Raw genomic sequence first — 115343 nt, 5'->3', positions numbered from 1 at the left:
ACTAAAATTACAGCATCTGATTTTTTTGCTGCTGAGATAGCTGCAGGAAATCCTGCTTTTGAATTGCTTAATAAATCACAACCTTTTGCGTAATTGATTTTTACCTTATCACCTACTTTTGCTTTAATACCATCTAAAGCTGAAACATAAAATGGAGGCAAACCAGAATAGCCACCTAATAAAGAATAGGTTCCTTTTTTAGGTCTATCTTCATGTGCATTAGGACCAATAACTGCTAAAGATTTAATTTTAGACATATCTAAAGGCAATACATTTCCTTCATTTTTCAATAAAATGATAGCTTTTTTTGCCATTTCATAAGAAAACTCTTGGTGTTCTTTTTTACCAGCATTTACAGTTTCTGTATCAATTTCTTTAGGCTCTGTATCAAATAAACCAAGTTTATATTTTGCTGTTAGAATACGAGATGTTGCTTTGTCTATATACTTCTCCAATTCAGGGTTCTTAATTATTGTATCTTTCAACACATTGTTATTATATGCTGCAAGTTTCTCAATCTTTCCTATTACCAGATCCATATCAACACCCGCTTTTAATCCTAAAAGAGCTGCCTTAGTTCTATTTTCAGCAATAAAATGCATGGTTCCTAATCTCGCAATATCATTATTATCAGAAACGATAAGACCATTAAAACCTAATTCATCTCGTAAAATATCCTTTAGTAGCCAGGTATTCATATGGTTTGGAATTCCATTATAATCTTGATGACCTGGCATAATTGAACCTATCTGTGCTTCTTTTATAGCGGCTTCAAAAGGTGGTAAATAAACTTCTCTTAATCTGCGCTCAGACATATCACTAAATCCACCATTGATACCTCTTCTATTCTCTGGGTAACCTATAAAATGTTTCGCTGTAGCAAGAACATGGTTTTCATCATATTGCTCATCTCCCATACCCTGTAAACCTTGAATAAATGCCACACCCATTCTAGATACTAAATAAGGATCTTCTCCATAAGATTCTTCTACACGCCCATATCTTGGATCACCTGAAATTACATCTAAATTAGGCGAATAACAATGTGTAACTCCTAGAGCACGCGCTTCTATTGCTGTTTGAGAAGCCATTTTTTTAACAAGTTCTGGCTCCCAAGTTGAGGCAGCTGCAATAGCTTGAGGATAAACAGTTGTATTACCATAGTAATCTAAAACAAGCCATAACCCGTGTAATGCTTCACCGTATTTCATATACGGAATTCCCAAGCGATCGTTTGCTGGAGCATCTTGCGTCATTTCAGCAATTTTTTCATCTAAAGTCATTTTGCTGATTAAGACCTCTACTTTTTTCGCAATTTCAGAATCTTCTTGACTCATTGCTTTGTTTTCTTTTTGCTGTGAATTACATGCTAGTAAGACACAACTCAACAACGCTAACACTATTATTTTTTTCATGATATCTCTTTTGTTTACTGTTCTTTACACTTACTATTATTTTTCTAATTTTAAGATTTCACTTCCTGCCATTAAAAAAGCTCCAGTACCAAAATTTTGCCAGCTATCTGCAGATGCTGGTTCTGGAGACGCTCCAATGTTTTGAACCCAACCTACTCTACCATCTTCATGTTGGCAAGCAGCTAAAGCTTTCCAAGCTTTTTTAACTGCTGGTGTATGTTTTTTATCTAATAAACCATTATTAATTCCCCATGCTAAAGCAAACGTATGAAAACCACTACCACTAACTTCTCCATGATTGTAAGAATCTGGGCTTAATAGACTGGTTCTCCAAAGACCATCTTCTGGTTGAATTGCTAATAATTTAGCTGCCATTTCTTTATAAAGATTTACATAAAAATCACGGTGTTTGTAATCTTTTGGCATGTCATCTAAAATTAATGCCAAACCACCAAACACCCAACCGTTTCCTCTAGACCAGAATATTTTTTTACCATTAGGTTCTTTGTTGTCTTTTCCATTTCCTTGCCAGACATAACGCATATCTCTTGCAAATAAATTCTCTTCTTTGTCATACAATCTATTATACGTTTCTGTATAATATTTATGCATATCATCTAAATATTTAGGCTCATTTGTTTTTTTAGCATATAAATTGATAACAGGAGGTGCCATAAACAAAGCATCACACCACCACCACAAGATAGTTTCTCCTTTAATATCTTTAGACTTTCCTTCTTTCCATCTATTTGTTTCGTATAAATGTGCATCTAAGAATTTTTTTGTTGGTTCTAAATCTACAAAATTCTTCCTCTTATCTGTCATTGCTATGTACAAATAACTATATGAAATAGCAACATCATCTGCATGATGCAAACGCTTGTAAGTCTGCCAATTATTCCAAACTGCTTGGTTTTTTAAAGCAGCCATATACATCATGTTTTTTGTTGTTTTATGTGCTCTTGCAACACCAGTGTAGTATGCACCTGCAGTCCAATCTGTAGGGTGAATTGCAAAAATAGGATGTGCTTCTTGCCATTCTAAAGCTTTAATCATTGACTTTTTAATTGCTGTTTTATCTAAGCCAGTATTAACGTTTGCATCTTTTTGAACTACTGCTGTTTTTGATACAGAACAGCTAAAAAACACAAAAACTCCTAATATAAGTAAGATTGATTTCTTCATTATCTATTTACTTTTTTAATTTAAATTTTGCTTCTAAATATTCTTTTGATGATGTTCCTATTTTTACAGAATAATCTCCAGCTTCTAAAACTTTTTCCATTGATTTACCTGTAAATTCTAACATTTTTGGAGTAATTGTAAAAGATACTGTTTTGCTTTCTCCAGGCGCTAATTCAATTTTCTCAAAACCTTTTAATTCTTTATCTGGTCTTGTTACAGAACCAATTTCATCTTTAATATACATCTGAACTACTTCCTTAGCCTTTACTTTTCCTGAATTGGTAACTGTTACGCTAGCAGTAATCTCAGTATCTGGTGTTATTTCTGAATTTGATACACTAACATTAGTATAATCAAACTTACCATAACTTAAACCATGCCCAAAAGGATACAAAGGTCCTTTTCCTAAAAATAAGTATTCTTTTTTATAGTTGATTTCCTTCATACTATAATGATATGGCAATTGCCCGATTGACCTTGGAATGGTAACAGGAGATTTCCCTGAAGGAGAAACATCACCAAAAATAATTTTAGCTGTAGACTCGTCTCCAAATTCACTTAAATCCCAAGTATCTAAAATAGCATCTGCGTTCTCTGCAATTGTATTGATAGACAACGTTCTTCTGTGTTTTAAAACCACAATTACTTTTTTACCTAATGCTGTAATTTTTTCTACCAATTCATCTTGTGGACCAACAGGGTCTATAGTTGCTCTATCTCCTAAAGTACTATTGCTAAAATAAGCTTCTTTAGCTGTAAATTTATCACCTCCTAAAAACAACACAACAACGTCCGCTTTTTTAGCAGTATTTACCAATTTTGCAATTGCTTTTGGATCTCTGTCTAACAATTCTGGAGCTCCACCTCTTTCGTTTGTTAAGTTGAATCCTTTTTCAGCAATAAATTTAATTTTGCTACTACCTACAGCAGCTTCAAACATTTCTTTGGTATTCTTTTTTAATAAAGGGCCTAAAAGAGCCACTCTTGTTGACTTGTTTTTATTCAAAGGCAACGTATTTTCTTCATTTTTTAGTAGAATAACAGATTCTAAATCTGACTCTCTAGCTAATTGTAATGATGATTCAGCTCTTACTCCTTTTTTAGTTTCTTCTAAGTCGATATAAGGATTATCAAACAATCCTAAAATAAATTTTGTTCTTAAAACTCTTCGTACAGATCTGTCTATTAATTTTTCTAATTCAGGATTGTCTTTTACCATTTTTGGCAAATATGAATACGAATCTTCTGCATATAAATCAATATCTATACCTGCTTCTAAGCCCATTTGTGCAGCAGCTTCCGGAGATTCTGCAACTTTCATAAAATAAAACAAACGTGCAATATCATTAGAATCTGAAACTACATAACCTTTAAAATCCCAGTCATCTCTTAAAACTCCTGTTAATAAGTCTTTATTTCCATGAGATGCAACTCCATTTAAATCTCCATGAGATGCCATAATTCCTAACGTTTTTGCTTCTTTTACAGCCGCTTCAAAAGGTGGATAAATTTCATCTATTAATGTTCTTTCAGAAATTTCTATCGCAGCAAAGTTAGAGCCTCCTAATACTTGACCATAACCTGCAAAATGCTTAGCAACTGCTCCAATGTGTGTTCCTTTTCCTAAACCTTCGTAATTTCCTTGTACTCCAATAATGGCATTCTTAACCATTTGAGTAGTTAAATACGTATCTTCTCCGAATGCCTCACTCATTCTACCAAAACGTGGATCTCTTACTAAATCTGCTTCTGGAGAATGGCACATGTGCATACCTCTTAAACGCGCTTCTCTACCTACAATATCCCACTGTCTTTGTACCAATTCTGGGTTAAAAGATGCCGCAGACGTCATTGGACGACCGAAAAGAGTACAACCTTCTGCATCTACACCGTTATAAGATTCGGTTACAAACAGTGCAGGAATACCCCATCTGTTGTTTTCGATAATGTATTTTTGTAGCTCATTATTCATTTTAGCAGCAGCAACCGGATCTATATGTTCTCCTGGATTTTTTATTCCTGCAATACCTAATTTTAGCTTTTTTATAACTCTATCAGATAACTTTAGGTTTCCGTTTGCGTCTGGTTTTGCGCCAATATTCGCATGAAAAATTCGCATTTGTGCTACTTTTTCTTCTAAAGAAAGTAGTGGCAATAACGCCTCTACTCTTTCATCTATAGATAAAGAAGCATCTTTATAATCTTTTTTAGATGTTGATGATTCTTCGCAAGATTGTAAAAGAATCGTTGATAAAAATAAAACTAATAGTTTTCTCATTGTTTTTTTATTAATTTGAAAATGAAAACGAATCAATTTGTAATTGATTATTGGTTAATTGCTCTATTAAAAAATAAATATTTTCTGTATTTTTTAAAGACGCTAAATTTATGGTAATTTCTTTTGTTTTTTCTGTATTTGGTGATAATTCAAACGTTTGATTTGCTAAAATTTCTCCAGACAAATTATCTTTTACAATTTTGATTGAAAACTCACCTCCATTTTTAGCCAATACACTTAGAATAAGCTTAGATGTATTGGTTAAATGTTTAATGTTTGGATAGTTCAAATAGCTTTTATTTGCTGTTGTTTGCACAATAAAATTATCTTTATATGCTTTCTTTTGAATTCCTTCTGCTTTAAAATAATCTTCTGCCTCTATTTTTTTTGCACTATTATAGTTTGCAACTCCAACTCCATCAACTCTTATCGTTGCCATTTCTCCATTTTCTTTATAATGCACGTAGCTAATAAATGTATCTCTAAAATAGCGATTTCCTGTTTGGCTGATATCACAATAGGTATAATACCATTGATTATTCCATTCAAAAAAAGAACCATGTCTACCTTGTAAAAAACCGTTTGGCCAAGTAGGCTCATCATATCCTTTAGCAAAACTTTCTTCTTTTATAACCGAATCTTTGTAATCATAAGGCCCATAAACATTATCTGACATCGCATAAAAACATCCCCAAGACAAATAATATTTACCATTGTATTTATGAACAAAAGGTTTGTCATCTGTAGGTTTTTCTATATTCTTACCGTCTTGATTGTAAGGTCCTCTTGGGTTACTTATGATTATTTTCTTTGGCTTTTCTGCCAAACTAATCATGTCGTAATTGAGCTTAGCAATATAATAATCCCAAACACCAAAAATGATATAATACTCGCCATTATCCTCAAAAATAGCCATATCATATTCGTCTGTAGGTGTTAATTCTGATGTTAATAATGGTTTTCCAACAGGATCTGTCCAAGGTCCAACTGGAGAATCTCCCACGACAACTCCTGTTTGTTGGTTTCCTTCGGAAAAATACCAGTAGTATTTTCCGTTTCTATACGCAACATCTGTTGCCCAACATCTGGTAAAATCTTTACCAATATAAGTATCCTTTGGGTTTAAAACACTTCTCTTTATCCAATTCACCAAATCTGGTGAAGACCAAACCCACCAGTCTTCCATAATAAACTTTTTGTTATCAATTGATTTGTCGTGAGAAGCATATACGTAAGCCGTATCTTTAAAAATATGAATATGAGGATCGTTTAACCCTTTATTGGCAACGATTGGGTTTTGTGTGTAAGATGTAAAGCAAAAAAACAAAGACATTATAATCAATGCTTTATAAATCTTTTTAATCTTCATAATTATAATATCTGTGCCTCGTTTTATTGCAAGAAATTCAATTAATAAAAATACAACCTAAAAAAGAAAAAAGTATCCTGTACTATAATGGTTATAGTCTAGGATACCTTTATATTTCTATCAGAAAGCTTCTCTACAAAATAAGAAGTCTAATTTATCTTTTACTTTTTAATCTTTTTACCAATTACAAAGTACATTCTCGTATTATCTGGTACTTCTCCATCACTATTACCTGCCATAATAATGCTTTCTCCTTTTGTTGCTACTCTTTTAAAAATAGACATTTTTACGCCTACAAGATTTACATCATCACCTGTATCTTCATAATCATTTAATAAAAATGCTGGTCTTGGCACTCTATCATCATGTCCTATATAAATTTCCATATCTGCCCCTGCAATAAATTGTAGTTGGTCTCTTGCCCAGTATTTACCATCAGAATTTGGCATTCTTACATATTCTGCACCCACCAAATACCTAGGTATTACTGTATAATTATACTCTAAATCTGTATAGGTTTTCTTTCCCCAATGTACATTTTTTCTTAAAGCTGCTTTACCATTTCCAGTATAACTAAATTTTGTAAACAAGTCGCTTTTATTAACTCGTGCAGGGTTATAAGGTTCTGTTTTTGGTGTGTAAATTGGTAATGGTTCTTCACTATTAAAATCAACCGTATACGTTTGTGGTAGTTCTTTAGATATTCCATTACTAATAGTTACTGCTTTAGAAGAAATGGTAACCGATGCAGATTGTAATCCTTCGCTTTTAGCTGTAATAGTTACCTCTCCTGCTTCTAACATAGAACGAATTGCTACACGATTGATACCCGCTTCTGCATCTAAAAACAAGTTATTGGTTGTGTTTGCTTTGCTACTATTGTAACCTCCTCTCCATATTCCAGGGCCAGAAATGGTAAAGTCTACTGTATTTCTTCCTAGTGGATGTCTATTTCCATTTTTATCAACAATTTCGAAATCTACTAAAGCAATATCAGAACCATTAGCTAACCAACCTTCTGGACCAACAATTGGTGTTAACTTAATAGCTACTGGTTCTCCAACTGTTTTTTTAGTTTGAGAAACTAGCAATTTATCACTTAAATAGCCTTCAACTTTTATTTCTCCAGCTTCAAATTTTACTTTTGGAAATTTAAACAAGTATCCACTATCTGCTTTTTCATCTGTACCAATTAATTTATCATTGATATACAATTTGACTTTTGTACAATTGGAAACCACATACATTGTTTTTTGAGTATCTTCTGCATAATTCCAGTGCCCAATTACATGAATTTGAGCCTCTGGTCTCCACATTGCTTTTGTTGTATAAAAAGCTTCTTTTTTTAATCTTACTGCATCTACTTCTCCACTTGCTCTAGTAACTTCTGTAGGGTTTCTACCCCCATGAGTACCGTCTGTAAAGACCCAGTTTGCACCTCCACTATGGTATGATTTTTTACCCATTTTCTCCCACCAATCTTCTACTTGACGAATGGCAAAAACCTCTGAACCTATTTTATATACATTTCTTGATAAATTTGGATGTGTCCAAAAATTATCATCTGGTGTAAATTTGTCCCAAGCACGTCTTGGTCCTTCGTCTCTTAAATACTCACTTTCTATTAACGGCAAATGCGCATATTCTCTTTGCCAACCTTCGGTACCAATTTCTATAGAGATATATTCTTCAGAATCATTTTTAACGTCTGCTCTTCTATTTCCCATCAATCGTTTTCCGTTAGGATCATAGGTATTGATAATCTCTAAAATTTCTTCATAATGAGCTGCACTTTCTGCCCAGTTACCACCTTCCCAAATAAATATTGATGGATGATTACGATAGTACACAATCATGTCTCTAAACGCAGCAATTCTGATATCCCATGTTTCTCCTTCATCTTCAGATTCTCCACTTACACCAGGCATTAATGTGGCAAAACCATATTTATCTCCCATAGCTATTTCTGCTGGAGAACCAGCACAGTGTCCCCAACGAATAAAATTACCACCAGCTTCGTCCATTAAACGATAGGTAAATTCTTTTAACCAATCTGGTTGTGCTGCTCCTAAACCTGCCCATCCTGCAGTTGGTTTTTGTCCCCAACCATGTAATTTAGCGTACTCTCCGTTATTGTGAAAGCCTGTATCTTTACTAAAATAAAAAGATCTGATTCCTAAAGGAGTTGTATACGAATCTAACTCTTTATCACCTTGCTTTAAAGTAGTTACCACTTTATACATGTAAGGTTTACGCGTATACCATAATTTTGGTTTGATTACTTTGTTTTTAGTAGAAAATGTAACTGTTTCGCCTGCTTTTAACGTTTCTGTTTTTCTTGTACAGCTTACTTCTTTGCCGTCTGCATCAATAATTTTAGCCTCAAAAGTAATTTTCTTCTCACTTTTTGATTCGTTAATCGTTTCTGCTGAAATATGAACGTCTGCTTTCTTTTTTGAGATATTATCAGCATATACATAGGTACCTACCGTTTTTAAATTATCATACAAAGGCAAGGTAATATGAACGGGATCCATTACATGCAGAAACACATTTCTATAAATTCCTCCATGATTTGGATGCCAATGTTCGTGATGCCAAACTAATGGGAAATTGTCTCTAAAATGTTCTCCTCTATCGTTATTTACCTTAACAGCGATGATATTTTCTTTATCACCATAATTTAAATAGGGACTAAGATCATATCCAAAAGGAATAAAACCTGTTTTGTTGGTTCCTAAATATTGTCCGTTAATGTATACATCTGCAATTTGACGCACAGATTCAAATTCAATATATATTTTTTTACCAGCATCAGATTTTGGTAATTTAAAGTGTTTTCTATACCAAACTGTTCCTCTAAACTGATTTTTCTCTCCAATGTGTTTTCCGATACTCAGATCGTCAAAAGTATCTGTATCATTAAAAGTATGAGGTGCACTTACGGTACTCCAAGAAGCATCATTATAATTAACAACTTGCGCATTGCTTGGGTTTGCCTTAATAAATTTCCAGTCTGGATTAAAGTTGTATTTCACTCTAGTTTCTTGCGCATTTATATTGAATAAAAACACAAAACTTAATACTAAAATTGCAAGTAGATTTCTTTTAATCATTTCTTAATCTTAAATTGTTTTTTTGCTTCGTTAGTTTCAAATGTATCCGTATCGTATAGTACGATATAATCTACACTAAAACGTTTGGACCTTCCTGATAAGGTTAAGGTATAGGTTTCTCCTTCTTTTAGTTTATAAATAAACTCATTATAAACATGTCTGTCTTTTTCTGCTGTAGATGCCCAATGCCACTCTAATTCTGGTACTTCATCATTACCATCTTGTAAAATTTTAATGTCTTTTTGTAAATCTTCTGTGTTCAATTTACTCGCAGATTCATAATCTCCTGATAGTCTTACAAAAGCGTCGTTACACCAATCGCTTTTTACACCTTCCAATCGTTTGCTAGTCATTAGCATCAATTTAAAGTTACCTGTTTTTGGTGAAGTAAATTTATATGCTAAAGGAGAGTTGGGCTTACCTGTTATGGGTTTGTTTCCCATAAATTCTAAGTAAGTTTCCTTAGAAGATCCTTTTACATAATTGATATCTCCTTTTTTTACAATTTGCCATTTGTTTAAGCTAGATTGTGAGCTTTCGGCTTCAATAAAAATGGAATGCTTAGTGTTTTTTTGTTTTTGGGAAATTTCAGAAACTTTACATCCTAATATTAAAGCAAATACGACTAATACAAATACTCTAAATAAGTGTTTCACTATTGATTATTAAATTTTGGATGCAAATGTAACTATAGAAATTTATTAAAATATCCTGTACTGTAAGGTTTTTAGTCTTAAAATTCATTTTGCTGTAAACAAAAACACCAACTCATAATTATGAGTTGGTGCTTTTTCTATTGAGACTCCATTAGATTTAAAACCCTGTACCTGGAGCTTCTGGGCTTTGTGCTTGAGCTTTTTGAGGGCTTAGAATCATGTATGTACCTAATGCAGTTAATGCTGCATATTTACCGTAATTACCAATTTTTTTAATTGCTTCTTTACGGGTAATATCTTTATTTTCTTCTTGAGGATTATTTATATTTTTCATAATATATATGTATGCTTAGTTATTATTTATTTCTTTTTACTCTAAAACAATTTTCTTGTTTACTATACCAGAGTCAGTAGTTAACTGAGCTACATATACGCCACTTGCCAATGTTGGTAATGCAATATTATTCACACTACTTGATTGAAAAGAAGAACTTAAAACTTGCTCTCCAAGAATGTTAAACAAACTTATTGTTGCATTACCATTTTGTAAACCTACAATTCTTAAGTTTGTATTATTTGTTGTAAACAATCTAACGCTACTTATAAACTCATCATCAGCAGATAATACAGAAGAGGTTACATGTAAAAAGAAACGACCATCTGTATTTTTATCTGTAACTATTGTATTGTATTCTGAATTATCATCAGTTAAAGTAGTAAATACGTTATTAGTTCTATCTTCTAAAACAACATTGTAACCATTTGGTACATTTAAAGTTTCAGCAGAAAAAGAAATTTCAGAATTTGCTTTAGCAGTAACACCTACTGGAATTATCATGCTTTCATAATCTGAATTTGGCAATGACTGAATTCCAAGCTTTTTATCAGAACCACCTTCAACTAATCCTGTATATAACTCTAGTTCTGAAGCAAAACCTCCAAAAATTGTACTATCATATCCATTATCAAAAGAAGTAGTTTTATTGTCTATGTATAAAATTGAAGTTTTTCTACTTAATTTTCCAACAGAAACTGATAAATTAATTTCAAATCTATTGTTAGACGTTTTTGATAAAACATTTCCATTAGAAGTAATAGTTTGTAAATCTTTATCAAAAGTTAAGTTACCTGCTTTAGCTGCAGTAGTTTCTACAAAGAAACCTTGCCCAGGAGCAATACTATGCGCAGTAGCCTCATTTACAACTGAAAAAGAACTAGTATTACCATCCCAAAGCCAAATTGTATTTGTGTTTAATCTATCTGCATTATCATCAAAAAAGTTATGAGTAGCATCTGATAAAGAATTTGTATGTATATAAGATAAGTATGGATTACCTACTAAATTAAAACCATCCATTTGTGTAGCGTCAAAGGTTATTGCTGTCTGAGAAATGCTACCTATATCATGGTTATAAAACCCTCTAAATGTAATATCAGCTGCAGATCCTGCATTATTTACGGCAACTATATAACCTCCTCCATCTACAAGACCCGAGCCATCCGCAGAAGCTCTGTATACATATTTTGAACCTGATGTTTTTGTATTGTCATAAGTCCCAATAGATTGTAAAGAGCCATCGCCATTAGTTGTATTTGTAAACAAATCAAACCTATCTATAGAATTAGCTTTATTTGTTGATATAAATGGATTAGATACTAAAAACCATTTACGAGCAGTACCATCTATACTACTTTCATCAAGTGGTCTCGTATAAATGATTCTCCTACTAGAACCACCTGATTCATAATTCCCTTTTAAAACAAATGGAGCTTCTTTTGTTAAAGAAGGAAATATTCGAAAACCATTATCAAATCTAGTAATCGTAATGTCACCATTAACTATTAAACTACCTCCTGCATTAACATCAGTATCTGAACCTCCTCCACCAGTAACTAAATCTAAACATTCAGCATTAACACCATCGTTTATGTTTATATCATGATCAGTACTCACTATTACATCATATTCTGCTGTAGGTGTTGTACTAGGAACAGTTGCTACTGGCCCAGATACAACCCAAACAGTTGGATCATCCCAATTTCCAGATTTACTAGATGTCATAGTAGGACTTGCACCTACTGCTGTTACTTCGTATTTATCTAAAGCAATCCCATTACCATTGCCATTGTAAAATTTAATATCATAGGTTCCAGCAGCTAAAGCAACATTAGTTTTTGTTACAGTTTCAAAACCAGTTGTTCCCGGCATAGAAAATGCTGTAAATAAAGTTGAAGCAGGACTTACAATTTCCATAGTTGCTGATGCTGCACCACCATTTCTTCTGTAAGTGAACGTAAAATCGTAATTTCCTGCAGTTGCAACAGTAACACTATTTGTTATAAAATTGGCACTACCACCACGTAAATTACTTACACTTGTAGCGCCAATAGTAACAATACCACCATTAGTACCTGTTTCTACTTCAACTGTACCTGGAAGTGCCGTTTGACCATAAATTGCTGAACAATTTATAAGCAGTGCAGCAAATAATAGTTTAAGTAAATTTTTTCTCATAATTATTGATTTAATTTGTTAATTTCCAATTAAATAAACAACATAGGGATATGTTTTTTTATTGTTGATTTAGTTTATGCAATTACAATAATATGAGAATAAAAAAGTATAGGTATCCTGTACTATTCTGTTTTAAAGGTTAAAATAGGATATAAAAAAGATAAAATACATATAAATTTAAGCAAACCCTATTCTTTTTTAACCTTTAAAACTCTAGTGATTTAACTAATAAAAAAATTATTTAATCTACAAGATTGGGCTTTTCAAACTAATTGTCTTTTTTTTAAGTATTAATTTCTTCACTGGTTTAAATTTGATTATATTATAGTTTTTGCCATTATTACTTTTTGTAAAAGCATTTAGTTTTTTAAGAAATCACGTGAATTTTTCTCAGCTTGCTTATCGAGCGTTATAATTTGTCAAAAAACACCTCTAAAAAAAGGGTCATTCTTACATCTTAAAACTTAAACTGTTATAAATTAAGACAAAAAAAACACCAAAGGAGAATAAATAATTATTTCTCCTTTGGTGCTTTACATTTTATAAGATTTCTGTTTAAGCTTACTCTATAACAATCCTTTTCATAAAAGTAGCATTATTCTCTGAGTTTAAACGAAGTAAATAAATTCCTTTAGCTAAGTTTGAAAAATCTAACTGTTTTTTATCTAAACTACCTTGTTCTAATGTTCTACCTTGAACGCTAATTAACTCATACTTTACATTTTGAAAATTAGTATTGATATTGAAGATTCCATTACTCGGATTTGGATAAATTGCTATATTTTCTTCATTAAACACACTAGTACTTAATACTGTTTTTAAGCGTAATTCTATTCTATCTAGCCTACTAGAAAGTGATCTTTTTTGTACGAGTCTTATTGTATTTTCTCCACCAATTAACGTAATGTTTGAAATTGTTGATGCTTGATAGACATTCCAATCAAAAGTTCTAGTAATATTTACAGTACTAAATAGTGTACCGTTAATTTCAATATCCATTATAGAGTCGTCTCTATTTCTATTTGCTGCAAATAAACTAAAATCATAAGTACCAGGTTCTTCTACCTGAAATCTATATTCTAAAAATTGATTTGATCTAAACTCCCCTATGATTTGACCACCAGATGCAGCATCATTATTACTTACCACAACACCTTCTGTTGCCGATGTAAAGTTTTCTGCCTCTAAAACAATCGTTGCTTGATTTTCTTCTGGTGTATCTTCTTCAGTTTCAGATAAAGTAAATTCTTGAAAGTATAAAGGACGACTATCTCCTTCACCTACCCTATTATTTCTAGTATCTTCCATCAAATACACGTATAATTTATCTCCTTCAACAAAGGCATCAAAATGATCAAAAAGGATGGTTTCATTTCCTCTGTAAACAATTTTCCAATCATTTTGTCCTTCTGGGGTAGATTTTACATGAAGTCTACCTCCTATAATTTCTACCATGTATACATGGTCTTTATAACTATAAATCTCTCCTCTAACTTCTGGGTTAGGAATTAAACCGCCAACATTGCTAGAAAATGTTGTTGCTCCTGGTGCTCTATAATAATGTACATTTCTATTATCTACCCTAGTGATAAAATGTATTGCTCCGTTTTTTGTTACTGTCCAAGATGGGTCTGCAGAAGTTCTTGGTAATGTTGCTGTTCCAAAATCATCACCTGGCTGTCCAATTTGTACAGGATCTAAAGTAGGGTTAATATTATTTCTAATAGGTAATGATATTGGTTTATCATTTACATCAAACCATTGCGTACCAGACTGATTTCTAGGAATACCATTGGTATAAGCATAATATAACCCACTATTTAATGAAAAACCATTACTTGTACTACTGCTGTTATTTGTTGCATAACGAATTGAGAAACCCGCATAAAATTTACCATTTATAAAACGTTCTCCACCGTACAGACTATTTCTATTAGGTTGTGGTAAAGTACCATCTTGAAATAGCCAATTGCTTGTCCATCCAGTTCCATTATAATGTGCCATTAAAATATCTCCATTTCCTGAACCACCTCTTCTATATCTAGCAACCAAACTACCATCATCTGCTCTATGTATCATTGGGTAAGTCATTCGTTCATAATTTTGTCCAGATCTTAAAAATGTTTTTTTGTCTTCAAAAATATCTATTGTAAAATCTTCATCAGATACAAAAGCCATATCTTTTTTAGATACTGAATAATTAAAGAAATCATTAGGTAAACTTGACCTACTATAAGCATGCAAATCATAAATAATATGAATGGTGTTGTCTATTGTGCTTACTCCTATTGCTGCTGTATTATGAGAGTCTCCTCTAATTCCTGTTCCTCTTAACAACTCACCTCCTTGGCCAATATGTCTATGAGGAAACTCTATAGTTACCCAAGGGGAATTTTCTACATTTAAATTTTTTCTAGACAACATTAAATTACGTTTGTCCATACCTCCTTTGTACCAAGTAACAAATGCGTAACCATTAATTACATCTACACAATCTCCATGAGGTGATATTCTTTGAGAAAATCTAAAGTTAACATTTCTTGTTCCTGCAAAGAACAACCCCCCCTCATCATCTTTAGACACTTTAGTTGCATTATCTAGAGTTACAACTAATTCATCTTGAGCATTAATTGTAGTTAAAAAACCTACAATAAAAATAAAAGTCAATAATTTTTTCATGTTTTATAATAAAAATTAAAATAGTAATACGGTTACTTGCCTTCTATATTTTAGACTATATCTAAAGTACTTTTGACATAAAAAAAAGGTAGTTAAAAAAACTACCTTTATTTTGTCTATTATTACCGCTATTCATTACAAATATTTAGCAAAAAAATTAAAAAGAATTTATTTTTAGCTGTATGATATGTTTTCCCGGAGACAATCTTATAGATTCAAATGCCGGTGCAATTTTATGACCGTTGTGTAATAAGTCTTTACCATCTAATCCGTTTAAGGAAAATTCTGCCACCATGTTTCCTGGAATTTCGATTTCGTAAGTCTGTAATCTTCTTCCGTTATAAGTATATTTTCCTTTAATAGTTCCTCTTACCGTAGGTACTTCTATAAAGCTTGATTTTAGTTTACCCATTTGAGGCTTAATACTTGCTATACCAAAACCTGGAGTTTTGGGTTTTATACCCCATAACCCTCTTGGAATAACGTTTGCTGGTACTGCTCCCCACGCATGATTCCAGTCTAGATTTACTTTATACTCGTAATCCCAAGCTTCTAAAGTAATTGTAGAACCAATCCTTATCATATTATACCAACTTCTTTTGGCATTGCTAGCCAACAACTCTAAAGCATAGTCTGCTTCACCTGCATTATATAAACCATCCATTAAAAATTGAGCTCCGTAAACACTACAAGCCATACCTCTAGATTTTACAAAATCTACTACAGATTGATAATGTTCTTCTGGTACCAAACCAAAAGCCAAAGGCATCATGTTGGCATGTAACGATGCATGATCTGTACCAATACCATCTACATACACTCCTCTTTCTTTATCAAACATTTGTTCGTTTACAGCTTTTTTAGCTTTAGCAGCTCTGTACTCGAAATCTAAAGCTTCTTGAGTTTTTCCTAAAATTTTAGCAAATTCTGCCATAATTTTCATATTCTCATAGAAAAATGAATTGATTACGGTACTATAAGGTTTAAACACAAAACCATCACGTTCTCCTTTGGTTTTACTACCATAAAAATTCTTAGAAGGCCAATCTACGATATCTGTAAGTGGCTTTTTATATCCTTCAGGAAAACCTAACTTTTTCATAAAATCCGCATCAACCTTTGTAGACGTGATTAATCCGTCTTCATTAGACAATTCATACAAAGATTTATGTTTTAAGGCTTCATAATAACGAGCTATTAACTCTGTATTTCCTGTATACATATAATCTGCATAAATTAACAAGGGTACATGTTGCTGCCACTCTGTTGGCCACGTAGGATTTTTCATAAAGTACTCAATAGTTCTTCTAGCCATTGCATACTCTCTATCTGTTGTGTAGTGACTTAATTGATTTAAATATGCGTCTGCTTCATAAGGAATTCGTTCTCTATCTCCATCTACATATAACCCATTAAAAGTTGTTGCTTTTATAGAATATTTACACAAATCCCAAACTTGATTTAAGATTTTATTGTCACTTTTAAAACTACTTGCATTTTCATTCCAATACGTATGAAAAGCTAATTGAGTAAAATCTGTTGCACTAAGTTCTCCTTTAAAGCCTTCTATTTCTGCATATCTAAAAGGAACTAACGGAGGAAAACCATTAGGCAACGGCACTGCTTTATTAGCTCTTGTATTACGTTCATCTTGTTGTACCTTTATTTGGTATTGAGTTTGCCCTGGTTTTACATCTACTTTTATCTCTTGATAACGAATATTACTTTTTGCTGGTGGAATTCTATTTACATTTCCTTTTTCGTTCAACATTTCACCAACTCTAACGGTTAATGTATGAGGCGTTTTTGCATTGTACGTAAAATTCATAGTTGCAAAAGCAGCTTTACCAAAATCTATAAAATAAAAAGCGTCTCTTTTGTCAAATTTTACTGGTTTTACTTTAGTGGTTACAAATTTATTTTCTGTAGAAATAATATAGCTATCACTTTTGCCTGTGGTAAATTTTTGAGCCTCAGAATAATCTACTAATCTATTTTCTTCATCCCAAATTCTAACCTTCCAAAAATATGTTTTACCAACTTCTAAAGGCTTTCCTTTATATTCTACATCTGTTGATTGTAATGATGCAACTCTGCGACTATCCCAAATATCTCCATTATTAGCATCTAGTGTTTTTTTGTTAGAAGCCACTAAGATTTGATAAGCTCCTTGAAATTTAGCTCCTAAAGGAACTGTCCAACCAAACTCTGGTTTTAAATCAAAAATTTGTACATCTGCTTCTGGTTTTCTAATTAATTCTACTGTTAAATCTGTAGGTGCTGCTCTGAACTCGTTACTGTTTTTTTGAATTAATTCATCAGTTTTGGCTCTTAAATTTGCTAAAACTTCTTTGTATTTTCTTTTACCAACAAGATTTTTAATTTCTTGAGGATCTTTTTCTAAATTATACAATTCTTCAATTGTCTTATCGTTTACGTATCTAAAATATTTCCATTTTTTAGTACGAACTCCTTCACTTGGTGGAATATTTTTAAAATCCCAAATATGTTCTATTAAAATAGTATCTCTTTCTATAGATTTTTTCTCTTGTTTTACTAAAGGCATCAAACTTTTACCTTGCCAAGTTTTAGGTGCCTCTATACCTGCCAAATCAACAATAGTTTGAGGTACATCTATATTTAACACCATATCATCTATATCTTGATGTTGCTCTTCTCTTGGATCAAAAACAATTAGCGGAACTCTTATTGAATTATCGTACATTAACCATTTTCCTGCGAACTGACGTTCTCCTAAAAAGTATCCATTATCACCCATTACAATGATAACTGTATTTTTATCTTGACCTTTTTCTTTTAGTTTTTGACGGATTTTTTTGATTTCTAAATCAACCCCAGAAATCATTCTGTAATATCCTTTTAAACTATGTTGGTATTTTTCTGGAGTATCATATCTCCAAGTCCAACGCAATCTGTTAAAACCATCTCTAACAATTTTTGGTTGTGCTAAAAAGTATTTGTCATCACCCAATTCAGGTTCTGGAATTGTGGTATCTTCTAGCATAGCATCTAACTGTTCTTGCCAAAAGTATTGTTTTGGAGCTTTATCATGTGCATGAGGTGCACTAAAACTTAATGACAAGCAAAATGGTTTATTGTTACCTGCATTTTTGTCTATAAAATCTAAAGCTTGTTGCCCTGTATATCTTGTTAAGTGTACTGTATCTTTACCAATAGTTTTGTAGTAATATCCTCTTCTATCTTTGTATTGGTTATTTCTATCATAAGATTCGTACTCGTGAAATTGTTTATCTAAGTCATTGTATCTGGTACCATATTTCCCAAAAAAACCAGTATAATATCCGTTATCTTTTAATAATCTTGGATAAGAATTGTCCATATACTCATCTCTTACATTACCTGTTTGAAAGTTAAAGTTATGAGATCTTTCATACAATCCAGTTAAAAGACTTGTTCTACTTGCTGCGCAAATAGGTGTAGTTACAATAGCAGAATTGAAATAAGTTCCATTTTTTGCTAAATCGTCCATTTCTGGAGTTTGTACAAATTTATTTCCTACATAACCAATAGCGTCAAAACGTTGGTCGTCTGTTAGTATAAAAATAATATTCGGTTTTTCTGAATCTGCTTTTTGTTGCGCGTTTACCGAAAGCAAACCATTAAAAACACAAAGTAGTGCTAGTAAAAAACTATTTTTAAACATATCTTGTTTTGTTAAAGTATTATTTATTTTGAGTTTGATTTTTACAAAAATTATAAGCTGATAAATGTAAAAAATAAGGGATTGAATTGTATCCTGCCCTGTCCTGAAAAGGAATAACAATTCAATAAAAAGTTACTGTTCCCATTGGTCTGTTCTAAAAACAGAAATAGGTAAACCTGAGTTTGTTTTGAGATTGCTTTCGAAACAGGCTTCAAAGCCATATCTAACAGCAATAGGCTTTTTTACACTCTTATTAAATATGGTTATTTGTTTTCCATTTTTATGAAACACAACATTTGCAGGATAAAATACTTTATCAGCTCCTGCTACTGCAAATCCTTTTACATTTTCAGTATCTATAAAATAATCATTATTATGAAACTGAAATGTAAGATTCACTTTGTTTTCATCAATTTTAAAAGATATTAACTCGGCACTTTTAAAGGAAACCTCTTTTTTGTATTGATTTGCTAACGCCCAATACGAAAGTCGTTTCGCCACAATTTCTTTTTTTGATGGATGAATATCATTACAATCTCCAACATCTGTTGTTATTACAACACCAGTATTTTTAACTTCTTGAGCTACTTGCAATTGAGCTTCTCTAATTAAATTTGATCTAATTGCAGTACCTCTCTTGTATGTTGTATAGTCATAAGGAGCTATCTGTACAAAATAAAATGGAAGACTCTCATCTTTCCATTGTTTTCTCCAAGAAGTAATTAATTCTTCCATGAAGTTTTTATAGGATTTGGGCTGTGTTCTATTAGATTCTCCTTGATACCAAAGTATGCCCTTTACCATATAATTTTGAAAAGGATGAATCATACCATTATATAAAAATGATGGTTTTTTCTGCTTGTTCTCTTCTTTCGGTAGTTTATCAAAAAAACGAATGTTTTTGTACTTTAATAGCTCTTTTTTAGGAATCCAACTTTCTATTCTCGTTCCTCCCCACGAAGCTTCAATAATTCCTATAGGTATATTTAATTTTTGATATAGTTCCATTGCAAAAATATACCCAATTGCACTAAATTTTTTCGCTGAAGATTCATTAGACTCTTGCCATACTGCATTTACAGTATTACTTGGCAAAACACTTGCTGTTCTGGGTGTATTAAATAATCTAATATTTTTATTATTAGAAATGTCTAAGTATTTTTTTGCATTTAGCACCTTAGACTTTCTTAAACCGCTTAAAGCCATTTCCATATTAGATTGACCGGAGCAAAACCAAACTTCTCCTATTAAAACATTTTTTAATGTAATGGAAGTAGTTCCTTTAATTGAAATAGTTTCAGGAGTAAAAGATGCTTTTTTAGTTTTAATTACTGTTTTCCAATCTCCTTTTGAATTTGTGGTAACTTTTTTATTTTGCCCCCAACTTGTAGAAATGATAACTTCTGAGTTAGGAATATCGGTACCCCAAATGCTTACATTCTCTTTTTGTTGCAAAACCATATTGTCTCCAAAAAAAGCAGGCAATTTCGTTTGAGATTGAAGCGAAAATGCAATTAAAAATAGAATCAAAAAACATTTATTTCCCCATTTCATAATATTAGTAAGTAATGTTATTATTCCACTTTACTATTTTATTATTATACATAGCATCTAATGCCATTTGTACACAAACTGCTGTTTTTGCTCCAGAAGTAATATTAGACAATGGCACAGTATTATTTATAATAGCCTCTCTAAAATCTACTAAAGCCTGTTTGCTAGGGTCTAAATGTTCTAAATTTATATTATATCCTTTATCATTATCCCATTGTGCTGTTGCTCCACTTACTCCATCTACCTCTCCCATAATTTTATTTTTTTTCCCTTCGGGATAAAACCATGCGTGTTTAGTATCAATAATTATTGTGCCTTTATCTCCTATAACTTTTATTTGGTAACCGTCTTTAGCGTTACCCGTTAAACAAGAAAATTTAGCTTTTATTCCACTAGCATAAGAGTAGGTTAAATGTACATTGTCGTAAGTTTCTCTACCATCTTTCCAGTAATCTACACCCCCAACACCAATTACTTGTTCTGGAGTTTCGTTTAAAACCCAATTTACAAAATCGATTTGATGAGAGCATAATTCTGCTGTTAAACCTCCAGAAAATTCTCTATACATTCTCCAATTAATTGCTTTTTCTAGGTTTGGTTTTGGTACTTTTCTTCTCCAATTTCCATGCCTATTCCATTGGCAGTCAAAAGCAATAATATTACCTACTTTTCCTTGATGAATTAAATCTACAACGTGAGTATATAATCTTGAGCTATGATACTGATGGCCAGTTTGAAAAACAGTGTTAGAAACTTTAGTTTTATTTATTAGCTGTTGAATACCATCATATCCTTTAGTTAATGTTTTTTCGCAATACACATGTTTTCCTGCATCTAATGCATCAATTGCTATTTTAGCGTGCGAATTAAAAAGTGTAGCTACAATTACTGCATCTATATCTTTATTATCTAATAAAGCTCTGTAATCTTGGTATCCTTTTACTTTTGTATTTGCTTTTTGAATACACTTTTGTAGTCTAAAGGGAAGAACATCAGATGCGGCAATCACATTAATTCCATCAGTATTATTAATTACAGATGTTAAACCTGTGCCTCTTGATCCACTTCCAATAATTCCTATATTAACAATACTATTGCTATTATTTACTTTTGATATGGCTCCAAATAACGAACTAGAACTTAAAATTCCTGCACCAGCAATACCCGCTTTTTTTATAAAATTACGTCTTTTCAAATTTTAGAGTTTAGGTTCCCAACCTGGTTCGTAAGTTCTAGACCAAAGTTTCATTGCATCTCTGTCAAATATTTTACCAGAATTTTCATCAACATTAAAACCTTTATTAATTCTGTAAGAAATATTGGCATAATGCGTTAACATTTGAGAAACCGCTCCTACTTCTATAGACGAAGTTAATTTTTCTTTTCCTCTAATTGCATCGAAAAAATTGGTTACGTGTCTTGTTGTTAAATTACCACCACCACCTAAAGCAAGTCCTCCTTCTGAACCTCCAGATTTTTTCTCTTTAATTAACTTTCCTTTTAAACTGTATAATTCATAGCCATCTCTGTCTACAATAATCAAACCTTTGGTTCCGTAAATAATGGTTCCTCTTCCACGTCCGTATTTTTTATAGGCGTTTCGGCTATCTCCATCCCATTGGATAACTCTATCGTTAGCAAATGTAAATGTTGCCTCCATTTGGTCATACATTTCCCATCCGTCATCTTTAAATTGTCTTTTACCAGCATTTACTTCTACGTATTCTGGATATTTTACATCTAATGCCCAACGTGCTATATCTAGTTCATGCGTAGCATTATTACCCATTTCTGCAGTCCCAAAATCCCATCCATACCAATGCCAATTGTAGTTCCAAGTATCATGAGTATATTCTTTTCTTGGTGATGGACCTTGAAAAAGATCCCAATTTAATTCTACTGGTGGTGCAGCTTTAACAGGAACAGGAACTTTTCCTCTTCCATTTGTGTAAAAAGCTACAGCTTTATATATTTCTCCAATAACTCCATTATGAATTTCTGCAATAATCTCTTGACTTTCTAGAGAAGATCTTTGCTGATTACCCATTTGTACAATTTTATTGTATTTTTTTTGAGCAGCTACTACTAACTTATTTTCATGTGGATTATGGCTACAAGGCTTTTCTAAATATACATGTTTACCTGCTTGCATTGCCATTATTGCTCCCGGTGTGTGCCAGTGGTCTGGTGTTGCCATAAAAATGGCATCTATATTTTTATCGTTAATTATGTTTCGAATATCTTCTTCAGATTTAATTTTATAATCAATCTTTTTTCCGACTCTTTCTTGTGCTTTATCGAGCTGACTAGGCATTACATCGCACAAATACTTTAAGTGAACATTATTTTCTTTAGCAGCTATACCTTCTATATACGAAAAATAACGGCGTCCTAATCCTTGAATTGCAATATGCAATCTATCGTTTGCACCAATAATATTTCTATAGCTTTTTGCAGACATTGCATTTGCAGTTCCTACTAAACCTACTCCTACAGCTGCGGTAGCCGTTTTTTTTAAAAAACTTCTTCTATCTGTTTTCATAATTAGTTCTTTTTAGATTTAGCAACACGAATTTTTATATTTCTAAATGAAACTTTATCACCATGATCTTGTAATAAAATCTGACCTTTTTCTAATAGTCCAAAATTTGGCCATTTTGCATATTTACTTTCAGAAACTAGCTTTAAAAATTCAGCACTTCCTCGTTCATATTCTAAAACTTTAACATCGTTAACCCAGTGTTCTACATGATTGTCTATCGATTTGATATAAGCAGTATTCCATTGTCCAATTGGTTTTAATGGCTTAATTGGGTCTGCTTTAATTAAATCATATAAAGAACATACAGTTCTACTTCCTTCATGAGAACCTCTTTTAGCATCTTCATGTAGTTCATCATCTAAAATTTGATATTCTAAACCTATTGATGAACCAGTACCCTTATTGATTTCTGTATCTACATAATATTTAATTCCACTATTTGCACCAGCAGTTAATTTAAAATCTACTAGTAACTCAAAATTGCTATAATCTTTGGTAGTAACAATATCTCCACCAGCTGCAGACTCTGCACCACCAGTTTCCTCTACAATTAGCTCTCCATTTTCTATAGACCAACCTTTTTCTGGAAATTTAGCAAGTTTAGCTCCTCTCCATCCATTTGTTGTTTTTCCGTCCCAAAGCATTTTCCAACCTGTTCTGTTTTCTTGAAAAGTCAAATTGTTTTTTGTAATAATTGGTTCTAGTGGAGATTTTTTAGAATATTTAGCTAATTCTGTAGTTAAAATTTTAGCGTTTTTCCACATGGTTTGTTTTCCTAATCTATCGGTATGTTTTCCAATTCCGTGAACCTGTAAACCAATAAAACCAGCAGCTGTTTTATCGTCAATTAAATGAGATGCTGCAATTCCATTTACCCAAGTTTTAATAGTATCTCCAATAGCTTCAATTCTGTAGTGATTCCACTCATTTTGTTTAAATGCATTTTGTGCTTCAATATTATCTTTTAAAGGATTTAACCAAAGTCTTCTTTTTTCGTCATAAATCCCACCACTCCATGCTCGCTTTGATGGATCTATTTCAACTTGATAACCATGTACCATTCCATCTCTATAATACGGAAGTGAGTTACTACGAATTTGAATACCAGAATTCATAACTGGATCTACCTTAAAATCAATTTCTAAAATGAAATTGTTATATATTTTATCTGAACACAAAAAAGTGTTTGGGGTATTTGGTACTGTAGTTCCTACAATAGTACCGTTTTCATTTTTATAAGTTGCAGTACCTCCTTTAATGTTCCAGCCTTCCAGAGAATTCTTTGAAAATAAGCTTTCCCACGGAATTGTTTTGGTTTTAGTTTTGCAAGAGCAGCAAAGAATAATAACTAACACTACTATTTTTAAAAATAGGTTCATCTTATATTTTTTAGTTTATTGTTTTGGTGTAAGATAATAAAAAAAGCCTTCATAAAATTATGAAGGCTTTTTAGTAGTTAATTGTTTCTGTATGTTTTACATATCTGCAGCTGGTGGATCTGAAGGCAATATAACATTGTCTATCAAATGTAAAACACCATTTGTACCTTGAATATTTAAAACATCTGCGTTAATATTAGAAATTCTTGCTTGTGGATCTGTAATTGTTAAATTCTCTGCATTAATAACAATCTCATTATCATCTAACAAGGTTTGTTGACTACCACTAACTAAAAGGCTTGAAGGTATATAAGCAGGTAATATATGAGTTTTTGTAATTCTTCCTAACTCAGATTCTGCTATATCTTCTGTGGTAGTGCTTCCTGTGTTATCTCTTTCTAATAAGTAATTATCAAAAGCTTCATTAGTAGGTACAAAAGCGGTAACAATAGAACCACCATTTCTAAGTGACCTCTCAATTCTATTAGGTGTTTCTCCTTCTTCATTAATAAATGTGTCTGCACGTCTTACAGCTGCAATATATCTAGCTAAAGTTGGATTAACTCCAATTAAATTTGCAACCGTTGGTAAGTCTACAACTCTATCTACAATATGAATAACACCATTATTAGCGTCTATATTTGGAGTTACCACGTTCGTATCTCTATTTAATGTTACACCTTCTGCTGTATTGATATATAGGCTTAAGTTATTCTCTATAGTAGTACGACCAACTCTAACACTAAATAAACTACGAGTGTTTATATAACCAGTTGTTAAATCTGAAGCCATTAACTCTCCTTCTAGAATATGGTATAATACAACATTTATTAAAACATCTACAGGTAAATCTGCAACGTCATCTATACCGTTTCTATCTAAAAACACATTGAAAGCTTCATTAGATGGGGCAAACACAGTTGAGTTACCAGGAACATTTAATTCTGTTATAATCTTAAGATCATCTTCATTAGTAGCGGCTGCTTCAATAGTTCTAAGTGCTCTTTCAAATATACTAAGTTCTGGATTAGCAATAATAAATTGACTTATAGTCTCAGGATTTGTAACCTCTTCTGGTACAAACGGTATAAGTTCATCGTTATCTTCAGGAACATTACAAGATACCATTGCTATAAAAGCAAATGCCATTGTAAAAAAGTATTGTTTTAATCTGTTCTGTTTCATTTTATCTATTTTATTAAAAAGATTATCTATAACTAAATTATTAATCTATAGGGAAGTTTGCATATAAAGGATAAGGCTGAAATCTTACTAAGTCATTCATAATATGACCTATACCATTATTTAAAACAATATTATGTACTCTAACTGTTTCATCAAAATCTCTTCCTAATGCACTTTCTGGTAAAGGAGAAGAAGGGTTATTAATATTGATATCCCAACGAGTATCTCTTCTAAACGCAATATCTGCGAACTCATTAGTTAAAGCAATAGGGGTTCCATCTTCATCCAACTCTAAAGTAGGTAAGAATGTTTTAAATAAGAAATCTCTATCAAAAATAGTTAATGTTGGTACTTGTGCTACAAACGTACTAACAATATTATACCTTAAAACAGCTTTTAATATATTAATTTGATCTGGTGCTGTAATGCTAGCCATTAAAGTATCTGGATTTACTAAGGAACCTCCACCTTGAGTATTACCTGTTACCAGTCTGATAATATCTCTATCTCTATTGTTACCAGTAAAAGCATTATTATTTAAAAATAGATATGTTCTATCTGAAGTTGTGGTTTGATTGTATAAATCTTCATACCCTACACGCTTTATAGCTGCTGCCATAAAGTCTAGCTTTTCTCCATTTAAACGTTTTCTATTTTGATCGTCTAAAATTGCTACTGTCCCTTGGCTTTGTATAAACTCCCATGCTGTTATATTAGAGAAAGGATCTTCATCTAAAAATTCTGGAGTAAACTCAAAGTTATCTTGTACATCTAATGTACATGCACTAAATAAGGCTGCAAAAACACTTAGTGCTACTATTTTATATATTGTTTTCATAATTCTATTTTTTACCATCCTAGAGTTTGTGTTAAATTAGGATTTTCAATTAAATGTTGATCCCATACTGGCCAAAGAATACGTTGCTCTGTTAATGGGTTTTCTCCTCTATCTTGTAAAATAGGATTCATAACTTCTAACGCTTTATCATTTCTTACTAAATCCCACCAGCGTTTACCTTCACCTAAAAGTTCAAATTGTCTTTCATCCAATAAAAAATCTATTTGCGTATCAAAGTCTGCACCAAACTGCTCTGTTGTTGCTAAAGGTAATTGTCTTGCTGTTCTTACTTGATTGATTAACTCTAGAGCTCTAGGAGCGTTATTTAATTTTAATTCAGCTTCAGCTAACATTAAAATCATGTCTGCATATCTGTAAATAACAATGTCTGTATCATCATTAGAAGGTACTAATCCTAATGCATTTTTTTGCCATTTATGAACTCTAGCCTCACCTTCGTCAACTGTTCCTACTCCATCTTCAAAACTTCCACCTTCTCTAGTTGCAAACAATCTCCAATCTCCATATAATGGTACAATAGAATCACTTCCATCAGAAGCTATTATTGTTTCTGTAAAAACAGGTGCCGTATCAGGGTACAAGTCATCCCAAATTGTGTCTAATGGAAAACGATTTCTCCATTTTTCTTCAACTTCACGAGTTATGGTCGTAATTTTTGCTCCTGCCGTATAAGCTCTCGCTAAACCTGAAGTAGGAATACCTTGACCTAAAAAGTAATTGAGAGAAAAAATTAACTCAGGTCCTTCCTGTACTTTTCCAGGTCCATCAGGAACTCTAAAGTTTGCAACCTGATTGATAAATAAATCTTGCCAATCTTCTGGTGATCTTACTAAACTATGGGTTCCTAAAGCTATTAATTTCTCTATAGCATCTTTAGCCAATTGATTTTCTCTTTCCCACAAATACACTTCTGCTTGTAAAGCTAATACACTAGACTGTGAAAAAACGAAATTTGAACTTGGTGTAGAAATTAATTGTTCTGCTCTTAACATATCTGGTATCACTACATTTGCCATTATTTCTGCTGCAGGTGTTCTCGTTTTAAAAGCATTATCTATTGTGTTAATAGATTCTGTAAATAAAGGAACTGCACCCCATACACGTGTAATATCAAAATACACTTTTGCTCTCATAGCATACGCTTGTCCTAAGATATTGTTATCAACACCTTCTATAGTTGCTCCTTCATTAATAACACGGTTTGTAAGGTCTATAAATCTATATAAATCAAACCATCTTAATATGTTACGCTCTCCTACATCCATAGAACTATTATGCATAGAGTTTCTTGCAACGTTACCTCCAAACGGTTCCATATTATCAGATCTAAATTCTCCCCAATTAATGTGGTATTGACTATAAGCAGTAGACATTTGACTATATGCTGCTACAAGTGCTAATTGTAAATCTTCATTGTTTTGATAGAATGCCAATCCTGAAATTTGACTTTCTGGCACTTCATCTACAAAATCATCACAGGAATAAAATATCCCTATAGCTACTGATAAAAAAGTAGCAATTTTTATTTTTCTAATTGTATGTAATAACATCTTTAACCTATTTTAAAATTGTACTCTTAAACTTAATAACAACTCCCTGTCATTAGGGTATCTTAAATTATCTTCACTTGGTGCTAAAGGGTTTCCTCTACTTCCAAATTCTGGGCTATACCCTTCATAATTAGTCCAAGTCAATACATTATTAATTGCCAAGTTAAGTCTTAAACTTTTTAACCCAATATCCATCTTTTCTAGGGTCTTTTTTGGGAATGAATAACCAACTCTTGCGTATCTCCAAATAATAAAACTTCCATCAGAAACAAATGAGCTATTTGCAACACCACCTAAAAAGTCAAATCTATTTACCTCTCTATTTCTAGCTGTTAAGGTAGGGTAAGGAGTAATGTCTCCTTGGTTTGTCCATGCATTTTCAATCCTTTCTGGACTTGGTGTTAATACAGAAGCTCTTAAACTATTTCTTTCATGGTCGTACCTTCTGTAAATGTCATTTCCAAAGCTAAAATCAAATAACAAACCAAGTGTAAATCCTTTATAGCTAAAATCTTGTGTAAGACCTCCAAATACTGTAGGCAAACCATTACCTAGCGTTTGAATGTCTTCAGAGTCAATTACAAAATCTCCATTTACATCATCCCAAATATAATCTCCACCCAATAAAGCATCTCCTCCAAAGGTCAATTGTCTAACAACTCCGTCTGTTGGATATGCTTGACCATTTGCAAAACTATATGAACCTAAAAAGAACCCGTTGGAATCAAAATTTGGAATTAATCTTTCTCCAGAAGGTGCATATGCGTTTGATTCATCTCTAGAAAATACTCCGAAGTTTTTATAACCAATCATATTACCAATAGGTTGTCCTTCTTCAATTAAAAAACGACCTTGTTGTATAGGAACTGCCAATTCAGTTACTTCATTTTCTAAGAAACTAATATTAAAACCAGCATCCCATTTAAAACCTTTTTTCTTAATTATAGTACCATTGATATTAAAATCAATACCTTGGTTTCTTACAACACCTCTGTTTTCTTGGATAGACTGAAAACCTGATTCTTCTGGCAACTCTGTTCTCACTAATAAGTCACTAGTTGTTTTTCTCCAAATTTCAGCTGCAATTTTCACCCTATTTTTAAATAGTCCTAGATCTACACCTAAATTTATAGATTCTGTTTCTTCCCATCTAATATCAGCATTACCTAAAAGAGTCCCTGGACCAACACCAATACTTTGTATAGAACCATCTAAACTGTAAGTAAAGTCTGGATTAAAAGGGGTATCAAAAGTAAAATTACCAATTCTATCATTACCTACAACACCAAAAGATGCTCTTAATAATAAATTGTTAATTACATCACTATCTTCTAAAAAGCTTTCTTTACTCAATCTCCATCCTACGTTTGCAGCAGGAAAATAACCAAACTTATTATTCTCTCCAAATCTTGATGAACCATCTCTACGTACAGTAGCACCAATTAAATATTTATTTTGGTAATCATAACTAAATCCAGCAAATAAAGAAAACAAACTATTAGCATCATTCAGCGTTCCATTAGTTGTTGTAAAATTCTCTGGATCATTATTGTTTAAAGTTGTAATTAGCTCATTATTCAACTCTGCTCTCAATCTTAAATTTTCTCTGTTATTTCTTTGTATTTGCATCCCCGCAAAACCAGAAATAGTATGATCTCCCCATGAGTTATTGTAATTAAAAAAGTTTTCTTGCTGCACATTATAGCTTAAATCATGCCTTTCTGTAGCAACAGGTATTGCTAATCTAAAATTTCTATTATCTAAAGCTGATGGTGTAAAAGTTTCATTCTTTAAGTATCTGAAATTAAAACCTAAAGTAGATTTTATAGAAAATTTAGGTGTAAAATTATATTGTAAATAAGTAAAAGAATTTGCTCTGTAATTTCTTGTAACAACCTCTCTTAACTCAGCTTGCTGTAAAGGATTTAAACTAGCTAAACCTGGTGTAGATGGTGTAAACGTACCATCTGGTTCAAAAATTGGCAAATATGGAATACGTCTTGTCAATTGATTTAAAATTTGAAAAGATGGCGCTCCTTTGGTTTCTTCAAACGACATATTTACCACAGTACCTGCTTTGATTTTATCTGATGGTTCTAAATCTAATTTTACACGAGTATTAAATCTTCTGTATCCACTATTTACAATAATACCTTGCTCTTCAACAAAACCTGAATTCCAGTTAAACCTAGCTGACTCACTACCTCCATTAAGAGAAAGGCTCACTTGCTGTCTTGTTGCTGGTCTTGTTACTAACTTTTGAATATCTTCTGAATTCCTAAACAATAAGCTCAATGAATCTCTAATAGACCTGTTACCTACAGGGTTTGGGTTTGCTACTGTTTCCTGTATAATTCTTTGTCTTGCATTAGCCACTGGTATTTGCCCTACCAAACTATTTACACCTGTAGTATGCGTAATAGACAATCTTGTTTTACCAGCTTTACCAGACTTAGTTGTTACTAATACAACACCATTAGCACCTTGCGCACCATATATTGCTGTAGTTGCTCCATCTTTTAAAACTTCTAAAGACTCTATGTCATTAGGGTCAATATTATCAATATCAAATGTTTGCTGACCATCTACAACATATAAAGGACCTCCTTGCGCAAAAGAAGTTATACCCCTAACTCTCACATCAAATCCTGCACCAGGGCCATTATTTGAGAGAATTTGAACTCCAGACAATTTTCCTTGAACACCTTGCAAAGCATCTACTGCCGTCGCTTTCTCTATAGATTCTGCTTTTACACTTGATACGGCCCCAAGTACTTTTTCTCTTGAAACTGCAGCATAACCAATGATAACAATCTCCTCTAAAGCTTCTGCTTCCTCCTCTAAAGTAACATCAATTTTTACTTTTCCTGAAACTTTTACTTCTTTGTTTTTATATCCTAAATAAGAAAACACTAAAGTTTTCTCTGCTGAATTTAATGATAAAGAATAAATACCATCAAAATCAGTTACAACTCCATTAGAAGTACCTTTCTGTAAAACACTAACTCCTGGTATAGGATTACCATCTACATCTGACACAACACCTGTTATCTTCTGTTGTGCTTCTAAATTAAAAGTTGTAAAACCCGAACATAGAAGCAACAGCAAAAGCATGAAGCTATGAACGGTGTTTTGTTTTTTAAACGTTTTTTTCATTTTTAAATTTAGTTTTAAAATAAATTGTTTTGATTAAATTTAGTAAGGTCTGGTTTTAACAACCATTTAACTAATGTACAATTTTACACACAATGTAGTATTTCTGTATCCTGTACTATACTGAAATCTTTATTATTTTACCTTATTTGTATCAAATATTGACACTTTAACATTTTGAAATTTTCAAAACTTATCAAATATAAATATTAATGTCTAACTCATAAGATTTTAGAACAAATTATAAAAAAACATCTCCATAAAAATTAGATAAAATGTATCTTTGAGAACTTTTTTTCTTTACTTTTTAAAATATTATAGATGAATTCATTTCTAACCAATGACTTTTTGTTGCAAAACGATTTTGCAAAGAAACTATATCATGATTTTGCAAAAAAATTACCTATTATAGATTATCACAATCATCTTTCTCCTAAACAGATATCTCAAGATACTAAATTTAAAAACATTACACAAGTTTGGTTATATGGAGATCATTACAAATGGAGAGCAATGCGTGCTTTTGGCATTGACGAAAAGTATATTACTGGAAATGCCACAGATAAAGAAAAGTTTTTAAAATGGGCAGAAGTTGTTCCGTATACAATTAAAAACCCCTTATTTCATTGGACTGCGCTAGAATTGAAAGCCTATTTTGATATTGATGAAATTTTGACACCAGAAAATGCAGAGGAAATTTACGAAAAAACTTCAAAAATTTTACAGCAAAAATCACATTCTGCTAATGGGTTGCTAAAAATGCAAAATGTAGAGAGTTTGTGCACTACTGATGATCCTGCAGATTCTTTAGAGCATCATATTGCTATTTTAAATGATGCTAATAAAGTAAAAACGTTTCCAACTTTTAGACCTGATAACTCTTTTGCTGTGGAAAATGTAGCATCTTACAATCAATATTTATCAAAATTAGAAGTAGTTGCCAACATCAATATTGATAATTATGATGACTTATTAAAAGCGTTAGAAAGTAGAATTTATTTCTTTAATGACAATGGTGGTAGACTTTCTGACCATGGTTTTGAACAATTGTATTTCTTTGAAGAAAATATTTATGACATCAATTCTTTATTTGATAAAATAAAGAATATGCAATCTTTAAGTAGTGAAGAAGTAGCTTTCTTTAAGTTTAAAACAGTTATTGAATTGTGTAAAATGTATCATAAAGTTGGCTGGACGCAACAGTTTCATTTGGGTGCCATTAGAAACAACAATAAAAGATTATTAGATGAATTAGGTCCTGACACAGGGTTTGATTCTATTGGAGATTTTTCTCAAGCTAGAGCCCTAAGTGGTGTTTTGAATACTTTAGACAGTACAAACCAATTGGCAAAAACAATTGTCTACAACTTAAACCCTGCAGATAGTGAAGTTTTTGCTACAATGGTTGGTAATTTTAACGATGGAACCATAAAAGGAAAAATGCAATATGGTGCTGCTTGGTGGTTTTTAGATCAAAAAGACGGAATGGAAAAACAAATTAATGCACTTTCTAATTTAGGATTGTTATCTTGTTTTGTTGGAATGCTTACAGATTCTCGTAGCTTTTTATCTTTTCCGAGACATGAGTACTTTAGACGTATTTTATGTAATGCCATAGGAACTGATGTGGAAAATGGGGAATTACCTGCAGATGAAGCTTTTTTAGGGAAAATTGTAAGTGATATCTGTTACCACAATGCAAAAAACTATTTTAACTTTAAATAAAGGAACATGAATATTATTAAATGGGGAATTATTGGTTGCGGTGACGTGGCTGAAGTAAAAAGTGGTCCTGCTTTCCAAAAAGTAGTCAATTCTGAATTGATTGCTGTTATGAGAAGAAATAGTACAAAAGCTAAAGATTTTGCAGAAAGACATCATGTTCCTCATTGGTATGATACTATTGATGACATTATAAATCATCCTGAAATTAATGCACTTTATATTGCAACTCCTCCTTCTACACATTTAGAGATCGCAAAAAAATGTTTAGCCGCTGGTAAATTTGTGTATTTAGAAAAGCCAATGACCATAGACGCAGATGAAGCTAAAGAATTAGAAAAATTAGTTACCAAAAATGACAAAATAGTTATTGCTCATTATAGAAGAAATTTGCCTGCTTTTCAAAAAGTAAAAGAGTTATTAACTAGTAATAGTATTGGAAAAGTACACTTTGCAGACATCACAATTCTACAATCAACAACAAATAATGTTATTGCTAAAACAGATAATAACTGGCGTCTAAAACCTGAAACATCAGGAGGTGGATATTTTCATGATATTGCCCCTCATCAAATAGATTTGATGTACCATTATTTTGGGGATATTAAAAATGCTCAGGGATTTAATACAACCTCACAAAATCACAAAGTTGCCGATATTGTAAACGGAATTATTGAATTTGAAAGTGGAGTTCAATTTAGAGGTATATGGAATTTTATTGCCTCTGATAAAGATGTAAAAGACGAATGTAAAATCTATGGTGAAAATGGAACTATCACTTTTTCTTTTTACGGAGAGAAAGTATTTTTAACCACTTCTGATAAAACTGAAGTATTTTCGTTTGAAAACCCAAAACACGTGCAACAACCTTTGATAGCCCAAACTGTCAATTATTTTTTAGGTAAAGCTGAAAACCCTTGTAAACTAGAAGATGGAGTACAAGTCATGAAAATCATAGATACATTTACAACTTAGAATATATTTAATTTTAGGATGTTTTCCTTTTGAGATAAATATTATAAATTAATCCCGATAAGATTAGTAAAATACCCAAAAGAGTCCACGTATTATAAACGTCTCCAAACCAAAATGTTCCTATAATTATCGTAAAAATTACCTCTAAGTATTTTATTGGAGCTACCAAATTGGTTTCTTCTGCTTGTAATGCTTTTGTCATATATAACTGACCAAAATAACCAAAAATCCCTGTACTAAGAAAGAACCCCCACTCTAAAGGTGTTGGCTGTTCCCAATATTTTAGACACATTATTCCTCCAAATACAAATGCCATAATCATAAAATAATTTATAATCACTAAAGGATGTTCTGTGTTTCCAATTTTACGAATTAACACAAAAATTAGTCCTAAAAAAACCGCAGAAAGAATTACAAAAACCAATCCAATAGCTTCTACCTCTGCACCAAAACCTTTAATAATTAAAACTCCTAAAAAAGCAATACAAAACAACAACCATTGTATAGGTTTTATTTTTTCCTTTAAAAAGAAAAGTGCCAAAATAGCTGCAAATATAGGCGCTGTATACCGTAAAGAAACGGCTGTACCTATACTTAAATAGTTTAAAGACTTAAAAAAAAGGGTTAAAGAAACTACACCAGCAATACCTCTAATGATTAGCCACTTTTTGTTATCTCCCCAAAAAGGTATTTTCTGTTTAACTATTAAAGGAATTGTGAACAGCAAAGTACCTACAGATCTAAAAAAAACAACCTGATACACGTTAAACGTACTTAAATACTTAACTACAGAACCCATTAGCGAAAATGCAATTGCGCTAAAGATCATGTATAAAATAGCCTTCTTTTGTGTCATATGAAATTAACACAAATATAAATCAATAAAAGGTTACTTTACCTTAAACCTAAGTAAATTAATTGTTATACTAAATCAAAAACTCTTGGCAACCACAAAGTCAAGTCTGGAAAATACGTTATTAATAACAACACCCCTATCATTACCAAAAACAACGGTAACAACGGTTTTATTACTTGTTGTATTTTTAAATCTGCAACACTACACCCCACAAAGAGTACAGAACCTACTGGTGGTGTACACAAACCAATACATAAGTTCATAATCATTATGATTCCGAAATGAATTGGATCCATTCCTAATTCTGTAACAATTGGTAAGAAAATCGGTGTAAAGATTAATACAGCAGGTGTCATATCCATAAAAACACCAACAAATAACAAAATTAAGTTGATAATAATTAAAATAACTATTGGATTATCACTAATAGACAGTAAGGTATTGCTTATTTCTTGCGGAATATTCTCGTAACTCATTACCCAAGACATTGCTATGGATGTAGACACTAATAACAATACTATTGCAGATGTTTTTACAGTTTCCAATAAAATTGGAGAAATATCCTTTACCGTAATTTCTTTGTACACAAAGCCCAAAACCAAGGTGTAAATTACTGCAATTGCAGATGCCTCTGTAGCTGTGAAAATTCCAGCAACAATTCCTCCAATTACAACAACCAATAACATTAAACTAGGAAAAGCATCTATAAATCTTTTAAAGAACTCTTTAAAACCAACCATTTTATCAGTTGGGTATTTTTTTATGATTGAATAGATTAAAGCCACAATCATTAATGCCAAACCAATTAACAAACCAGGTATATATCCAGCAATAAATAAAGCTGCAATAGATACACCTCCACTGGCTAAAGAATATACAATTAACACGTTACTTGGCGGAATAATTAAACCTGTTGTTGCACTAGTAATGTTTACTGCTGCACTAAATGATTTGTCATACCCATCTTTTTCCATCATCGGGTTCATAAATCCTCCAATTGCAGATGCTGCGGCTACCGCAGAACCAGAAATGGCTCCAAATAACATACAAGAAATGATATTTACAAAAGCTAAACCTCCAGGAAGTGGACCAACAATGGCTTTTGCAAAATTTATGAGTCGTACTGCTATCCCTCCTCGGTTCATAATTTGTCCAGCTAGGATAAAAAATGGGATTGCAGATAAGGTAAAACTATCTAATGATGTAGCCATTCTTTGCGCTAGAGTAGTAACACTTGGTAAAAATGGCATTGCACTTAATAAGGTGAATAAAGCTGCTAAACCAATAGCAAAAGCAATTGGCACTCTTAGTGATAAGAAAACCAAAAAGCTAACAACTAAAATAAGGACTTCTACTAAATTCATAATTTATGCTTTGTTTAATTTTCTTTGGTTTAAAAGTGTGTCAATACTATAATAACAAATTAAAATTCCTGAAATAGGAACTCCCAAATAAATAAATCCTAAAGGAATTTCTAGAGTTGCGGATGTTTGACCAAATTGAAAACTCAATTGACACAATCTTGCGCCACCAATAATCATTACTGTAAATGCAAAAAAAGCAATAGATATAAAAACAATTCCGTTAAACAAGCTTTGTTTTTTCTTTACAACGCCTTCTGGAATTAAGTCAATCGCTAAATGTAAATTTTTACCCGCTGCATAAGCTGCTCCTAACAATCCTACCCATATTAATGAAAAACTTGATATCTCATCTGTTATGGTACTTGGTGCTCGTAAAACAAACCTAGAAAACACTTGCCATACCACACTTACCAGCATTATCACTAAAATAACAAGCACTAATTTTTCTAAAACACTGTCTATTTTTGCTCTCATTATTGTTGATTTTTTATTGAAGTAATTAAACTTTTCATTTCTTCATTTCCATCAAATAATTTCAATATTCCTTTGGTTTGTTCTTCAAAAGGTTTTTTTTCTGGATAAACCACTTGAACACCTGCTTCTTTAACTGCTGCTATAGACTCTTTTTCTGAAGCTGCCCATAATTTTCTCTGCACAGTTGTACTTACTTTTACTGCCTTTTTTACCCATTCCTTTTGTTGATCGTTTAAACGAGACCAAGTATCTGTTCCTATTAACAAAACATCGGGTACTGCAGTATGTTCATCCAAAGAATAAAATTTACAAACTTCATAGTGCTTGGATGTATAAAAACTTGGTGGATTGTTCTCTGCTCCATCAACAACTCCTTGCTGTAAAGCTGTATATAATTCTCCCCAAGAAATTGGAGTTGGAGAACCCCCTAAATCATTTACCATAGCTACTGCCATGTTACTTTTTTGTACTCTAATTTTTTTTCCTACTAAATCTGCTGGTGTTTTAATAGGCGCTTCTTTCATATAGAAACTTCTACTACCTGCATCGTAAAATGTTAATCCACGTAGTCTAAATTTTTCTCCTTTTAACAATAAACTTTCACCTATTTGACTATCAAAAACACTAAATGTATGTGCTTTGTCTCTAAACATATAAGGCACGCTAAATACTTTGTACTCTGGTATAAAATTTTCTAAAACTGCTGCCGAAACCTTTGTAATGTCTAAACTACCAATTTGTAACAACTCCAAACATTCTCTTTCACCCCCTAACTGTCCACTAGGATAAATGTTCAATTTTAATTTTCCTTGTGATTGTTTTTCTATTTCTTGCCCTAAAATTACCATTGCTTTATGAACAGGATGTTGTGTATCTAAAGCATGCCCCAATCTTAACGTTGTAATTGATGATTCTGATTGACACCCGTAAAAGAACATTGAAATAGCTAAAAGAGATAGCAATTGAAAAAAGCTAGTTTTCTTCATTTTTAAGATTGATTTAATTTTGAGTCACAATTAATGGACTGCTTATTTTTTTAGAAAAATCTGTTAAATAATTTTCCCAATCTAACTGATTCGAAAATTGTTTACTCTTTACCCATCCAAAACCACTATAAAAAACAACTTTATCATTCACTACATTTAAATGTAAAAAATGATTGCTTTCATCTTTCTTAGAAGTAATATATTTTTCAGATCCAAAAAAATATGGTTTTGTTGTTACAATACCTGTTCCTATTTCAGAATCGTCTAAAGTTTCCCAATGACTAATCCAAAAATTAGCTTTATTTTGATTGGTAACTCCTTTCTTTTTATGCAAAGTTAATCCTGTAGAAATAGTCTCTGTACCTTTTACATCAATCTCGAAACGAGATAAATTTTGACCATAGTCTAAAGAAATATGTTTTGTTTCCTTAATTTGTTTTCCATTAGCATCCCATTCTGCATAGGTTAACACAAAACTTGTTCTTATAGGACCTGTAGTAATTGTTTTATAAGAGGTAAAGTTTCTTGAAAAATAATAGGAAGTATCAACTTTAACAGCTGTACCGCCAACTCCACGACTTACACCAACGTGGAAGTTATCTAAACCTTCACCATGATCTGTATGATACGCACCTTTTTCAGCATCATTTCTCTTGTACCATAAATTAATAATTGGATATTCTACGCGTTTTAACCATGCATCAATTCCGCTAGATAAAGTACCTCCTTTTACGCCATCTTCTACCATTTTTTGTGCCACAGGTCCAAAGGTTCTAAAGCCAACTTTATTGTTTTCCCAAGTATAATCGTCTGTTCTTTCTGGCACAAAACGCGAATAGCAATATGCGGTATCTGTTTGTTTTGCAACCTTAGAAACTACTACCGAATACTCTTTAGTTTGATTTGCTTTTAAAGTTGGTTGAAATAATATAACATCATTTTTACCATCTAAATCTGTATCTACAATTTGTGAAGTTACAATTGAATTATCAGCATCTAAAATCACTAAATCAGCTACTTTTTCAGCAGCCAAGTTAGAAATATCAACTTCAACTGTTTCAAATTCTCTGTCCACAGTCAAATTATTTTTTACAGTAACTGTTGAAACGATTTCTGTTTTTTTATCACAATTGATAAAAAGAGAGGCTGTTAAAAAAAAGAAAACTATTTTTTTCATTTGATTTTAGATTTAAATCTTTCAGGTTTTAAAAACCTGAAAGATTTGAGTTTTATATAAACTTATTCTTCGTTAGAAGGTTTACCAATAGTTGCTAAAATTCCACCATCAACATATAAAATATGTCCGTTTACAAAATCGCTTGCTTTTGATGATAAGAACACAGCTGCTCCTGCCAAATCATCTGGATCTCCCCATTTTTTAGCAGGCGTTCTGTTTACGATAAAATCGTTAAAAGGATGTCCATCAACTCTAATTGGAGCAGTTTGCGAAGTTGCAAAATAACCAGGTCCAATTCCATTTACTTGAATACCAAAACGAGCCCATTCTGTAGCCATATTTTTAGTAAGCATTACCAAACCACCTTTTGCAGCTGCATAAGCACCTACAGTATTTCTACCTAATTCGCTCATCATAGAACAAATATTGATAATTTTACCAGCTTTACGCTCCATCATTTCTTTAATAACGTGTTTAGAAACAATAAACGGACTTACCAAATCAACATCAATCACTTGTTTAAAATCTTCCACTTCCATTTCTGCAAGTGGTGTTCTTTTAATGATTCCTGCGTTGTTTACTAAAATATCAATGTTCCCAACTTCAGTTTCAATTTTGTTGATTGCTTCAATTACTTGCGCTTCATCAGTTACGTTAAATTTGTAACCCACAGCATTAATGCCTGCTTCTTTATACAAAGCCACTGCTTTATCTATTTTTTCTTGCGATGAATTTCCATTCACAACAATTGTAGCACCCGCTTTTCCTAAACCCATAGCCATAGACATTCCTAAACCGTGCGTAGAACCTGTTATTAAAGCTACTTTTCCTGTAATATCAAATAAAGTTTGCGACATTTTTTTATCTTAAATCCGTAATTTTTGCAACATCCATATCATTGTAATCTAGGTTTTCACCTGCCATACCCCAAATAAACGTATAATTAGATGTACCAGAACCTGAGTGAATAGACCAGGGTGGAGAAATTACAGCTTCGTGATTTTGCATCCAAATATGACGTGTTTCCTGAGGTTCTCCCATAAAATGACAAACAGATTGTTCGTCCATAATATCCATATAATAATAGATTTCCATTCTTCTATCATGAACATGAGCAGGCATAGTATTCCAAACAGAACCTGTTTTTAACTCTGTCATACCCATTTGTAATTGGCATGTAGTTACGATTCCGCCAATAATCATTTGATTTACCGTCCTATGGTTTGCAGTTTCTAAACTACCCAATTCAATTTTATTCGCTTCTGCTTTTGTTACTTGCTTTGTTGGATAAGCAGTATGTGCTGGTGCAGAATTCATGTAAAATTTTGCAGGATTGTTTGCGTCATCACTTTTAAAAACAACTTCTTTTACACCTTTACCAAGATATAAAGCATCTTTATGCAACATCTTAAACTCTTCACCATCAGCTATTATAGTTCCTTTTCCTCCAGCATTAATAACCCCTACTTCTCTTCTTTCTAAGAAAAAATCTGATTTTAAAGGATCTATTGTTTCTAGGGTTAAAGCACCTGTTGTTGGTACTGCTCCTCCAGCCATGTATCTATCATAATGCGTGTATACCCATTTGATATTTCCTGGTTGCATTAAATCAGTAACTAAAAATTCATCTCTTAATTCTTGTGTGTCGTATTTTTTTACTGCTTTCGGACTTGAAGCATATCTTGTTTCAAAAGTTGTTGCCATTATATTTCTTTTTTATTCTATTTTGTTTCTATTATAAAGAACGTCTAATTCCTAATTCTAAACCTCTCAATTCAGCTAAACCTCGTAAACGTCCAATGCCTGAATATCCAGGATTGGTTTTCTTTTTTAAATCGTCTAACATTTTATGACCATGGTCTGGTCTAAAAGGCATTCTTAAATCTTTTCTTCCTGCAGCTATTCTTTTTTGTTGTTCTAAAACTAAAGCCTTCATCACCGCATACATGTCTACATCTCCTTCTAAATGATCTGCTTCGTGGAAATTCCCTTCTGCATCTCTTTTTGTAGCACGCAAATGAATAAAGTGAATTCTGTCTCCTAAGCGCTCTACCATTCCTGCTAAATCGTTATCTGATCTAACACCAAAAGAACCTGTACAAAATGTCAATCCGTTATTTTGTGATGGAACTGCATTGTAAATATCTTCGATATCTTGTTCTGTAGAAACTACTCTTGGTAAACCTAAAATTGGAAATGGTGGATCATCTGGATGAATACACATTAATACTCCTGCTTGTTCTGCTGCAGGAATAATTTCTGATAAAAACGAGAATAAGTTTGCTTTTAATTCTTTAGGTCCAATATTTTTATACGTTGCTAAAATCTGGTTGAACTCTTCTAAACTATAGCCTTCTTCTGCACCTGGTAAACCAGCAATAATATTTCTGATTAATTTTGTTTGCTCCTCTTCTGATGTGTTTTTAATAAACTCTGCAGCTTTTTGCTTTTGAGCATCAGAATACGCTTCTTCTGCACCTGGTCTTTTTAACAAATACAATTCAAAAGCAGCAAAAGCGGCAGCTTCAAAACGCAATGCAGTAGACTCATCAGACACTTCGTAATCTAAATTAGTTCGTGTCCAGTCTAATACTGGCATAAAGTTGTAACACACAATATCAATTCCACATTCTCCTAAATTTAAAAGAGTTTGTTTGTAGTTTTCGATATATTTTTGATAATCTCCAGATTTGGTTTTAATGTTCTCATGAATTGGCACCGATTCTACTACAGACCAAGTCAATCCTACATTTTCTATAATTTCTTTTCTTTTGGTAATTTCTTCAACTGTCCAAACTTCTCCATTTGGAATATGGTGTAATGCAGAAACAATTCCTGTTGCACCGCTTTGTTTTATGTCTGATAAAGAAACTGGATCATTTGGCCCATACCAACGCCAAGTTTGTTCTAAATTTTGAGTCATTTTTCTAATTTTTATACACCACTATATGCTGAGAAACCTCCATCGATTGGAATTACAATTCCTGTTACAAATGCAGAAGCATCATCACATAAATACAAGGTAGAACTTACTAAATCGTCTGCAGTTCCGTAACGTCCCATAGGCGTTTGATCTATAATTTGCTGTCCTCTTTGCGTTAAACTTCCATCTTCATTAGTTAATAATGCTCGGTTTTGGTCTGTTAAGAAAAAACCTGGCGCTAAAGCGTTTACACGAATACCTACTTTAGAAAAGTGCACTGCCAACCATTGTGTAAAGTTAGAAATTGCAGCTTTTGCTCCACTATATGCTGGTATTTTGGTTAACGGAGTATAAGCGTTCATAGATGAAATGTTCAATATAGAACACCCTTCACGTCCAACCATATCCGTAGCAAAAACCTGAGTAGGAATTAACGTTCCTAAAAAGTTTAAGTTAAATGTAAACTCAATTCCTTTTGGATCTAAATCAAAGAAAGTTTTAAAACCTTCAGCGGCATTTTGTAAATCTTCCATTGCAAAAAATGGGTTAGAAGTTGTTCCTAATGGGTGATTACCTCCCGCTCCATTTACTAAAATATCTACTTTACCAAAAGCATCATTTACTACTTGTTTTGCTTTTTCTAAAGAATCTTTCTCTAAGACATTGGCTGCGACACCTATTGCTTCACCCCCAGCAGCTTTAATTTCTTCTGCAACTTTATTTGCCGCCTCTTCTCTTAAATCTAATACAGCTATTTTGTTTCCTTCTTTTGCAAGGGCCATAGCCATTGTGCTACATAATACACCTCCTGCACCTGTTAATACGATTGTTTTACTCATGATATACTTAGAAAATATCTTTTGATTTTTATAGTTGATTTTTATAACGAAATATAAAAGTAATTTTTTGGAATTATTCTTATGTCCTGTACTATCTTGCTTTTGTAATACAATAATAATACATCTATTTAAAACTACAATACAGAAAAGGTACACTAAAATACAAAACTATGATTACCAAATACATACAATAAGGACAAAACAATGTAAAAGTGCATTATATTACAATAAAAAAACCTCCGATTAGGAGGTTTTTTTTAATCTATAACAAATTCTTTTGATGTAAAAGTGATGTCTTTTACTTTTTTTCTTTCTTTTAATAAAATTACCTGAGATGTCAGATAAGGAACAAACAAATACTTGGTTTTACACTTATAACATTTATAAGCCTTAGCCTTAGGTATTAATTTTAACAGAAGTTTTCTACGCTCACGTATGCGACGTGTAGAGTCGCAACTTGGACACTTGCACATTTTTTAGGGGATTTAAAAATTAATATTAAATGTACTTTTTCAAACAAGTATTTTGGTAAATATATATATTTTTTTATTAAAAATAAAATATCAGTCTATTTTTTATATTGATGTGGATTTTCTCTAACTCCTTTTTTTAAAACTTTACGAACACTAGACCTTACAAAATTATCAATCTTTAAAAGTATATCTTTTCCTTTCTCTGAAGCTCTAGCCCTAAATAAAGTTACATGAAATTTATCTTCTTTTAATAAAGGTGTCTTTGAAAAATAATAATTAGAGACGCAGCATCTTACCCTATCTATTACTACTTTATTTACAGAATGCCACGAGTGTTGGTGCGTAGCCATTACAATAAGTCTGTTAAACTTACTTGTTAATACCAAAGGATTGTTTTTAATTCCATTAGGCCAAAGCTCTAAATTACCTCCATTTTCTAAAGACCAATTTGGTGTTACATAATACAAAAGATTTAATACCCTCCATAAATTTCTATCTTTATCGTGAGAATTATCTAAATGTGGATTTAAGTAATTGTCTTTTGCCATTAGAGACAAACCTCCTGCATATAAATTTTCGTCTGGCAGCGGTTTCTTAATTTCACAAATACCTGATATTAATCTAACAACATTTTCTTCTTGAAAAGCATAGATAACCTCTTCTAGTAATTTATCGTACTTATTCATTTGATAAGCAATGTGTTTAAATTCTCTTAGATCTTTTTTCTTTTCTGCTTCAGAAAGCTCAGGAAACTTCTGGTGAATTTCTGAACACAAATCATCTGGTAAAAGGTTATCTAAATAAAAAAAACCAATATCTTTTTTTGTCTCTAAAAATTGTTTTTGTAGCGACTCTTTATTTTTTTGTAAGTTTTCTACTATAAGTTCTGCTATTTCTTTTCTAGTTTTAATCATACTAATTTCTTTAAACTCATTTTTAGTGTTACTAGAAGGTAAAAAACAGGTGCAAAAAGACTAGAACTTAAATGAGTTTTAAACTGAACTTCTTCTTTATAATTTTTTTTACTACCTAATTTTGAAACTCCGTCAGATGTGCATTTTGCTATCACATCAGACAACAAAAAACAATTGACCTTATTTTTATACTGCAACAAATTAAACCAATAATCTGAAAATATTGGATAATTCAAATCATATTTTACATCAACAAACAGTATTTTCTTATAAAATGTTGCTTGATGATGAAGCCCATTTCTTATCCACATAGAAAAATTCCATGACGGATTTTTTATTGTTTTAGTTTTAGAATATATAAAAGGCTTTGCATCTCCTTCATACAAAACGCTTCCTGAAATAATAGAAACACCTTCTTGATATTCTTTTGAAAATATAGTTTGAAGCACTTGCTTGTCATTAAATTCGTCTCCGCTTCCAAGAAAATACACCCATTCTCCATTGGCATATTGTAACCCTTTATTCATGGCGTCATATATACCAGAGTCTTTCTCTGAAAGCCAAAAAAAAGGAAACACTAAAGAGGCTAAATAGTCTTTGGTTTTTTTAGTTGAACCTCCATCAATAATCCACACTTCATAGTCTTTAAATATTTGACTACTTATACTCTCAATCGATTTTTTCAATCCATCAAGATTATTTAATACAGGTATTATGATAGATAATTTTGGATAAATGACTTTAATTTTTAAAATATTGATTTAATTTTTGAGATTCTACTTCCCAACATAATAGCTCTTTTGCTAGTTTTTGATTGTTTTTAATTTTTTGTAATCTCTCTGAATCAGCAAGTAACTCATTTATTTGTTTAGCAATAGATTGCGGGGTATAATCTTCTACAATTACCCCAACATCATGCTTTACAATAATACGAGTGATTTCTGGCATATTACCAGCTATTATTGGTAATTCCGCATGAATATAATCAAATAGTTTGTTAGGTAAAGAGTAAGTAAAGCTTAAACCCAAGGGCTCTTCTAAAACCATCCCTAATGTAGCTAATTTTGTATAATTAAACAATATATCTCTATCTATTCTTCCTAAAAAATGAACTCTCCCTTCCATCTTTTGATCAACAACAAATTGCTTTAATTCTTCTTCTACTTTGCCGTACCCAATAATAACTAAATCTAAATTTTTTATTAGTTTTAACGCCAAAACCATCGGTTTTATTCCTCTTCCTGGATTTAAAACGCCTTGATATAAAATTGTTTTTTTCTTAGTTGGAAACTCAACAGTAACTGCTGTTTTATTATTTTTTAACTCAGGAACATTTTTTACGACTCCCATGTTATTTTGGTATTTTTTACCATAAAATTCTGAAATAGACTTACTAACAGTGTAAGATTTATTTATCTTAGGTAAAAAAAAGTCTTCTAATTTTCTCCAAAAACTTTGTACAAAAGCTCTTCCTTGTAGTTCTGGACCTTCAGAAAAAAGTTCATGACTATCATACACTAAGGATGCTTTTTTTATTTTACTAGCGAAAAAACAAGCAGGCAAGGTATCTAGATCGTTTGCTAAAATATAATCGTATTTTGTAACTAAAAGAAAAAAGAATAACCTTATGTTATACTCAGCATAAAAAAGAAAGTTATTATTAAACAAATGTTTTTTTCTAATTATTGCATACTCTCTTTGTACTTCTATAGTATTAGGTAAAACCCTACCATAAACATCAACAGAAAAATTTTTACTAATAAGGTAATTAGATACTTTACGCACCCTATAATCCGTAGAAATATCGTTGGTTACAGCAACAAATACTTTTTTGTTTTTCAAAAGTTAATTTTAAATTATACTGTTCTTTGAGCAACCTCAAACAAGACTCCTCCTTCACATTTTATCGTTTTTTGCTTAAACTTTACAATTAACTGATAATCATGCGTTGCCATTAAAATAGTTTTTCCATTTTGATGAATCTCGTTCAACAGGTGCATAACTTCTAAAGAGGTTTTAGGATCTAGGTTACCCGTAGGCTCATCTGCTAAAATTAACTCAGGATCATTTAATAAAGCCCTTGCTATGGCAACTCTTTGTTGTTCTCCTCCAGAAAGTTCGTAAGTTTTTTTGTAATAGGAAGATTTCATACCTACTTTCTCTAAGACCTCATGAATTTTAGCTTTCATTTTAGCCTTGTCTTTCCACCCTGTAGCTTTTAAAACAAAATCTAAATTATCAAAGACATTTCTATCTGAGAGTAACTTAAAATCTTGAAAAACGATTCCTATTTTTCTTCTTAAAAAAGGAATTTCCTTTTCTTTAAGTTTTTTTAAATCAAAACCTACAATATTCCCAATACCCTTTTGCAGTTTTAAATCTCCATACAAAGTTTTCATTAAACTACTTTTCCCACTTCCTGTTTTACCAATTAAATAATAAAAATCTCCAGATTTAACTGTTAAATTTACTTTAGACAATACCAAATTGTCTCTTTGGTAAATATCAGCATTTTCAAGATGTAGAACAGATTTATCCATGAAAAAAAATAGTTTTTACAAACTTAAAAGTTTCTATTGATTTTATACTATCAATTACAAACAATTATTACTTTTGGTTTAAATTGGTCTGCATTTTTTTTTATCGAATCAAACAAAATAAAAAAAATTGCGTTATGCATCATAGAGTATCAAAAATAGTTGTATGAAACTTGCTTTTTCAAAGAAATCTAATATTATTTTCATTACATTTTTATTATCTATAAATAGTTTTTGCCAGCAAACTATTGTAGAAACAAGTACTATAACTAATTTTAACAATGCGGTTTCGCTCTTTAACAACAAAGCCTATGCTGCTGCTCAAAATACTTTTGATGACATCATTAAAGATGTAGAAATCAGTAATCATTTAAAATCTGATGCAGCATATTATGATGCTATGTGCGCTGTAAGGCTTAATCAACCAGAAGCAGACAAAAAAATACTTTCCTTTATAAATGACAATCCTAACAGTAGCAAAAAAAATAGAGCAATTTATAATGTTGCTAATTATTATTTTGCAAATAAAAAGGCTGCTTATGCTTTAAAATGGTATGGACAAGTAGATATTGCTAAGTTATCTATAAAAAATAGAGAAGAATTAAACTTTAAAATGGGGTATTGCTACTTGGTTACTAAAAATTTAAACTTGGCAAAAAATAAGTTTATCCAACTTATCAATAGCCCGCTTTATGGTAATGATTCTAGATATTATTTTGGTTACATTGCTTATAAAATGGAAGATTATGGTTTGGCAGAATCTACACTCAAAGAGATTGAAGATAATGATACTTATAGATTAGAAATATCTTATTACTTGTTAGATATCAATTTTAAAGCAGGAAAATTTGAACGATCTATTAGAATTGGTAAAGAATTGATTAAAAGTGTTAAGAGAAATCAAAAATCTGAAATTTCTAAAATTATTGGAGAGAGCTTTTTTAATCTAAAGCAATATGCAGAATCTATTCCATATTTAAAAGATTATAAAGGGAAAAAAGGGAAATGGAACAATACAGATTTCTATCAATTAGGATATGCTTATTACAAGCAAAATGATTTTGAAAATGCTATAAGTAACTTTAACAAAATCATAGATCAAAAAAATTCAGTTTCTCAAAATGCTTATTATCATTTAGGAGAATGTTATATGAAATTAGGTAAAAAATCTGAAGCTCTAAATGCTTTTAAGTCTGCTTCAGAAATGTATTTTAATCAAAAAATAAAAGAAGACGCAGCACTAAACTACGCAAAATTGAGCTATGAAACTGGTAACCCGTTTAAAAGTGTTGCTGAAGTTTTACAAGATTATTTAAACACTTATCCAAAATCAAAAGCATATGATGAAATTAAAGATTTAGTCATCGCTTCTTATTTGCACCAAAGAGATTATGAAGGAGCTTTAGTTTTTTTGAATGAAAAAAACGCACGTAAAAATCTACCCATTATACAAGAGGTTTCTTTATACAGAGGTATTCAGTTGCTAAATGATAATAAAATAAAAGAGGCTATTCCTTTTTTTGCAAAGAGTTTACAGTCTGAAAACAATGAAGTTAAAACTAGAGCCACCTATTGGGAAGCTGAAAGCTATTATCTTCTACAAAATTATACAACTGCGCTAGGAAAGTTCATGACGTTGAATAATAAAAAAAACTCAATTCAAGATCTTTTTTTGCTTGATTATAATATAGGCTATAGTAATTTTAAACTCAAAGATTATAAAAATGCAATAGCTGCATTTGACATTTTTATTCAAAACGACACCATAGACATTTCGTTCAAAAACGATGCTATGGTTAGGTTAGGAGATTGTCATTTTGCTTTAAGAGACTATAACAAAGCAATCTCATCTTACAAAACTGTGGTTGATAATATAGGAGCGGATGCTGATTATGCGGAGTATCAAATAGCTATTAGTTACGGTTTTTTAGATGATAATGCTCAAAAACTAAAAGCCTTAACTAATGTTGTCAATAACTACCAAGTTTCAACTTTAAAAGACGATGCTTTATTTCAATTAGCAAATACCTACACAGCAGTAAAAGACAATAAAAAAGCGCATCAAGCGTACGATAGATTAGCAGAAAAATATCCTAGTAGCGTTTTTCTTCCTAAAGCTTTAGTAAGGCAAGGTTTACTGTATTATAGTGAAAATAAAAATTTTGAAGCTTTGTCTAAATACAAAGAAATTACTAGTAGATTCCCAAACTCACCAGATGCTCTAGAAGCTGTTGCTAACGCTAGAAATATATACATAGATGAAGGAAATATAGAAGATTATGTAGAATGGATTAGAAGTTTAAAATTTATCAACATTAGCAATTCAGATTTAGACAATACCGCTTTTGCTTCTGCAGAAAAAATGTATTTTGAATCTAAAAAAGGAGAAGCAATTATAGCTGCACTATCAAAATATGTACAATCTTTTCCTGGTGGAATTCATTGGATCAAAGCAAATTATTATTTAGCAGATGTACTCTACAAAGTAAAAGAATTTGACAAATCTATTTCTTATTATGAGGCTGTTTTAGAAGAAGAACAAAATGAATTTAGCGAAGACGCTTTGAGTAAGTTATCTCTAATCTACCTAGAAAAAGATCAATTTAACAATGCTTTACCTTTATTAGACAGACTAGAACAAGAAGCATATGCTACAGAAAATGTTCTTTTTGCTCAAAGTAATTTAATGAAAGGCTATTACGAAACAGAAGCATATGATCTTGCTATTGATTACGCTAAAAAGATTTTATTACGAGACAAGCTCGAAAAAAGTTTAGAAAATGATGCTAAAATAATTATTGCAAGAGCAGCCTTTGAAGACGGAGATTTACTTACCGCAGAAGATTTTTATAATGAAATAGAAGAAACTGCAACTGGCGAGTTAAAAGCAGAAGCACTGTATTACAACGCGTTTTTTAAAAATCAACAAGATGATTATGATGTATCTAATAAGATTGTTCAAAAACTAATTGCAAATTACTCTGCTTACAAATACTGGGCTGTAAGAAGCTATATAATAATGGGTAAAAATTATTATGGTCTTGAAGATATATATCAAGCAACATTTGTGCTTGAAAATATCATCAAAAATTTTAAACAGTTTGAAGAAATTGTTGAAGAAGCTAAACAAGAGCTTATAATTATAAAAAATAACGAGGCTAAAAAGAATAATTCTGTTTCTCCTATAGAAGAAAATAAACCAGAAAAAAAAGATAAAAACTAATGAAAAAACCTTTTTTTTTATTTTTTATGTTGTTACTATATCTTGGTGTTTTTTCTCAAGAAAAGAAACAAGATACTGTAAAAACAGAAGTTGTTAATGTAGTAACCAAATACAACCCAAAAATTGCTGATGCAAAAAAAATACGAGTAAACCCTACTATTAAATTACTTGAAAAAGATGAACGTAAAAAACTAGAATACACAATATACTCTGCTCCAGTAGCATCTACCTTTGTTCCAAAAAGCGGTGCTATAAAAGGAATTGATGTTGGTGTTAAAGAAAGAATCTATAAAAATTATATTGCTGCGGGTTATGGTAATTTTGCTTCTCCTTTTTTTGAAACATTTTTACACCATAATACAAGGTTTCAAAATGAATTTGGTTTTCATGCTAAATATTTTGCTTCAGAGCAAAACGTTCAAAACACACTATTAAATAGTAATTTTTCTAATTTTAATATTGGTGCTTTCTACAAAAAAGAAGAACGGTATTTTGATTGGAAAACAAGCATTTATTCAAAAAAGAATAGGTACAATTGGTTTGGATTACCAGACTTACCATTCTCTGAATTTACTTTAAATACTATCAATGAAGAACAAGTTTATACGTATTATAAAATTGTAGGTGATGTAAAGTTTGAAGATTCTTATATAGATTACGGAAAATTAAATCTTTCCTATTATACAGACCAATATCAAAGTGCGGAACTCTATACAATTTTTAGCACTAAATTAGATTTTCCACTAGGTTTTTTGTATTCTAGATTACGTGATATCTCTGTCAAAACCGACATAGAATATCTCAACGGTAAATTTAGACAAAGTTATAGTGATTTTAATCCTATTAATTACAATACACTAACGCTGTCACTACATCCAGAATACAAAGACAAGTACAAAAACATACACTTTAAAGTAGGTTTAAAACTCTATTCATCAATAGATACTGAAAATGAGCTAACAAACAACCTTGTTATTCCTGACATCTCTATTCAAACATCATTTTTCAAAAACCTTGTAACCCTATATGGAGGGATGACAGGTAATTTACATACAAACACATACAAGGGTTTCTCTGAAGACAATCCTTATGTTTCTCCTACACTTTTTGTAACACAAACTTTAGAAAAATCCAATTATTTTGTAGGTCTTTCAGGAAAAATAACAAACCATCTCAGCTACCATATAAAAGCAAGTTCAATTACTGAAGAAGATAAACCTTTATTTATTAGAAATGCATCAAAATCTGATGGTTCAAATACTGTGGTTAATGGATTTACCATTTTAGGCTATGAGTACGGAAATTCTTTTTCAGTTTTTTATGACGATGTAAAAACGAACTCTTTGTTTGCAGAATTTGAATATGATTTTTCTAAAAACTTAGTTTTTAAAACACAAGGAGTGTATAATCAATTTACGCTTAATAAGGCATTAGAAAACTGGAACTTACCAACAACAGAAGCATCATTTATAAGCACGTATAAAAACAACAAATGGTTTACAACTTCCACCATTTTTTATGTAAATGAACGAAAAGATGTACTTTACAACGGACAATTTCCATCAAGTCTAGGTGGTGTTCAAACAATAAATTCTTTTGTAGATGTTAATTTGAATGGAGGTTATCATTTTAATGATAAATTTTCTGCTTTTTTAAAACTAAACAATATTTTAAACACCAAATATCAGCGTTTTGCTAATTTTGATACTCAAGGTTTCCAAGTTTTAGGTGGTATTACATATAAGTTTGATTTTTAAAAAACACTTCTGTTACCATTTTAAAAGAAGTAGTATGCATTACTACCTTAAAATCAATTCATTTTTGTAGCTTTATAAAGTCAAAATACACCTACAAAATGAAAAAAAACCTATTACTTCTATTTGTGCTATCCTTAACTTTAGCTTGCCAACAAAAAAAGAATACTCCAATACTTTCCAAAGGATTAACTACAGAAGAAAAAATTGACTCTACCAACATTAAAACTTTATTTAACACTGTGTTAACTCAAGGAAAGTCTTATGAATGGCTTAGAGATTTAACACAGAATATAGGTGGTAGATTATCTGGCTCACCAGAAGCTCAAAAAGCTGTAGAATGGGGAGAAAGATTGATGAAAAAAGTAGGATTAGATTCTGTTTGGTTACAACCCGTTATGGTGCCGCATTGGGTGAGAGGTGAAAAAGAAATTGCTACGTACACGACAAACGGAACACAAAAAAATGTACCTATATGTGCTTTAGGGTTTTCCATAGCGACTCCTTTAGAAGGTGTATTAGCAGAAGTAATAGAGGTAAAAAGTCTAGCAGAGGCAAAGGCCTTAGGAAACAAAATGAACGGTAAAATTGTATTTTTTAATCGTCCATTTGACAACACGTTAATCAACACTTTTAAAGCCTATGGTGGTTGTGTTGACCAACGCGTGCAAGGAGCAGCAATTTGTGGTAAATTTGGAGCCAAAGGAGTACTTGTAAGATCTATGACAAACGCTATTGATGATTTTCCGCATACAGGAACAATGAGTTACGGAGATTTAAACGAAAAACAATTTATTCCGGCTGCCGCAATAAGTTCAAAAGCAGCAACTATTTTAAGTAAAGATTTGCAAGAAAATCCAACTTTAAAATTTTATTTTAAACAAAACTGCAAAAACTTACCAGATGCGCCTTCTTTTAACGTTGTTGGAGAGCTCAAAGGAAGTAAAACTCCAGAAAATATTTTTGTTGTTGGTGGCCATTTAGATTCTTGGGATTTGGGTGAAGGTGCACATGATGATGGAACAGGAGTAGTGCAATCTTTAGAAGTTGCCTATCTATTTAAGAAAAACAATATTAAACCTAAAAATACTATTCGTATTGTCTTTTTTGTGAATGAAGAAAACGGTACAAGAGGCGCTAAAAAATACGCTGAATTGGCCAAATTGAATAAAGAAAAGCATATTGGTGGTTTAGAATCTGATGCGGGAGGTCATACCCCTAGAGGTTTTTCTATAGATGCTAATAAGGCAAACACCACATTATTGCAAAGTTGGAAAAAACTTCTTTCACCTTATGGTTTGCACGATATAGATAAAGGCGGTTCTGGTGCAGACATTACCCCACTAAAAGAAGAAAATGTAACCTTAGTAGGCTACAGACCAGACTCTCAACGCTATTTTGACTACCACCATACAAGTAGAGATACTTTTGATAAAGTTAACAAAAGGGAGCTAGAACTAGGAAGTGCTTCTATGGCTAGTATTGTATATTTGATGGATAAATATCTGTATACTAATACGCCTGTAAAGCTCTAATAGTTGGCAAATTAGCAATCTAAAACTGTTTTGTGAGCTTTTCTTAAAATTTAATAAATTTTACAAACACATAATCTAAAATGAAAAAAATAGTACTGTTACTTATTTTAAACTTTTTGTTTTTTAGTTGCCAAAAAGAAAAAGCAGATATTGTTGTTATAAATTCTAACACATATACCGTTAATAAAACCTTTGAAAAAGCAGAAGCTTTTGCTATTAAGGATGGAAAATTTATCGCTATCGGTACCAATGATAAAATTCAGAAACAATACCAATCTGGTACTATTATTAATGCAAAAAACAAAACGATTGTACCTGGTTTAATTGATGCTCATTGTCATTTTTACAGAATGGGTTTACAACAACAAAAAGTATCATTAGAAGGCACAAAAAGTTATGATGAAGTACTGCAAAAAATATCTGATTTTAGAGATAGAACTGGATCTGATTATATTACTGGTCGTGGTTGGGATCAAAATGACTGGGAGATTAAAGAATTTCCAACAAAAGAAAAATTAGACAAATTATTCCCTAAAACACCTGTGGCTGTAAGAAGGGTAGATGGTCATGCGCTTTTGGTAAACCAAGCTGCTTTAGAATATTCAGGAATTACAAAACCTATTAGCGTTGAAGGCGGAGAATTTATAACCAAAAACGGAAAACTAACTGGTGTTTTGATTGACAATGCTATGGATTACATTAAATTTCCCTCAACATCAAAAAAACAAGCTATTCAAGGTTTACTAGATGCACAAAAAATTTGTTTTTCTTATGGATTGACTACCGTTGATGATGCTGGATTAAATAGAAATACCATTGAACTAATTGATAGCTTACAGCAATCTAAAGATTTAAAAATGCGCGTCTATGCTATGGTTTCTGGAGACAATCAAAAACAAATTGACTACTATATTGATAAAGGAATTATCAAAACAGATTACCTAAATGTGCGTTCATTTAAGGTTTATGGTGATGGAGCCTTAGGTTCAAGAGGTGCTGCAATGCGCAAACCGTATTCTGATAGAGGAAATCATTTTGGTGCTTTGATTTATGCACCAGAAAGATATCAAGAAATTGCAACACAAATTGCTGCTTCAGAATTTCAAATGAACACGCATGCAATTGGAGATTCAGCAAATACATGGATGCTTAAAACCTATAAAGATGTTTTAAAAAATCAAAAAAATAGACGTTGGCGTATAGAACATGCCCAAATTGTCTCTTCTAATGATTTTAAAAATTTTAATAATATTTTGCCATCTGTACAACCCACTCATGCAACATCAGATATGTATTGGGCAGAAGACAGAGTTGGTAAAGAGCGTATACAGGGTGCATATGCTTATAAGAATTTATTAAATGCATATGGTAAAGTGGCTTTGGGTACAGATTTTCCGGTAGAACAAGTCAATCCATTTTTAACCTTTTACGCTGCAGTGGTAAGAAAAGATGTAAATAATTATCCTAAAAATGGATATCAAATGATCAATGCACTAACAAGAGAAGAAACCTTAAAAGGGATGACAATTTGGGCTGCCTATTCTAATTTTGAAGAGCAAGAAAAAGGTTCTATTGCAGTTGGTAAATTTGCAGATTTTGTGATTCTCAATCAAGATATTATGACAATTGATGCCATAAAAATACCAGAAACCGAAGTTATTTCAACCTATTTAAACGGAGAGAAAGTTTATTAGAAAATCATAAGTATATTTGCAATCTTTAAAAATTTTTAAATTATGAAATCTTATTTATATTCATTTGTATTCATATTCATTCTGTTTTCGTGTTCTAATGAAGATAATATTACTCCTCAAACAGAAGCAGACATTCAAGCTTACATTGCTGCAAACAATTTAAACGTTCAAAAAACTAGTTCAGGTTTGTACTTTATTATCGAAAAACAAGGTACAGGAACGTTTCCTTCTAGAAATTCTAATGTAACTGTTGCTTACAAAGGATATTTACTAGATGGTAACGTATTTGATGAAAGCGCTAACGGAATTTCTTTTAACTTAAACCAAGTAATTCCTGGCTGGACAGAAGGAATTCAATTGTTTAGAGTTGGTGGTGAAGGAAAATTAATTATACCTTACCAATTGGGTTATGGAATTCAAGGTAGAGCACCTGCTATACCAGGTGGTGCTGTTTTGGTATTTGATATCAATTTAAAAAGTGTAAACTAAAATCAATTTAAAGCAAAAGAAAAAGCGAAACCTAAAAGTTTCGCTTTTTATATTTAAGAAATAATAGGTGTAATAAAATTATCTATTTTATTTACTCCTGTTTTACCTAAATTTTTTATGAATGCAGAACCTATAATGGCTCCATTTGCATAACTACAAGCTGTAGTAAACGTTTGTTTATCTGAAATACCAAAACCTACAATTAATTTGCTTTTTAAATTCATAGCTTTTATTCTTTCAAAATAAGCAATTTGCTGTGTAGAAATCTCTCCTTTTGCACCAGTAATAGATGCTGAGGCAACTACATAAATAAAAGCTTTTGTATATGAATCTATTTTTTTAATTCTTTCTTCAGAAGTATGTGGTGTGATTAAAAACACATTTGTAATTCCATATTTGTCAAACAATTGTTGATAATGATTTTCAAATTCCACCATAGGTAAATCTGGAATGATAACCGTGTCTATACCACAATCTATTACTTTTTGACAAAATTTATCTTCACCATATTTCAACATCTGATTTAAATATCCCATTAAAACCAAAGGGGTATTATTTGAGGATTTAATTGACATTAATTGCTCAAAAACAATATCTAAATTAATACCGTTTTGCAATGCTTTTTGGCTACTATCTTGTATTGTAGGACCGTCTGCTAAAGGATCTGAATATGGTAAGCCAACCTCAATAAAATCTACACCACTTTTTTCTAATTCAGAAATTACTTTGGTAGTATTATCTAACTCTGGAAAACCACATGTAAAATATATAGATAATAAGTTTTTATCTTTTCGTTGAAATAATTTTTGGATTGAATTCATGTTTATTATTTGTCTTTGTCAGTTCGAGTAATTTTTGGTTTTAAGAGAAAATTGTATCGAGAACCAAATTTTATCTAGATACAAATTTATTCATTCCTCATAAATTCACTCGATAAGACAAGTTTTATTTCTCTAAATACTTAATATACGTTTCTAAATCTTTATCTCCCCTACCCGACAAATTGATGACCACAACTTGATTCTCTTTTAAATCCATTTTTGGTAAAACAGCTAAAGCATGTGCAGTTTCTAGTGCAGGAATGATTCCTTCAATCTTGGTTAATTCATAAGCCGCTGCCAAAGCCTCTTTATCTGTAGCATTTAAAAAAGTAGCTCTTTTACTTTCATACAAATACGCGTGTAAGGGGCCTACTCCTGGGTAATCTAAACCTGCAGAAATAGAATATGGCTCAACAATTTGTCCGTACTCATCTTGCATTAAAATAGTTTTACTACCATGAATAATTCCTACTTCACCTAACTGAGAAGTAGCTGCACTTTCACCAGAATTTACTCCTAAACCTGCAGCCTCAACAGCCACCAACTCTACTTCTTCATCTTCCATATAATGATAAAAAGCACCCGCAGCGTTACTACCTCCACCAACACAAGCAATGATAGTATCAGGGTTTTCTTTACCCGTTTTTTCTTTCAACTGCCATTTCATTTCTTCAGAAATAATCGCTTGTAAGCGAGCAACCATATCTGGATGCGGATGAGGACCAACAACAGAACCAATTAAGTAAAATGTTTCTGGGTTTTGAATCCAATAACGAATCGCCTCATTAGTTGCATCTTTTAGGGTTTTAGAACCAGAAGTAGCTGCAACTACTTTTGCCCCTAGCATTTTCATTCTGGCTACATTTGGGGCTTGACGTTCAATATCTATTTCTCCCATAAAAACCGTACATTCTAACCCCATTAAAGCACAAACTGTTGCCGTTGCAACTCCATGTTGTCCTGCTCCTGTTTCTGCAATAATTTTTGTTTTTCCTAATTTTTTGGCAATTAGAATCTGACCAACAGTATTGTTTACTTTATGTGCTCCTGTATGGTTTAAATCTTCTCGCTTTAAATAAATATGTGCTCCGTATTTTTGAGACAAGCTTTTTGCAAAATACAAAGGTGTTGGTCTACCAACATAATCTTTTAAAAGTGATTTGTATTCTTTTTGAAACTCATCAGATTCAATAATCTGAATATAGTTATCTTCTAACTCTTTTACGTTAGGATATAGTAATTCTGGAATAAATGCTCCTCCAAATTGTCCAAAATATCCATTCTTATCGGGTTGAAATTTTGATTTCATAATTTTAAAATATTCGTTCGTTTGTCATTTCTACTTTATAGAGAAATCTAAAAGTTATCTAACAAGAGACTTTTCGATTTCACTTCTTTTCGCTAGAAATGATAACTTCTTTAAACTGTTTTAATTCTTGTATTTTCTTTTTTCCTGGTTCGGTTTCAAATTTACTATTTACATCTAATGCGTAAATTGGTAAATTGGCTTTTGTTACTATTTGGATTTGTTCTACATCATCCAAACCAATGCCACCACTTAAAAAGAAAGGTATATCTAAAGGATATTTTTCTAAAACAGACCAATCAAACTTAACACCATTACCTCCTCTTTCTTTTCCCTTTGTATCAAATAAAAAATAATCCACAACATTTACATAGGGCTTTAAAATCTCAAAATTAAATTCATCTTTGATTCCAAAAACTTTTATAATTTCTAAATTCTGATACGATTTTGGTTTCTTTACCTTTTTTCTACCTTTATTTTGTTCTATAAATGACGTTCTACTAAACTCTAATTTTGCTCTTATAGAATTAATATACTCCACAGATTCATCACCATGCAATTGTATAGCATCTAACTGATATTCTTCTACAATAGAAACTAAAATCTCTGGAATTTCATTAACAAAAACACCAACTTTCTTGATACCTTCAGGGAGATCAGGAATAATTCCTTCAAAATTTCTTTTGGATTTTTCATAGAAAATAAAACCCAAATAATCAGGCTCTAATGCAGCTACTTGTTGCATATTTTCTATGTATTTCATTCCACAAACTTTTAGTTTCATTCTATCTAATTTGATTGATAAAGTCTTGACAAGCTTCTCCTGGGTTTTCTTCTTTCATAAAATTTTCTCCGATTAAAAATCCTTGAAAACCAAATTCTTTTAGACCCGTAATTATTTTTGGGTCAGAAATTCCGCTTTCAGAAACTTTAATAGATGTATCCGGAATTTGATCTGCCAATTTTATAGAATGCTCTAAATCAACCTCAAACGTTTTTAAATTTCTATTGTTAATTCCGATGATTTTGTTATCTAAATCATTAATCTTATCTAAATCTTCTTGGGTATGTACCTCATACAAAACACTTAACCCTAAATCTGTTGCTAAGTTTCCGTAGTTTTTTAACTCTGTTGATGTTAAACAAGACGCAATTAATAAAATTACATCTGCACCAATAGCTTTCGCTTCAACAATTTGAAAACCATCTACTACAAAATCTTTTCTTAAAATTGGTTTTTGTTGATTGATAACTCTCGCTTCCATCAAATCTGCCATAGTTCCTCCAAAAAAAGAAGTATCAGTTAAAATAGACTGTGCAGCAACATTTGCATCTAAATATCCATTAGTAACATCGGTAATAGTTGCTTTATCGTTGATAATTCCTTTTGATGGAGATTGACGCTTAAATTCTGCTATAATTCCTGTTGACCCTACTTCTAACAAGGCTTTTTTTAAAGAAAAAGGGCTTCTTTTAAAACTTGGACTTTCTACCAATTTCTTAACAGGAACTTCTGCTTTTATTTTGGCAATTTCCTTCTTTTTAAATGCGATTATTTTATCAAGTATAGTCATTTCTATTCTAATTTGTCATTTCGACTTTATGGAGAAATCTCAAAGCATTAACGTGAAATTTTTCGACTTCATTCCATTTTGCTCAAAATGACATTAATTCTTAATTGTTTAGTTTCTTATTTCTGTATCTCAAAAAAAAGTACACAATAACTCCCACAATCAAACCAATAATCGTTTGTTTAAAAAGATCTTTTGTTTGAATTCCTACAGCAGTTCCCATCAATAAAAATGCTGGAATTATTAGAATTAAATTGTTTTTCTTTTTTGTCATTTTATATGCTTACTAATTTACCTAATGTGTTTTTGGCTTTCATTCCAAAAAGTGATTCTTTAGCTTCTTCAAAAGCCGATTCAAAACTCTTAGTCTCATCAACTATTTTTAAAGCAAAAGCAGCATTTGTTAGTACTACATTATTCTGTGCTTCTGTACCTTTTCCTTCTAAAATCGTTTTGAATATTTTTGCTGCATCAGCAACATTTTCTCCTCCAAAAATATCAGATTGTTGCACTTTTTTCAATCCTAAATCTTCTGGATTGAATAACTGTTCTCCTTGTTTGGTAAAGATTTTAAATCCGCTTGTTAACGAAATTTCATCATATCCATCTAAAGCGTGGATGATTCCGTAATTGATATCTTTTTCTTCTTGTAAAATATAATTATACAAACGTGCTACTTCTAGATTAAAAGTACCCAACATATGGTTTTTTGGTGAACTCGGATTTACCAAAGGCCCTAACATGTTAAAAAAGGTTTTTAACTGTAAAGCCTTTCTTGTTGGTCCAACAGCTTTCATTGCTGGATGAAATTTAGGTGCGTGTAAAAAACAAATATTGGCTTTCTCTAAATGTTCTTTTAAAATGCTTTCATCATTTGTAAATTCATATCCAAAACTTTCTAACATATCTGAAGACCCCGATTGCGAAGACACAGAATAGTTGCCATGTTTTGCTACTTTTTGTCCAGTGCCTGCTACAATAAAAGAAGTTAATGTTGATATGTTAAACGTATCTTTTCCATCACCACCAGTACCTACAATATCAATGGTATTATAATCTGAAAAATCTACTTTTATTGCCAATTCTTTTAGTGCATTTCTAAAACCAGAAAGTTCATCAGCTGTGATTGGACGCATCATAAAAACCGTCATAAAAGACGCTAAATGTGCATCATTGTATTTCTCAGCGGCAATGTCAATTAATATTTGTTTTGCTTCTGATTTTGACAGTCTTTCATGATTGTATAATCTGTTTAAAATTGCTTTCATTACGAATTTGCATTGATAAAATTAGTAACCAATTGCTCTCCAACATCTGTTAAAATAGATTCTGGATGAAACTGAACCGCAGAAATTGGAAATATTTTATGTTCTATTGCTTGAATTCCTCCATCTTCATCTCTTGCAGTAACTTGAATTTCTTCTGGAAATCCTTCATCTGTTGCTGCCCAAGAATGATAACGTGCTGCCATAAAAGTTTTTGGAACATCTTTAAAAATAGTAGCTGATGTGTCAGTTATCCTCATTTCTGTAGCAACTCCGTGAAAAACATCGTCTAGATTGATGATTGTTCCTCCAAAAACTTCTGTAATTGCTTGTAAACCCAAGCATACTCCAAAAATTGGTTTTTTACCTGCATAGGTTTTAATTACCTCTTTTAAGATTCCTGCTTCATCTGGAATTCCAGGTCCAGGAGACAACATAATGATGTCGTAATTTCCTACATCTGCAATACTAATTTCATCGTTTCTAAAAACTGCAGGGAAATTTCCTGTAATTTTTTCTACCATGTGTACCAAATTATAGGTAAACGAATCGTAATTGTCTATTATTAATATTTTCATATTTCTCAACTTTGCGTTAAGGATTAAAACGGCATCCTTTTTTTTTTTTCGGAAAAAAGATATAGTGGAAAGCCTGTTAAAACGCCCTAAATATTTTCCGCTAAAATCAACGCTTTTTTTAACGCTGCTAACTTATTATTTACTTCTTGTAATTCTTTTTCTTCGTTAGAATGAATAACGATTCCTGCTCCTGCTTGATAATATAACGTCTTGTTTTTACTCACAAAACTTCTAATGGCAATTGCCAAATTTACAGAACCATCTAATCCAATTATACCAACTGCACCACCATAAAATCCGCGAGATTGATTTTCATACGTGTCAATCAATTCCATTGCTTTGTATTTTGGTGCTCCACTTAACGTTCCTGCAGGAAAAGTGTCACCCACGATTTCTATAGGATTTCCTTTTAACTGACCAGAAACTGTAGATACCAAATGAATAACATGGCTAAAATACTGCACTTCCTTAAACACCTCAACATCCACATTGTCAGCGTGTTTACTTAAATCATTTCGTGCTAAATCTACCAACATTACATGTTCTGCTGTTTCTTTTTTATCTGCAGATAATTTTTTACCCAATTGGATATCTTTAGCCATATCACTCGTTCTTCTGAATGTTCCAGCTATAGGATTGATAGTCGCTTTTCCCGCCGATATTTTAATTTGTGCTTCTGGTGAAGACCCCATCAACTTAAAAGAACCGTAATCAAAAAAGAACAAATATGGTGATGGATTTATAGAACGCAAAGCTCTATACACATTAAACTCATCACCTTTAAATTTTTGTTGAAACTGACGCGATAACACCAACTGAAAAACATCTCCACGTTTACAATGCGATTTTGCTTTTCTAACATATTCAATAAATTCTTCTCCTTTTACATTCGAAGTCTCATCGCCAACTATTTCAAATTTTTGTGTATTGAATGCTTGTGCATCAATAATTGTTTGAATTTCCTTAATTCTAGATTCAGTTCCTTCTTCAATATTTTCTATCAACGTCATTTCATCATTAAAATGATTGATAGCAATAATAAATCTGTAAAAACTGTATTGCATTAACGGAATTGCAGACGGCGCTTCAGCTACATTTAAGTTGATGTTCTCAAAATACTGCACAGAATCATATGTTGTATAACCATACAAACCGTTAAACGATTTTAATTCTGAAGGACAATCTAAATCAATTGTATTGCTATATTTTTCGAAAATTGCATTGAAGTTTCTACCAATTTCTATATTTTCTAGCTCAATTCCTTTATGTGAAAAACTTAAATGATGGTTTTCTGCTTTTATAGAAACTATTGGATCTATAGCAATAAAAGAAAAACTTTCTTCTTTGCTATGATAATCTGAACTTTCTAAAAGCAATGTGTTTGCATATTTATCTCTAAAACGCAAATACAAACCTACTGGCGTAATTGTATCTGCTATTTTAGTTTTAAATAGTGTTTTAAATTTTATTTTATTCATTTCGTATAATTGAAAAAAGGCTTATCGTGAGATAAGCCTTTTTTATATATTGTTTACATATAGGTTTAGTTCTCACTTATTAGATAAGAGAGTTCCACCACCATATATTGTTTACCTTACTTTTCATTTTAGATTACAAATTTAGAAACCAAATTTAACTTGACCAAGTTTTATTAGACTAAATTTTAATTTTTAATTACTTTTTTTGTAATTATTTTATCTTGTTTTTTTATTTTAACTATATATACCCCCGTTTGTAAGTCACTAAAATCTAGCGTAATGTTTCGCTCTATTGCTTTGGTTTTAAAAACTTGTTTCCCCGCAATACTATAAATAGAAATTTCTTGAACATCTTGGTTTGTTAAGTTTATGTGTAACAAATTACTGACAGGATTTGGGTATAGTTGAATTTGATCTTGAAAAGAATTATTTTCTGAGACTGATAATGCTACTCCGCTATTTTGATAAAATCTTAATGCATTGGTAACGTAAGCTAGAGGTGCATTCCAATTAATTGTTACTTCGTTTGTAGAGTAGGAACACCAAGTGTCTGAAAATGATCTAGCAGCAGCATTGCTAGGATATGTAGTGCATTTGTCTTGTTGTCCTGGTTGTGGACCTCCTGCTAACATACCTGGTATAGGTGCTGCAATACCATCTGCATCAGAAATTCTGTGATGAGGCCTAATTGGTGTTTTATCTCCAAAACCAGATACAAAAGAAAAACCTGTACCATTTCTACCTAAAAGATAATCCATTGTTTTATATGCTGCTTTTAAGTAGGTTTCTTCTTTTGAAATTTCATAAGCTCTTATTAGGTACATCATTTGATTTGCTGCAACACTATTACTACCCCAAACATAATCACTATTTGCCATTCCTATTTCCATTGGGGATGTATTTACTTTTGCGCGAATTTCATTTGCCTTTTCTAGTACTTTAGATTGAGCTATAGTAACATTTATATCTGCAGAAAGTTGTGCCGAATGATGATTCATAGAAAACAAAGCTAACCCGCCAACACTATGCCAACTAGGAACACCATTATTGATATTGTTAATATTGATGTCATTTTTAAATTGTGCTTCTTTAGTTGTAATAAATAATTCTGTTGCAGCCCATTGGAATTCGTCTGTTACGTTTCTATCTCCATACTCTCCAGTTCTAACTCCTGTAGGGTTAGTAAAATAATTTGTAGGGTTAGCTTTTGCCCAAGCGTAGGCTTCTTTAGCAGCTTCTTGTAAGGCTGTACTATAACCTGGTTTTTGAACTTCATATTGTTTAAAAATCCTTGAAGCCATTGCTGTAACTGCTGCAAAATTTAGCGCTGCTGATGTACTTTTACGTACCACATAGCGTGTTGCTGTATACCTATTTGGCATTATTCTCCCTGCAAAATTTAACCCAGTTAGTTTATGGTATACACCTCCATCATTTGGATCTTGCATAGCCAACATCCAATCTAAATTCCAAATAATTTCATCTAAAATATCTGGTAAATTGTTTCCTGATTCTGGAATATTCAGATTTTTAGAGGCGTAATAAGACGTGTAATGCTCAAATGCGGCTAATAATGTATAGGTAGAAATTCCGCTATTTACTATGTACTTATTATAATCACCAGCATCAAACCATCCTTTTGGAGCAGAAATTATTGTACCTGTAGGTCTTGCTGTTGAAGCTGCAGATGAGTGCACTCTTACCTGAGTATCTGGTAAGCCTGATGTTCTTGCCCAAATACCACCATATTGTGCCGTAATAGCTGTACTTGCCCTATTGTAATAAAAGTATTTTAATGCAGCTAAAGACAAATCATCATAAACATCATTGCCTATTGTAAAGGTTTGTTTTTTATCGTTAACCTCTATAGTATACTCTCCTGCTGTTTCAATTTCTGAGAAATCTATGATTGATGCGTATTCTTGTGCATCTCCCCAAAAATTAGGGTTAGGTGTTTGTCCAGTTTTAACTGTAACACCACTTTTATTTTTTATACTGTAGGTTAAAGGTAAAAAATTAACTGGTGATGTAATACTAATTGTTTTTGCTCTACCTATTAAGTAACCAACTTGATTGTATCTAATTTGAAAATTAGTTGTTTCTTGCTGATCTGAAGATTCTACATACCCAAAACTTATCCAGTCTAACTCGATAGTTCCATTATACTTACCTATTCCTGGATTTGCATAAATTGAGATGGTTTTAATATTTGTAGCATCTACAGCACAGGGTCCTAACTTACAAGGACCACCAAAGGCACCATCAAAAAGTTTATCTGTAAAATCAAATTCATAAGTAACGAATTCTCCACTTAATCTTGCTGATATTGGATTTTGATTGGTTAAATACCCTGTATCGTCTCTTAAATCGACTCTCATCTCTACACTAGGTGATGATTTAGCCCTAATAAACAATTTAGGACTTTCAGAAAGGTCTATTCCATTATTTACGTTATACGATATAGAACTCCACAATCCCCCATTACCATTTCCTATAATCTGCAGAGTACCATTAGAAATAGCACTTGAAAAACCAGTTGGTGTACTTATGCTATTAACATTAGAGTCATTAAAATCTTCTACAAAAATGGGGGTTTGAGAAAATGTGTTTATTACTAAAAATAAAAAAACACTTACAATCTTCAATTTGTACATAATTAATAATTTTTCAACCTATAAATTTAATTAAAAAAAACGATATCATTTTTAACCTTAATTTCTGATAATTTTCACATTCATTTCTTCAACTTTTTTATCTGGCAAAATAGAAGGAGCATTAAATAATAGATCTTCTGAAGTACCTGTTTTAGGAAAAGCCATTACTTCTCTAATAGATACTTTTTTTTCTAAAATCATCATCAATCTATCTACCCCCCAAGCAATTCCTCCATGAGGTGGTGCTCCATATTGAAAGGCTTTATGCATAGTACCCACACTTTTAATCATTTCTTCTTTATTATACCCCATGTTTTTGTAGGTAGCTTCTAAGATTTCTGATTTGTGAGCACGAACAGAACCTCCCCCAATTTCATAGCCGTTTAAGATTAAATCGTATTGCTGAGCAATAATGGTTCCTATTTCATCATTATTTCCAGTCATGTGTTTTTCTAGGTCATAGATAGCCGGCATAGAAAAAGGGTTGTGTGTAAACGTCCATCTACCTTCATCTGTTTTTTCAAACATTGGAAAATCTACTACCCAAGCTGGTCTCAATTCTTTAGGGTTTATCAACTTTAACATACGCCCCATTTCTTGTCGAACAGCATCTAAGGCTTTGTTAGCAGTTGCATAATCTGCAGCAGAAAAGAATACAATATCACCAACTTTTGCATTGGTTTCTTTGATAATGTTAGCCGCAATTTCTTCTCCTAAAAACTTAATAATTGGTGATTGTAAATCGTTTTCATTTACGATAATGTATGCCAAACCACCTAACCCATTTTGTTGAGCAATTGCAGTTAAGTTTTCTATTTGACCTTTAGACATACGTTTGTTTCCTTGCTCTTTGGCAGTAACTTTGATGCATTTTACAATTCCGCCCTCATCTATTGGTTTGCTAAATACCTGAAAAGTGGTGTCTTTTACAATATTAGTAATGTCTTGCATTTCTAAACCAAAACGTAAATCTGGTCTATCACATCCATACTTATCCATAGCCTCTTTATAGGTTATGGTTACAAAAGGATGTAAAATCCATTTTTTACCGTAGATTTTTTTTACTACTTCATTAAACATTTTAGTGTTTAAGTCTATGATTTGTTGCATACTTGCGTATGCCATTTCAATATCTAACTGTGTAAATTCTGGCTGTCTATCACCTCTAGAATCCTCATCTCTAAAACAACGTGCTATTTGAAAATATTTTTCATAGCCGCTTACCATTAACATTTGTTTAAATTGCTGCGGCGCTTGCGGTAACGTGTAAAAAGAACCTGCTTCTTTACGAGTAGGCACAATAAACTCTCTTGCTCCTTCATCTGTGCCAGCTGTTAAAATTGGCGTTTCAATTTCTAAAAACTCTTCTTCATCTAAAATATCACGCAATAATTTAATTACTTTGTGCCTGTTTACAATTGCTCTACGAACATCATCATTTCTATGATCTAAAAATTTATACTGAAAACGTGTTGTTTCATTCGTTTTCATTGCTCTTTTAATTTCAAAAGGCAATGTTTTAGAAAGGTTTAAAATTTCTAATTCAGCAGTTTCTAATTCAATTTTACCTGTTCTTAAACCAGCATTATAATCATCTTCTTTCCGCTGAACAACAATTCCTTTTACGGTAATTACAGTTTCTGGTTTTAATTTTACCAATTCGTCTAAATTGGGGAAAGATTCTCTACTTAAACGTACCTGAAGTATTTCGTTATTAGAACCTCTTAAATCAATAAACATCAATTCTCCATGATCACGAACACTAGCTACCCAACCCGATAAAAGTACTTCTTCATTAATTGTATTTTCTGATAGCTGTGCTATTTTATGTGTTCTATATTCATCTTTAATAACAATAGGAATCTCCGGTAATTCTTCTTGTTGGTTATTTGTTGTTGATGATTGGTTATTGGTAGACGTTTTTTTACTTTCAATTTCTAAATTCTTGCTTCCAACTTTATCAACAGAAACTTGTTTCAGAATTTCTTCACGAATTACTTTCCCTGAAGCTCCTTTACCAATAATTTTGATGATTTTACCTACTAAAATACCTGATTTTCCTTGATTACCATTTTTAATGTCATTTGCAATTGCTTCATTTTCTACAATTACTTTTGCAACAGCATTTTTAATGGTATCTTCAGAAATGGTATTTTCATCAAAGTATTTTTTATAATCAAAAGTGCTGTCTTTTAAATAATTGGAGATTCCGTTCTGAACCAAAACAGATGTAATTTTATCTTGTTTAAATAATTGAAAAATTTCACTGAGTTTAGCTACATCATGAATATTTACATACTCATCTGCAGCAATATTATTTACCAAGGCTTTTGCTACAAAAGAAGGGTCTTTAATTTGATTATTTAGTGCTATAAAGGTTTCCGAACGCAAAGAATCTGCTGTAAAAAACTTTGCATCTTGAGGTAAAACCCCACCTTTTATCAAAATTGATTCTACTGCAAAAGGCAAAGAGCTAATATCTACATCTATACTTTCTACAACATTTTTAATAGCCACAAAAGGAATATCTGGTTCAGAAATAAATCTGTAATCCGCTTCAAATTCCTTTTTACGCATTGTTTTGGTCTGCTTTAAATCTGCATCAAACAACACTGTAGTTTGGTCTGGTCTAAACTCTTTATGCTCTATAAAATAATTTAATTGCTTTTCTATTTCTTCCTTTAAAGCATCTACCATAAACTTAAAAGAATTTAAGTTTTTGATCTCTGTTCTTGGGTTTAATGCATCACTATTTATTTTTCTTAAAGAAACAGATACATCACTTTTAAACTCCCCTTTTTCTAAGTTTGCTTCAGATATTTTTAAATTCTGCACAATTCTTTGTATATATTGCGCATAGATGGAAGCATCTTCTATATGCCTGATACACGGTTCTGTCACAATTTCTATTAACGGAACTCCTGCCTTATTAAAATCTACCAAAGAAATGTTTTTCTCATGCATTAATTTAGCAGCATCTTCCTCTATATGAACTTGAGTTAGATTTACTGTAAATTGAGACCCATCATTTCTAAAACAAGACACTTGACCATCTGGAATTACAGGATTATGAAACTGTGTAATTTGAATATTCTTAGGATTATCTGGATATTCATAATGTTTTCTATCCCAAGAAATAACCTCGTTTTCAAAAGTAGATTGTACTGCTTTTCCAAAATAAATAGCTTTTTTTATAGCCTCTTTATTTACAGCAGGTAACACGCCCATTTGCCCTGTGCACACAGAACAAATATTAGTGTTAGCTTCTTCAGCTTCTTGATTGGCACAAGAACAAAATAATTTAGATTTTGTATTTAACCGAACATGTGTTTCTAAACCAATAACTAATTCTAATTCATGCTTTTTTAAAAGCTCATTTAATTGTGCTAACTCCATTATAAAATATCGTTTAAAAAGTTTGCGAATTGCAAAACCAATTCATCATTCTTTTTGGCTGCTGTAATTTGAATTCCTGTTGCTGTTCCTTTTGGCGTTGTTAACGTTGGTAATTGACCTAAACTAAAACCAACAGTATACGCATCTGACAAATACATTGCCAAAGGATCTTTTAAGCTATCTCCAATTTTAGGTGGATTATTGGGAGTTACAGGTGACAAAATAAGATCAACCTTTTTAAAATCTTTCTCAAAATTAGCAGCAATTTGATCTCTCAAATTCAACCCTTTTAAATAAATTTCATCAGAAAAACCTTGAGACAAGACTTGATTACCTCCCACAATTCTGCGTTTCGTTTCTTCAGAAAAATTTTCTGAACGTGTAATAGAATACGTATCTTTTAAATTTTTACCTTCAATTCTGTTGCCATAGTTAGTACCATCTAACCTGGACAAATTAGAGGCGGTTTCTGCCATAGCCAAAGTATAATAAGTAGAAACTAAAGTGTCAGATTCAAAGAAATCCAATTCTTTTACAGCAATTCCTTTTGATTTTATTGTATCTATTGTTCTTAAAAAACTTTGTTTTATTTCTGATGAAATGGCTTCACTTTCTATAAAGTTTTTAAAATATCCTACCGTTTTAATTTCATCAGTAAGTAAAACTACATCTTTAGAAATACTTTCTGATTGATATGTAGTTTGGTCTTTTACATCCTTCGCACTCATTGCGTTTAAAACAATTCTGATATCTTCTAATGATTTTGCAATTGGACCAACACAATCTGTAGAAGATGCGTAGGCCATTAATCCGAAGCGAGAGATTCTACCATAAGTTGGTTTTAAACCATATACATTGTTATAACCAGCTGGTTGCCTAATAGAACCCCCTGTATCTCCTCCAATAGAAAAAATTGTATACTCTTTTGCTACATTTACAGCAGAACCTCCACTTGAACCTCCACCAACTAACGTTGGATTTACAGCATTTTTTACAGCACCAAAAATGGTGTTTTCTGATGATGAACCGTGGCCAAAACTATCGCAATTTTCTTTTACTAAAGGAATTGCACCTGCATCCAATAATTTTTGAATAGCTGTTGCTGTGTATGATGATTTATAATTTTTTAATAAATCTGAACTAGCGGTTGTGTACGTTCCTTGTACCATATACACATCTTTAATTCCAAAGGGAATTCCTTCTAGCAACCCAATTTCTTTTCCGTCTGCTATTTTAGCATCTACTTTTTTTGCTAAATCTATAGCTAAGGTATCTAAAAGCGAATTAACAGTGTTGTGGGTATTTAATTTTAATAAATCCAACTTTTCTTGCACCAACTCTAAACAAGTAACCTCTTTGTTTTTTAGCTTATTGTGGATTTCTCTGATTTTACTCATATCTATTGTTTTTTAGCTTAATCGCCTGTTTTACAAACAATCAAAAACTAATTTATTCTTCTATAACTTTAGCAACTACCAGATAACCATTTTTCTTTTTTGGAAAGTTCTCGATAATGATTTCTTTCTCAATAGTTGAGCTATCTAAAACAACATCTTCTCGCAAATCATCTAAAGACACTGCATTCTTAAATTTATTTTCTGAATCTATGTTATTTACATTAGCACTTTTAATTGCATCAAACAATTTGCTAACCGCCTCTGATTCTTTAGCTCCTTTAATACTCGACAAAATGTCGACTGTCATCATTTTACCCATTGTTACTCATTTAGCTTCAAAAAAAAACCTTCCAAAATTTGGAAGGTTTTATCTATATGTAAACAATAACCTTCCTTACCTATAAATTAGGATTATTGAAATTATTATTGTTATTATTACGATTCATATATATAATTCGTCGCCAAATATAGAGTAAATAAATAGACTAAACACTATTTTTTAAAATATCCAAATTTTATTACGAATATGATAAATTTATGATTCTTAATTTATTAGTTTTTAAAATTCTACACATTTAATAGCGTCTCTTTACTTTTCTTTTAAAAAATATCACCCTAAGTTATTTCTCTTTTATAAATTAAGTTTGAACATCTGATGATTTTTCCGTTTTCAATTAAAAATTAACCTTTATTGAATTATTTGCAAACAATTTCTAAAAACCCAAACTGCATTATAAAAGCTACAATCGATTATCTCATTTTTAAATAAAAAAAATTATTTATAAGCTCTAGAAATCAAATTTAAGATACCTTACAGGCTATTTAAGACATTTTTAGATTTATCAACAATTTTTATTTTTATCAACATAAAACTGTAAAAAGCCATGTATTTGATTATATTTGGTAGGTTGTATTTTATACAATTATCAATCAAAATATAATTTAAATATAGAATGAGCGAAGAAAAAAAACATAGTTATGACGCCTCCAGTATTCAGGCATTAGAAGGAATGGAGCATGTTAGAATGCGTCCATCAATGTATATTGGAGATGTTGGGGTTAGAGGTTTACACCACCTGGTATATGAAGTTGTAGACAATTCTATTGATGAAGCTTTAGCTGGTCATTGTGATACCATAGAAGTAACTATTAATGAAGACAACTCTATTACTACCAAAGATAATGGACGTGGAATTCCTGTTGGTATTCACCAAAAAGAAGGCGTTTCTGCACTACAAGTAGTAATGACTAAAATTGGTGCAGGGGGTAAATTTGACAAAGATTCTTATAAAGTTTCTGGTGGTTTACATGGTGTTGGTGTAAGTTGTGTTAACGCACTTTCAGACCACTTAACTGCTACTGTGCATAAAGAAGGTAAAATTTGGCAACAAGAGTACGAAAGAGGTAAAACGCTATATCCTGTCAAAACAATAGGAGAAACCGATTTTACAGGAACTATTGTCACTTTTTTACCAGATAAATCTATCTTTCAGCAAACTACAGAGTATAATTATGATACTCTTGCCACTAGAATGCGTGAATTATCTTACCTAAACAAAGGTATTACCATTACTTTAACAGACAAGAGAACAACCGACGATGAAGGTAACTTTATTTCAGAAGTTTTTCATTCTACAGAAGGATTATCTGAATTTGTAAAGTACCTTGACTCTACAAGAGAGCAATTAACCGCTGGTGTAATTGCTATGGAAGGTGAAAAAAACGACATTCCTGTTGAAGTTGCTATGGTGTACAACACCTCTTATTCAGAAAATTTACATTCTTATGTAAATAACATAAATACACATGAAGGAGGTACGCATTTATCTGGTTTTAGACGCGGACTTACAAGTACTTTAAAAAAGTATGCCGATGAATCTGGTTTGCTTAAAAACGTAAAATTTGAAATTGCGGGTGATGATTTTAGAGAAGGTTTAACAGCTATTGTTTCTGTAAAAGTTCAAGAACCTCAATTTGAAGGACAAACCAAAACTAAATTAGGAAACAGAGAGGTAAGTGCTGCAGTTTCTCAGGCAGTATCTGAAATGTTGACTGATTATTTAGAGGAAAACCCTAATGATGCTAAAACCATTGTTCAAAAAGTAATTTTAGCAGCGCAGGCACGTCACGCAGCTCGTAAAGCTCGTGAAATGGTACAACGTAAAACAGTAATGAGTATAGGTGGTTTACCTGGTAAATTATCTGACTGCTCTGAGACTGACCCTGCGCAATGTGAAATCTTCTTGGTTGAGGGAGATTCTGCAGGCGGAACAGCCAAACAAGGTAGAGACCGTAACTTTCAGGCAATTTTACCACTCCGTGGAAAAATATTAAATGTTGAAAAAGCAATGCAACATAAAGTTTTTGAAAATGAAGAAATCAAAAACATGTTTACAGCATTAGGCGTTTCTATTGGTACAGAAGAAGACCCAAGGGCGCTAAACTTATCTAAAGTTCGCTACCATAAAGTAGTTATTATGTGTGATGCCGATGTAGATGGTTCTCATATTGCTACCTTAATATTAACTTTCTTTTTTAGATATATGAAAGAAATGATTGAGCAAGGTTATATCTATATTGCTACTCCTCCTCTATATTTAGTAAAGAAAGGACAAAAAAGAGAGTATGCATGGGATGACAACCAACGTGATTTAATTGCTCAAAAAATGGGTGGATCTGTTACCATACAAAGATATAAAGGTTTAGGTGAGATGAATGCAGAACAATTATGGGACACAACCATGAACCCTGAATTTAGAACATTGCGCCAAGTAACCATAGATAGCTTAACAGAAGCAGATAGAGTTTTCTCTATGCTTATGGGAGATGAAGTTCCTCCTCGTAGAGACTTTATTGAACGAAATGCAAAATATGCAAATATAGACGCTTAAAAGGTTTGTTTTATAGTATTTTATACACACTTCTCATAGGAGTGTGTATTTTTTTATATCTTCGTTTTGATTAAACTCAACTTTTAAACAAATATTAACCAAACTCAATTATCATGAAAAAATGTATTGCTTTATTTTTAAGTTTTTTTGCCTTTTCATTACACACTAAAGCGCAAGAAGGTTTTGAAAACATACTACTAGCAGATCCCTCTGATTCCAAAAAACTTTTACAAGCTTATTTTGCTCCAGGAATGGAAGGTTTTATCAACGCTATGAATAGCGGATGGTACCATACCGCAAAAGTGCATAAACCTTTTGGTTTTGACATCTCTATTGGAGCTAGCGGTGCTGCTATTCCTTCAGATAGAGATTCTTTTGATATAGCTGCTCTTGGACTTGTTTCTGTATCATCAACCTCTACAACATCACCTACTTTTTCAGGTTCAGATAACGGTGCACAATTTAGAGTTCAAAGAAACATCAGAGGAGAAAATGTAACCGCAGACTTTACCGCACCTGGAGGCGTTAATTTACCTGCAAACCTAGTTCCTGCTCCCGCTGTACAGTTAAATGTTGGTTTACCTGGTAAATTTGAAGTGATGGCTAGATTTATTCCAGATATTAGTTTTGGAGACGATCAAGACGAAAGTTCGTTAAACATGTTTGGTATTGGATTAAAAAAAGAGATTACAAATTGGTTTGGACCATTAGACAAAACTCCTTTACACGTTTCACTTTTAGCAGCATATACAAGTATGACTGTTAGCTACGGTATTGCAGATATTACTACAGGACCTATTAGAACTCAAGCTGCATTAGCAGAATTTGACTTATCTGCATTTACTGTGCAAGCAATAGCTTCTTTAAATTTTCCAATCATCAATATATATGGAGGTTTTGGTTACAACTCTGGTAACTCTTCCTATAATATGACAGGAAGATATACTGGTGTTTTTGACACAGGTTTTCCTGCTCCTAATGACACTGTAGAAGAAACACTTATTGTTCCTTCTGATTTGGATTTTGAATCTAACGGAGTAGCTGCTACTATTGGTGCTCGTCTAAGTTTAGGTTTTTTCAAAATTTACGGTAGTTATTCTCTTCAAGAGTACAATACAGCAAACTTAGGCGTTGCTATCAGTATTCGCTAAAAATAAAAAATTCAACAAAAAAAAGGCATCTCGTTTAGATGCATTTTTTTATGATATATATCACATTTAACTATTTTTTATATCGTATTTTTACGCCATAAATTTATCATAAAAACTTAAAAAATAAATCATTATGAAAGTTACAGTTGTTGGTGCTGGTGCAGTTGGTGCAAGTTGTGCAGAATACATAGCTATTAAAAACTTCGCTTCTGAAGTTGTAATACTAGACATTAAAGAAGGTTATGCAGAAGGTAAAGCGATGGATTTAATGCAAACTGCCTCTCTAAACAGTTTTGACACGAAAATTACAGGAAGTACAAATGATTATGCTAAAACGGCTAATTCTGATGTTTGTGTTATTACTTCTGGTATTCCAAGAAAACCAGGTATGACTCGTGAAGAATTAATAGGTATTAACGCAGGTATTGTAAAATCTGTTTCTGCTAGCTTAATAGAACACTCTCCAAATACAATCATCATTGTAGTTTCAAATCCTATGGATACAATGACGTATTTAGTACACAAAACAACTGGTTTACCCAAAAATAGAATTATTGGAATGGGTGGTGCTTTAGATTCTGCTCGTTTTAAATATAGATTAGCAGAAGCTTTAGGTGCTCCTATTTCTGATGTAGACGGTATGGTTATTGGCGGTCATTCAGACAAAGGTATGGTTCCTTTAACACGTTTGGCTACAAGAAATTCTGTACCCGTTTCAGAATTTATTTCTGATGAGAGATTAAATCAAGTTAAAGAAGATACTAAAGTTGGTGGCGCAACCTTAACAAAATTATTAGGTACTTCTGCATGGTATGCTCCTGGAGCAGCTGTATCTGGAATGGTACAGGCAATTGCTTGCGATACTAAAAAAATATTTCCATGTTCTGCTTTACTAGATGGAGAATACGGGTTATCTGATTTATGTATTGGTGTACCTGTTGTATTAGGAAAAGATGGTATTGAAAGCATTGTAGAAATTGATTTGAATGATGCTGAAAAAGAGCATATACAAGAATCTGCGGCTGGAGTTTCTAAAACCAACGGTTTACTAGAACTTTAAGATATACCTACAACATAATAAGATTGCTTTTTACTTAGGTAGAAAGCAATCTTTTTTTATATATTTGACGCATGCGCACAAGGTGGTACATTTGTACTTTATTTTTAATATTTGCTGTTTTTGGAGCTTTACAAAAACAAACTTCTCTTCCTAATCAAGAGATTGCTTTACAGTTTGCTAACTCGTCTGTAAAGCAACAAGATATTAATAGTACTATTGCTAAGGTTAAAGAAAAACTACTAACATCTGGTGTTCAGAACATTACCATTCAAAAAATAAACAACAACACCTTAAAAATTTCTTATCATAGTGTTACAGATATCAACACTATCAAGAAAGCACTAAATGAACACGATTTAGTTGTTGATAAAAATCCGTCTGACAAAGACAAACAAAGTTCATTTACCTACAGTATAGATGTTTACGAGTTACATGATAATTCTAACACATCTAAGCCTAATGAAAATTATATCTTAGAAGTAAAATTTGGTACAGACCGCTCCCTAACTTCTTACGCTTCTGTTTTTCTAAGAAATTCTGAAATTCAAAATGCAAATCAACTTTTTAGAACAAAATATAAAAGTAATACAAGTAAGGCTTTAGCACAAGATCAATCTTCTCATACCAAACCAGAAGTTAGAGCTGGCCCCAGCAACAGTTCATTATAAACATGTTATTTTACAACAGGTTTAAGCCAATGTAAACTATTGGTTCTCAAACGTATTCTTTCAAAAACAATCAAAATAAAATAATTGTCAAATTATACGAGAAGTTATACATTTGCTCGTTTTAAAAATTTGACTTAAAAAAACATATTAAAATGCAAAATAAAGGACTTATAAAATTATTTGCAATCCTTTTTGGGTTGGTAAGTTTATACCAGTTATCATTCACATTTTTAGCTAATAAAGTGGAGGACGATGCAAAGGTATATGCTGAAACCAAAGGTGCAAATGAAGACGCAAGACAAAAAGCTACTTTAGAAAGAAAGTATCTAGATAGTGTTGCAAACAAAGACATTATTAACTTAGGTATTACTAAATATAGTTATAATGATGTAAAAGACAAAGAAATGAATCTTGGTCTTGACTTAAAAGGAGGTATCAATGCTATTTTACAAGTATCTGTAAAAGAGGTCTTAAAAAGTTTGGCTAACGACTCTAAAAATGAAGTTTTTAATCAAGCTTTAAATGCAGCTGATACTAGACAAAAAAACAGTAACGCTACCTATTTAGACTTATTCTTTGAAGAATTTGAAAAGATAGCTGGAGACACCAAATTAAGTGATCCTTCTATTTTTGGAACAAAAGCTTTAAGCGAAAAAATTTCTTTTAATGAAGATAATGCTACAGTAAAAGAAACACTACAAGAAGAAATTAACAGCTCTATTGGTACTGCTTTTGAGGTATTAAGAAGCAGAATAGATAAGTTTGGTGTAACACAACCAAACATTCAAAGAATAGGAAACTCTGGAAGAATTCAAATTGAATTGCCAGGAGCTAAGGATATTGAGCGTGTTACAAAATTAATTACAAGTAAAGCCGAATTACAATTCTGGGAAGTTTATACAAACGCAGAAGTGCAAGGATTCTTCTTTTCTGCTAATGCAAAAGTTGCTGAATTGCTAAAAGATGAAAGCGTTTTAGAAAAAGAAATAGACTCTACGAAGAAAGATGATATTGATGATTTATTAGGAGAATCTAAAGATTCTTTAGATGTTGAAAATCAGAAAAACTTATTCACGTATTTATTTCCAAACGTAGCGCAATCTCAACAACAAATGAGCTCTCTAGTAGCGCAAGCTAGAGTTTTAGATACCGCTACAGTTAATGATTTACTAAGCAAAAAAGAAATAAGAGCGTTATTGCCAAGTGAGTTAAGATACGTTAAATTTTTATGGGATTACAAATCTAACAAAAGTGACGACGGTACAGAAGTTATCGGTTTATACGCTATAAAAGGGAATAGAAAAAATAAAGCGAGTATAGAAGGTGATGTTATTTTGGATGCTGCCCAAGTTTTTGATCAATTAAATAAGCCTGAAGTTTCTATGACTATGAATAGCTCTGGGACCAAACAATGGGCTAAAATGACTACGGATAATGTTGGTAAATTTGTAGCTGTAGTTTTAGATGATTATGTATACACAGCTCCTTCTGTAAATGTACCTATTACTGGAGGTAGAACCTCTATTTCTGGAGGAAGTATGACGATTGCTGAGGCAGAAGATATTGCTACAGTGCTAAAAGCGGGTAAACTACCAGCAGCTGCTAGAATTATTCAGGCAGAAGTTGTTGGGCCTTCTTTAGGTCAAGAATCTATAGACGCTTCTATTCGTTCATTTGGTTTGGCTATTTTATTAGTTTTACTTTGGATGATTTTATATTATGGTAAGGCAGGTTTGTATGCAGATATTGCTTTGATTGTAAACATCTTGTTCATCTTCGGAATTTTAGCTTCTTTTAATGCTGTGTTAACTTTACCTGGTATTGCAGGTATTATCTTAACCATTGGTATGTCTGTAGATGCCAATGTAATTATCTTTGAAAGAATTAAAGAAGGTTTATTTAAAAAGAAAGGTTTAAAGCAATCTGTAGAAGAAGGTTTCTCTGTAAAAGGTGCTTTATCTGCAATTATAGATGCAAACATTACTACCTTATTAACAGGTATTATTTTATATGTTTTTGGTACAGGACCAATTAAAGGTTTTGCCTTAACATTAATGATTGGTATTGCAACATCATTATTTACAGCAGTATTTATTACTCGTTTATTAATTGATAGAGCTACTAAAAAAGAAACAGACTTAACATTTAACACCTCTATTTCTAAAGGATGGTTCCAAAATATTAATGTAGAATTCCTAAAGAAACGTAAAATTGCCTACATCATTTCTGGAGCTATTATTATTGGTGGATTAATTTCAATTTTCTCTATCGGATTAAAACAAGGAGTAGATTTTAAAGGTGGTCGTTCTTATGTTGTTCGTTTTGATCAAGATATGAGCGCTACAGAAGTTGCTGGTACATTAAAAGATGCCTTTGGTACTGCACCAGAAGTAAAAACCTATGGTAGTGCTAATCAATTAAAAATAACTACTGTTTATAAGATTGATGAAGAAGGTCAAGAAGTAGACGATCAAGTACAAAACGCACTTTACAAAGGTTTACAATCTTATTTAGGCGCAACCTCGTATGAAGATTTTAAACCTGGTTTTGAAAAAGAAGGTGCAGGAGTAATGAGCTATATGAAAGTAGAGCCAACTATTGCAGACGATATTAAAACATCTGCGTTATATGCTGTATTTGGTTCTTTATTAGTAGTTTTCTTGTACATCTTATTGCGTTTTAGAAAAGTATCATTCTCTATTGGTGCTGTAATTGCTGTTTTTCATGATGTTCTTATCGTATTAGGGGTATTTTCAATTTTTTATAAAGTAATGCCTTTTGATATGGAAATTGGTCAATCGTTTATTGCTGCAATTTTGACAGTGGTGGGATATTCTCTGAATGATACCGTGGTTATTTTTGATAGAATTAGAGAATTTGCAGGAATTCATACAAAATGGAAATATAGTGAAGTTGTTGACAAAGCCTTAAGTTCTACTTTAGGAAGAACCATCAACACATCTTTAACCACCTTATTAGTAATGTTAGCCATTTTCTTATTTGGTGGAGATTCTATTAAAGGATTTATGTTTGCCTTAATTGTTGGTGTAGCAGTAGGTACCTATTCGTCTCTATTTGTAGCAACTCCTATTATGTTTGACACTACTAAAAAAGAAGAAAAGAACTAATCGTTCTAATTTTAAAATAAATTAGAAACCGTTTTCCTACAAAACTACCAAAGTAAATTCGGTATTAGGAAAACGGTTTTTACATTCAGTATATTGCTAGTATATTTGCAAAACAATGAGCATTATCAAACTTCATGATTTGTACTTTAAACCTTACATTAATAAGGATGAGATTGCTGCTACTGTAAAACATTTAGCAAATCAAGTACAAAGAGAGTTACCACAAGATGAAGTCCCTATTTTTGTAGGAATTTTAAATGGATGCTTTTTATTTGCTGCAGATTTTATTAGAGAATATCATGGAAATTGTGAAGTCTCTTTTGTAAAACTTTCGTCATATAACGGAACATCCTCTACAGAAAACGTAAAACAACTTGTAGGGATTAACGAAGACTTAACAGGTAGAACAGTAATTATATTAGAAGATATTATAGATACCGGAAATACGCTTCAACAAATCTATAATATTTTTAGAAACAAGAATTTAAAACAACTAAAGGTTGCAACGTTATTTTTTAAACCTGACGTATTCAAAAAAGAGTTGCCCATAGATTATATCGGAAAAAGTATTGAAGATAAATTTATTGTAGGTTATGGATTAGATTACAACAGTTTAGGAAGAAACTACTCAACTATATACCAATTAACAACACCACCAAAAATGAAAAACATTGTATTATTTGGCCCTCCAGGAGCAGGTAAAGGAACTCAAGCAGAATTTTTAAAAGAAATGTACAATCTAGTGCATATTTCTACTGGAGATGTATTTCGTTTCAATATTAAAAATGCTACCGATTTAGGATTGTTAGCTAAAAAATATATGGACGAAGGTGATTTGGTTCCTGATGAAGTAACCATTAACATGCTAAAAGCCGAAGTTGAAAAAAACCCAAAAGCAAACGGATTTATTTTTGATGGATTTCCAAGAACACAATCTCAAGCAGAAGCTTTAGATGATTTTTTAGCTGAAAAAGGAGAGCAAATTAACGGAATGGTTGCCTTAGAGGTGCCAGAAGATATCTTGGTTACTCGTCTTTTAGAAAGAGGAAAAACTAGCGGAAGAACGGATGATACCGATGAAGCAAAAATTAGAAATCGTTTTAATGAATACAACACAAAAACAGCCATTTTAAAAGACTATTTTGAAGAACAGAACAAATACTACGGAGTTAATGGTGTAGGTTCTATTGCTGATATTACAAAAAGAATTGCTGAAGTATTTGACAAACTTTAGTTTTTAATTTTCTGCTTATACAGGAATCTTATTTTTAAGAATTTAGAAAATAATTTTATTAGTTCTTTTAAGATAGGAAATGCAACATAAAAAATGACTAAAGATTCAAAATAGCTAATACCATATAAGTGTTAGTTATTTTGAATTTAAATTTTAGAAACTATGACCGAAGGAAATTTTGTTGATTACATAAAAATTTACGCATCTTCTGGTAAAGGCGGACAAGGTTCTGCGCATTTGCACAGAGAAAAGTACATTACAAAAGGTGGTCCTGATGGTGGTGATGGCGGACGCGGAGGACACATCATTTTACGTGGTGATAAAAATATGTGGACTTTATTTCACTTAAAATTTAAACGTCATTTTAGAGCAACTCAAGGTGGTGCAGGTAGCAAAAGTAGAAGTACTGGTCATGATGGTGAAGATGTGTATATAGATGTTCCTCTAGGAACCATCATCAGAGACGCAGATACCGATGAAATTTTGTTTGAGATTACAGAACATGGTAAAGAAATTATCCTTTTAAAAGGAGGCAAAGGCGGACTTGGAAACTGGAATTTTAAATCTTCTACCAATCAAACTCCTAGATACGCCCAACCAGGAATAGACGGTTTAGAAGGCTGGTTTAGAATAGAATTAAAAATACTGGCAGATGTTGGTCTAGTAGGTTTTCCTAATGCCGGTAAATCTACCTTATTATCTGTTTTAACTGCTGCAAAACCTAAAATCGCAGACTACGCTTTTACAACACTAAAACCAAATCTTGGCATTGTAGAATATCGAAATCATCAAACGTTTGTGATGGCAGATATACCCGGAATTATAGAAGGTGCTGCAGAAGGTAAAGGTTTAGGACACCGTTTTTTAAGACATATAGAACGTAATTCTGCTTTATTATTTTTAGTTCCTTCAGATTCTGATGATATTAATAAAGAATACGAAATTTTGGTAAACGAACTCAAGAAACACAATCCAGAATTATTAGACAAAGATCGTGTATTAGCTATCTCTAAGACAGATATGTTAGATGATGAACTTAAGGCAGAAATTAAAGCTGATTTACCTAAAGATGTAGACACTATATTTATTTCTTCTGTTGCACAGCAAGGTCTATTAGAATTGAAAGATAAACTTTGGGCTATGCTGAATTAAACTACTCTCTTAGCTGTATTCTTACTGGTAATTGATACTTTGTTGTGACTGGTATCCCTCTTTTAATTGCAGGATAGATTTTAGGCAAATTTTTAATGCTCACTTTTAACAAACTATCTAATTTAGGGATTTGATTTTTAATGTTTTCAGATGATTCTATAGACTCTAATTGAAACTCGCCTTTAGAATTGATAATTATAGCTACAGTTACAACTGCATTAATAGAATCTTTTGTTGTCAACTTATAATACGCTAATTCCTTGCCAATTTTTTGATGAACGGTAGTTCTAAAACAATTCGCTTTTCTATCTTTATTAATAATCGAATCACAAATTTTAAAAGAAGGATACGTATCTACAGAAGAAAAATCTACTATAGTATCTATAGCTTGCCTGCTTTCTTTTTTTGAAAATGAAAATTTATCACACGAAGTGATAAAAATTAATGCACATAAAAAGAAAAGAATACGTAAGAACATCACTATATTTATTGGGTGAAATTACTAAAATTTAATTTTATAATAATCATTAAAGTGTAACAAAGGAAGAAATATATCGTCTAAAAAATAACGAACTATGGACATATTTTTATTAATTCTTGGCTTTGTATTGGTACTATTGGGTATTGTTGGTTCTTTTTTACCAATTTTACCTGGCCCATTAACAGGTTGGTTGGGTTTATTAGCAATACATTTTACCTCAGTTATTCCTATGAATTGGACTTTTTTAGGAATTACTTTAGCTGTGGCTATTCTTATTTGGATTCTAGATTATCTTATTCCAGCTATTGGCACAAAACGCTTTGGTGGTAGTAAATACGGAGTTTACGGAACAACGATAGGTTTACTTATTGGCTTATTCTCTCCTATTCCTTTTGGTATTCTTATTGGTGCTTTTTTAGGAGCACTTATTGGAGAGTTACTATACGATAGTAAAGATACCAATAGAGCCATTAAAGCTTCTTTTGGAGCTTTTTTAGGGTTTTTAACTTCTGCAACTATTAAGTTTTCAATTGCTGTAGTGTATGTAATCTTATTTGTAATTAAATTTTGGGAAGTAAAAGGAAATTTCTTTTAGAACCAACTTCTGTAAACAAAAAAAGCGTCCCATGTATGGGAAGCTTTCCATTGGTTAACAAAACCACGACACTTTTATGAAAGTGACAAAACAACACAACTGTTTGCTATTTTAACATTAAATAGCGCGCAAATATACAACCATTTCGTAACATCACAATGTTTTATGGTTATTTTATAAATTCTAGCAATTGCGGAATAGTTTTATTGATTGTATCTTTGCCAACTTAATAATCATCAGAAATTTCAGAAAAAAATGCAATTATCAGAACAAGAAGTTGTACGTAGAGAAAAGCTAGCAAAATTAAGAGATTTAGGTATCAATCCTTATCCTGCAGATTTATTTCCAATCAATTCTAATTCAAAGGAAATTAAACAAAACTTTTCTGATGAAAAACAGGTAATTATTGCTGGAAGGTTAATGTCTCGTAGAATTCAAGGAAAAGCTTCTTTTGCAGAATTACAAGATGGCGAAGGTAGAATTCAAGTATACTTTAATAGAGATGAAATTTGTACTGGTGAAGATAAAACCTTGTATAATGATGTCTATAAGAAACTCTTAGATATAGGAGATTTTATAGGAATTGAAGGAACATTATTTACGACAAAAGTAGGCGAAAAAACAGTAATGGTTAAAGATTTTAAATTGCTTTCTAAAGCCTTAAAACCTTTACCTTTACCTAAAGTAGATGCGGAAGGAAATACATATGATGCGTTTAATGATCCAGAAATGCGCTACAGACAACGTTATGCAGATTTGGTAGTAAATTCGCATGTAAAAGAAGTTTTTGTAAAAAGAACTAAGTTATTTAACGCAATGCGTTCTTTTTTTAATAATGCTGGGTATTTTGAGGTAGAAACACCTGTTTTACAACCTATTCCAGGAGGTGCAGCTGCAAGACCGTTTGTTACACATCATAACTCTTTGGATATTCCTTTATATATGAGAATTGCCAATGAGTTGTACTTAAAACGATTAATTGTGGGTGGTTTTGACGGGGTTTATGAATTCTCTAAAAACTTCAGGAATGAAGGGATGGACAGAACTCATAATCCAGAATTTACAGCCATGGAAATCTATGTTTCTTACAAAGACTACAATTGGATGATGGATTTTTGCGAGCAGTTGTTAGAACATTGTGCAATTGCCGTAAACGGAACTTCTGAAGCTACTTTTGGCGAACACAAAATTAATTTTAAAGCACCTTATAAACGCATTACCATGCGCGATTCTATTTTAGAATTTACAGGTTTTGATATTTATAACAAAACTGAAGATGAAATTAGAGCCGCTGCAAAATCGATGCATATAGATGTTGATGAAACTATGGGGAAAGGAAAGTTGATTGATGAAATTTTTGGCGAAAAATGCGAAGGAAACTACATTCAGCCTACATTCATTACAGATTACCCAAAAGAGATGTCTCCCCTTTGTAAAGAGCATAGAGAAAACTCTGAATTAACAGAACGTTTTGAGTTAATGGTTTGCGGTAAAGAAATTGCCAATGCTTATTCTGAATTGAATGACCCTATTGATCAACGTGAACGTTTTGAGCATCAGTTAAAATTAGCTGCCAAAGGCGATGATGAAGCTACTGGATTTATTGACGAAGATTTTTTAAGAGCGTTAGAATATGGCATGCCACCAACCTCAGGAATGGGAATTGGAATGGACAGATTAATTATGTTTTTAACCAATAACCAATCTATACAAGAAGTATTGTTTTTTCCGCAGATGAGACCAGAGAAAAAAGCACCTGCTGTAGAATTAAACGATGATGAAAAAGCAGTTTTAGCAATAATTACCAAAGTTGAAAAGATTGATTTAACAGCATTAAAAACTCAATCTGGTTTATCTAATAAAAAATGGGATAAAACCATAAAAGGCTTAACCAAAAAAGAAGTTGCTAAAGTTTCTAAAACGGACGAGGGTTTGTTTGTAGAAGTATTGTAACAAAAAGAAAAAAAACTTTATAAAGATTACCGTTAAAAAATTTTATAACAAAAGAGGAATTGCACTAATGTAGTTCCTTTTTTATTTCATAATTTTCTAATAGTTTTGAGCATATAAAAAATCATTAATGAAAAATTATCAAGACATCATCAACAATATTTACAAAAAGCTAAAAAACATTGATGACCCCGGAAATGTAGCTGATTACATTCCTGAATTAGGTACTGTTTCTGCTGATAATTTTGGTGTAAATATTACCACAACAGATAGAGCCTCTTACGGAATTGGGGATTACAATAAAAAATTTTCAATACAAAGTATATCTAAAATACTAACCTTAACGTTAGCTTATCAAATTGTTGGAGAAAAATTATGGGAACGTGTAGATGTAGAACCTTCTGGTAATCCATTTAACTCATTACTACAACTAGAAGCAGATTTAGGTAAACCTAGAAACCCATTTATTAATGCTGGTGCTATTGTTGTTTGCGATGTTTTAATCAGTCATCTGAAAAATCCTAAAGAAGATTTTTTAAATTTCTGTAGAGATCTTTGCCATAGCTCAGATTTACAATATTCTGATAAAGTTGCTTTATCAGAAAAGAAAACAGGATATAGAAATACAGCACTATGTAATTTTATCAAATCTTTTGGTAACATTAAAAATAATATAGATGATGTCTTAGATTTTTATTTTTACACTTGTTCTATAGAAATGACTTGCGAAGAACTTTCTAAAGTTTTTCTGTTTTTGGCAGATGAACATTTTTTATGTCAAAAAGGAAATCATATTTTAACCATCAGTCAAGCAAAAAGGGTAAATGCTATTATGCTTACTTGTGGTTTTTATGATGAATCTGGTGAGTTTGCTTTTAGGGTTGGTTTACCCGGAAAAAGTGGTGTTGGTGGTGGTATCATAGCCATTCATCCAGATAATTATGCAATTGCTGTTTGGAGTCCAAAACTTAATAAAAAAGGAAATTCTTATAAAGGCATGCACTTTTTAGAGCAATTTACAACAGATACAGAATCTTCTATTTTTTAGACTTAAACGCCACTACCTTCTCTTTTTAGAAGACGTTCTTTTTACCTTTTTCTTACGTTTGTTAAAAGGTATCGCATCATCAAAAGTATGTTTTGCAGGTTTTGCTTTTTTGTTTTTTTGCCAAGATTTATTTTCTGGTAAAAGCTTTTGTAACAAATCTTGTCTTCCAACTTTATGCAATGTTTTTCTAATCCAGTCTTTGTTTTCTTTTTTGTACCAAAAGAAAAATTTGTGCTGATCTTCTTTTTCCTTTTTTGTTTTTGGTGTTCGTGTTGGTTTTAACGTATACGGGTGATATCCTGAGTAATAAATTACAGTAGCAACCGTCATTGGTGTTGGCGTAAAACCTTGAACTTGTTCTAATTGAAAGCCCATGTCTTTGGTTTCTGCCGCCAAATTTGCCATATCTTCTACTTCGCTTGCAGGATGACTAGAAATAAAATACGGAATCAATTGTAGGTTCAACCGTTTTTTCATATTTATTCTATCAAAACGTTCTTTAAACTTATGAAAATAAGTAAAACTTGGTTTTCGCATTAATTTTAAAACAGGGTCAGAGGTATGTTCTGGTGCAACTTTTAATCGTCCTGAAACATGCTTAGTCATCACTTCTTCTGTATAAGCGTCTAACTCTTTTGCATCTGCGTTTTTATTAAATTCAGGCACTAACATATCGTGTCTTATTCCACTTCCAATAAACGATTTTTTTACCTTCGGATGTTTATCTACGGCTTGATACAATTCTGTTAACGGTTTATGAGAAGTATCTAAATTAGAACAAATAACAGGAGAAATACAAGAAGGAGCAACACACTTGTCGCATATTTCTTGCACTTTACCTTTCATTTGATACATATTTGCAGACGGTCCGCCAATATCAGACAAATACCCTTTAAAATCTGGCATATTGGCTACTTTATCTACCTCTTTTAAAACAGATTCTTGACTTCTGCTGGCAATAAATTTACCTTGATGTGCAGAAATGGTACAAAAGCTACACCCTCCAAAACACCCTCTATGAATGTTTATAGAGAATTTAATCATCTCAAACGCAGGTATAGGGCCTCTTTTATTATATTTAGGATGCGGCAAACGTGTGTAAGGTAAGTCAAAAGAACCATCAATTTCTGCTTCTGTCATTGTTGGAAAAGGCGGATTAATCATCAACAATTGATCTCCTACTTTTTGAAAAATACGTCTAGCTTTTAACTTGTTAGATTCTTGTTCTATAACTTTAAAGTTAGAGGCAAATGTTTTCTTATCGGCTAAACAAGCTTCATGAGAATTGATTTCTACATCTTCCCAATCTTTAACAACCGGAACTTTCTCTTCTTTTGGGTTAATTAAAACTGCTGTTTGCTTTATGTTTTTTAAACTCGAAAACGGAACTCCTTTTTGCAATAATTCTACAATTTCTCGCAAAGGTTGTTCTCCCATTCCGTAAACCAACATATCTGCTTTAGAGGTTTCTAAAATGGTTGGCAATAGTTTATCAGACCAATAATCATAGTGTGTTACGCGTCTTAATGAAGCCTCTATTCCACCAATTAATATAGGTACTTCTGGAAACTTTTCTTTTAAAATCTTAGAATATACAGAAGTAGCATAATCTGGTCTAAACCCTTTATCACCATTTGGAGTGTAAGCGTCTTTATCTCTTCTTTTTTTGCTAGCTGTATAATTCGAAACCATAGGGTCCATACAACCTCCAGTCGCTGCAAAAAACAAACGAGGTTTCCCTAATTTGGTGAAATCTTGTAAATTATCATGTACACTTGGTTGTGGCACAATGGCAACTCGCAAACCGTAGCTTTCTAAAATACGGCCAATTACTGCTGGCCCAAAAGAAGGATGGTCTACATATGCATCTCCACTAAACAAAATTACATCCAACTCTTCCCAACCACGTAACTTTACTTCTTTGTTTGTTGTTGGTAACCAATCTGTTAATAAATTTGCTTTAGCGTTCTCCATATACTGCAAAAATACATGTTTTTGCAAAGATTACAGCAAAAGCCATTTGTTTTTATAAGCTATCGTTTGTCATGGCTGTAAAATTTTTGTTAAATCTATAAATAGATACTTTTATTCTGATACTTTTGCGATTCTAAAAAATTTAAAATCATGAAAAATATACTTGCTTCCCTTATTGTTGCTTTATTTTTAGTAGGATGTGCTTCTTCTAAAATAGTTGCAAAAAAACAAATTATAGCCGTAGCAATAGATTTAAATAATGTAGTTGATGACAAAATAAAAATTGAAGTTGATCCAGGAAAAATAACCGAACAAAGCATTATATATCAAATACCTGCTATTGTCCCTGGCACCTATGCAATGAGCAATTATGGCCAATTCGTAACAGATATAAAAGCGTTCGATAAAAATGGAAATGAGCTAAGTGTAAACAAATTAGACACTAACTCTTGGCTTATAAACAACGCCCCTAAACTAGAAAAAATAACCTATTGGGTTAATGATACTTTTGACTCAGAAATAGAACATGGTATTTACGTCATGGCAGGCACTAATATTGAAGAAGGTAAAAATTTCTTTTTGAACTTACCTGGTCTTGTAGGATATTTTAAAGGTAAAAAAGAAACACCTTATCAATTAACAATTTCTCATCCAACAGATTTGTATGAAACGACTTCGTTAATTACCAAAAATAAGACCAAAGAAGACAATACAAAAGATATATTTTTAGCCAATAGGTATGATGAGATTTCTGATAACCCAATCATGTATGCCCCTTTAAATAATGTAGATTTTACTGTAAACGGAGTTGTAGTTTCTTTGGCTTTATACTCTCCTAACAACATACATGCTGCAAAAGATATGGAGGAAGATTTGAAAAAAATGGTAGCGGCTCAAACTAATTTTTTAGAAGGATTTTCTACCACTAACCAATACAATATTTTAGTGTATTTATTTGATCCTAAAGTATATGCTTGGAGTAGTTTTGGTGCTTTAGAACATTTATCTTCTACAACTGTAGTCTTTCCTGAAACATACAGCAAAGAGCAATTGACAAACGGAATGATTAACGGAACTGTTTCTCATGAATTTTTTCATATCGTAACACCATTATCTGTGCATTCTGAAGAAATACATTCTTTTGATTTTAACCAACCAAACATGTCTAAACATTTATGGATGTACGAAGGAATTACAGAATATTTTGCAAATTTATTTCAGGTAAATCAAGGCTTAATTTCTGATCAGGAGTTTATTGACGAGATGAAAAATAAAATTGCAAGTTCTTTGCGTTATAATGACACGATGTCTTTTACCAAAATGAGTAAAAATATTTTAGAAGACAAGTATGCAAAAAACTATGGAAATGTATACCAGAAGGGTGCTTTAATTGGTATGACACTTGACATTTTGCTAAGAGAAGAAAGTAAAGGTACTTATGGCGTTAGAAATTTAATGAAAGATTTATCTGAAAAATACGGGCAACACAAACCTTTTAAAGATGATGAAATCTTAGCAGAAATAGTTGCAATGACATATCCTTCTGTGGGTACTTTTTTCGATAATCATTTGACAGGAAATGTAGCAATTAACTATGACCAATACTTTGAGAAGGTTGGTGTAACCAAGAAAAAAGAAAATATAGATGCAGGGTACTTTTTTGACAGCAGTAGACAAATGTTTATCTCTGCCAACAACAAAAGGGAAATCTTTTTTACCGATAGAAAAAATACAGCATTAGCTGCTTTAGGTGTAAAACCTAACGATGTCTTAAAATCTGTAAATGGTACCGAGGTTACACTACAAAATATCAGAAATTTTATAGGCCAATCTGTAGGATGGAAAGCTGGAGATAAAATTACATTTGAAGTAATTAGAGGTGGAGAAGTTTTAAAATTAGAAGGCACCTTTATTAAAGGTACAACTGAAATTGAAAGTTTGGTAATTGAAGATTTGCCTGATACAAATCCAAAGAAAAAACTAAGAGATGCTTGGTTAAAGGCATTGTAAAATAAAAAAAGAGGCTCTCAATATGACAGCCTCTTTTTTACATTTTTTTGTGATGATTTGGATTTACTCTTTAATAATCAAATGCGGTACAGTTTCCAAATTCCAATCAATAACCAAACCACCTGCAAGAGATTTTGCAATTTCTTTACCGTATAAAATTTCACATAAGTATAAAGCTGCTTCAAAAGATTTAGCACCACCTGCTGAAGTAATGTACTTATCATCGTGTACAAATAAAACATTTTTTCTAATATCTAAATTAGAAAACATTATTCTCATCTTATCAATATCGCTAGGAAAAGTTGTAGATACTTTACCTGTTAACAAACCTGCTTTGGCTAAAACAAAAGCACCATCACAATGCGAAGTCATAAATAGGGCTTCTTTATCTATTTTTTGTACAAAACCAATCATAGCTTCATCTTCTAAATCAGTATCTAAGTGGTGTTCTGCAGAAGGAATTACCAAGATATCTATTTTAGGCAACGCATCTTTTAAATAATTGTAATCTGGTAAAATTCGCATCCCTTCAAAAGTAGTTATAGGTGCATCTGTATTGGCTACTGTAAAAACATTCATCGCTTTAATGTGTTCTCTAAAAATAGTATGCTGAAAAATATCATAAGGCGCTGTTAACTCTGTATTATATGTACCATTCATAATTAAAAAAGCTACATTGTATCTGTTTTTAGTTAACTCAAGCTGTTTTTTATATTCAGTTTCTGTAGTATTGCTCTTAACAGGTGTATTTTCTTTTTTGTTTTGGCAGCTTATAAACACCACCAATACAATCAACATCAATAATCTCATGATTTTTCTATTTAAAGTTGTATAAATGTATTTAAAATCATTTTAACAAATCATTTTCATATAACACTTTTTTGTTTTGTAATTTTAGCCATCACTAAACATAACCATCATGAAAAGATTGTTCTTTGTTCGTTTTGTACTATTGGGTATCCTTTTATTCTCATATAGCTGCTCTACAAACACATCACCAAAAACAGAAAAAAACAAAAATTTTGTTGCTGAAAACTATGTTAAAGAAGAAGTAGACATTGTTATGAGAGATGGTGTAAAATTGCACACAACCATTTATTCTCCAAAAGACAAAAACCAAAAATATCCTATTTTAATGCAAAGAACGCCTTATAGTTCTAAGCCTTATGGTGCAAAAATGAAAACTAAAATTGGGCCTAACACGCATTTAATGAAAGACAAATACATTATTGTGTATCAAGATGTTCGTGGACGTTGGATGAGTGAAGGTGTTTACGACAATATGCGTGCCTATATACCCAACAAAAAAGAAAACGAGGCTGATGAAGTTTCTGATACTTATGACACTATTGATTGGTTGGTTAATAATGTAGAAAACAATAACGGAAAAGTTGGTACTTGGGGAATTTCTTATCCTGGTCATTACGCAACAGTATCTACAATAGACGCACATCCTGCATTAAAAGCAGCTTCACCACAAGCCTGTATTGGCGATTTTTTCTTTGATGACTTTCATCATAATGGAGCATTTTTATTAAGCTATTTTAGAGCCATTTCTTTATTTGGTACATTTAAAGACACTCCTACAGATACTGCTTGGTATTCTTTTCCTAAAATGAATACCCAAGATCAATATCAATTTTTCTTAGACAAAGGACCTCTTAAAAATTTAAATGAATATTTTGAGTATGAAAAACTAGATGTAAACAATACCAAGAGTAAAAATCAAATTGATGACTTCTTTTGGAAAGAAATTGTAGAACATCCAAATTACGATTCTATCTGGCAAAGTAAAGGCATTATACAACATTTAGACAAAGTACCATCTACAGTTGCCACTATGATTGTTGGGGGTTGGTTTGATGCAGAAGATTTGTACGGACCTCTAGAAACCTACAAAGCCATAGAAAAACATGGTAAAAACAATTACAATACGTTGGTTTTTGGGCCTTGGGATCATGGAAAATGGGCTAGAGATGTTGTACAAAATACCGTTGGTAATTATTATTTTGGAGATTCTATATCATTAAAATATCAAGCTAAAGTTGAAACTCAATTTTTTCATCATTTCTTAAAAGGCAATGGTGATAAAAACTCTGGCTTACCAGAAGCTTATGTTTTTGATTCTGGAAAAAAAGAATGGAAATCTTATGACTCTTGGCCTCCTAAAAATACCAAAAAAGAGAATTGGTATTTGTCTAACAACCAGAAACTAACTACTGGCAAGGAGAACTCAGAAAAAATACAATTTATTAGTGATGTAAAACACCCTGTACCGTATTCTGAAGATATTAAAACCGTCTTTACTCCAAGAAAATACATGACAGACGACCAACGATTTGCAGCAAGAAGACCCGATGTTTTGGTCTTTGAAACTGATGTTTTAACAGAAGACTATACGCTTGCTGGAGATATTTTAGCACAATTAAAAGTTGCCACTACAGGTACCGCTGCAGATTGGATTGTTAAAGTTATAGATGTTCATCCTTCAGATGCGGAAGAGAACAATGAAAATATGCAAAACCATCTAAAAATGAGCAACTATCATTTAATGGTAAGAAGCGAAGTTATGCGTGGTAGATTTAGAAATAGTTTTGAATTTCCAGAACCTTTTACTCCCAACAAAAAAACAGCTGTAAACATTACCTTACAAGATGTTTTTCATACGTTTAAAAAAGGGCACAAACTGCAAATTCAAGTTCAAAGTACTTGGTTTCCTTTGATTGATTTAAATCCGCAAACCTATGTAGATAATATTTACAAAGCAGATAAAGCCGACTTTAAAACTCAAACACACACTATTTTCACAGACTCATCAATTCAATTTTCAGTATTAAAATAAAACAATAAAATGAAAAAAATAGTTCAATCTATCTGTTTATTTGTTTTTGCTTTTACCATTCAAGCACAAGAACAAGCTGTACCCGTATTTAAAAATGGAGAAGCTCAAATAGTAACAGCATTTAAAAATCCTGAAAATTGGATTCGTCATGACCTATGGGTAGAAACAACTTTTGATTCTGATGGAGACGGTAAATTAGACAGAATGCATGTAGATGTAACAAGACCTGCACAAACCGAAAACGGGTTAAAGTTACCTATTGTATATGAGTCAAGCCCTTATTATTCTGGAGTTGCTAGCGGAGGAAGAGAATTATTTTGGAACGTAAAACATGAATTGGGTGAAAAAGTTCCAGAACCTACAAGGTCTAACGTAAAAAGAACGGGCAAACGTCCAATAATCTCTAATTCACAAATAAAAACTTGGGTTCCTAGAGGTTACATTGTTGTGCATTCATCTTCACCAGGAACGGGGTTATCAGATGGTGCACCTACCGTTGGTGGCGATAACGAATCTTTAGCGCCTAAAGCTGTAATAGATTGGTTAAATGGTCGTGCAAAAGGTTTTTCAGAAAGAGAAGGAAATAAAGAAGTAACTGCATTTTGGTCTACAGGAAAGGTAGGAATGACAGGAACTTCTTATAACGGAACTATTCCGCTTGCAGCAGCAACAACTGGAGTTAACGGTTTAGAAGCAATTATACCTGTTGCTCCTAATACGTCTTATTACCATTATTATCGTTCTAATGGTTTGGTTCGTTCTCCAGGAGGATATTTAGGTGAAGATATTGATGTTTTATACGATTTTATCCATAGTGGAAAAGAAGAAAACAGAGCTAGAAATAACAAAGTTGTAAGAGATACAGAAATAGCAAATGGAATGGACAGATTATCTGGAGATTACAACGATTTTTGGGCTGGAAGAGACTATTTAAATGATATGAAACCGATGAAAGCAGCCTTACTAATGTCTCACGGTTTTAACGATTGGAATGTAATGCCAGAACATAGTTATAGAATTTATAAAAAAGCTTCTGAAATGGGCTTACCAACTCAAATTTACTATCATCAAAATGGACATGGAGGACCACCTCCTGTAAAAATGATGAACAGATGGTTTACTCGTTATTTACACGGAATTGAAAATAATGTAGAAAATGATGCCAAAGCTTGGATTGTTAGAGAAAACGACAAAAGAAGCGAACCAACACCTTATAAAGAATACCCAAATCCTGATGCTAAAGAAATTACTTTTTATTTAAAAGGCGGAGCTCCTAGAATTGGACATTTGTCTACAGAAAAATTGGAAATTAAGGAAACAGAAACTTTAATAGACAATTATTCTTTTTCTGCAGCCTCTTTAGCTCAGGCAGATTATACAAATCATCGCTTACTATACACTACACCTATTTTAAAAGAAGATCTTCATATTTCTGGAACCTCTGTTATTACCATAAAAGCAGCAAGCTCTAAAGAAGCAGTTAACCTATCTGTTTATTTAGTTTCTTTACCTTGGAGTAAAGGACGACGTGCAAAAATTACAGATAATATTATTACAAAAGGATGGGCAGATTTACAAAATTATAAATCATTAACTAAAAGTAAACCTCTAAAAAAAGGGAAGTTTTACGAGATGACTTTTAAATTACAACCTGATGATCAAATTATAAAAAAAGGACAACAAATAGGTTTGATGATTTTCTCTAGTGATTCTGAGTACACTTTGCTACCCAAACCTGGTACCGAATTGACAGTAGATTTAACGGGTACAAAAATTACGATTCCTATTGTAGGTGGTCAAGATGCTTTTAAAAAAGCAATAAACTAATTTTAAATGAGGAGTTTACATTTCCTTATTTTTGTTTTTTTTATTGTTAATTTAGTAGGTCAGGATTTAAAGAAACATCAATGGAAAGATAGACTCCTGTTGGTTTTTGTTGATGATAAAAATAATGCAACACTTAAAAACCAAATGAATCTCTTAGCTAATGATAAAAAAGGGCTTTTAGAACGAAAACTGGTTATTTACAATTTTACAAAAAATGAATTTAAAATGGGTTTTCAGTCAGATTGGTTTCCTTTCAAAAATAAAAAGATAACGCATTTAAAAAAAACTAACAGCTTTGAAGTGCTACTTATTGGTTTGGACGGAGAATTGAAATACAGACAGACAAAATTAATATCTTTAAAAAAAATATCATCATTAATTGATAGTATGCCAATGAGAATAAGAGAACTCAAAAATTGATACAATATACTACTAAAACTGTCTTAATCTTTTTAAATAAAATGCATACTTCTTTGACAATTAGAGAGCTAAAGTAGTTACATATAGAATTACCTTTAAACAATTTCTTTTAAACTTCTTTATTAGCATATTTGGTGTAGATAGTAATTTTTTCTTGCGATAAAAAAAATTATTACAGACATTTTACACACTATTAATAAGTACCATACCTTTTAACTTCCTTATTTGATTTAAGTATTCTTTTTATATTCTTTATAAAGTTTAGTATTATTATTGGTTTTCTCCTTTATTAGTTTGAACTTCTTGAAATGTAAAATTTTTATGCTCTTTTTTTAAGACATGTAGTAAATATAAAAGAATTACAACCCCAACACATGCAAAAATTGTAATTGCATACCAAGTTATAGTAAAACCAAATTTAGCTACCATTTGCATTCCTGTATTATGACTAAAAATATGTGATAAAGAAAAAGAAATACTATATAAAGCCATATACTCTCCTTGGTTTCCTTTTTTAGCTCTTTCTACTGCAAATGCATTAGAAAACGGAAAAGCAATCATTTCTCCCACAGTCATTAATACCATTCCAAGAATTAAAATTCCTATCCAACCTGTTGTATTTAAGACTACAAAACTCATAGCTGTTAGAAATAAACCAAGAGTTACCAATTTAATTTTTGATTTTTTTGCATCTTCTAACCATTTAATCAAAGGCATTTCAAAAAGAAAAATGAAAAACCCATTAAACCCCATAAGTAACCCTATCTCAAATTCAGACAACAATCTACTATCTTTATAGTATAAAGGTATAGTAGAAAAATATTGAAGAAAGACAAATCCAAAAATAAACATGGCTATAAAAAAAATCAAAAAAGCCTTGTCATTATAAGCAGAAATAGGATTTGCCGTTTTTACCTCATCCAAAATGTTTACCTTTTTTGGATGTAACACCTTAAGCAATAAAATAGACGCCAAAGCACAGGTAATACCATCTACCCAAAACAAGCCTTGGTAACCTACGGTTGTGATTATAACACCTCCAATTGCAGGACCTGCAGAAAACCCCAAATTGATTGCCAAACGAATTAAAGTTACAGAACGTGTTTTATTTTCTGGTTTACTGTAAGCGCTTAAAGCCACAAACATAGCTGGTCTAAAAGCATCGGCTACAAGCATAACTAAAAATATACCCACACAAAAACCGTAAAAAGTTTCTACATATTGCAACAACACAAATAAAACACCTGTTAACACTAAACTTACAAACATAACTTTATAATAACCAATAATGTCTGTAAGTTTTCCTCCAATCCAAGTTCCTACAACAGAACCTAAACCAAAAAAGGACATAATCCACCCTACATCAGTTAATGTAAAATTAAGACTTTTAGTAAGGTATAAAGACAGAAACGGAATTACCATTGTACCAGATCTATTGATAAACGTAATTAAAGACAACCACCAAACCTCTGTAGAGAGTCCTCTAAACGTATTTGCGTAATTTCTAAATAATGTTCTCATTTTTATTGAATCAGTTTTAAGGTTTAAACACATCTTGTTCTTTTACAAGTAATGCGTTGTAGCTTTTTTATAAAACTTCAAAATTTCATCAAACAAAAAGGTCCGACAAAATTGTCGGACCTTTATAAGTAATTGCTTTATGTTTAGCACATTAAAATACGTTATAATACCGACCATTATGGATCTTCTTAATCCATGATAATTGAGTAATATGTGTATTAACGTTGCGCATTTTTGCTATTTATGCATCAAAACTACACAAAATATTTTGATTATTGTATTTTTGATTTAGAATTTTACACCTTATGAAAAAAATCTTTTTACTTTCTCTTTTATCTGTTATTATTTCTTGCAACTCTCAAAGCAAAAGACCTTTAGTTGGTGAGTCTGAATACCAAAGAAATCTTAATGCAACCTATAAAGATGCTTCTAAATCTCCTTTAAAAAAGAGAGATTTAAAAGAGTTTAAAGGTCTTGATTTTTTTCCTATAGACTCAACATATATTGTAAAAGCTAAATTTACAAAAACAGAGAATGCTGTAACTTTTGAAATGCCTACCACAACTACTAGAAAACCGCTATATAAAGAGTATGGTAAACTAAATTTTACTTTACAAGAGCAAAGTTGTGAATTAACAATTTACCAAAGTCAAGATGATTTAGAAGATACAAAATATAAAGACTATTTGTTTTTACCTTTTACAGATGACACTTCTGGTGATACATCTTATGGTGGAGGACGTTATATGGACATTATGATTTCTGACATTAACGATCAAAACATTGTCATACTAAATTTTAACAATACATACAACCCTTATTGTGCATATAATGACAAATATTCTTGTCCGTTAACACCTCGAAAAAACCATCTTAATATTGCAATTAAAGCGGGTATTAAAGCTTTTAAAAAATAAAGAATTACTTGGTGTTTTTATTGGTAATATAAAGTCCGTAAAATATACTAAGTACAATTTTATATGCAAAAAAAACTTTCCATTTACCATTAGTAAAATTACTTTGAGACAGTGCTTTAAAATCACCTGAAAAAATTTCTGAAGAACTATTTATCAATAAAGAAACTACAGTAACAATTACAAAAAACGGGATTGTAATTTTAGCAAAATTGATCCAAAAACTTTTCTTTTTAATTTTCTCTAAAAAATGCATTAGTTGTATATATTAATGTGTTGTGCGTTGTACTTTAAAAAAGTTTTAAACTCTCAGTTCTAGTTTTTTTTGTAATAAGTTATTGAGAACTATTTAGTAACTGAAGTTTTTATTTTCAATATAAATTTAGCTCATTTCAATCGTAAAATTCATACAATAAAATTATTTTAATTTCTCATTGTTGTGATGACGATTGTGATCTCGTTTGGTTTTAATTTCTAGTTTTTTTTCAAAAGCATCTTGCAAATCAACTCCTGTTTGGTTTGCCAAACATAAAACCACAAATAAAACATCGGCTAACTCTTCACCTAAATCTTTATTTTTATCAGATTCTTTTTCACTTTGCTCTCCATAGCGTCTTGCAATGATACGTGCTACTTCACCAACTTCTTCTGTGAGTTGAGCCATATTTGTCAATTCGTTAAAATAACGTACCCCATGGTTTTTAATCCAATTGTCTACTTGTTCTTGTGCGCTTGTTATACTCATCTTTTCGCTTTAAAGTGTAAATTTACAAAGTGTTGAAAAAAAATTAGTTACTTTATTTATAAAATTCTATTCTTATTAAAAACATACAATACTGAAAAATCGCTTGTAAACAATTAACTCAAAAATGTATGAACTTCTTTGTAAAATTGTTTTGGGTTTTCAGCATGTAACCAATGGCCTGCATTGGAAATTTCTACAATTTTAGAATTTGGAAAATGAGCTTCAATAATTTGTACTTCTTTATCTGTGATATAATCGGACTTATCGCCTTTTAAAAATAATGTATCGTTTTCAAACACAGTAAAAGAAGGCAATGAAGCACCAACTTCAGGATTATTCTCTGTTAACGATGCTAAATTAAAACGAAAGTCTAAAACTCCTTTTTCTTTCCAATAAACATTCTTTAATAAAAACTGCCTTACCCCAAACTCTGGAATTAATTCAGCCAATTTTTTATCTACCAAGCTTCTTGTATTCTGGAGAGCAAAATCTATTGAATTTAATCCTGCTAAAATTGCATTATGATGTGGTGCATATTGTCTCGGAGAAATATCTACAATTATTAACTTTTCTACAAACTCAGGATAGGTTACTGCAAATAACATTGCTGTTTTACCTCCCATAGAATGACCAATAATATACACTTTATCTAGCTGATGATACTTAACATAAGCATATAAATCATCAACCAAAACCTCATAATTAAATTCGTCATCATGAAAACTTCTTCCATGGTTTCTTTGATCTATTAAGTGTACTTCAAAATCTTCAGAAAACTGATTTCCTAAAGTTTTCCAATTATCACTCATACCAAAATAACCATGCAGAATTAATAATGGAACACCTTCTCCTTTTATGGTTGAATGTAAAACTTTTTGAGACATGAACTAATTTAGATATTATTACAACAAATTATTTTAAACGATGTAAATACATATTTACAACATTTTCTAACCCTAAATAGAGACTTTCTGCAATTAAGGCATGACCAATAGATACTTCTGCTAGATTCGGGATATTTTCTTTAAAAAATTTAATATTATCCAAGCTTAAATCGTGTCCTGCATTTATGCCTAACCCCAAACTATTTGCTAAAATTGCCGAATCTGTGTATGGTTTAACAGCCTCTTTATTTCCTTTTTCAAACTCACTAGCAAAATGCTCGGTGTATAATTCAATTCTATCCGTTCCTGTTTTGGCAGCAGCCTCCATCAATTTTAAATCAGTACCTATAAAAATAGAAGTTCGTATTCCGTTTTGCTGAAACTCTTGTATTACCTCTTGTAAAAATTTCTGATGCGTTATAGTGTCCCAACCTGCGTTAGACGTAATTGCATCCACTGCATCTGGCACTAGCGTAACCTGAGTTGGTTTAATATCTAACACTAAATCCATAAAAGATTTTACTGGATTTCCTTCAATATTATATTCCGTAATCACAACATCTTTTAAATCTCTAGCATCTTGATATTTAATGTGTCTTTCATCTGGTCTTGGATGTACAGTTATTCCTTCTCCACCAAACTCTTGAATATCTCTAGCTACTTTTAAAAGATTAGGTACATTTCCTCCTCTAGAATTGCGTAAAGTTGCAATTTTATTGATATTTACACTTAGCTTTGTCATTCCTTAAAATTAAGCTGCAAAGGTACTTTATTAAATCATTTTATCCTATATTCGTACTAGATGAATATTACTGATTACATACTCGAAGAAATAAAACCACTACACCTAGAAAATTCGGTAAAAAAGGCAAAAAAAGTATTTAAAAACTACCCTATTACCCATTTTCCTGTAGTTGAAAATAACAGATTATTAGGCAATTTTGCTGAAGAAGATATACAGACCATAGAAGAAAAGGAAAACACTTTGGTAATTTATGGAGATTTGTTGCATTCTTTTTTTGCAGACGAAAAAGCAACTGTTTTAGAATTGCTTAAAATTTTTGCAGACAATGACACCAACATTATTCCTATTCTAAATGATGTTAAAGAATACATGGGTTATCTAGATTTACGTGACGTATTAGATGTTTTTTCTACAAGTCCTTTTATGATTGATGAAGGTGAAACTTTAATTGTAGAAAAGCTTATTAATGATTACTCTATGAGTCAAGTAACACAAATAGTAGAATCTAATAACGGAAAACTTTTAGGCTTATACATTTCAGAAAAAACACACGAAACTGTACAAATTACCTTAAAAATTATTTCTGAAGAAATCAATGAAATCATGCATACTTTTAGAAGATACGATTACAAAATCATCTCTATTCATGAGAATGATATTTACTTAGAAGACCTAAAAAACAGATCAGAATATTTACAGAAATATTTAGAAATGTAATGAAAAAAGCAGCTATTTACGCACAATCTTACGCTATCTCATCTGAAGCTGAAATTCTAAAACTACTTAATGTTTTAGAAAAAAATAACATTGAATTCTGTATTGAAAATAAATTTTATAAACTTCTAATACAACAAAAAGTCTTAGAAGACAAACATACCTGTTTTAAAAGTTTTGATGATTTAGATAACACTTATGACATTATGTTTACCATAGGTGGTGATGGTACTTTTTTACGTTCAGTAACGCATATTAGAGATTTAAACATTCCTATTTTAGGTATTAATACAGGTAGATTGGGTTTTTTAGCCACGGTGCCAAAAGATGCAATTGAAGAAAGTATAAATCATGTTTTAAATGGAGAATATACATTACAAGAACGATTTCTGTTAACCATAAAGACAGAACCATCTATAAAGGATTTAAAAGAGTTAGATTTTGCTTTAAACGAAGTAACCATAGCTAAAAAAAATACAACTTCTATGATAGGAGTAAAAACGTATTTAAACAATGAATATCTTACAAATTATTGGGCAGATGGTTTAATCATATCTACCCCAACAGGCTCTACAGGATATTCATTAAGTTGTAATGGCCCTGTAATTTTACCAGATTCTAAAAATATGGTGGTTACACCAATTGCTCCTCATAATTTAAATGCTAGACCTATTGTAATTTCTGATGAAACTAAGATACAATTAGAAGTAGACTCTAGAGAAAAAAGCTATCTAATTTCACTTGACTCTAGAGTGACTACAGTACCAAAAAACACAAAGATTTTCATTGAAAAAACAAGTTATACAATAAAGAGTATTCTTCCAAAAAACCAATCTTTCTTAAAAACATTACGAAGTAAATTGTTATGGGGAGAAGATATCAGAAACAAAACCAATCTTTAACCATTTTTTTACAATAATTATTTAAAAAAGTTGTTATCCAAAAAAGACTGAATATTAACTTCATAAAGCAAATTGAATTACTTATATTTGCTCGCTATTTTTTAGAATGAAAAAAGGTATCTTATTTATTGCAATATTAGGTTTTGTCTCTATTTTAAAAGGACAAGTACACGAAATTGGTTTCACTTTAGGAGGAACAAATTACGTGGGTGATATTGGTAAAAATAACTATATCTATCCTAACCAAGGCGCAGGTGCACTTATGTACAAATACAATTGGAATCCTAGAATAGCCTTGAGAGCAACCTATAGTTATTTACCTATAAAAGGAAATGATTCTCAGGCAGATACTGGTTTTAGAAAAGATAGAGGAATTTCATTTTCAAACACAATTAATGAACTTGCTGTGGGTATAGAGTATAATTTTTATGAGTTTGATATGTCTTCTTCAAACAATACTTGGACTCCTTATTTACTACTAGAACTTGTGGGTTTTAATTATAGAAATGTAGTGTCTAACCCTACCCCAAGCGAAATTAATTTAGGAAACAAAACTGCATTTGCAATACCGTTTGGAATAGGATATAAAACTAAAATATATGGTACTTTGGCTTTTGCTGTTGAAGCTAAATTTAGATATACATTTGAAGATGATTTAGATTTTGTATCTAATGAAACCCCTGGTGTTAGTTTAGAAGGTACAGGTAACGACTGGTATATGTTTACAGGAGTATCTTTAATTTACACATTTGGTAGACCCTCATGTTATAAAGACGGATTTTAATAAATATGGATAAAAAACTACTCATTGACTTAGATAGAGTTCCAAAACATGTTGCCATTATTATGGATGGTAATGGACGTTGGGCCAAAGGACAAGGTATGAACAGGGTTTTTGGCCATAAAAACGCGTTAACATCTGTAAGGCAGTCTATAGAAACTGCTGCTGAAATTGGAGTTGAAGCCATAACACTATATGCATTTTCAACAGAAAACTGGAAACGTCCTAAATTTGAGGTAGATGCTCTAATGAGACTTTTGGTAAATTCTTTAAAGAAAGAATACGATACATTTCAAAAAAATGATGTTAAAGTAAATGCTGTAGGTAATATCGAAAATTTACCTCAAAATGCGCAAAAAACTCTATCAGAAGTTATAAAGAAAACAAAAAATAATAAAAGAATTGTAATGACCTTAGCTTTAAGCTATGGTTCTAGAGAAGAAATTGTTAATGCTATTAAAAACATATCTAAAAAAGTTGTTAATAAAGAACTTTCTTTAGAAGAAATTAATGAAAACACTATAAATAATCATTTATATACGTTTAATTTGCCCGAGGTCGATCTTATGATAAGAACTAGTGGAGAACATCGTATTAGTAATTTCTTATTATGGCAGATGGCATATGCTGAGTTATATTTTACAGATGTACTTTGGCCAGACTTTAGAAGGGAGCATTTTTGCGATGCTATTATAGATTATCAGAATAGAGAACGAAGATTTGGAAAGACAAGCGAACAGATTACAGAATAAATTCTTAACGAAATTAATTTTTGCTGCAATAGTGTTTTTATCACTATTTTTTAATATAAATGTTAGTGCACAGCAGCAAAATGATAGTATCAAAACAGTTGAAAAAGATACTTCTGCTGTAAAAAATGTTTCTTACGAAAAAGGAAAAGAATACATTTTAGGTGGTATATCTGTAACTGGTTTACAAAAATTTAGCGAAGAAACGGTTAGGGTTTTTACGGGCTTACAAATAGGATTGCCTCTTAAAATCCCTGGTGATAAATTAACGAGTGCTATCAAAAAACTATACGAGAGTAAACAATTTAGTAATGTAGATGTATACCTAGCCAAAGTAGATGGTAACACAATTTACCTTCAATTTGATGTCCAAGAACTCCCTCAGTTGAGCCAGATTAAAATTTCTGGTATAAAGAAAGGAAAAGCTAAAGAATTAAAAAAAGATGCCGAATTAAAAACAGGAGCTATGGTTACCGACAATCTTGTGGTAACAACAAAAAACTACATCTCAAAGAAATATACAGACAAAGGTTTCTTAAAAACCAAAGTTAGTTTAGACCTTAAAAAAGACACTACAGATATTAATGCTGTGGATATGTCTATCTACGTAGATAAAGGACAAAAAATAAAAATAAAAGATATATTTTTTGATGGAAATGAAGCGCTTTCCGATAAAAATTTGAGAAAAGCTTTAAAAAACACCAAGAGAAAATTTATTGGTCGTTTTTGGAAAGGTTCTAAATATATTGAAGAAGATTTTCAAGAAGACTTAGAAAACGTATTAGATAAATATAGTAGGCTTGGTTATAGAGATGCTCGTATTTTAAGTGATAGTATTTCTTGGAATGATAACAATACAATTAATGTTCATCTCTCACTAGAAGAAGGTAAACAATACAGATTTGCTGATATAATTTTTGTAGGCAACAAAGAATATACAGATGATCAGTTGCAAAACTATTTAAGAATAGAGAAAGGAGATATTTATAATGGTGCTGTTCTTAAAGAAAGAATTCAAGGAGATGGAACCCCAACTTCTCAAGATATCTCTACATTATACCAAGATAATGGATTCTTATTTTCTTCTGTAAATGCTGTAGAAACAAAAGTTCAAAATGATTCTATCACTGTTGAAATTAGAATTAGAGAAGACGAAAAAGCAAGAATTAGAAAAGTAACTGTTACTGGAAACGATAAGACTAATGACCATGTTTTATTTAGAGAAATACGTGTAAAACCGGGTGATTTATTTAGTAGAAGCCAAATTATAAGATCTATTAGAGAAATTGGTCAACTTGGTTTCTTTGACGCTAATGTTAGTCCAAATGTAGTGCCAGATTATCAAAACAAAACTGCAGATATAGATTTTTCTGTTACTGAAAAAGGAGGAAGTCAAATAGAATTACAAGGTGGTTATGGTGGTGGTGCTTTTATTGGTACATTAGGGCTTTCTTTTAATAATTTTTCTATACGTAATATCTTTAACAAAGAAGCATATAGACCTTTGCCTACAGGAGACGGTCAAACATTATCGTTAAGACTACAAACCAGTAGAACCTTTAGTACGTATAGTTTTTCTTTTACAGAACCATGGTTGGGGGGTAAAAAACCACAATCTTTATCATTTTCTATTTATTCATCTAATCAATTTCAAATTAACCCCCAAACTTTTGATGTAGACAGAAATAGAAGTTTAGGAATTATAGGAGCTTCTGTTGGTTTAGGTAAACGTTTAAAATGGCCAGATGATTTCTTTCAACTATCTCAAAGCATAGCTTTTCAAAGCTTTAACTTAGATAATTATAATTTTAGAGTTGGTGAATCTATTTTAAATAACGGTAACTTAAAAAACCTTTCTTACAGTGCAACACTTTCGAGAAACTCTGCAGGACCAAGTTTAATTTTTCCTACTTATGGTTCAGAATTCTCTTTAGGTGTAAAAGCAACATTGCCTTATTCTTTATTAAGCGGGAACGATTTTATTCAACCAGAAGGTTTAACTTCTGCCCAACAAAATGACTTTCTTGCTGACAAATTTGAATGGTTAGAATATTATAAATTTACATTAAAAGGAAAATGGTACACTTCTTTTACTGACAAGTTAGTCTTAATGACAAATGCAGAATTTGGTTACTTAGGTTTTTACAATTCAAAAATTGGACTGACACCTTTTGAAAGATATTTTGTAGGTGGTGATGGAATTGCCGTTTTTCAATTAGATGGTAGAGAAGTTGTAGGTTTAAGAGGTTATGAAAACAATAGATTATCTCCAATACAAGGTAGTTCTATTTATAATAAATTTCAATTAGAATTGCGTTATTCTATTACAGATTCTCCTTCTGCTTCTATTTATACATTAGGATTTTTAGAAGCAGGTAATGGTTATGACAATTTTGAGACATTTAATCCGTTTGATGTAAAACGATCAGCAGGATTGGGTGTCAGAATATTTATGCCAGCGTTTGGTTTATTAGGAATAGACTTTGCCCATGGATTTGACCCTTTACCAGGACAAACCGTTAAATCTGGTTGGCAAACACATTTTATCATAGGAAGACAATTCTAAGAAAACACTAAAATTGTGTAAATTTATTTTTTTGGCATGGTTTTTTCTAAATACATTATACAAATGAAAAAAGTTTTTTTAGTAACAGTTCTTTTATATTTTGCTACTTCTTCTTGGGCTCAAAGAAGTCAAAATATAGCTTATATTGATATGGAGTATATTTTAGAAAATGTTCCTGAATATCTAGATGCTCAAAATACATTAAATGCTAAAATTTCTAAATGGAGAAAAAAATTAGATGATCAAGCGAGACATATAGAAGTATTAAAAACAGATTTAGCAAACGAAAAAGCTATTCTCACAAAAGATTTAATTGAAGAAAAAGAAGAAGAAATTTCTTTAAAACAAGCAGAGTTAAGAAGATTAGAGTCTTTATATTTTGGACCAAATGGAGATATGTTTACGATTCGTAAACAATTAGTCAAACCAATACAAGATCAAGTATACAATGCTATACAGAGTATTTCTAAAAGAAAAAAATATGATTTTGTATTTGATAAATCTAGTGAGTTAGTCATGTTGTATTCAAATAAAAAATACGATATTAGCGAACTTGTTTTATCAACAATAGACAGAACAAGACTGGTAAAAGAAAAAAACGAGAAAAGAGAAGCAAAAAAGAAAAGTAAAAGAAACACTAAAAAAAATATTGCAGCTCCTAAAAGAGAATTAACAGAAAATCAAAAAAATATTGTCAAACAGAAAGAGGACGCAAAGGCTAAAAAGATTGCAGAAGTAGAAGCTAAAAAGAAATTAATTGCAGAAAAAAGAAAAGAAGCTCTCAAAAAAAGAGATGAAGCTAGAAGAATTCTAAGAGAAAAAAAGGAAGCTGCTAGAAAAAAGAAAGAACAAGAAAAAAAAGACGAGAATAATAATTAAATCAAAACAAGAATGAAAAATTTAAAAACGTTACTATTAATTGCTGTATTTACTTTAGGAGTAGGTGGTGTTGCAAATGCGCAAAAACTAGGTCATATTGACTTTGAAAAATTAGTAGCAGCTATGCCAGCGACAAACTCTTTAAAAGCTGATATGGAAAAGTTAGGAAAAACATACCAAGATGAAATTACCGGTATGGAGAAAAAACTTGAAGATACCAGAAAAAAGTATATCGCAGAATCTAAGTCTCAAACAGATGAAACAAATGCTAAAAGAGCACAAGAAATGCAACAAGAGGGTTTAAAAATTGAACAAGCTAGACGTTTTGCTTACCAAGATATGCAGAAGAAACAAGCCGACGAATTACAACCAATTATAGAAAAAGCTCAAAAGGCTATAGAAGAAGTTGCTGCTGCAAAAGGTATTACTTACGTTTTTGACGCATCCCCTGGAAAAGGATTATTGGTTAAAAAAGGTGAAGATATCTATAACGCTGTTAAAGCTAAATTAGGATTCTAATCATATTTAAATCGATAAATAATAAATAAGCCTACTGTTGTCAGTAGGTTTTTTTATTTTTACAAGAATGATACAATCTACTAATTTACCTATTGGCATTTTTGACTCTGGTGTAGGAGGTACTTCCATATGGAAAGAAATAGTTACACTTCTGCCTTCAGAAAGTACAATCTACTTATCTGATAGTGCAAACGCTCCTTACGGCAATAAAACTAAAGATAAAATCATTGAATTATCTATAAAAAATACTGAAATATTATTAGAACATAATGCAAAATTAATTATTGTTGCTTGCAATACAGCTACCACTAATGCAATAAAAGTTTTAAGAGAAAAATACAATGTTCCTTTTATAGGCATAGAACCTGCTATTAAACCTGCTGCTTTAAAAACAACTACAAAAGTTATCGGAATTTTAGCAACAAAAGGTACCTTAAACAGCAAACTTTTTGAAAACACTTCTAGCACCATAGATCAAAAAATAATACGTAAAGAAGTTACTGGTACTGGTTTGGTAGAGCTGATAGAAAACGGGAAAATAAACTCACCTGAAATGACAAAACTTTTACGTTCTTATCTTATTCCGTTGTTAAATGAAAATGCAGATTGTTTAGTATTAGGTTGCACCCACTATCCGTACTTAATTCCTCAAATAAGAAATATTGTTGGTCATAAAATTCAAATTATAGATTCTGGAGAAGCTGTAGCTAGACAAACTAAAGCTGTTTTAGATAAACATCAATTGCTTAATTTAAGTAACACAAATGTTAAATATGAATTTTTTATCAATAAAAACAAAAACGTTTTAAAACAGTTGGTTTCAGGTAAAGGCATAACTATTCATCAGAAGGTTTTCTAAAATCCTCCATAAGGTGCGTTAATATTAGGGCATGCTGCACCTCTTTGCTTTCTAGTCCATAGATTAAAACCTAATGATATTTGGTGAAATCCTGCATTGGTTAAAACTACATCATTTATTTGATTCGTATATGTGTAAGAAAACATAATATTCTTGTAGTTTATACCTATTATAGGGGAAATAAAACGCGCATTCTGTGGCACATTCTCATCAAAACTGGTTCTAAAAGATAAGGCGGCCCATAACTGAGTTTCTGAAATAGTTTTATAGGCTTTTATATTAAAATCTGCTATTGTTTGTCCTAAATTTTCTCTATACTGAAACATTATAGAAGGTTCTAGTTGTATAAAATTTCGTTCACCATAATAATATCCAACAGACATAATATAGTTTCTTAAATTTAAATTTTGCTGAATGTTAATATTATTTCTAGCAGTTAATAATAGATTTTTGACAGTAGCATATGAAAAGAAACCCCCACTATGATAAGCCATCCCAAAATCTGCATTGTAATAACTTGTACTTTGAATTATAGCAGCCACTGCAGGATCTCCTAAAAATGTTCTTTGGTCTGATTGATTTTGCACAAAAGTAAAAGACAAACCAAAAGAAAGTTGTTTAAATACCCTACCATCACTCAAAGGTAAATGGTATGCATAAGTTCCTTGTATTCCTTTTTGTGAATGAAATCCGTTTTGATCATTAAATAATATAAAACCGTAAGCTGCATTAGATTCTAACCCCAACTTGGTATGAAAACTTAGTGTTTGTAAGGTAGGCGCATTGGGTATTCCTGCCCATTGTTGTCTAGCAGTCATTCTTAATTTGCTGGAATTTCCTATTCCTGCAGCAGAAGGATGAACGAGATAAACATTATCAGATAAGTAATCTTGATAAATAGGCAGTGTTTCTTGAGCGTTAGATGTGCTTACAAAAAAAACAATAGAAATTAAAAGAAAATAGAAACTGTTTAACCTCATTTAAAATCAGAATATGTTTAAATATCAAATATATTATATTTCGAATAATAATTCATAGATACAATGCGTATTAACATTATAATTATGTAAAGAAAATATCCAATAATAAATCAGATATACTCCTTACTGTAATAAGACCTTAAAAAGATTGATAAGTTTAATTAAAACTGATTATTTTATTATTATTAAAATGAATAGCCAATAGCAAAATTTAATACAGGCTCATCTAACCTAAAATCTAAACGTTCTCCTTCCGGTAAAGCAGGATCATGAAAAGGTGCTGCTAAATCAAAACGAATTACAAAACCTTGAACGTCTATGCGTAATCCCACACCTGCTCCCATACCTAATTGGTTGATAAAATCTGACGTAAACCTATCCTGACCATCAAAAGTGGGATTAGGTTCTGAATTCCAAACGTTACCTGCATCTGCAAAAACTGCACCTTTAAAGAATGAAAATATTGGAAAACGATATTCAAGATTAGCTTCTAACCGAATGTTACCTGTTCTATCAAAAAAAGATGTGGTATTTTGGTTTGTTCTGCCATCATATGTCCCTGGACCTAAAGATCTAATATTAAAGGCCCTAACACTATAAGGACCACCTGAAAAATATTGTTTTACAAAAGGGATTACATTAGAGTTTCCGTAGGCATAACCATAACCTCCAAAAAGTCTTGCTGCAATGGTTTGTGCTTTTTTATCTCCAAAATTAAAATGATATCTAAAATCTACATCGACTTTGGCATATTGGGCATATTCTAATCCTAAAAATTGCTTTGGTTGTCCAGAAACCTCTTCTTTTCCAAACAAACCAATAGAATTACCCGCAACATCTAATGTAGAGTTTACATAAAACTGATGCGTTTTGCTGCTTGAAAACTCGTTGTAAGTAAATGAAAAAGTTAATCCAGAAATAAATTGCTGGTCAAAACTACGTCTTAAAAAAGGGTTATTGTCCAAAATCTCTTCAAATTCTGGAGTAGTATTTGACAACCGCGTGTAGTTTACAGAAATAGGGTTTATTTCATATGTAATATATTTGTTGGCATTCCAAACATAGCCAAAAAGTGCTGCTCCTGACAAGAGAGAATACAGCTGACTCCTACTTAAATATGTTGTACTTAAACTAGTTTTTGTTTTGGGGATAGAATATTCAAAAAAATCTTCTTTAAATGAAAACGGAGCAATTACTCTCGGGAAAATTAATTCTGCCTTTACTCCTAATTCAACGCTGCTTAAACCTGCATTAGCTCCTGATGACACTTGTGTTTCATATCCCAAAGTTCCACTAATATTTAACGTTTCTCCACCCTTAAACAAGTTTCTATTGCTAAATGTCACTCCTAAAGTTGGTCCCGCAAAATTATTAGATTTTGTTACTGCCTGTAATTCTGCACGTATGGCTCTTTTGGTTAAGGGAGATAAGTAAATGTTAGCAGCTAAACTACCTTCTTTTTTAGTATTTAAAGTATCTATTTCTTCGTATTGAATATTCACGTATTTATACGCACCAATAGAAGATAAGCGTCTAGCTGTATTTTTTGATGTAGTTGGATTAAATGTTTCACCTTCTTTAAGCATTATAAAATCATTAAGATATTTTGGCTTGAAAAAAATGTCTTCTTGAAAAAAGTTTTTATTTTTAAACCGAGTAATTTTTGTTGTTGAAGAATCTTTTAAATTATAATTTGGATAAATATTAATTTCTTTTAGTTTGTAGGGTATAATTGCCTTTTGTGGCACTTTTGCTTTTAGCTTCAAAAATAAATCAAATCTTTTATTTTTATACTGATTGGTATCTGCTTCAAAAACTAAAAAGTTTGAGTTAAAATTATAATAACCTTTTTGTTTAAGATTTGTATCTATTCGTTCTCTTTCTAATTTTAAATTACTCAAACTAAACCGCATATTTTTTTGAAATGGTGTTTGCTCTGTAATTTCACTTATAGCAGCAGATATAGGAAAAGGTAAACTATCTAGTTGATAACTTGTCATTGTGTATGGCTTTGTAATATTTAAATTATACAGAACTGAAGCTGTGTTTTTCTTCTCTATAAATGAAGAATTCACTGTACTATAAAAAAAGCCGTTATTCTCTAACCTATTTCTCAAAACATCCTCTACTTCTAGTGGTGAAACATCAGATTGATACACAGGTTCTTCTCCAAATTTTTTATACAACCATCTGTTTACAAAATTTGCTTTCTCCTTTTTATTTTTGTAATAATAATACAAACCTAAATACATTCCTAAAAATTTGGAATTTGGTTCTGGTCTTACAACGTTGCTTAAGTTGTTTTTAAGCTTGTCTTTATTTTGCACTACAGAATCTAGCTTCATTTCTATAGTAGCACCTGTATACAATCGTTCCCCTTCTGGAATATACTTGTTTATACTACACGAATATAGTAGTAAAACAAACATGAATACCGCAACGCTTTCTTTGGTATTTATTTTCAAAACCTTACTTCTTTTAATTTGTTTTGTTGTTTTGCTCTTCTTCTGTCTCTTTCTCTTTATTTTGGCTACTAAAAATAGCATTCCACAGCTCTCTAAACTCATTAAATTCTTGCATAAAAATTAAAGCAACTCCACTAATTATGGTTTGACCATCAATTACATTTTCAAATTCACTTTTTCGAAATCCTTTTAAACGATACCTACCATCTTCTGTGATTTTATACTCTAAACTAACATTACCTATTAATGGTGAAGCTTGCTGTGTAGAGTTGCTTCCTTGAAGATTGACATCACTCCCTACCCTTACCACCAATCGATCACTAAACAACTTCTTTTGAGCCGTAACTCCTAAATCTGTTCTGTCTGTGGCTGTTGTACTTTGATAATCTGTATAACTATTTAAATCGAAATTTATTTCTATTCCTGCATTTCCTAATATTTTATTTGAAAAAGCATTTAATTGTTCTGAAACAGCGTCATTTAAATTATCTCTAGCTATGGTTGCAAAGCCTCCCGCGCTTCCATCACTACCCGAATTTGGATAAAATCTATTTAACACCAACAATGAAAAAACTTGCTTATTCAATTCTTCTTCTTGTTGGTTAACCTGTTGTACTCTACCATATACTTGTCCGCCAATAGCTCCTCTTTCTTCTTCTGGTAGAGATAAATTGAACGATATTTTTGGCTGTAGTAATTCTCCATCAATATTAAGATAAACATTAAATGGTATTACTTGTCTAAATCTATTTTTTACAGATGGGTCTTCATCAGAAATTTGAGCTGCCATTAAGGGTGCTGCAGAAGTTTCTACATTATAAATAGCGCTAACATTTATATCTGCATTAAAAGGATTACCAGACCATTTGATTAATCCGCCAGGAGCCAAATTAAACTTTCTATTGACCAGACCGTATAAATTGAGTTCGTAATGCCCTTCTGCCACTTCAAAAGTACCGCTTAATCCAATTCTTCCATTAGGACTCATATCAAAAATAAAATCTCCATCTCCAGACACTTTAAAGTTGTCTCCTGTATTTTTGTCAATTACAACAGTTACTGATGCTTCTTTACTTACACTAAGTTTAGTAGCAATATCAAACCCGCTTACAATTGCGGTTTGTTCTTCTCTTTGCGTTAAAATTGCATTTGGATTTTTACGATTAACAAACACAACAACATCATCTCTCTTTTCTATATTGGCATAGGTAGATGGCAAAACATAAGTTACTTTAGTATCTGAACCTAATGTTACATCTGCGGTTAATTTAGGTATTTGCAAATCTCCTGTCAATTGTGCATTGGCATCAAATGTTGCAATTCCATATAAATCTTCATTATCTTCTTTTGATGCGTTTAGTACTCTAAAATTATCTGCTTTAAGTTCTAAATTAAACGAGGGATTTAGAAAACTTTCTGTTTTGATATCTCCAGTTAAGACAAGTTTATTCCTTTTAGCATCTAAGACTGTAAAATTAGACACATATAAACCTTGGTTATCTACTTTTAAATCTTCATTAACTAAAGTAAATTTGGTGTTTAATTTAGTTATTTTAAATACAGCGTCATTAAATTGTACACCCCCGTTGTATTGGGGATTAGAGGTTTTACCATCAACCTTAAAATTACCTGTAAAACTTCCGTTAGCCTCTTTAATCTCTCCTAAAGAAAGCGTATTTAAAGCACTCATACTAAACTTATTAATATTTAAATTTAAGTTTAATTTTGCATCTTGATTGGCAACTATGTAATCTCCAGTTAAATCTAAATCTATATCTCCTTCTTTTAATTTTGCGTTAAAGTCGTAAGTACTATACCCTTTAGATTTAGCATCTATGGTTAGTTTGCCAAAATTGGTTTTTAGAAGTTCTAATTTGTTGATATTTAAGTTTGCCAAAATACCTGTATCTCCAAAAGGTTGCTCTAAAACAAAGTTTCCGTTTAAAACACCTTTTACAATTTCTTTTTCAGGATTCAAATAATTAAATACTTCACTAATTTTAAAATTATTATACTCTAGAGCCACGTGATTATTTGTTATAGCTTCTAATTTATCTGTAATACGAATGGATTGATTGCCTTTTGTAACCTTAAAATTGTTAAATAAAAGTGTATTGGAGTTTTCTAAAACAACTTCATTGTCTGCGGGGATAGACCAGATATGTTTGTTTAAAATTAATTTATTTGGATTTACAGTAAAACGTAACCTTTCTTTACTGCCTGTAATTTTTGCATTTACATTCATTAAGGTTTCAGAATCATAGTAACCCGCAAAATTTAAAGACAACTCATTGTTTTTTTGATTTCCTGTAATGACCGTTTTGGGCACAAATAAAGGGTTTGCTTTTATATCTTTAAAACCGAGTTTGAAATTAAAATTTTCTTTATCTGTATTCATTGTAAATGCTAAACTATCAACCTCGCTATCATTATAATTGATATGGGGTGCGGTAATATTTGCATTTAATTTTCTTTTCAATTCATCAAAATCAACATTTATGCTTACTGTATCTATGTCTTTTACATTTACTAAAAAAACATCACTTATAAGGGGGGTTTGTACTATCTTACTTTCTAACGTTATGTTAACTGGTTTTTGAATGCTATCGGCTATAATAACATCTCTATAGAAATAGCTAGAAATGTGTTTTTGTAAAGCCACTCCAAAAGATTGAGGATCTGTATTAGACGCTAATTTTAGGTCTATCATTTTATTTTTTAATGTTACAGAAGTTGTATCTTTATCTATAAACCCTCTTGCATCTATTTGCCCCACTAAGTAAGTTTTGTTGTCGTACACTACGGCTCCGTCATCTACAAGTGCTTTTATTTGATATTTCTCTAAATTACCTTCAAAATCTACAGAAATATCCATACCTGCTTTAATATTTCTTTGCATTACGCCTATACCTTGCAAATCTACACCTACCAAATCTAAGGTTAGGTTAGCAAGGGTATTTATCCTATCTAAATCTACAAAAGCTTTTAGATTTGCATTTATATTTTCATCTTTATATTTAGAAGATAGATTTCCTATACCATCTACAAAATTACCTTTTAACGACAAATCTTCTATAGCATAATCGTTCAAAATAAATTTTGAGACCGTAGCATCTATTTTTCCGTTTAAAGAATTGATACTTTCCCCTTTTCCTTCCGTTTTCACTTGTAAACTTAATGTCCCAAAACTATCATCTTGTAAAAGTTGATTAATTTTATACTCTTTAATTTCTAAATCTGCATCAAAACGAATACCTTGTGTACTACTAACGCCTCCCTTTAAAGCTACGATACCATGAGAGGTTGTTAATTTTGCGTCTGTTGTAATATTTTCTAAACCTCCGTTTGCCTTACCCTCTAAGAAAATTTCTTTAGGCAATTGAATGCCAAGTGCTTTTTGGTCTACAAAATTTAAGATGTCCTTTCTGGCTGTAGAAATTTTAAAATTGGGAATATCTACTTTTAAGAAATCTGGGGTAGTTGCGTTATAAATACTACCCTCTACAGATATTTTTGTTGATTTTCCCCAAGAAATAGTACTTTCAGTAATATCTATTTTAGACAATGTACCGTTTGCATGCAGCTGTCCGTTTATCATTTTTTTGCCCAATTCAGAGATGTATGGATTTGCTTTTAAATTGGGTACAAATTGAGAAATTTCGTTAATATTGAGTTGAATTATTGGTAATTGTAAATCTACAGTAACATTTTCTGGCCGGTTTATAAGCGCTTCAATTGATTTGAAGTTTAGATTTGCATTACCTGCAACGGTATTTTTATTGGATGCAAAAAGAAAATTATCAATTGCAATGTTGTTGTCTGAAAATGAAGTTTCTACTGTAAATCTTTGCAAATTGAATCCTGAGCTCTCATGAAATGTTAATGATTTTAGAAATAGATTACCTTCATTTTCTACATAGTTGATTTTAGATATTTCTAAATTTAGACTATCTAATAAAATGGCATTGGGATTAAAAACATTCTCTTTTATTTCAGTTTTATTAAGAATGTAGGCAACAGTATTATTTTCAAATGTAATATTATCAATATTTACAGTTAATTCTGGCCATAAAAATTGTTTTTTTTGTGAATCGTTTTGGTTCTCCTTTGGGTTTATTGCAACTTCAATTTCTGCTTTAGTGTCTTTTAAAAAAACTGTTTCTACAGCAAATACAGATTTTTGCAAATCTAGTGCTATTGCATTTGAGGTAAAGGTATTGATATCTACATCTGTATAAAAATCTTGTGGTATTGCATCGTATTGTAATTTAGTACGGTTTACAGTAATTGAATTGGCATATAGCTTTGGCAAAACTACTTCTTCTGTTGATACTATTAATGCGGGTAATTGTTGATAAACTATATCTGAGTTTACAAGCCGTATTTCATTTGCTTTAAATACCATTTTTTCTAGATCAATAGTATCAAAACTACCCTTAAAGCTTCCTATTTTATTGGAATTTTGAATACCCAATGATGCGTCATTGTATGTAAAATTGATATTTTTTAATGAGAAATCGCCTATTACAATAATTGGCGATTTAGTAGTTGCTTCTTGTTCAGAATTACCTGGTGTTTCTGTAACAAAAGCATCTATCAAAAATTGAAAATTATAGCCGTTTATGGTGTCTTTTCTTTCAATATTTGCCTTTAATCCTTCTATTTCTATGTTTTCTACTCCTAAGGTTGTCCCTTTTATCATTCCAATTAAAGGTAAATCTGCTTCTAAAGAGTTTAGGTATACAAGCGTGTCTTTTTTTGTGTCTTCTAAAAACAATCCTTGTACTTTAACATTACCATCAAAAGTTACAAATGCTTTGTCTATTTCTACTTTGGTATTTGTTTTTTCAGAGACATAATTAACTATTTTATTAATAATAATAGCTTGTCCCCAAGAACTTCTTACAAAAAGAATAATTAGCAAAAGAAAAGCAATAACGCTTGCTACTAACCGGAAAAACCACCTTAACCAATGATTTTTCTTTTTATTTTTTTTATTTGAAGGCACGTTGATAATTTTTATTTGCAAGATTACTACTATCAGCGTAATCTTATTGACTTTTTCAAAAGTAAAGTTAACACTATCAATCTTACTTTAAGAAAGTAGATACGTTAATGTTATATCAAAAAACACATCTCTAAAATTAAAATGTAATTCATCATAAATT

The 115343-nt window shown here is 31.5% G+C and carries 82 protein-coding genes and 1 pseudogene (1 of these 83 cut by a window edge); 30 read left to right on the top strand and 53 right to left on the bottom strand.

Annotated elements, in window-relative coordinates; all coding sequences use genetic code 11:
• The 18 genes from DUT90_RS13015 to DUT90_RS12935 all read right to left on the bottom strand — a co-directional run.
• Window positions 1–1415 carry the 5' portion of a beta-xylosidase gene (locus tag DUT90_RS13015; RefSeq protein ID WP_114427606.1) on the bottom strand. Its footprint begins 760 nt before the window's first position, so 1415 of the gene's 2175 nt are visible here — the first part of the coding sequence; it begins with the start codon at window positions 1413–1415; its stop codon lies beyond the left edge, outside the window.
• Window positions 1416–1451: 36 nt separating this feature from the next.
• Window positions 1452–2600 (bottom strand): glycoside hydrolase family 105 protein, encoded by a 1149-nt coding sequence (locus DUT90_RS13010; protein WP_114427605.1) that lies wholly within the window; start codon window positions 2598–2600, stop codon window positions 1452–1454.
• Window positions 2601–2607: 7 nt separating this feature from the next.
• Window positions 2608–4878, bottom strand: coding sequence for a glycoside hydrolase family 3 N-terminal domain-containing protein (locus DUT90_RS13005; protein WP_114427690.1), 2271 nt, complete (start codon window positions 4876–4878; stop codon window positions 2608–2610).
• Window positions 4879–4888: 10 nt separating this feature from the next.
• Window positions 4889–6247 carry a family 43 glycosylhydrolase gene (locus DUT90_RS13000; protein ID WP_258848563.1) on the bottom strand — a complete coding sequence of 453 codons (1359 nt, stop codon included), beginning with the start codon at window positions 6245–6247 and terminating at the stop codon, window positions 4889–4891.
• A gap of 161 nt (window positions 6248–6408) precedes the next feature.
• A complete protein-coding gene (locus DUT90_RS12995) occupies window positions 6409–9363 on the bottom strand; it encodes a glycoside hydrolase family 2 protein (RefSeq protein WP_114427604.1) in 2955 nt (984 codons plus the stop codon).
• Window positions 9360–10019: a hypothetical protein gene (locus DUT90_RS12990; RefSeq protein ID WP_114427603.1), complete on the bottom strand. Its 660-nt coding sequence runs from the start codon at window positions 10017–10019 to the stop codon at window positions 9360–9362. Before DUT90_RS12990 ends, DUT90_RS12995 begins: the two co-directional genes overlap by 4 nt.
• A 157-nt stretch (window positions 10020–10176) precedes the next feature.
• Window positions 10177–10353: a hypothetical protein gene (locus tag DUT90_RS13415; protein ID WP_181858203.1), complete on the bottom strand. Its 177-nt coding sequence runs from the start codon at window positions 10351–10353 to the stop codon at window positions 10177–10179.
• A 36-nt stretch (window positions 10354–10389) separates the two neighbouring features.
• Window positions 10390–12534, bottom strand: a complete 2145-nt coding sequence (locus DUT90_RS12985; RefSeq protein WP_114427602.1) for a T9SS type A sorting domain-containing protein — start codon at window positions 12532–12534, stop codon at window positions 10390–10392.
• Window positions 12535–13095: 561 nt separating this feature from the next.
• Window positions 13096–15213, bottom strand: coding sequence for a BNR-4 repeat-containing protein (locus tag DUT90_RS12980; protein WP_114427601.1), 2118 nt, complete (start codon window positions 15211–15213; stop codon window positions 13096–13098).
• Between the two features lie 157 nt (window positions 15214–15370).
• Entirely contained in the window at window positions 15371–18898 is a 3528-nt protein-coding gene (locus DUT90_RS12975; protein ID WP_114427600.1) for a sulfatase-like hydrolase/transferase, read from the bottom strand.
• A gap of 132 nt (window positions 18899–19030) precedes the next feature.
• On the bottom strand, window positions 19031–20428 hold the full coding sequence (locus DUT90_RS12970) for a sialate O-acetylesterase (protein WP_181858202.1): 1398 nt from the start codon (window positions 20426–20428) through the stop codon (window positions 19031–19033).
• 28 nt (window positions 20429–20456) lie between these two features.
• Window positions 20457–21647 carry a Gfo/Idh/MocA family protein gene (locus DUT90_RS12965; protein WP_114427598.1) on the bottom strand — a complete coding sequence of 397 codons (1191 nt, stop codon included), beginning with the start codon at window positions 21645–21647 and terminating at the stop codon, window positions 20457–20459.
• A gap of 3 nt (window positions 21648–21650) precedes the next feature.
• Complete coding sequence (locus DUT90_RS12960) at window positions 21651–22994, bottom strand: Gfo/Idh/MocA family protein (protein WP_114427597.1); 1344 nt, start codon at window positions 22992–22994, stop codon at window positions 21651–21653.
• A gap of 2 nt (window positions 22995–22996) precedes the next feature.
• The gene (locus tag DUT90_RS12955; protein WP_114427596.1) at window positions 22997–24373 is read right to left on the bottom strand and encodes a DUF1080 domain-containing protein; all 1377 of its coding nucleotides are present in this window, start codon (window positions 24371–24373) and stop codon (window positions 22997–22999) included.
• Between the two features lie 96 nt (window positions 24374–24469).
• Complete coding sequence (locus DUT90_RS12950; RefSeq protein WP_114427595.1) at window positions 24470–25558, bottom strand: fasciclin domain-containing protein; 1089 nt, start codon at window positions 25556–25558, stop codon at window positions 24470–24472.
• 40 nt (window positions 25559–25598) lie between these two features.
• Entirely contained in the window at window positions 25599–26396 is a 798-nt protein-coding gene (locus tag DUT90_RS12945; RefSeq protein WP_147266219.1) for a hypothetical protein, read from the bottom strand.
• Window positions 26397–26407: 11 nt separating this feature from the next.
• Window positions 26408–27967, bottom strand: a complete 1560-nt coding sequence (locus tag DUT90_RS12940; RefSeq protein ID WP_114427593.1) for a RagB/SusD family nutrient uptake outer membrane protein — start codon at window positions 27965–27967, stop codon at window positions 26408–26410.
• A 12-nt stretch (window positions 27968–27979) separates the two neighbouring features.
• On the bottom strand, window positions 27980–31123 hold the full coding sequence (locus DUT90_RS12935) for a SusC/RagA family TonB-linked outer membrane protein (RefSeq protein WP_114427592.1): 3144 nt from the start codon (window positions 31121–31123) through the stop codon (window positions 27980–27982).
• A gap of 318 nt (window positions 31124–31441) precedes the next feature.
• Between DUT90_RS12935 and uxaC the strand changes: the two genes are divergently transcribed.
• Both uxaC and DUT90_RS12925 read left to right on the top strand, forming a co-directional pair.
• The gene (gene uxaC, locus DUT90_RS12930; protein WP_114427591.1) at window positions 31442–32845 is read left to right on the top strand and encodes a glucuronate isomerase; all 1404 of its coding nucleotides are present in this window, start codon (window positions 31442–31444) and stop codon (window positions 32843–32845) included.
• A gap of 6 nt (window positions 32846–32851) precedes the next feature.
• Entirely contained in the window at window positions 32852–33817 is a 966-nt protein-coding gene (locus DUT90_RS12925) for a Gfo/Idh/MocA family protein (protein WP_114427590.1), read from the top strand.
• A gap of 13 nt (window positions 33818–33830) precedes the next feature.
• Here DUT90_RS12925 and DUT90_RS12920 read toward each other — a convergent pair whose 3' ends face one another.
• The 13 genes and pseudogenes from DUT90_RS12920 to DUT90_RS12860 form a co-directional block, all read right to left on the bottom strand.
• Window positions 33831–34673, bottom strand: a complete 843-nt coding sequence (locus tag DUT90_RS12920; RefSeq protein ID WP_258848562.1) for a DMT family transporter — start codon at window positions 34671–34673, stop codon at window positions 33831–33833.
• 65 nt (window positions 34674–34738) lie between these two features.
• Window positions 34739–36037: a TRAP transporter large permease gene (locus DUT90_RS12915; protein WP_114427589.1), complete on the bottom strand. Its 1299-nt coding sequence runs from the start codon at window positions 36035–36037 to the stop codon at window positions 34739–34741.
• 3 nt (window positions 36038–36040) lie between these two features.
• Window positions 36041–36511 carry a TRAP transporter small permease gene (locus tag DUT90_RS12910; protein WP_114427588.1) on the bottom strand — a complete coding sequence of 157 codons (471 nt, stop codon included), beginning with the start codon at window positions 36509–36511 and terminating at the stop codon, window positions 36041–36043.
• Window positions 36511–37497, bottom strand: coding sequence for a TRAP transporter substrate-binding protein (locus tag DUT90_RS12905; protein WP_258848561.1), 987 nt, complete (start codon window positions 37495–37497; stop codon window positions 36511–36513). The genes DUT90_RS12910 and DUT90_RS12905 overlap by 1 nt, the downstream gene beginning before the upstream one ends.
• A gap of 13 nt (window positions 37498–37510) precedes the next feature.
• On the bottom strand, window positions 37511–38674 hold the full coding sequence (locus DUT90_RS12900) for a DUF4861 family protein (RefSeq protein WP_114427586.1): 1164 nt from the start codon (window positions 38672–38674) through the stop codon (window positions 37511–37513).
• Window positions 38675–38736: 62 nt separating this feature from the next.
• The gene (locus DUT90_RS12895) at window positions 38737–39531 is read right to left on the bottom strand and encodes a gluconate 5-dehydrogenase (protein WP_114427585.1); all 795 of its coding nucleotides are present in this window, start codon (window positions 39529–39531) and stop codon (window positions 38737–38739) included.
• A 4-nt stretch (window positions 39532–39535) separates the two neighbouring features.
• Window positions 39536–40378 (bottom strand): 5-dehydro-4-deoxy-D-glucuronate isomerase, encoded by an 843-nt coding sequence (gene kduI / locus DUT90_RS12890; protein ID WP_114427584.1) that lies wholly within the window; start codon window positions 40376–40378, stop codon window positions 39536–39538.
• 31 nt (window positions 40379–40409) lie between these two features.
• Entirely contained in the window at window positions 40410–41597 is a 1188-nt protein-coding gene (gene uxuA, locus DUT90_RS12885) for a mannonate dehydratase (protein WP_114427583.1), read from the bottom strand.
• Window positions 41598–41608: 11 nt separating this feature from the next.
• On the bottom strand, window positions 41609–42436 hold the full coding sequence (locus DUT90_RS12880; RefSeq protein ID WP_114427582.1) for an SDR family oxidoreductase: 828 nt from the start codon (window positions 42434–42436) through the stop codon (window positions 41609–41611).
• Window positions 42437–43004: 568 nt separating this feature from the next.
• On the bottom strand, window positions 43005–43823 hold the full coding sequence (locus DUT90_RS12875) for a 2OG-Fe(II) oxygenase (RefSeq protein WP_114427581.1): 819 nt from the start codon (window positions 43821–43823) through the stop codon (window positions 43005–43007).
• Entirely contained in the window at window positions 43820–44536 is a 717-nt protein-coding gene (locus DUT90_RS12870) for a glycosyltransferase (RefSeq protein WP_114427580.1), read from the bottom strand. The genes DUT90_RS12875 and DUT90_RS12870 overlap by 4 nt, the downstream gene beginning before the upstream one ends.
• Window positions 44537–44564: 28 nt before the next feature.
• Window positions 44565–45665, bottom strand: coding sequence for a glycosyltransferase (locus DUT90_RS12865; protein WP_114427579.1), 1101 nt, complete (start codon window positions 45663–45665; stop codon window positions 44565–44567).
• Window positions 45666–45844: 179 nt separating this feature from the next.
• Window positions 45845–46363 (bottom strand): annotated as a pseudogene (locus tag DUT90_RS12860) (cell division ATP-binding protein FtsE); the annotation flags it as partial.
• Between the two features lie 163 nt (window positions 46364–46526).
• Here DUT90_RS12860 and DUT90_RS12855 point away from each other — a divergent pair.
• From DUT90_RS12855 to DUT90_RS12835, 5 genes are all read left to right on the top strand, one after another.
• Window positions 46527–49583, top strand: a complete 3057-nt coding sequence (locus DUT90_RS12855) for a tetratricopeptide repeat protein (RefSeq protein WP_114427577.1) — start codon at window positions 46527–46529, stop codon at window positions 49581–49583.
• A complete protein-coding gene (locus DUT90_RS12850; RefSeq protein WP_114427576.1) occupies window positions 49583–51340 on the top strand; it encodes a TonB-dependent receptor in 1758 nt (585 codons plus the stop codon). Before DUT90_RS12855 ends, DUT90_RS12850 begins: the two co-directional genes overlap by 1 nt.
• Window positions 51341–51438: 98 nt before the next feature.
• On the top strand, window positions 51439–52872 hold the full coding sequence (locus DUT90_RS12845; RefSeq protein WP_114427575.1) for a M20/M25/M40 family metallo-hydrolase: 1434 nt from the start codon (window positions 51439–51441) through the stop codon (window positions 52870–52872).
• Between the two features lie 80 nt (window positions 52873–52952).
• Window positions 52953–54566, top strand: coding sequence for an amidohydrolase (locus DUT90_RS12840; RefSeq protein ID WP_114427574.1), 1614 nt, complete (start codon window positions 52953–52955; stop codon window positions 54564–54566).
• A gap of 42 nt (window positions 54567–54608) precedes the next feature.
• A complete protein-coding gene (locus tag DUT90_RS12835; protein ID WP_114427573.1) occupies window positions 54609–55055 on the top strand; it encodes an FKBP-type peptidyl-prolyl cis-trans isomerase in 447 nt (148 codons plus the stop codon).
• Window positions 55056–55108: 53 nt separating this feature from the next.
• On the opposite strand, the gene trpA is transcribed toward DUT90_RS12835, so the two are convergent.
• From trpA to DUT90_RS12780, 11 genes are all read right to left on the bottom strand, one after another.
• On the bottom strand, window positions 55109–55876 hold the full coding sequence (gene trpA, locus DUT90_RS12830) for a tryptophan synthase subunit alpha (RefSeq protein ID WP_114427572.1): 768 nt from the start codon (window positions 55874–55876) through the stop codon (window positions 55109–55111).
• Between the two features lie 124 nt (window positions 55877–56000).
• Complete coding sequence (trpB, locus tag DUT90_RS12825; protein WP_114427571.1) at window positions 56001–57185, bottom strand: tryptophan synthase subunit beta; 1185 nt, start codon at window positions 57183–57185, stop codon at window positions 56001–56003.
• A gap of 79 nt (window positions 57186–57264) precedes the next feature.
• The gene (locus DUT90_RS12820; protein ID WP_258848560.1) at window positions 57265–57966 is read right to left on the bottom strand and encodes a phosphoribosylanthranilate isomerase; all 702 of its coding nucleotides are present in this window, start codon (window positions 57964–57966) and stop codon (window positions 57265–57267) included.
• Window position 57967: 1 nt separating this feature from the next.
• Window positions 57968–58756 carry an indole-3-glycerol phosphate synthase TrpC gene (gene trpC, locus DUT90_RS12815; protein ID WP_114427570.1) on the bottom strand — a complete coding sequence of 263 codons (789 nt, stop codon included), beginning with the start codon at window positions 58754–58756 and terminating at the stop codon, window positions 57968–57970.
• A gap of 272 nt (window positions 58757–59028) precedes the next feature.
• A complete protein-coding gene (gene trpD / locus DUT90_RS12810; protein WP_114427569.1) occupies window positions 59029–60021 on the bottom strand; it encodes an anthranilate phosphoribosyltransferase in 993 nt (330 codons plus the stop codon).
• On the bottom strand, window positions 60021–60596 hold the full coding sequence (locus DUT90_RS12805; RefSeq protein WP_114427568.1) for an aminodeoxychorismate/anthranilate synthase component II: 576 nt from the start codon (window positions 60594–60596) through the stop codon (window positions 60021–60023). The genes trpD and DUT90_RS12805 overlap by 1 nt, the downstream gene beginning before the upstream one ends.
• 86 nt (window positions 60597–60682) lie before the next feature.
• Window positions 60683–62074: an anthranilate synthase component I family protein gene (locus DUT90_RS12800; RefSeq protein WP_114427567.1), complete on the bottom strand. Its 1392-nt coding sequence runs from the start codon at window positions 62072–62074 to the stop codon at window positions 60683–60685.
• 185 nt (window positions 62075–62259) lie between these two features.
• Window positions 62260–64728, bottom strand: coding sequence for a glycoside hydrolase family 9 protein (locus tag DUT90_RS12795; RefSeq protein ID WP_114427566.1), 2469 nt, complete (start codon window positions 64726–64728; stop codon window positions 62260–62262).
• Window positions 64729–64785: 57 nt separating this feature from the next.
• Window positions 64786–68124, bottom strand: coding sequence for a bifunctional amidotransferase subunit GatB/aspartate--tRNA ligase AspS (gatB/aspS, locus tag DUT90_RS12790; protein ID WP_114427565.1), 3339 nt, complete (start codon window positions 68122–68124; stop codon window positions 64786–64788).
• Window positions 68124–69521, bottom strand: coding sequence for an amidase family protein (locus DUT90_RS12785; RefSeq protein ID WP_114427564.1), 1398 nt, complete (start codon window positions 69519–69521; stop codon window positions 68124–68126). Before DUT90_RS12785 ends, gatB/aspS begins: the two co-directional genes overlap by 1 nt.
• A 52-nt stretch (window positions 69522–69573) precedes the next feature.
• On the bottom strand, window positions 69574–69831 hold the full coding sequence (locus DUT90_RS12780) for a hypothetical protein (protein WP_309477136.1): 258 nt from the start codon (window positions 69829–69831) through the stop codon (window positions 69574–69576).
• Window positions 69832–70474: 643 nt separating this feature from the next.
• Between DUT90_RS12780 and gyrB the strand changes: the two genes are divergently transcribed.
• The 7 genes from gyrB (at window position 70475) to obgE (ending at window position 80805) form a co-directional block, all read left to right on the top strand.
• Complete coding sequence (gene gyrB, locus DUT90_RS12775; protein ID WP_114427563.1) at window positions 70475–72412, top strand: DNA topoisomerase (ATP-hydrolyzing) subunit B; 1938 nt, start codon at window positions 70475–70477, stop codon at window positions 72410–72412.
• Window positions 72413–72525: 113 nt separating this feature from the next.
• A complete protein-coding gene (locus tag DUT90_RS12770) occupies window positions 72526–73563 on the top strand; it encodes a DUF6588 family protein (protein ID WP_114427562.1) in 1038 nt (345 codons plus the stop codon).
• Between the two features lie 133 nt (window positions 73564–73696).
• A complete protein-coding gene (mdh, locus tag DUT90_RS12765) occupies window positions 73697–74623 on the top strand; it encodes a malate dehydrogenase (RefSeq protein WP_114427561.1) in 927 nt (308 codons plus the stop codon).
• 71 nt (window positions 74624–74694) lie between these two features.
• Entirely contained in the window at window positions 74695–75291 is a 597-nt protein-coding gene (locus DUT90_RS12760; protein WP_114427560.1) for a hypothetical protein, read from the top strand.
• A gap of 152 nt (window positions 75292–75443) precedes the next feature.
• The gene (gene secDF, locus DUT90_RS12755) at window positions 75444–78419 is read left to right on the top strand and encodes a protein translocase subunit SecDF (RefSeq protein WP_114427559.1); all 2976 of its coding nucleotides are present in this window, start codon (window positions 75444–75446) and stop codon (window positions 78417–78419) included.
• Window positions 78420–78534: 115 nt separating this feature from the next.
• On the top strand, window positions 78535–79653 hold the full coding sequence (locus tag DUT90_RS12750; protein ID WP_114427558.1) for an adenylate kinase: 1119 nt from the start codon (window positions 78535–78537) through the stop codon (window positions 79651–79653).
• A 162-nt stretch (window positions 79654–79815) separates the two neighbouring features.
• Complete coding sequence (obgE, locus tag DUT90_RS12745) at window positions 79816–80805, top strand: GTPase ObgE (protein ID WP_114427557.1); 990 nt, start codon at window positions 79816–79818, stop codon at window positions 80803–80805.
• A gap of 1 nt (window position 80806) precedes the next feature.
• Here obgE and DUT90_RS12740 read toward each other — a convergent pair whose 3' ends face one another.
• Window positions 80807–81283: a hypothetical protein gene (locus tag DUT90_RS12740; protein WP_114427556.1), complete on the bottom strand. Its 477-nt coding sequence runs from the start codon at window positions 81281–81283 to the stop codon at window positions 80807–80809.
• A 97-nt stretch (window positions 81284–81380) separates the two neighbouring features.
• Here DUT90_RS12740 and DUT90_RS12735 point away from each other — a divergent pair, with 97 nt between their 5' ends.
• The 3 genes from DUT90_RS12735 to DUT90_RS12725 all read left to right on the top strand — a co-directional run bounded on the left by DUT90_RS12735 (window position 81381) and on the right by DUT90_RS12725 (window position 84879).
• Complete coding sequence (locus tag DUT90_RS12735) at window positions 81381–81881, top strand: DUF456 domain-containing protein (RefSeq protein ID WP_114427555.1); 501 nt, start codon at window positions 81381–81383, stop codon at window positions 81879–81881.
• A 255-nt stretch (window positions 81882–82136) separates the two neighbouring features.
• Entirely contained in the window at window positions 82137–83834 is a 1698-nt protein-coding gene (gene lysS, locus DUT90_RS12730) for a lysine--tRNA ligase (protein WP_114427554.1), read from the top strand.
• Between the two features lie 127 nt (window positions 83835–83961).
• Window positions 83962–84879, top strand: a complete 918-nt coding sequence (locus DUT90_RS12725; protein WP_114427553.1) for a glutaminase — start codon at window positions 83962–83964, stop codon at window positions 84877–84879.
• A gap of 12 nt (window positions 84880–84891) precedes the next feature.
• Here DUT90_RS12725 and DUT90_RS12720 read toward each other — a convergent pair whose 3' ends face one another.
• The gene (locus tag DUT90_RS12720) at window positions 84892–86853 is read right to left on the bottom strand and encodes a YgiQ family radical SAM protein (protein WP_114427552.1); all 1962 of its coding nucleotides are present in this window, start codon (window positions 86851–86853) and stop codon (window positions 84892–84894) included.
• Window positions 86854–87003: 150 nt separating this feature from the next.
• Between DUT90_RS12720 and DUT90_RS12715 the strand changes: the two genes are divergently transcribed.
• Window positions 87004–88863 carry a peptidase M61 gene (locus tag DUT90_RS12715; protein ID WP_114427551.1) on the top strand — a complete coding sequence of 620 codons (1860 nt, stop codon included), beginning with the start codon at window positions 87004–87006 and terminating at the stop codon, window positions 88861–88863.
• A 63-nt stretch (window positions 88864–88926) separates the two neighbouring features.
• Here the strand turns inward: DUT90_RS12715 and DUT90_RS12710 are convergent, their stop codons facing one another.
• Window positions 88927–89673, bottom strand: a complete 747-nt coding sequence (locus DUT90_RS12710) for a DJ-1/PfpI family protein (RefSeq protein ID WP_114427550.1) — start codon at window positions 89671–89673, stop codon at window positions 88927–88929.
• Between the two features lie 109 nt (window positions 89674–89782).
• On the opposite strand from DUT90_RS12710, the gene DUT90_RS12705 reads away from it, so the two are divergent.
• Genes DUT90_RS12705 through DUT90_RS12695 form a run of 3 tightly spaced genes read left to right on the top strand, consistent with a single transcriptional unit; the run spans window position 89783 to window position 93952 of the window.
• Window positions 89783–91705 (top strand): CocE/NonD family hydrolase, encoded by a 1923-nt coding sequence (locus DUT90_RS12705; protein ID WP_114427549.1) that lies wholly within the window; start codon window positions 89783–89785, stop codon window positions 91703–91705.
• A 9-nt stretch (window positions 91706–91714) separates the two neighbouring features.
• Window positions 91715–93532 carry a Xaa-Pro dipeptidyl-peptidase gene (locus DUT90_RS12700; protein ID WP_114427548.1) on the top strand — a complete coding sequence of 606 codons (1818 nt, stop codon included), beginning with the start codon at window positions 91715–91717 and terminating at the stop codon, window positions 93530–93532.
• Between the two features lie 6 nt (window positions 93533–93538).
• Window positions 93539–93952: a DUF4174 domain-containing protein gene (locus tag DUT90_RS12695; protein ID WP_114427547.1), complete on the top strand. Its 414-nt coding sequence runs from the start codon at window positions 93539–93541 to the stop codon at window positions 93950–93952.
• A gap of 270 nt (window positions 93953–94222) precedes the next feature.
• Here the strand turns inward: DUT90_RS12695 and DUT90_RS12690 are convergent, their stop codons facing one another.
• Entirely contained in the window at window positions 94223–95473 is a 1251-nt protein-coding gene (locus DUT90_RS12690; protein ID WP_114427685.1) for an MFS transporter, read from the bottom strand.
• A 305-nt stretch (window positions 95474–95778) separates the two neighbouring features.
• Here DUT90_RS12690 and DUT90_RS12685 point away from each other — a divergent pair, with 305 nt between their 5' ends.
• Window positions 95779–96390, top strand: a complete 612-nt coding sequence (locus DUT90_RS12685) for a DUF1684 domain-containing protein (RefSeq protein ID WP_114427546.1) — start codon at window positions 95779–95781, stop codon at window positions 96388–96390.
• Window positions 96391–96394: 4 nt separating this feature from the next.
• Here the strand turns inward: DUT90_RS12685 and DUT90_RS12680 are convergent, their stop codons facing one another.
• The 4 genes from DUT90_RS12680 to DUT90_RS12665 all read right to left on the bottom strand — a co-directional run bounded on the left by DUT90_RS12680 (window position 96395) and on the right by DUT90_RS12665 (window position 98758).
• On the bottom strand, window positions 96395–96643 hold the full coding sequence (locus DUT90_RS12680; protein ID WP_114427545.1) for a hypothetical protein: 249 nt from the start codon (window positions 96641–96643) through the stop codon (window positions 96395–96397).
• 162 nt (window positions 96644–96805) lie between these two features.
• Complete coding sequence (locus DUT90_RS12675) at window positions 96806–97132, bottom strand: nucleotide pyrophosphohydrolase (protein ID WP_114427544.1); 327 nt, start codon at window positions 97130–97132, stop codon at window positions 96806–96808.
• Window positions 97133–97245: 113 nt separating this feature from the next.
• On the bottom strand, window positions 97246–98016 hold the full coding sequence (locus DUT90_RS12670) for an alpha/beta fold hydrolase (RefSeq protein ID WP_114427543.1): 771 nt from the start codon (window positions 98014–98016) through the stop codon (window positions 97246–97248).
• 28 nt (window positions 98017–98044) lie between these two features.
• Window positions 98045–98758 (bottom strand): pyridoxine 5'-phosphate synthase, encoded by a 714-nt coding sequence (locus DUT90_RS12665; protein WP_114427542.1) that lies wholly within the window; start codon window positions 98756–98758, stop codon window positions 98045–98047.
• A gap of 60 nt (window positions 98759–98818) precedes the next feature.
• Here DUT90_RS12665 and DUT90_RS12660 point away from each other — a divergent pair, with 60 nt between their 5' ends.
• The 8 genes from DUT90_RS12660 to murI all read left to right on the top strand — a co-directional run bounded on the left by DUT90_RS12660 (window position 98819) and on the right by murI (window position 106730).
• On the top strand, window positions 98819–99478 hold the full coding sequence (locus DUT90_RS12660) for a CBS domain-containing protein (RefSeq protein WP_114427541.1): 660 nt from the start codon (window positions 98819–98821) through the stop codon (window positions 99476–99478).
• Window positions 99478–100377 (top strand): NAD kinase, encoded by a 900-nt coding sequence (locus tag DUT90_RS12655; protein ID WP_114427540.1) that lies wholly within the window; start codon window positions 99478–99480, stop codon window positions 100375–100377. Before DUT90_RS12660 ends, DUT90_RS12655 begins: the two co-directional genes overlap by 1 nt.
• Before the next feature lie 106 nt (window positions 100378–100483).
• Window positions 100484–101161, top strand: a complete 678-nt coding sequence (locus DUT90_RS12650) for a DUF6089 family protein (protein ID WP_114427539.1) — start codon at window positions 100484–100486, stop codon at window positions 101159–101161.
• A 5-nt stretch (window positions 101162–101166) separates the two neighbouring features.
• Complete coding sequence (locus tag DUT90_RS12645) at window positions 101167–101910, top strand: isoprenyl transferase (protein ID WP_114427538.1); 744 nt, start codon at window positions 101167–101169, stop codon at window positions 101908–101910.
• Window positions 101879–104473 (top strand): outer membrane protein assembly factor BamA, encoded by a 2595-nt coding sequence (bamA, locus tag DUT90_RS12640; protein ID WP_114427537.1) that lies wholly within the window; start codon window positions 101879–101881, stop codon window positions 104471–104473. The genes DUT90_RS12645 and bamA overlap by 32 nt, the downstream gene beginning before the upstream one ends.
• Window positions 104474–104536: 63 nt before the next feature.
• Window positions 104537–105352 (top strand): OmpH family outer membrane protein, encoded by an 816-nt coding sequence (locus DUT90_RS12635; RefSeq protein WP_114427684.1) that lies wholly within the window; start codon window positions 104537–104539, stop codon window positions 105350–105352.
• Window positions 105353–105364: 12 nt separating this feature from the next.
• Window positions 105365–105871: an OmpH family outer membrane protein gene (locus DUT90_RS12630; protein ID WP_114427536.1), complete on the top strand. Its 507-nt coding sequence runs from the start codon at window positions 105365–105367 to the stop codon at window positions 105869–105871.
• A gap of 67 nt (window positions 105872–105938) precedes the next feature.
• A complete protein-coding gene (murI, locus tag DUT90_RS12625) occupies window positions 105939–106730 on the top strand; it encodes a glutamate racemase (protein WP_114427535.1) in 792 nt (263 codons plus the stop codon).
• On the opposite strand, the gene DUT90_RS12620 is transcribed toward murI, so the two are convergent.
• The 3 genes from DUT90_RS12620 to DUT90_RS12610 form a co-directional block, all read right to left on the bottom strand.
• Window positions 106727–107710, bottom strand: a complete 984-nt coding sequence (locus tag DUT90_RS12620; protein WP_114427534.1) for a type IX secretion system membrane protein PorP/SprF — start codon at window positions 107708–107710, stop codon at window positions 106727–106729. The two genes, murI and DUT90_RS12620, sit on opposite strands and share 4 nt — an antisense overlap.
• Before the next feature lie 185 nt (window positions 107711–107895).
• Window positions 107896–110139 (bottom strand): BamA/TamA family outer membrane protein, encoded by a 2244-nt coding sequence (locus DUT90_RS12615; RefSeq protein WP_114427683.1) that lies wholly within the window; start codon window positions 110137–110139, stop codon window positions 107896–107898.
• A gap of 49 nt (window positions 110140–110188) precedes the next feature.
• Complete coding sequence (locus tag DUT90_RS12610; RefSeq protein WP_114427682.1) at window positions 110189–115183, bottom strand: translocation/assembly module TamB; 4995 nt, start codon at window positions 115181–115183, stop codon at window positions 110189–110191.
• Window positions 115184–115343: the final 160 nt, after the last annotated feature.

This window comes from Polaribacter sp. WD7 (genome assembly GCF_003335085.1).
Taxonomy (GTDB): Bacteria; Bacteroidota; Bacteroidia; order Flavobacteriales; family Flavobacteriaceae; genus Polaribacter.
Note: the sequence above shows the minus strand (reverse complement) of the source record. Positions and strands in the feature narration are given on the sequence as shown.

Bases quoted from the DNA above. Each gene is read 5' to 3' on its own strand.
- DUT90_RS12725 (WP_114427553.1), top strand. From the start codon at position 83,962: ATGAAAAATTATCAAGACATCATCAACAATATTTACAAAAAGCTAAAA.
- mdh (WP_114427561.1), top strand. From the start codon at position 73,697: ATGAAAGTTACAGTTGTTGGTGCTGGTGCAGTTGGTGCAAGTTGTGCA.
- DUT90_RS12910 (WP_114427588.1), bottom strand. From the start codon at position 36,511: ATGAGAGCAAAAATAGACAGTGTTTTAGAAAAATTAGTGCTTGTTATT.
- DUT90_RS12820 (WP_258848560.1), bottom strand. From the start codon at position 57,966: ATGAAACTAAAAGTTTGTGGAATGAAATACATAGAAAATATGCAACAA.
- DUT90_RS12620 (WP_114427534.1), bottom strand. From the start codon at position 107,710: ATGAGGTTAAACAGTTTCTATTTTCTTTTAATTTCTATTGTTTTTTTT.
- murI (WP_114427535.1), top strand. From the start codon at position 105,939: ATGATACAATCTACTAATTTACCTATTGGCATTTTTGACTCTGGTGTA.
- gatB/aspS (WP_114427565.1), bottom strand. From the start codon at position 68,124: ATGGAGTTAGCACAATTAAATGAGCTTTTAAAAAAGCATGAATTAGAA.
- DUT90_RS12645 (WP_114427538.1), top strand. From the start codon at position 101,167: ATGGATAAAAAACTACTCATTGACTTAGATAGAGTTCCAAAACATGTT.
- DUT90_RS12715 (WP_114427551.1), top strand. From the start codon at position 87,004: ATGAAAAATATACTTGCTTCCCTTATTGTTGCTTTATTTTTAGTAGGA.
- DUT90_RS12980 (WP_114427601.1), bottom strand. From the start codon at position 15,213: ATGAAAAAATTATTGACTTTTATTTTTATTGTAGGTTTTTTAACTACA.
- DUT90_RS12880 (WP_114427582.1), bottom strand. From the start codon at position 42,436: ATGAGTAAAACAATCGTATTAACAGGTGCAGGAGGTGTATTATGTAGC.
- DUT90_RS12650 (WP_114427539.1), top strand. From the start codon at position 100,484: ATGAAAAAAGGTATCTTATTTATTGCAATATTAGGTTTTGTCTCTATT.
- DUT90_RS12695 (WP_114427547.1), top strand. From the start codon at position 93,539: ATGAGGAGTTTACATTTCCTTATTTTTGTTTTTTTTATTGTTAATTTA.
- DUT90_RS12660 (WP_114427541.1), top strand. From the start codon at position 98,819: ATGAATATTACTGATTACATACTCGAAGAAATAAAACCACTACACCTA.
- DUT90_RS12700 (WP_114427548.1), top strand. From the start codon at position 91,715: ATGAAAAAAATAGTTCAATCTATCTGTTTATTTGTTTTTGCTTTTACC.
- DUT90_RS12805 (WP_114427568.1), bottom strand. From the start codon at position 60,596: ATGAAAATATTAATAATAGACAATTACGATTCGTTTACCTATAATTTG.
- DUT90_RS12915 (WP_114427589.1), bottom strand. From the start codon at position 36,037: ATGAATTTAGTAGAAGTCCTTATTTTAGTTGTTAGCTTTTTGGTTTTC.
- trpC (WP_114427570.1), bottom strand. From the start codon at position 58,756: ATGACTATACTTGATAAAATAATCGCATTTAAAAAGAAGGAAATTGCC.
- obgE (WP_114427557.1), top strand. From the start codon at position 79,816: ATGACCGAAGGAAATTTTGTTGATTACATAAAAATTTACGCATCTTCT.
- DUT90_RS12750 (WP_114427558.1), top strand. From the start codon at position 78,535: ATGAGCATTATCAAACTTCATGATTTGTACTTTAAACCTTACATTAAT.
- DUT90_RS12670 (WP_114427543.1), bottom strand. From the start codon at position 98,016: ATGTCTCAAAAAGTTTTACATTCAACCATAAAAGGAGAAGGTGTTCCA.
- DUT90_RS12840 (WP_114427574.1), top strand. From the start codon at position 52,953: ATGAAAAAAATAGTACTGTTACTTATTTTAAACTTTTTGTTTTTTAGT.
- DUT90_RS12960 (WP_114427597.1), bottom strand. From the start codon at position 22,994: ATGAAAACAGATAGAAGAAGTTTTTTAAAAAAAACGGCTACCGCAGCT.
- DUT90_RS12875 (WP_114427581.1), bottom strand. From the start codon at position 43,823: ATGATTAAAACTAGAAAAGAAATAGCAGAACTTATAGTAGAAAACTTA.
- uxaC (WP_114427591.1), top strand. From the start codon at position 31,442: ATGAATTCATTTCTAACCAATGACTTTTTGTTGCAAAACGATTTTGCA.
- DUT90_RS12985 (WP_114427602.1), bottom strand. From the start codon at position 12,534: ATGAGAAAAAATTTACTTAAACTATTATTTGCTGCACTGCTTATAAAT.
- DUT90_RS12895 (WP_114427585.1), bottom strand. From the start codon at position 39,531: ATGTCGCAAACTTTATTTGATATTACAGGAAAAGTAGCTTTAATAACA.
- DUT90_RS12900 (WP_114427586.1), bottom strand. From the start codon at position 38,674: ATGAAAAAAATAGTTTTCTTTTTTTTAACAGCCTCTCTTTTTATCAAT.
- DUT90_RS12740 (WP_114427556.1), bottom strand. From the start codon at position 81,283: ATGTTCTTACGTATTCTTTTCTTTTTATGTGCATTAATTTTTATCACT.
- DUT90_RS13005 (WP_114427690.1), bottom strand. From the start codon at position 4,878: ATGAGAAAACTATTAGTTTTATTTTTATCAACGATTCTTTTACAATCT.
- trpA (WP_114427572.1), bottom strand. From the start codon at position 55,876: ATGAATTCAATCCAAAAATTATTTCAACGAAAAGATAAAAACTTATTA.
- DUT90_RS13415 (WP_181858203.1), bottom strand. From the start codon at position 10,353: ATGAAAAATATAAATAATCCTCAAGAAGAAAATAAAGATATTACCCGT.
- DUT90_RS12945 (WP_147266219.1), bottom strand. From the start codon at position 26,396: ATGAAAACAATATATAAAATAGTAGCACTAAGTGTTTTTGCAGCCTTA.
- gyrB (WP_114427563.1), top strand. From the start codon at position 70,475: ATGAGCGAAGAAAAAAAACATAGTTATGACGCCTCCAGTATTCAGGCA.
- kduI (WP_114427584.1), bottom strand. From the start codon at position 40,378: ATGGCAACAACTTTTGAAACAAGATATGCTTCAAGTCCGAAAGCAGTA.
- DUT90_RS12975 (WP_114427600.1), bottom strand. From the start codon at position 18,898: ATGTTTAAAAATAGTTTTTTACTAGCACTACTTTGTGTTTTTAATGGT.
- DUT90_RS12795 (WP_114427566.1), bottom strand. From the start codon at position 64,728: ATGTACAAATTGAAGATTGTAAGTGTTTTTTTATTTTTAGTAATAAAC.
- DUT90_RS12635 (WP_114427684.1), top strand. From the start codon at position 104,537: ATGAAAAAAGTTTTTTTAGTAACAGTTCTTTTATATTTTGCTACTTCT.
- DUT90_RS12615 (WP_114427683.1), bottom strand. From the start codon at position 110,139: ATGTTTGTTTTACTACTATATTCGTGTAGTATAAACAAGTATATTCCA.
- DUT90_RS12735 (WP_114427555.1), top strand. From the start codon at position 81,381: ATGGACATATTTTTATTAATTCTTGGCTTTGTATTGGTACTATTGGGT.
- DUT90_RS12835 (WP_114427573.1), top strand. From the start codon at position 54,609: ATGAAATCTTATTTATATTCATTTGTATTCATATTCATTCTGTTTTCG.
- DUT90_RS12710 (WP_114427550.1), bottom strand. From the start codon at position 89,673: ATGAGATTATTGATGTTGATTGTATTGGTGGTGTTTATAAGCTGCCAA.
- DUT90_RS12845 (WP_114427575.1), top strand. From the start codon at position 51,439: ATGAAAAAAAACCTATTACTTCTATTTGTGCTATCCTTAACTTTAGCT.
- DUT90_RS12630 (WP_114427536.1), top strand. From the start codon at position 105,365: ATGAAAAATTTAAAAACGTTACTATTAATTGCTGTATTTACTTTAGGA.
- lysS (WP_114427554.1), top strand. From the start codon at position 82,137: ATGCAATTATCAGAACAAGAAGTTGTACGTAGAGAAAAGCTAGCAAAA.
- DUT90_RS12925 (WP_114427590.1), top strand. From the start codon at position 32,852: ATGAATATTATTAAATGGGGAATTATTGGTTGCGGTGACGTGGCTGAA.
- DUT90_RS12705 (WP_114427549.1), top strand. From the start codon at position 89,783: ATGAAAAGATTGTTCTTTGTTCGTTTTGTACTATTGGGTATCCTTTTA.
- DUT90_RS12935 (WP_114427592.1), bottom strand. From the start codon at position 31,123: ATGAAAAAAACGTTTAAAAAACAAAACACCGTTCATAGCTTCATGCTT.
- DUT90_RS12920 (WP_258848562.1), bottom strand. From the start codon at position 34,673: ATGACACAAAAGAAGGCTATTTTATACATGATCTTTAGCGCAATTGCA.
- DUT90_RS12800 (WP_114427567.1), bottom strand. From the start codon at position 62,074: ATGAATAAAATAAAATTTAAAACACTATTTAAAACTAAAATAGCAGAT.
- DUT90_RS12855 (WP_114427577.1), top strand. From the start codon at position 46,527: ATGAAACTTGCTTTTTCAAAGAAATCTAATATTATTTTCATTACATTT.
- DUT90_RS12770 (WP_114427562.1), top strand. From the start codon at position 72,526: ATGAAAAAATGTATTGCTTTATTTTTAAGTTTTTTTGCCTTTTCATTA.
- trpD (WP_114427569.1), bottom strand. From the start codon at position 60,021: ATGAAAGCAATTTTAAACAGATTATACAATCATGAAAGACTGTCAAAA.
- DUT90_RS12955 (WP_114427596.1), bottom strand. From the start codon at position 24,373: ATGAACCTATTTTTAAAAATAGTAGTGTTAGTTATTATTCTTTGCTGC.
- uxuA (WP_114427583.1), bottom strand. From the start codon at position 41,597: ATGACTCAAAATTTAGAACAAACTTGGCGTTGGTATGGGCCAAATGAT.
- DUT90_RS13010 (WP_114427605.1), bottom strand. From the start codon at position 2,600: ATGAAGAAATCAATCTTACTTATATTAGGAGTTTTTGTGTTTTTTAGC.
- DUT90_RS12655 (WP_114427540.1), top strand. From the start codon at position 99,478: ATGAAAAAAGCAGCTATTTACGCACAATCTTACGCTATCTCATCTGAA.
- DUT90_RS13000 (WP_258848563.1), bottom strand. From the start codon at position 6,247: ATGAAGATTAAAAAGATTTATAAAGCATTGATTATAATGTCTTTGTTT.
- DUT90_RS12940 (WP_114427593.1), bottom strand. From the start codon at position 27,967: ATGTTATTACATACAATTAGAAAAATAAAAATTGCTACTTTTTTATCA.
- DUT90_RS12850 (WP_114427576.1), top strand. From the start codon at position 49,583: ATGAAAAAACCTTTTTTTTTATTTTTTATGTTGTTACTATATCTTGGT.
- DUT90_RS12680 (WP_114427545.1), bottom strand. From the start codon at position 96,643: ATGCATTTTTTAGAGAAAATTAAAAAGAAAAGTTTTTGGATCAATTTT.
- DUT90_RS12685 (WP_114427546.1), top strand. From the start codon at position 95,779: ATGAAAAAAATCTTTTTACTTTCTCTTTTATCTGTTATTATTTCTTGC.
- DUT90_RS12905 (WP_258848561.1), bottom strand. From the start codon at position 37,497: ATGAAGAAAACTAGCTTTTTTCAATTGCTATCTCTTTTAGCTATTTCA.
- DUT90_RS12665 (WP_114427542.1), bottom strand. From the start codon at position 98,758: ATGACAAAGCTAAGTGTAAATATCAATAAAATTGCAACTTTACGCAAT.
- secDF (WP_114427559.1), top strand. From the start codon at position 75,444: ATGCAAAATAAAGGACTTATAAAATTATTTGCAATCCTTTTTGGGTTG.
- DUT90_RS12950 (WP_114427595.1), bottom strand. From the start codon at position 25,558: ATGAAACAGAACAGATTAAAACAATACTTTTTTACAATGGCATTTGCT.
- DUT90_RS12780 (WP_309477136.1), bottom strand. From the start codon at position 69,831: ATGATGACAGTCGACATTTTGTCGAGTATTAAAGGAGCTAAAGAATCA.
- DUT90_RS12760 (WP_114427560.1), top strand. From the start codon at position 74,695: ATGCGCACAAGGTGGTACATTTGTACTTTATTTTTAATATTTGCTGTT.
- trpB (WP_114427571.1), bottom strand. From the start codon at position 57,185: ATGAAATCAAAATTTCAACCCGATAAGAATGGATATTTTGGACAATTT.
- DUT90_RS12690 (WP_114427685.1), bottom strand. From the start codon at position 95,473: ATGAGAACATTATTTAGAAATTACGCAAATACGTTTAGAGGACTCTCT.
- DUT90_RS12675 (WP_114427544.1), bottom strand. From the start codon at position 97,132: ATGAGTATAACAAGCGCACAAGAACAAGTAGACAATTGGATTAAAAAC.
- DUT90_RS12995 (WP_114427604.1), bottom strand. From the start codon at position 9,363: ATGATTAAAAGAAATCTACTTGCAATTTTAGTATTAAGTTTTGTGTTT.
- DUT90_RS12720 (WP_114427552.1), bottom strand. From the start codon at position 86,853: ATGGAGAACGCTAAAGCAAATTTATTAACAGATTGGTTACCAACAACA.
- DUT90_RS12785 (WP_114427564.1), bottom strand. From the start codon at position 69,521: ATGAGTAAAATCAGAGAAATCCACAATAAGCTAAAAAACAAAGAGGTT.